Annotated in this window: 96 protein-coding genes, 2 tRNA genes and 1 riboswitch; of the genes, 55 read left to right on the top strand and 43 right to left on the bottom strand. The window is 62.1% G+C overall.

Annotated elements, in window-relative coordinates:
• Positions 1-200, bottom strand: a 200-nt coding sequence (locus AC07R1_RS21430; RefSeq protein WP_493169442.1) for a hypothetical protein, incomplete at its 3' end; no start/stop codon positions are given.
• Positions 201-426: 226 nt separating this feature from the next.
• Here AC07R1_RS21430 and mgtE point away from each other — a divergent pair.
• Positions 427-1,869: a magnesium transporter gene (gene mgtE, locus AC07R1_RS21435; RefSeq protein ID WP_011062760.1), complete on the top strand. Its 1,443-nt coding sequence runs from the start codon at positions 427-429 to the stop codon at positions 1,867-1,869.
• 109 nt (positions 1,870-1,978) lie between these two features.
• Here mgtE and AC07R1_RS21440 read toward each other — a convergent pair whose 3' ends face one another.
• Entirely contained in the window at positions 1,979-2,305 is a 327-nt protein-coding gene (locus AC07R1_RS21440) for an Arc family DNA-binding protein (RefSeq protein WP_003204761.1), read from the bottom strand.
• A gap of 379 nt (positions 2,306-2,684) precedes the next feature.
• On the opposite strand from AC07R1_RS21440, the gene phnN reads away from it, so the two are divergent.
• The gene (gene phnN, locus AC07R1_RS21445) at positions 2,685-3,266 is read left to right on the top strand and encodes a phosphonate metabolism protein/1,5-bisphosphokinase (PRPP-forming) PhnN (protein WP_220223126.1); all 582 of its coding nucleotides are present in this window, start codon (positions 2,685-2,687) and stop codon (positions 3,264-3,266) included.
• Here phnN and AC07R1_RS21450 read toward each other — a convergent pair.
• Both AC07R1_RS21450 and AC07R1_RS21455 read right to left on the bottom strand, forming a co-directional pair.
• Complete coding sequence (locus tag AC07R1_RS21450) at positions 3,241-3,420, bottom strand: PA3371 family protein (RefSeq protein ID WP_041119533.1); 180 nt, start codon at positions 3,418-3,420, stop codon at positions 3,241-3,243. The two genes, phnN and AC07R1_RS21450, sit on opposite strands and share 26 nt — an antisense overlap.
• Before the next feature lie 23 nt (positions 3,421-3,443).
• Entirely contained in the window at positions 3,444-3,842 is a 399-nt protein-coding gene (locus AC07R1_RS21455; RefSeq protein ID WP_404673794.1) for a hypothetical protein, read from the bottom strand.
• 134 nt (positions 3,843-3,976) lie between these two features.
• Between AC07R1_RS21455 and AC07R1_RS21460 the strand changes: the two genes are divergently transcribed.
• Positions 3,977-4,053, top strand: a tRNA-Arg gene (locus AC07R1_RS21460).
• 287 nt (positions 4,054-4,340) lie between these two features.
• On the opposite strand, the gene AC07R1_RS21465 is transcribed toward AC07R1_RS21460, so the two are convergent.
• From AC07R1_RS21465 to AC07R1_RS21475, 3 genes are read right to left on the bottom strand one after another with little or no spacing between them, the layout of a single operon-like run.
• Entirely contained in the window at positions 4,341-5,000 is a 660-nt protein-coding gene (locus tag AC07R1_RS21465; protein WP_072442765.1) for a DUF1266 domain-containing protein, read from the bottom strand.
• A gap of 7 nt (positions 5,001-5,007) precedes the next feature.
• Positions 5,008-6,249 (bottom strand): hypothetical protein, encoded by a 1,242-nt coding sequence (locus AC07R1_RS21470; protein WP_404673793.1) that lies wholly within the window; start codon positions 6,247-6,249, stop codon positions 5,008-5,010.
• Positions 6,240-8,567, bottom strand: coding sequence for a hypothetical protein (locus AC07R1_RS21475; RefSeq protein WP_495110918.1), 2,328 nt, complete (start codon positions 8,565-8,567; stop codon positions 6,240-6,242). The genes AC07R1_RS21470 and AC07R1_RS21475 overlap by 10 nt, the downstream gene beginning before the upstream one ends.
• A gap of 538 nt (positions 8,568-9,105) precedes the next feature.
• Between AC07R1_RS21475 and AC07R1_RS21480 the strand changes: the two genes are divergently transcribed.
• The gene (locus AC07R1_RS21480) at positions 9,106-10,710 is read left to right on the top strand and encodes a tetratricopeptide repeat-containing response regulator (RefSeq protein WP_015636670.1); all 1,605 of its coding nucleotides are present in this window, start codon (positions 9,106-9,108) and stop codon (positions 10,708-10,710) included.
• On the top strand, positions 10,707-11,396 hold the full coding sequence (locus AC07R1_RS21485; RefSeq protein WP_011062753.1) for a sensor histidine kinase: 690 nt from the start codon (positions 10,707-10,709) through the stop codon (positions 11,394-11,396). Before AC07R1_RS21480 ends, AC07R1_RS21485 begins: the two co-directional genes overlap by 4 nt.
• Here the strand turns inward: AC07R1_RS21485 and AC07R1_RS21490 are convergent.
• Positions 11,384-12,328, bottom strand: coding sequence for a LysR family transcriptional regulator (locus tag AC07R1_RS21490; protein ID WP_495110919.1), 945 nt, complete (start codon positions 12,326-12,328; stop codon positions 11,384-11,386). The two genes, AC07R1_RS21485 and AC07R1_RS21490, sit on opposite strands and share 13 nt — an antisense overlap.
• Before the next feature lie 319 nt (positions 12,329-12,647).
• Between AC07R1_RS21490 and AC07R1_RS21495 the strand changes: the two genes are divergently transcribed.
• Together AC07R1_RS21495 and AC07R1_RS21500 are read left to right on the top strand one after the other, a co-directional pair.
• Positions 12,648-13,889 (top strand): glutamine synthetase family protein, encoded by a 1,242-nt coding sequence (locus tag AC07R1_RS21495; protein WP_495110935.1) that lies wholly within the window; start codon positions 12,648-12,650, stop codon positions 13,887-13,889.
• A 72-nt stretch (positions 13,890-13,961) separates the two neighbouring features.
• Positions 13,962-15,335 (top strand): MFS transporter, encoded by a 1,374-nt coding sequence (locus tag AC07R1_RS21500; RefSeq protein ID WP_019092800.1) that lies wholly within the window; start codon positions 13,962-13,964, stop codon positions 15,333-15,335.
• Positions 15,336-15,394: 59 nt separating this feature from the next.
• On the opposite strand, the gene AC07R1_RS21505 is transcribed toward AC07R1_RS21500, so the two are convergent.
• The 4 genes from AC07R1_RS21505 to flgA all read right to left on the bottom strand — a co-directional run bounded on the left by AC07R1_RS21505 (position 15,395) and on the right by flgA (position 17,984).
• Positions 15,395-16,141 (bottom strand): flagellar brake protein, encoded by a 747-nt coding sequence (locus AC07R1_RS21505; protein WP_011062749.1) that lies wholly within the window; start codon positions 16,139-16,141, stop codon positions 15,395-15,397.
• Positions 16,142-16,237: 96 nt separating this feature from the next.
• Positions 16,238-16,705, bottom strand: a complete 468-nt coding sequence (locus AC07R1_RS21510) for a flagella synthesis protein FlgN (RefSeq protein ID WP_011062748.1) — start codon at positions 16,703-16,705, stop codon at positions 16,238-16,240.
• Between the two features lie 48 nt (positions 16,706-16,753).
• Positions 16,754-17,071 carry a flagellar biosynthesis anti-sigma factor FlgM gene (flgM, locus tag AC07R1_RS21515; RefSeq protein WP_011062747.1) on the bottom strand — a complete coding sequence of 106 codons (318 nt, stop codon included), beginning with the start codon at positions 17,069-17,071 and terminating at the stop codon, positions 16,754-16,756.
• 151 nt (positions 17,072-17,222) lie between these two features.
• Positions 17,223-17,984 carry a flagellar basal body P-ring formation chaperone FlgA gene (flgA, locus tag AC07R1_RS21520; protein ID WP_011062746.1) on the bottom strand — a complete coding sequence of 254 codons (762 nt, stop codon included), beginning with the start codon at positions 17,982-17,984 and terminating at the stop codon, positions 17,223-17,225.
• Between the two features lie 75 nt (positions 17,985-18,059).
• Here flgA and AC07R1_RS21525 point away from each other — a divergent pair, with 75 nt between their 5' ends.
• The 6 genes from AC07R1_RS21525 (at position 18,060) to flgE (ending at position 23,086) form a co-directional block, all read left to right on the top strand.
• Positions 18,060-18,992: a chemotaxis protein CheV gene (locus AC07R1_RS21525; protein ID WP_011062745.1), complete on the top strand. Its 933-nt coding sequence runs from the start codon at positions 18,060-18,062 to the stop codon at positions 18,990-18,992.
• 43 nt (positions 18,993-19,035) lie between these two features.
• Complete coding sequence (cheR, locus tag AC07R1_RS21530; RefSeq protein WP_011062744.1) at positions 19,036-19,863, top strand: protein-glutamate O-methyltransferase CheR; 828 nt, start codon at positions 19,036-19,038, stop codon at positions 19,861-19,863.
• A gap of 251 nt (positions 19,864-20,114) precedes the next feature.
• Positions 20,115-20,522, top strand: coding sequence for a flagellar basal body rod protein FlgB (gene flgB, locus AC07R1_RS21535; protein ID WP_011062743.1), 408 nt, complete (start codon positions 20,115-20,117; stop codon positions 20,520-20,522).
• A gap of 3 nt (positions 20,523-20,525) precedes the next feature.
• Positions 20,526-20,969: a flagellar basal body rod protein FlgC gene (gene flgC / locus AC07R1_RS21540; protein ID WP_011062742.1), complete on the top strand. Its 444-nt coding sequence runs from the start codon at positions 20,526-20,528 to the stop codon at positions 20,967-20,969.
• A gap of 15 nt (positions 20,970-20,984) precedes the next feature.
• Positions 20,985-21,713, top strand: a complete 729-nt coding sequence (flgD, locus tag AC07R1_RS21545; RefSeq protein ID WP_011062741.1) for a flagellar hook assembly protein FlgD — start codon at positions 20,985-20,987, stop codon at positions 21,711-21,713.
• 29 nt (positions 21,714-21,742) lie between these two features.
• On the top strand, positions 21,743-23,086 hold the full coding sequence (gene flgE / locus AC07R1_RS21550) for a flagellar hook protein FlgE (protein ID WP_011062740.1): 1,344 nt from the start codon (positions 21,743-21,745) through the stop codon (positions 23,084-23,086).
• Positions 23,087-23,350: 264 nt separating this feature from the next.
• Here flgE and AC07R1_RS21555 read toward each other — a convergent pair whose 3' ends face one another.
• Positions 23,351-26,242 carry a ribonucleoside-diphosphate reductase subunit alpha gene (locus AC07R1_RS21555; RefSeq protein WP_015636664.1) on the bottom strand — a complete coding sequence of 964 codons (2,892 nt, stop codon included), beginning with the start codon at positions 26,240-26,242 and terminating at the stop codon, positions 23,351-23,353.
• Between the two features lie 786 nt (positions 26,243-27,028).
• Here AC07R1_RS21555 and AC07R1_RS21560 point away from each other — a divergent pair.
• Entirely contained in the window at positions 27,029-27,751 is a 723-nt protein-coding gene (locus AC07R1_RS21560; RefSeq protein WP_011062738.1) for a response regulator, read from the top strand.
• Complete coding sequence (locus AC07R1_RS21565) at positions 27,748-29,358, top strand: ATP-binding protein (RefSeq protein WP_011062737.1); 1,611 nt, start codon at positions 27,748-27,750, stop codon at positions 29,356-29,358. The genes AC07R1_RS21560 and AC07R1_RS21565 overlap by 4 nt, the downstream gene beginning before the upstream one ends.
• Positions 29,359-29,371: 13 nt before the next feature.
• On the opposite strand, the gene AC07R1_RS21570 is transcribed toward AC07R1_RS21565, so the two are convergent.
• Positions 29,372-30,097, bottom strand: a complete 726-nt coding sequence (locus tag AC07R1_RS21570; protein ID WP_015636663.1) for a 4'-phosphopantetheinyl transferase family protein — start codon at positions 30,095-30,097, stop codon at positions 29,372-29,374.
• A 93-nt stretch (positions 30,098-30,190) separates the two neighbouring features.
• Positions 30,191-30,982 carry a dienelactone hydrolase family protein gene (locus AC07R1_RS21575; RefSeq protein WP_011062735.1) on the bottom strand — a complete coding sequence of 264 codons (792 nt, stop codon included), beginning with the start codon at positions 30,980-30,982 and terminating at the stop codon, positions 30,191-30,193.
• Positions 30,983-31,127: 145 nt separating this feature from the next.
• Here AC07R1_RS21575 and AC07R1_RS21580 point away from each other — a divergent pair, with 145 nt between their 5' ends.
• From AC07R1_RS21580 to AC07R1_RS21590, 3 genes are all read left to right on the top strand, one after another.
• Positions 31,128-31,730: an outer membrane beta-barrel protein gene (locus tag AC07R1_RS21580; RefSeq protein ID WP_015636661.1), complete on the top strand. Its 603-nt coding sequence runs from the start codon at positions 31,128-31,130 to the stop codon at positions 31,728-31,730.
• A 119-nt stretch (positions 31,731-31,849) separates the two neighbouring features.
• On the top strand, positions 31,850-32,527 hold the full coding sequence (locus AC07R1_RS21585) for a response regulator (protein WP_011062733.1): 678 nt from the start codon (positions 31,850-31,852) through the stop codon (positions 32,525-32,527).
• Positions 32,524-33,870: an ATP-binding protein gene (locus AC07R1_RS21590; protein WP_495110920.1), complete on the top strand. Its 1,347-nt coding sequence runs from the start codon at positions 32,524-32,526 to the stop codon at positions 33,868-33,870. The genes AC07R1_RS21585 and AC07R1_RS21590 overlap by 4 nt, the downstream gene beginning before the upstream one ends.
• A 4-nt stretch (positions 33,871-33,874) precedes the next feature.
• Here the strand turns inward: AC07R1_RS21590 and AC07R1_RS21595 are convergent, their stop codons facing one another.
• Positions 33,875-34,873: an AraC family transcriptional regulator gene (locus tag AC07R1_RS21595; protein ID WP_019094597.1), complete on the bottom strand. Its 999-nt coding sequence runs from the start codon at positions 34,871-34,873 to the stop codon at positions 33,875-33,877.
• A 333-nt stretch (positions 34,874-35,206) separates the two neighbouring features.
• Between AC07R1_RS21595 and AC07R1_RS21600 the strand changes: the two genes are divergently transcribed.
• Together AC07R1_RS21600 and AC07R1_RS21605 are read left to right on the top strand one after the other, a co-directional pair.
• Positions 35,207-36,538 (top strand): dicarboxylate/amino acid:cation symporter, encoded by a 1,332-nt coding sequence (locus tag AC07R1_RS21600; RefSeq protein ID WP_011062730.1) that lies wholly within the window; start codon positions 35,207-35,209, stop codon positions 36,536-36,538.
• A gap of 147 nt (positions 36,539-36,685) precedes the next feature.
• Positions 36,686-37,867, top strand: coding sequence for a CaiB/BaiF CoA transferase family protein (locus AC07R1_RS21605; RefSeq protein ID WP_495110921.1), 1,182 nt, complete (start codon positions 36,686-36,688; stop codon positions 37,865-37,867).
• 33 nt (positions 37,868-37,900) lie between these two features.
• On the opposite strand, the gene AC07R1_RS21610 is transcribed toward AC07R1_RS21605, so the two are convergent.
• Together AC07R1_RS21610 and AC07R1_RS21615 are read right to left on the bottom strand one after the other, a co-directional pair.
• Positions 37,901-38,395 (bottom strand): SprT family zinc-dependent metalloprotease, encoded by a 495-nt coding sequence (locus AC07R1_RS21610; RefSeq protein ID WP_011062728.1) that lies wholly within the window; start codon positions 38,393-38,395, stop codon positions 37,901-37,903.
• 151 nt (positions 38,396-38,546) lie between these two features.
• Positions 38,547-39,149, bottom strand: coding sequence for a Yip1 family protein (locus AC07R1_RS21615; RefSeq protein WP_011062727.1), 603 nt, complete (start codon positions 39,147-39,149; stop codon positions 38,547-38,549).
• 291 nt (positions 39,150-39,440) lie between these two features.
• Between AC07R1_RS21615 and ttcA the strand changes: the two genes are divergently transcribed.
• Complete coding sequence (ttcA, locus tag AC07R1_RS21620; protein WP_011062726.1) at positions 39,441-40,265, top strand: tRNA 2-thiocytidine(32) synthetase TtcA; 825 nt, start codon at positions 39,441-39,443, stop codon at positions 40,263-40,265.
• Between the two features lie 44 nt (positions 40,266-40,309).
• Here ttcA and AC07R1_RS21625 read toward each other — a convergent pair whose 3' ends face one another.
• The 7 genes from AC07R1_RS21625 to arsC all read right to left on the bottom strand — a co-directional run bounded on the left by AC07R1_RS21625 (position 40,310) and on the right by arsC (position 47,218).
• Complete coding sequence (locus AC07R1_RS21625; RefSeq protein ID WP_053153279.1) at positions 40,310-41,845, bottom strand: ArnT family glycosyltransferase; 1,536 nt, start codon at positions 41,843-41,845, stop codon at positions 40,310-40,312.
• Positions 41,846-41,958: 113 nt separating this feature from the next.
• On the bottom strand, positions 41,959-43,710 hold the full coding sequence (gene arnT / locus AC07R1_RS21630) for a lipid IV(A) 4-amino-4-deoxy-L-arabinosyltransferase (protein ID WP_495110922.1): 1,752 nt from the start codon (positions 43,708-43,710) through the stop codon (positions 41,959-41,961).
• A gap of 244 nt (positions 43,711-43,954) precedes the next feature.
• A complete protein-coding gene (pmrG, locus tag AC07R1_RS21635) occupies positions 43,955-44,620 on the bottom strand; it encodes a lipopolysaccharide core heptose(II)-phosphate phosphatase PmrG (protein WP_065365414.1) in 666 nt (221 codons plus the stop codon).
• Between the two features lie 453 nt (positions 44,621-45,073).
• A complete protein-coding gene (locus AC07R1_RS21640; RefSeq protein ID WP_011062722.1) occupies positions 45,074-45,745 on the bottom strand; it encodes a DNA-3-methyladenine glycosylase I in 672 nt (223 codons plus the stop codon).
• 102 nt (positions 45,746-45,847) lie between these two features.
• Complete coding sequence (locus AC07R1_RS21645; protein ID WP_077934632.1) at positions 45,848-46,270, bottom strand: DUF2069 domain-containing protein; 423 nt, start codon at positions 46,268-46,270, stop codon at positions 45,848-45,850.
• Positions 46,263-46,868, bottom strand: a complete 606-nt coding sequence (gene wrbA / locus AC07R1_RS21650; RefSeq protein ID WP_041752480.1) for an NAD(P)H:quinone oxidoreductase — start codon at positions 46,866-46,868, stop codon at positions 46,263-46,265. Before wrbA ends, AC07R1_RS21645 begins: the two co-directional genes overlap by 8 nt.
• Complete coding sequence (gene arsC / locus AC07R1_RS21655; RefSeq protein WP_495110923.1) at positions 46,865-47,218, bottom strand: arsenate reductase (glutaredoxin); 354 nt, start codon at positions 47,216-47,218, stop codon at positions 46,865-46,867. The genes wrbA and arsC overlap by 4 nt, the downstream gene beginning before the upstream one ends.
• 139 nt (positions 47,219-47,357) lie before the next feature.
• Between arsC and AC07R1_RS21660 the strand changes: the two genes are divergently transcribed.
• The gene (locus AC07R1_RS21660; protein WP_011062718.1) at positions 47,358-47,822 is read left to right on the top strand and encodes a TlpA disulfide reductase family protein; all 465 of its coding nucleotides are present in this window, start codon (positions 47,358-47,360) and stop codon (positions 47,820-47,822) included.
• A 143-nt stretch (positions 47,823-47,965) separates the two neighbouring features.
• Here AC07R1_RS21660 and AC07R1_RS21665 read toward each other — a convergent pair whose 3' ends face one another.
• From AC07R1_RS21665 to AC07R1_RS21680, 4 genes are all read right to left on the bottom strand, one after another.
• Positions 47,966-48,370, bottom strand: a complete 405-nt coding sequence (locus AC07R1_RS21665; RefSeq protein ID WP_401020405.1) for an META domain-containing protein — start codon at positions 48,368-48,370, stop codon at positions 47,966-47,968.
• Positions 48,367-48,804 (bottom strand): hypothetical protein, encoded by a 438-nt coding sequence (locus AC07R1_RS21670; RefSeq protein WP_011062716.1) that lies wholly within the window; start codon positions 48,802-48,804, stop codon positions 48,367-48,369. Before AC07R1_RS21670 ends, AC07R1_RS21665 begins: the two co-directional genes overlap by 4 nt.
• A gap of 90 nt (positions 48,805-48,894) precedes the next feature.
• Positions 48,895-49,884, bottom strand: coding sequence for a 2-hydroxyacid dehydrogenase (locus AC07R1_RS21675; RefSeq protein WP_011062715.1), 990 nt, complete (start codon positions 49,882-49,884; stop codon positions 48,895-48,897).
• Positions 49,885-49,947: 63 nt separating this feature from the next.
• Positions 49,948-52,701: a response regulator gene (locus tag AC07R1_RS21680; RefSeq protein ID WP_495110924.1), complete on the bottom strand. Its 2,754-nt coding sequence runs from the start codon at positions 52,699-52,701 to the stop codon at positions 49,948-49,950.
• 219 nt (positions 52,702-52,920) lie between these two features.
• On the opposite strand from AC07R1_RS21680, the gene AC07R1_RS21685 reads away from it, so the two are divergent.
• The 7 genes from AC07R1_RS21685 to AC07R1_RS21715 all read left to right on the top strand — a co-directional run bounded on the left by AC07R1_RS21685 (position 52,921) and on the right by AC07R1_RS21715 (position 61,147).
• The gene (locus AC07R1_RS21685; RefSeq protein ID WP_011062713.1) at positions 52,921-53,643 is read left to right on the top strand and encodes a response regulator transcription factor; all 723 of its coding nucleotides are present in this window, start codon (positions 52,921-52,923) and stop codon (positions 53,641-53,643) included.
• The gene (locus AC07R1_RS21690) at positions 53,630-54,985 is read left to right on the top strand and encodes a sensor histidine kinase (protein WP_011062712.1); all 1,356 of its coding nucleotides are present in this window, start codon (positions 53,630-53,632) and stop codon (positions 54,983-54,985) included. The genes AC07R1_RS21685 and AC07R1_RS21690 overlap by 14 nt, the downstream gene beginning before the upstream one ends.
• 117 nt (positions 54,986-55,102) lie before the next feature.
• Positions 55,103-56,005, top strand: a complete 903-nt coding sequence (cysM, locus tag AC07R1_RS21695) for a cysteine synthase CysM (RefSeq protein ID WP_011062711.1) — start codon at positions 55,103-55,105, stop codon at positions 56,003-56,005.
• On the top strand, positions 56,005-57,357 hold the full coding sequence (gene rlmD, locus AC07R1_RS21700; RefSeq protein WP_495110925.1) for a 23S rRNA (uracil(1939)-C(5))-methyltransferase RlmD: 1,353 nt from the start codon (positions 56,005-56,007) through the stop codon (positions 57,355-57,357). Before cysM ends, rlmD begins: the two co-directional genes overlap by 1 nt.
• A gap of 122 nt (positions 57,358-57,479) precedes the next feature.
• Positions 57,480-59,723, top strand: coding sequence for a GTP diphosphokinase (relA, locus tag AC07R1_RS21705; RefSeq protein ID WP_065365418.1), 2,244 nt, complete (start codon positions 57,480-57,482; stop codon positions 59,721-59,723).
• A gap of 24 nt (positions 59,724-59,747) precedes the next feature.
• Positions 59,748-60,581, top strand: coding sequence for a nucleoside triphosphate pyrophosphohydrolase (gene mazG / locus AC07R1_RS21710; protein WP_495110926.1), 834 nt, complete (start codon positions 59,748-59,750; stop codon positions 60,579-60,581).
• Positions 60,582-60,607: 26 nt separating this feature from the next.
• Positions 60,608-61,147 carry a DUF2058 domain-containing protein gene (locus tag AC07R1_RS21715; RefSeq protein WP_103289446.1) on the top strand — a complete coding sequence of 180 codons (540 nt, stop codon included), beginning with the start codon at positions 60,608-60,610 and terminating at the stop codon, positions 61,145-61,147.
• Positions 61,148-61,248: 101 nt separating this feature from the next.
• Here the strand turns inward: AC07R1_RS21715 and AC07R1_RS21720 are convergent, their stop codons facing one another.
• The 4 genes from AC07R1_RS21720 to purM all read right to left on the bottom strand — a co-directional run bounded on the left by AC07R1_RS21720 (position 61,249) and on the right by purM (position 64,164).
• Positions 61,249-61,437 (bottom strand): hypothetical protein, encoded by a 189-nt coding sequence (locus tag AC07R1_RS21720; RefSeq protein WP_011062706.1) that lies wholly within the window; start codon positions 61,435-61,437, stop codon positions 61,249-61,251.
• A 284-nt stretch (positions 61,438-61,721) separates the two neighbouring features.
• Positions 61,722-62,435 (bottom strand): DUF3108 domain-containing protein, encoded by a 714-nt coding sequence (locus tag AC07R1_RS21725; RefSeq protein ID WP_011062705.1) that lies wholly within the window; start codon positions 62,433-62,435, stop codon positions 61,722-61,724.
• A gap of 8 nt (positions 62,436-62,443) precedes the next feature.
• Complete coding sequence (purN, locus tag AC07R1_RS21730; RefSeq protein WP_123576908.1) at positions 62,444-63,094, bottom strand: phosphoribosylglycinamide formyltransferase; 651 nt, start codon at positions 63,092-63,094, stop codon at positions 62,444-62,446.
• Between the two features lie 11 nt (positions 63,095-63,105).
• Positions 63,106-64,164 (bottom strand): phosphoribosylformylglycinamidine cyclo-ligase, encoded by a 1,059-nt coding sequence (gene purM / locus AC07R1_RS21735; protein ID WP_011062703.1) that lies wholly within the window; start codon positions 64,162-64,164, stop codon positions 63,106-63,108.
• 370 nt (positions 64,165-64,534) lie between these two features.
• Here purM and AC07R1_RS21740 point away from each other — a divergent pair, with 370 nt between their 5' ends.
• The 6 genes from AC07R1_RS21740 to AC07R1_RS21765 all read left to right on the top strand — a co-directional run bounded on the left by AC07R1_RS21740 (position 64,535) and on the right by AC07R1_RS21765 (position 69,824).
• Positions 64,535-65,575: a DUF2066 domain-containing protein gene (locus AC07R1_RS21740; protein WP_315868654.1), complete on the top strand. Its 1,041-nt coding sequence runs from the start codon at positions 64,535-64,537 to the stop codon at positions 65,573-65,575.
• Positions 65,576-65,612: 37 nt separating this feature from the next.
• Complete coding sequence (locus AC07R1_RS21745) at positions 65,613-66,686, top strand: AI-2E family transporter (RefSeq protein WP_011062701.1); 1,074 nt, start codon at positions 65,613-65,615, stop codon at positions 66,684-66,686.
• A 207-nt stretch (positions 66,687-66,893) separates the two neighbouring features.
• Complete coding sequence (gene hda / locus AC07R1_RS21750; RefSeq protein WP_007898944.1) at positions 66,894-67,598, top strand: DnaA regulatory inactivator Hda; 705 nt, start codon at positions 66,894-66,896, stop codon at positions 67,596-67,598.
• 223 nt (positions 67,599-67,821) lie between these two features.
• The gene (locus tag AC07R1_RS21755) at positions 67,822-68,442 is read left to right on the top strand and encodes a C40 family peptidase (RefSeq protein WP_015636644.1); all 621 of its coding nucleotides are present in this window, start codon (positions 67,822-67,824) and stop codon (positions 68,440-68,442) included.
• Between the two features lie 164 nt (positions 68,443-68,606).
• A complete protein-coding gene (locus AC07R1_RS21760) occupies positions 68,607-69,140 on the top strand; it encodes a C40 family peptidase (RefSeq protein WP_011062699.1) in 534 nt (177 codons plus the stop codon).
• A gap of 21 nt (positions 69,141-69,161) precedes the next feature.
• A complete protein-coding gene (locus tag AC07R1_RS21765) occupies positions 69,162-69,824 on the top strand; it encodes a class I SAM-dependent methyltransferase (protein WP_011062698.1) in 663 nt (220 codons plus the stop codon).
• A gap of 2 nt (positions 69,825-69,826) precedes the next feature.
• Here the strand turns inward: AC07R1_RS21765 and AC07R1_RS21770 are convergent, their stop codons facing one another.
• Positions 69,827-71,146 carry a PQQ-dependent sugar dehydrogenase gene (locus AC07R1_RS21770; protein WP_065365422.1) on the bottom strand — a complete coding sequence of 440 codons (1,320 nt, stop codon included), beginning with the start codon at positions 71,144-71,146 and terminating at the stop codon, positions 69,827-69,829.
• A gap of 70 nt (positions 71,147-71,216) precedes the next feature.
• Positions 71,217-71,798 carry a hypothetical protein gene (locus tag AC07R1_RS21775; RefSeq protein ID WP_047288455.1) on the bottom strand — a complete coding sequence of 194 codons (582 nt, stop codon included), beginning with the start codon at positions 71,796-71,798 and terminating at the stop codon, positions 71,217-71,219.
• A 171-nt stretch (positions 71,799-71,969) separates the two neighbouring features.
• A riboswitch (cobalamin riboswitch) is annotated at positions 71,970-72,202 on the top strand.
• An 81-nt stretch (positions 72,203-72,283) separates the two neighbouring features.
• Between AC07R1_RS21775 and cobO the strand changes: the two genes are divergently transcribed.
• The 14 genes from cobO (at position 72,284) to AC07R1_RS21845 (ending at position 83,604) form a co-directional block, all read left to right on the top strand.
• Complete coding sequence (cobO, locus tag AC07R1_RS21780) at positions 72,284-72,895, top strand: cob(I)yrinic acid a,c-diamide adenosyltransferase (protein ID WP_015636640.1); 612 nt, start codon at positions 72,284-72,286, stop codon at positions 72,893-72,895.
• A gap of 10 nt (positions 72,896-72,905) precedes the next feature.
• Positions 72,906-74,246, top strand: coding sequence for a cobyrinic acid a,c-diamide synthase CobB (locus tag AC07R1_RS21785; RefSeq protein ID WP_495110927.1), 1,341 nt, complete (start codon positions 72,906-72,908; stop codon positions 74,244-74,246).
• Positions 74,239-74,889 carry a 5,6-dimethylbenzimidazole synthase gene (bluB, locus tag AC07R1_RS21790; RefSeq protein ID WP_015636638.1) on the top strand — a complete coding sequence of 217 codons (651 nt, stop codon included), beginning with the start codon at positions 74,239-74,241 and terminating at the stop codon, positions 74,887-74,889. The genes AC07R1_RS21785 and bluB overlap by 8 nt, the downstream gene beginning before the upstream one ends.
• Complete coding sequence (cbiB, locus tag AC07R1_RS21795; protein WP_015636637.1) at positions 74,886-75,794, top strand: adenosylcobinamide-phosphate synthase CbiB; 909 nt, start codon at positions 74,886-74,888, stop codon at positions 75,792-75,794. Before bluB ends, cbiB begins: the two co-directional genes overlap by 4 nt.
• Positions 75,787-76,779 carry a threonine-phosphate decarboxylase CobD gene (cobD, locus tag AC07R1_RS21800; RefSeq protein ID WP_011062691.1) on the top strand — a complete coding sequence of 331 codons (993 nt, stop codon included), beginning with the start codon at positions 75,787-75,789 and terminating at the stop codon, positions 76,777-76,779. The genes cbiB and cobD overlap by 8 nt, the downstream gene beginning before the upstream one ends.
• Complete coding sequence (locus AC07R1_RS21805; protein WP_342400498.1) at positions 76,776-78,227, top strand: cobyric acid synthase; 1,452 nt, start codon at positions 76,776-76,778, stop codon at positions 78,225-78,227. The genes cobD and AC07R1_RS21805 overlap by 4 nt, the downstream gene beginning before the upstream one ends.
• Before the next feature lie 42 nt (positions 78,228-78,269).
• Complete coding sequence (gene cobU / locus AC07R1_RS21810) at positions 78,270-78,791, top strand: bifunctional adenosylcobinamide kinase/adenosylcobinamide-phosphate guanylyltransferase (protein WP_011062689.1); 522 nt, start codon at positions 78,270-78,272, stop codon at positions 78,789-78,791.
• Positions 78,788-79,843, top strand: a complete 1,056-nt coding sequence (gene cobT / locus AC07R1_RS21815) for a nicotinate-nucleotide--dimethylbenzimidazole phosphoribosyltransferase (RefSeq protein WP_495110928.1) — start codon at positions 78,788-78,790, stop codon at positions 79,841-79,843. Before cobU ends, cobT begins: the two co-directional genes overlap by 4 nt.
• Positions 79,840-80,415 carry an alpha-ribazole phosphatase family protein gene (gene cobC, locus AC07R1_RS21820; RefSeq protein WP_495110929.1) on the top strand — a complete coding sequence of 192 codons (576 nt, stop codon included), beginning with the start codon at positions 79,840-79,842 and terminating at the stop codon, positions 80,413-80,415. The genes cobT and cobC overlap by 4 nt, the downstream gene beginning before the upstream one ends.
• Position 80,416: 1 nt before the next feature.
• Positions 80,417-81,148: an adenosylcobinamide-GDP ribazoletransferase gene (locus AC07R1_RS21825; RefSeq protein WP_495110930.1), complete on the top strand. Its 732-nt coding sequence runs from the start codon at positions 80,417-80,419 to the stop codon at positions 81,146-81,148.
• A 70-nt stretch (positions 81,149-81,218) separates the two neighbouring features.
• Positions 81,219-81,623 (top strand): MarR family winged helix-turn-helix transcriptional regulator, encoded by a 405-nt coding sequence (locus tag AC07R1_RS21830; protein WP_015636631.1) that lies wholly within the window; start codon positions 81,219-81,221, stop codon positions 81,621-81,623.
• 52 nt (positions 81,624-81,675) lie between these two features.
• Entirely contained in the window at positions 81,676-82,878 is a 1,203-nt protein-coding gene (locus AC07R1_RS21835) for an MFS transporter (RefSeq protein ID WP_047337533.1), read from the top strand.
• On the top strand, positions 82,875-82,997 hold the full coding sequence (locus AC07R1_RS21840) for a hypothetical protein (RefSeq protein WP_015636629.1): 123 nt from the start codon (positions 82,875-82,877) through the stop codon (positions 82,995-82,997). Before AC07R1_RS21835 ends, AC07R1_RS21840 begins: the two co-directional genes overlap by 4 nt.
• A 55-nt stretch (positions 82,998-83,052) precedes the next feature.
• Positions 83,053-83,604: a glutathione peroxidase gene (locus AC07R1_RS21845; protein WP_220223112.1), complete on the top strand. Its 552-nt coding sequence runs from the start codon at positions 83,053-83,055 to the stop codon at positions 83,602-83,604.
• 79 nt (positions 83,605-83,683) lie between these two features.
• Here the strand turns inward: AC07R1_RS21845 and AC07R1_RS21850 are convergent, their stop codons facing one another.
• From AC07R1_RS21850 to AC07R1_RS21860, 3 genes are all read right to left on the bottom strand, one after another.
• Positions 83,684-84,964, bottom strand: coding sequence for an OmpP1/FadL family transporter (locus AC07R1_RS21850; RefSeq protein ID WP_011062682.1), 1,281 nt, complete (start codon positions 84,962-84,964; stop codon positions 83,684-83,686).
• Positions 84,965-85,108: 144 nt separating this feature from the next.
• A complete protein-coding gene (locus tag AC07R1_RS21855; RefSeq protein WP_015636627.1) occupies positions 85,109-85,591 on the bottom strand; it encodes a hypothetical protein in 483 nt (160 codons plus the stop codon).
• Between the two features lie 272 nt (positions 85,592-85,863).
• On the bottom strand, positions 85,864-86,088 hold the full coding sequence (locus tag AC07R1_RS21860; RefSeq protein WP_011062680.1) for a hypothetical protein: 225 nt from the start codon (positions 86,086-86,088) through the stop codon (positions 85,864-85,866).
• Positions 86,089-86,964: 876 nt separating this feature from the next.
• On the opposite strand from AC07R1_RS21860, the gene AC07R1_RS21865 reads away from it, so the two are divergent.
• Together AC07R1_RS21865 and AC07R1_RS21870 are read left to right on the top strand one after the other, a co-directional pair.
• A complete protein-coding gene (locus AC07R1_RS21865) occupies positions 86,965-87,288 on the top strand; it encodes an SEL1-like repeat protein (RefSeq protein WP_011062679.1) in 324 nt (107 codons plus the stop codon).
• Positions 87,289-87,463: 175 nt separating this feature from the next.
• Positions 87,464-88,831, top strand: coding sequence for a DNA recombination protein RmuC (locus tag AC07R1_RS21870; protein WP_162865008.1), 1,368 nt, complete (start codon positions 87,464-87,466; stop codon positions 88,829-88,831).
• A 15-nt stretch (positions 88,832-88,846) separates the two neighbouring features.
• Here AC07R1_RS21870 and AC07R1_RS21875 read toward each other — a convergent pair whose 3' ends face one another.
• Complete coding sequence (locus tag AC07R1_RS21875; RefSeq protein ID WP_011062677.1) at positions 88,847-92,320, bottom strand: hybrid sensor histidine kinase/response regulator; 3,474 nt, start codon at positions 92,318-92,320, stop codon at positions 88,847-88,849.
• 133 nt (positions 92,321-92,453) lie between these two features.
• Positions 92,454-92,999, bottom strand: coding sequence for a TetR/AcrR family transcriptional regulator (locus tag AC07R1_RS21880; protein WP_019094578.1), 546 nt, complete (start codon positions 92,997-92,999; stop codon positions 92,454-92,456).
• A 92-nt stretch (positions 93,000-93,091) separates the two neighbouring features.
• On the opposite strand from AC07R1_RS21880, the gene AC07R1_RS21885 reads away from it, so the two are divergent.
• The 3 genes from AC07R1_RS21885 to AC07R1_RS21895 all read left to right on the top strand — a co-directional run bounded on the left by AC07R1_RS21885 (position 93,092) and on the right by AC07R1_RS21895 (position 97,644).
• Complete coding sequence (locus tag AC07R1_RS21885) at positions 93,092-94,297, top strand: MFS transporter (RefSeq protein ID WP_401402853.1); 1,206 nt, start codon at positions 93,092-93,094, stop codon at positions 94,295-94,297.
• A 237-nt stretch (positions 94,298-94,534) separates the two neighbouring features.
• Positions 94,535-95,686, top strand: coding sequence for a TDT family transporter (locus AC07R1_RS21890; protein WP_053153236.1), 1,152 nt, complete (start codon positions 94,535-94,537; stop codon positions 95,684-95,686).
• Positions 95,687-95,769: 83 nt separating this feature from the next.
• Positions 95,770-97,644 carry an MFS transporter gene (locus tag AC07R1_RS21895; protein WP_495110931.1) on the top strand — a complete coding sequence of 625 codons (1,875 nt, stop codon included), beginning with the start codon at positions 95,770-95,772 and terminating at the stop codon, positions 97,642-97,644.
• A gap of 58 nt (positions 97,645-97,702) precedes the next feature.
• Here the strand turns inward: AC07R1_RS21895 and sugE are convergent, their stop codons facing one another.
• From sugE to rdgC, 3 genes are all read right to left on the bottom strand, one after another.
• The gene (sugE, locus tag AC07R1_RS21900) at positions 97,703-98,020 is read right to left on the bottom strand and encodes a quaternary ammonium compound efflux SMR transporter SugE (protein ID WP_011062672.1); all 318 of its coding nucleotides are present in this window, start codon (positions 98,018-98,020) and stop codon (positions 97,703-97,705) included.
• Positions 98,021-98,136: 116 nt separating this feature from the next.
• A complete protein-coding gene (locus AC07R1_RS21905) occupies positions 98,137-99,102 on the bottom strand; it encodes a bile acid:sodium symporter family protein (protein WP_011062671.1) in 966 nt (321 codons plus the stop codon).
• Between the two features lie 75 nt (positions 99,103-99,177).
• The gene (gene rdgC / locus AC07R1_RS21910) at positions 99,178-100,098 is read right to left on the bottom strand and encodes a recombination-associated protein RdgC (protein WP_011062670.1); all 921 of its coding nucleotides are present in this window, start codon (positions 100,096-100,098) and stop codon (positions 99,178-99,180) included.
• Between the two features lie 160 nt (positions 100,099-100,258).
• Here rdgC and AC07R1_RS21915 point away from each other — a divergent pair.
• A tRNA-Val gene (locus tag AC07R1_RS21915) sits at positions 100,259-100,334 on the top strand.
• Positions 100,335-100,425 lie beyond the last annotated feature (91 nt).

A 100,425-nucleotide genomic window follows, 5' to 3' on the forward strand; every position in this document is an offset into this window, starting at 1 on the left:
GCACCATACATCAGGAAGCCCGCATCGAAAGATGCGGGCTTTTTGCTTTCTGCTTTTTTATCCTCCTTTATCTCTTTTGCCCTCCTGGGCTGGAACGGCTTTGCCCGGCGGAAGTCGAATGCAATGCCTGTGAGTCTGTCTCTCCGACTTTTTTCCTGTGCTGTGTGTTTTCTTTTTCTGTCGAGGCGTCGCAGTCTCATAGATTCGGACGTTGCTCAGCTTTATGCCGCAAGCGCTTGTTCTTGCCGCGATTTTTTAACGTTTAAAACCGTCAAGCGGTGTATGATTGCGCCCGTCAGCCCCGCCGGGGCTTGTGGAATACCTCCATGGACTTACCCAGTAGTTACTCAGTATCCCGTTTTAACAATCATGAACTGACTGATTGATCCTTCCGGCGTGCTCCTCTGCTGGGAGTGGAGTTCGCCTATGACCGAAGTAGAAGTAAAGAAAACGCAGGAAAGCCTGCAAGACCGCCTGGCTCAAGTCGTTGAACTGCTGCAGCGCCAGCGAGTAGTTGAAGACCTGACGCACCGTCAGGAAGGCCATCATCATGACCGGGTCGAGAACCTGGTCCATCGGCAGAACCTCGTCGAGTTGCAACGCAAGCTCGATGATCTGCACTCTGCTGACGTCGCCTACATCCTTGAAGCCTTGCCTCTGGAAGAGCGTCTGACCGTCTGGCAGTTGGTCAAGGCCGAGCGTGACGGCGACATCCTCCTCGAAGTATCCGATTCCGTACGTGAAACCCTGATCGCCGACATGGACGATCACGAGCTCCTGGCTGCCGCCAAGGAGATGGACGCTGACGAACTTGCTGACCTGGCCCCCGAGCTGCCGCGAGACGTCGTCCATGAGCTGATGGAGGCTCTCGACGGCCAGCAGCGTGAGCGCGTTCGCTCCGCGCTGTCCTATGACGAGGAGCAGGTCGGTGCGCTGATGGACTTCGAGATGGTGACCATCCGCGAGGATGTCAGCCTGGAAGTGGTCCTGCGTTATCTGCGTCGCCTGAAAGAATTGCCAAGCCACACCGACAAACTGTTCGTGGTGGACTACGACGGCGTGCTCAAAGGGGTGCTGCCGATCAAGCGTCTGCTGGTCAATGACCCGGACAAGCAGGTCGCCGAGGTCATGGCCAGTGATCCGGTGAGTTTTCACCCGGATGAAGACGCCTACGACGCGGCTCAGGCGTTTGAGCGTTATGACCTGATTTCGGCCCCTGTGGTCGACAAGAACGACAAGTTGATCGGCCGTTTGACCATCGACGAAATGGTCGACCTGATTCGTGAGGAAAGTGAGACCGAAGTCCTCAACATGGCCGGTCTGCGGGAAGAGGAAGACATCTTCGCCTCGGTCTGGAAATCCCTGCGCAACCGTTGGGCCTGGCTGGCGATCAATCTGATTACCGCGTTTGTCGCGTCCCGGGTGATTGGGTTGTTCGAGGGCTCGATTGAAAAGCTGGTGGCTTTGGCGGCCCTGATGCCCATCGTTGCGGGTATCGGTGGCAACTCGGGTAATCAGACTATCACCATGATTGTCCGGGCAATGGCCCTGGACCAGGTGAGCACTGGCAACACCTCGCGCTTGATGCGTAAAGAGCTGGCCGTAGCCCTGATAAATGGCCTGGTCTGGGGTGGGGTGATCGGTGTCGTGGCGTACATGCTCTACGGGAGCTGGTCGCTGGGGGTGGTCATGACCGCTGCCATGACCTTGAACCTGCTGCTGGCGGCGCTGATGGGGGTTCTGATCCCCATGACCCTGGCGCGCCTGGGGCGTGATCCGGCGATGGGCGCTAGCGTGATGATCACCGCCATGACTGACAGTGGCGGCTTTTTCATCTTTCTCGGCCTGGCGACCATTTTCCTGCTTTGAGCCGTTCTTCCCTGTTGGTTACCGACGAAGCGCCTAAATGGCGCTTCGCTGCTTTTGGCGGGGCAAAAAAAAGCCAGCGACTAGGCTGGCTTGAGCTTGCGAGATGCAATCAGGTGGCGTCTGCGGCCATTTCAGCGTCATGGGCGATCAGCGAAACCAAAGCGTTTTGCTGGCGATGTGAGAGTTGGCGGAAACGTTGAAGCAGTTCGCGCTCATGCAAGGACAGTTCGGGGCTGTCCAGGCGCATGCTCAGCTCTTCACCCAAGGCGCCTTCCTGAATAAGACTCTGTTCCAGGCGCGCGATGATTTCGGAGTTCATGCTGCGGTGATGATTGCGAGCCACCTCGGCAATGCGTTCACGCATCCCGTCGGGTAGACGTACGACGAACTTGTCAGCCGTACGGCTGGAATAAATTGCCTGTTTCAATGGGCGCATATATTTAACCGGTTAGTTCAGGGGGAGCGGTTCTCGGAATTGGCCGCGGGCTGTCTTTTAGGACAAGCCTGAATGCCAAATGTTCAACCTGAATTGTTAAGAGGCCCGCATCATGCCTCAAAATTGCCAGATCCTTGGCGTCAATTCTGTGACAAATATTGAACTGGATAAAGGCGTTATGCCAGCACCAATTATCAGAAATGCGGACTGGTTTGAAAAGTTCGTCGGGTCCGCGTTGCTGGCCGCATTCTCCCATCCTGCGGGAGTGTCAGTGCACCGACGAAGGTGCATGCTATGCGGGTGAAAGTGTAATCCCTACCTGTCAGAGGATAGTGGCAAATGGCCGATTTACTAGTTGTGCTCTGCGGAGCAGCCACCCATGCCGGGTAGGTTGATCTACTTGATGGGGCCTTCAGGGGCCGGCAAGGATAGCCTGATTGATGCGGCCCGGCAGCCTTTAAGTGCGTTGGGCTGTGAAGTGGCAAGAAGGGTGATCACGCGCTCTGCCGAGTCGGTGGGAGAGGAGGCGATTGAGGTCACCGCCGAGGAGTTCGCGGGGCGAGTAGGCCGGGGGGATTTCGCTTTGTTCTGGCAGGCCAATGGCCTGGATTATGGGATTCCCGTGGTGATCGATAGCTGGTTGGCGCAGGGGCGCAATGTCCTGGTCAACGGGTCCAGAGGCTATCTATCCAGGGCGCGAGCTCGGTATCCCGATCTGATTCCGATAGTTCTGACGGTTGATAACGAAGTATTACGCCGTCGCTTGCTGCGTCGGGCCAGGGAAAGCCTGCCGGAGATAGAAGAGCGCCTGCAGCGTAATGAACAGTTTGCCCATGCCGGCTGGCTGGATGAGGAGGGAGTGGTTCGCCTGGATAATTCTGCCGAATTGCAGGTTACCTTGAGGCGCCTCTTAGGCATATTGCAAGAGCACGGTATCAGCGCAATACAGGGTCGAACTTGATCTTGCGGCCAGCCAGCAGTGCCAGCAGGAACAGGCCGAACAGTGAGCCGCTGATGATCAGTGGCGCGCTGCCCAGAGGTTCTTCAGGCAGGAACACAGCGGCAATGGCGCTGAGTAGCGTCAGAACAAGCAGGCTTTTGGCGGCGGTGGACATAAATGGCTCCTGTAGTCTAGGTCTCAAAATACCCAGCGTTCAGTGGGTGCGGCGCCTGGCTGTTGCGAGGCTTTTCCCTGGGTAACCCGGGTCACTGAGCCAGGCTCAAGCTGGGTGTTCATGACTGCCAGCTGGGGTGCCAGGCGTTGCTGGTAATGGGCGAAGGATGACCCGCCAGGGGCAGCGTCATCTGCAGGTTGAAAGTGAAAGGCCGCCAATACGGCAATGGCAATCGCATTCAAGAGCAACAGAGCGCTATTCATGGGCGGCATCTCCTCAGTGTTTATCCACTGAATAAGCAGCCTGCGTGCCAAGAGTTTACCTGGCGATAAAGTCTTTAAAAACAATATGTTGAGCTGATTTTTAAAGTCTCTTGAATTGCATTTTGCAATGATGGCTTTTTGCAGTGATGCAATTTGCACGACGCGGCATCGAAGCCGCGGGGCGAGCCTGATGCTTCCTGCAAAAAGCCCTATGGATCACATGACAAATGCAGCCTTGGCCGTTAACATGCACGCCGTCCTTCGCGCCGTGCCGCAATGGCGCTCGCTGTTTTGTCTCAGTAGCTCAATTGGATAGAGCATCCCCCTCCTAAGGGGAAGGTTGGCAGTTCGAACCTGCCCTGGGACACCATATAATTCGTATCTTTCTGGGCTGATCCCTGCGCGGTTGATCTGTTCTTGGACCCCGGAGCGAAAGAATAAAGAAAAGCCCCACCGGGCGATCCTCGGGCGGGGCTTTTTTGTTTTCGTCTATCCGAGGGGCACGTTAAACAACGGGCTCTTTTTCTTGTATTGGTGACAGCCTGACCAGCGTGGGGCTACGTGCTTGTGAATAGGGCCACAGTGAGTGTTTTTGATGGCCTGCAAGGATTCACGTTGTTTTGCTGATCTGGCTGCTTGTCGCCAGGGCCAGAAATATCAATCCGCTACCGGACAGAGCGCCGGCAATCCCTTCCAGTCAACGCTTGCCCACACTCCGCTGCCGGGTGCAAGCAACTGGCTCAGCTTCGCTTCATTGAATGAAGTTCCCAGCGAATCGGCCCTGAATGCGGCTATCCATTGCTGGCGGCCCAGCATGAAGGCCTTGCCGAAGTCTTCCCAATCGTTGAAGCAGTCCTGGGCCCGCTGGGCGTTGAGCAGCATGATGCGCCACCCTGTTTCAGGTTCGAGCCAGCTCATCAACATGGCGCAACGGACAAAAAATGCGCTGCGCACGCAGGCGAAGGCCATGGCTGCTCGCGGGTCGTCACTGGGATTCAGGCCATGCAGGTCAATACGAAACCACTGGCGCTCCAGGGTGCCATTGAGGTGGACGCAGACTTCGTCGTCGGTGGCGTTGCTGCGAAAACCGATCTGGTGCAGCAACGAGGCCCGCAGGGTGCTTTTCGCCTGATCCATGAAGTGGGTGGTATCGGGGTCGTAGAAACCGGTCATTCCGGTGGCATCGACCATGGGTTGTGCCAGTGTCAGTGCCCAACGCTTGCGTGGTGTGAATACCACCAGGGATGTTCCCGACGGGCGGCGAAAGTGACGCCAGCCCAGCCAGGCGCCGAATAGCACGACAATTACCGTCATCATCTGCGTATTACCTGCTTCTGTTTTGCCATGTGCTGATTTCTTCGGCCAGGGATGGGGACATATCTGACCAGGGCACGCCTTCGGTCCGATACTGCGGGTCCTCGGCCTGACGTGGTGGCAAGGGGGTTTTCTTGAAGATGTGACGGGTGGCGTACTTGACGGTCGGCGCCTGGGGCGCGACCTCCAGCAGCAGGTCGGACTGGCGTGCCGCGACCAGCCATTCGACCATGGCCGAAGGGGCTTCCAGCCGTCGGAACAACTGTGGGTAACGGGCTACCAGACGGGTCTGGGTTTGAGGGTCGCTGACTTCTTCGATACGCAGCCAACCCGCCTCGGTACGTACTATGCCGATGGCAATGCAGTCGGCCGGGGTCTGTTGGTCGGTACCCAGGGTGTTGAGAAAGCGCAGCAGGTCGTGGAAATAACGTTCGACGGGCGGGCGGTTCTGCTTGCCTTTGACCTGCTCCACCGTCAGTGCACCGTCGTCCTGGATGATCAGGCTGACGGTGATGTGGGGTTGGCCTTGAGCATCGCGCAGGCTGAACACGCGCATGCCCTGTTGTTCCACCGCTTCGGCGTAACGCTCGCCGTAGCCGCCGGTCAGGGCCCGACGGTCGGCGAACTGCCCGAGGCAATGGCGCATCACGTAGCTTTCAAAAGCCATCTCGGCCCGCAACAGCGGGCTTTGCGGGCGCAGTTCGACCCAGGTGTGCTCGGCACAGGTAAGGGTCACGGTCAGGGCTTGGGCAGAGCTCTGGCGCCATCCCTGGTCGACCCGGGCCGCCATTTGTGCATGCTCCCTTTCCCACAATGCCAGCGCTTGCGGGCAAGTGATGCGATCCAGCTTGCCCTCAAGAGCCGTCCCTTTGCGTGAGGTCAGGAACTCCACCAGTTGGGCTTCCTGGTGCAGCAGCTGCGGGTCCTGCGGGTCGATCCAGACCAGGGGCGCCAGGGCTTTGGCGGGGTCTTCGGATTGCGCCTTGGCAGCGCGCTCGAAATAGCCGTTCACCCAGGCCGGCACCGAGTCGCTACCCAGGGCCGTACAGGCGTCATCCAGGGACTGGATGCGCCGTGCCGGTTCGAAGTTACCTACCAGATGGCGATAGAAGTGGTTCAACAGCCAACCCTGCACTGCTTGCTCGTCCCTGCGCTGCTGGCTGCGCTGGGTGATGCCGCGTTTCAGTTCATCGGCATTGAGCAGGTTGCGCGGGGCGTAGCTGGGGCTGCGCTTGTCGGCGCTTACTTCCATATCTGCCACCAGTTTTTCTTGCCGGCCGGTTGAGCCGGGGCTTGCAGCTCGCTCAGGATTTGCTCGATCCGGGCACGGCACCGGATGTCGTAGTCATCGTCCGGGGCACACAGGGCCAGGGTGCGTGCGCAGTAGTCAATGGCTTCGGCGGCCCGCCCCCGGGCCTTGAGGAAGTCCACCGAGGCGGACATGACCGAGACCTCGTTCAGGGACAGTACCGCCGGCTGGTAACGCTGCCAGAGGCTGTCGGCGTTGTCCGGATGGGCATGGGCCAGGTAGCGTGCGACCTGGATCCGGGCAAACAGCGCCGAGCTGTCCAGTTGCTGATCGCTGACGCCTTGCTCTTCCTGCCACTTGAGCAGGCGTTCGAGCCAGATGAGGATCTCATTGTCGCGATCGAGCTTGTACAGGGCGTACGCCACCGAGGCTACGTATTCATCCGGGTTGTGGCGGCTGTAGCCGAACTCGGCCGAATAATGCCAAAGCTGTTCCGCAGCATCGATAATGCCGGGCAGATCCTCCAGGCTGATACGCGCACTGAGCAGCCCGTTGTAGTGTTCGGCGAACGGGCTGGCGGCGATGCCCCGTGTATGCAGTTCGATGGCGTCTTCGTAGCGAATCGGGTTGTAGTAGCGGTAGTTGATCGCCAGGTTGTTGCAGAGCATGGAATACAGGTGCGCGCAGGCATCGTACGGGTGGCCGCTGCCGCTGGCGAAATAGCGCTCCATATGGGCCTGGCCCTGCTCGTAGGCATCTCTCTGGGCTTCGCGCAGCAACGAATAGGCCTGGTCCCGGGCGTCCGGGGGCAGTTTGTCGGCTTCTGCTTCGGCCAGGTCTTCAATGCCCAGTGCGTAGTTGTAGGCGTGCTTGCCGCAGGACAGGACGGGCTTGGGCGCTTTGAGTGCCTCGATAATCCCCTGGCTGTTGATCCGAGCGGCAAACAGCGAAAACGCACTGCGGTTGTCTTGCATGCGGCCCGCCTGGATGGCGGTTTGCAGCAGGCTGGCTTCAGTGGCCGCATCGATCAGGCCGTGCTCAGCGTCGTGCACGGCTGCCAGGCGGGTGATCCAGGGGTGATCGGGCGCGCGACGCACCGCTTCTGCACGAGCTTCGGTATACAGCGCGTCGCCAGCTTGCAGGTCCTCCATGGCCAGGGAGAGTGCGGCCAGCAGTGGCGTGGTGGCAGACTCGCTGGTTTCGATGCTTGGCAGTGCTTGCAGGAAGCTCTGCAGCACTTCCTCGGTGATACAGGCACGCATCACGCAAATCGGCCACCAGGCACTGCGCTCATCAGGGTCTTGCAGGCGATCGAGTACCAGTCGGGCGGTGGCTGGCCAGAGCTCGTTTTGCCTGTCATAGACATCGATGAATGCGCGAAATCCGGCTTCGTCGATGCGGCCAGCTTCCATCAGCCAGGGCAATTCGTATTCGATAAAGTTGTTGCCGCCGTCGGAATCCAGGCTCAGGGCTGCGGCATTGCAGATCTTCAGGGCGCCGGCCAGGTCGCCCTGGGCGTGCAGGGCGCGGGCCGCCAAGCGTGCAGTGCGCACTTCCCATTCGCGGCGCTGGGGCAGGGAGCGGCCAGCGGTCAGTTGCGCGATGGGTTGCTCGAACAGTGCCAGGCGCAGCGGAATGATCTCGATCAGCGAGTTGCCCAGCCACAGCCAGTCGCCTTCATCGATATCCTGGTCCGGGCCGGCGGTACGTACGGCATTGACCGCATCCAGGGCTGCACTGCGGGCTTCGTCATTGCGATCGTGGTAGGCCAGGACTCGGGCGCGGCGCTGATACTGATCGGCGGCATCCCAGGCACGCAGGGCTGCGCGGGCAGGGTTGCCCAGGGTCAGGGCGTAGCGCACTTCGATGGTTTTCAGTGCTATTTCACAACTAGCGCGTTCCAGATCGTCGAAGATCCGATAGCGGCGGTAATGCTCGACATTGAAATCCAGGGTTTGCGTGGCCATCTGTTCGAGCTGTCCGAGCACTTCGATCAGGGTTGGCTCGTCATCGAGGTAGTTGGCGACCCGCAGGCGCAGGATAGCCAGGTTCATCATCAGCTCGGCGCGGGCCGGCTCTGGGGCGGCTTGTACAAGAGCGTCGCCATCCTGATCGATGACGGCCCGGGCTGCCGCTGAATTACCGGCCTGCATCCACAGGGTGTGCAGGCGGTCGATGGACGCCAGGGAGTCGGCCTGCAGCGGTTGTGCCTGCAACTGAGCCAGCAGGGCATCGGTTTCCTGTTCTTGCTGTTGCGCCTCCAGGCGGTCCATGAACTGTTCCAGTTCAATGCCGGTTATCGCACTGCTGTTATGCGCCATCGTTAACTCCATTTGATAATGACCTGCGCATCACGTGATGCACTGCCTGGCAGACCGGCACTTCCTCGTCGTTGGTACCGCCGTGGGGTGTCATGCCGATCCTTCGACACCCGGTTCGCAAGCCTGCGACGCTTGCGACTGATGGACCCTTTATTGCGCGGCAGACCCTCTGCGATGCAGGGGCATTTCCGGCAAGAAACGATCGAGGCTGTGAGGCGCAGCACGCTATCAGGTGATGTTTCAGAATCCAAGGTTTGAGCGTGCAAACGGGCCTCTTTTACGGCCGAGTACACGGGCTGGTCGAGACTTGTGCAATCCGCGGTGAAATGCCGCCCGTCGGCTATAAGGGAATGCGTAATCCGGCCGATAACCTCAGTGGACAATTGTGTTCCCAAGTGGCGGCCTGGATCACAGGCCGACCGGAAAGTGCTTGATAGCCCGTGGCCAGCAGCTATTATCTGCGCGCCAAAAACAGGCTGCGAAGCCGGGTGGGTCCTGCTGTCTTTGGATTGATCTTCTTACTTGCCTGGAATCTTCGATGCTGGCGTACCACCAAAAGAGCTTTTTGATCGTCGATGATTTCTCGGACTTCCGCAGTTCGGTGCGTTCGATGCTGCGTGAGCTGGGCGTCAAGGATGTAGACACCGCCGACACTGGCGAGCAGGCCCTGCGCATGTGCGCGCAGAAGCGCTACGACTTCATCCTCCAGGACTATCACCTGGGCGACGGCAAGAAAAACGGCCAGCAGGTGCTCGAAGACCTGATGCTGGAAAAGCTCATCAGCCATGAGAGCGTGTTCCTCATGGTCACCGCCGAGAGCAGCCAGGCCATGGTGCTCAGTGCCCTGGAGCATGAGCCCGATGCCTACCTGACCAAGCCTTTCAACCGCTCCGGTCTGGCCCAGCGCCTGGAGCGCCTGCAGCAGCGCAAGACGCTGCTCAAACCCATTCTCCAGGCCCTTGACCGGGGCAAGCCGGTGGAGGTGCTCAACGCCTGCATCGCCCTGTGCAAGCAGGACCCGCGTTATGCGCCGTTGTGCCTGCGCTACCGCGCCGATGCCCTGCGCGACATGCATCAGAACGAGGCCCTGGAGCGCCTGTACAACAGCATCCTGGCGGACCGGCCACTGCCCTGGGCCTACGTCGGGCTGGGGCGCCTGCTGTTCAAGCGCGGGCAGGTTGGCGAGGCCAAGGCGGTTTATGAAAAGGCCTTGAAGGCCTTTCCGATGATGCCGGGCCTCTACGACGGGCTGGCAGAGGTGCTGGTAGCCGAAGGCGATACCCAGCGGGCCCAGAACGTGCTGGAAGAGGCGGTGCGCCTTTCTCCCCTGGCCGTGCGGCGCCAGGCATTGCTGGGCAAGCTGGCCATGGCCAACGAAGACTTTGACAGCGCCTCCCGGGCTTATCGTCAGGCGGTGTCCCAGGGCGCGCAGTCGCGTTTCAAGGACCCGGAAAGCAACCTCGGGCTGGCCCATGCCCTGATCAGCAAGGGCAGCGAGAGGGGCCTGGACACGCGCACCCGGCTGGAAATCAACCAGACCCTGAGTGCGGTGGCCAAGGAGAATCCCACTGACCCGGGCCTGCAGATTCGCGCGCGGCTGATGAAGGCCACGAGTCTGTTGCTCAATGATGCCGAGACCGCGGAAAAACTCACCGAGCAGGCGCTGCTGCGCCTGGACGGCATGGAGCAGTTCATGAGCCCCGAAGCGGCGCTGCTGGTGGCCAAGCAATTGCAGATGCTGGGGCAGGCCAGTGCCGGTGCTTCGATGCTCAAGAACTGTGCGGAGATCTATGGTGATGATCCGAAGGTCATGCAGAACATCGCCAAGCTGACCGACGACCCGACTATCCTCAGTTCTTCCAATGCCGCCGCCGATATCAACCGTCAGGGCGTGCGCAGCTACAAGGGCGGCAACCTCGCGGAAGCGCGGGAGTTGTTCCGCAAGGCCCTGGCCATGCAACCGAAGAACATCAGTATTGCCCTGAACATGGCCCAGTCGCTGCTGCACGGCGCCGACGCCAATCCGGACGCGGCACTCCTGGAAGAATGCCGGGCGTGCCTTAAATTGGTGGGCATGATGCCCGATACCGACGCGCGTTATCCGCGCTATCAGAAGCTGCGAAGCAAGGCGTTTGGCCAATGATCGAAAAGCAACAGGCGCTCGACTTTTCCACGGTGATCGCCTCCACCGTACATGACATGAAGAACTCCCTGGCCATGCTGATGCAGGCTCACGCCCAGTGGCTGGCGCGCTTGCCCGAGCAGCAGAATGCGCCAGAGCAGGGGGTGATCGACTATCAGTTCGCCCACCTCAACGGCATGCTGGTGCAACTGCTGGGGCTGTACAAGCTGGGGATCAACCAGCTGCCGTTGCAGCCGGCCTACCACGAACTGGATGACTTCATCGAAGCGCAACTGGTGAGCCACCAGGACGTGTTCAAGAGCCGTGGTATTTCCGCCGCCTATGAAGTCGATCCGCTGAGCCCCCTGGGGTTCTTCGATCGTGAGCTGATCGCCTCGGTATTGGCCAATTGCATCAACAATTCCATTCGCCATGCGCGTCATGCCCTGCTGATCAGCGTCAGTGATGAGGAAGGGCAGGTGGTGCTGTCCATCAACGACGATGGCGAAGGCTATCCCCAAGGGATGATCGAGCGTCAGGCCGACTATGTGCAGGGCATCAATCAAAGCAGCGGCAGCACCGGGCTGGGCCTGTACTTTGCCGGGCGCATTGCCGAATTGCATCAGCGCAATGGCGTGTGCGGCCACACTCGGATCAGCAACGGCGGCCCATTGGGCGGCGGGTTGTTCAAGCTCTACTTGCCCTGAGCCGCGAGTGGTTGAAGGTGTGCCTCGCCCAGTTGCCGCCCGGCCAGGGCCAGGCATTCCAGAAAGGTTGCCAGTGCGACCTTGGGTTCCTGGCCCTGGCGGGTGATGCAGTGAAAGTGCGAGCGGTAGGCCAGGCGCTCGGGTAGCAAGGCGCGCAGTTGGCCCTTGGCTACCCAGGCCGCCGCGTAGTGGCTGGGCAGGTAACCCAGGTAGGTGCCGGAGAAAATCAGCGTGGCGATGGCCTCCATGGCGTAGGCGCTGACGCTCTGGTTGAAGTGCAGGTCATGGGGGCGCTGGTGCTCCGCCATGTAGCCCCGGCTCACATAGTCGGCGGCGCAGATATCTTCCAGGGTCAGTGTTTCGTCGGTGCGCGGGAACAGCGGATGGCTGCTGGCACAGTAGAGGTTCTGTTCCTCCTCGAACAGGTGCTGATAGTGCAACCCCGACAGTTGATGGTGGAAAGCGCCGATGGCCAGGTGCAGGCGTTCATCGAGCACGGTCTGTTCCAGTTCGTCGGGGCGCATCAGGTGCAGGTTCGGCCGTACCTGGGGCAGGCGCCGGCGCAGATGGCCCAGGGCCAGGGACAGGGGGGCATAGGGCAGGCTGATCAGGCTGTCGACACTGCCGATCTGCAACTGCTCGCGGGTGATGGGGCCGAGGCGGTTGGCGTGCTGGCGAAAGCGCTCGATGTCGGCGAACAGCAACTGTGCTGCCTCGAACAGCTCCTGGCCCTGATCGGTCAGCTGAAATCCGCTGCTGCCGCGCCTGCACAGGGAGTAGCCCAGGCGCTCCTCAAGGTCCCGGACCACCACGCTCAGTCGCGACAGGCTGGTGTTGAGCCGTGCCTGGGCTGCGGTGAACCCGCCGGCATCAACGATGGCGCAGAACACCCGCAGCATCCGCAAATCAATATCGGCAAGGCTTCCCAGCATGGGCGCTCCCTCAAGTTGGCGTAGGCGACGTGCCGAGCCTACTCCCTTGTCCTGATTGATGGACACCATGGACCTGTAACAAGGCTGGCGGCCTGCTTGCCCCGCCAGTGGGGGCAGGGCCGGGGATTTTACTCGCGCCTGCTTGAAATCCTGAACGGGTGGTGCGTATTTTGTACGGGTCGCCGTTCGCGGCTCGTATAACAACAAGGATTGAGTCATGACAACCGATGGCCACAGTTCACTCGCCGAGCGATTGACGGGCATTGATGAGATCGAATGTGTCACCGCGGATCTCAATGGCGTGCCGCGGGGCAAGGTAATGACCGCCGAGGGGTTCCTCGAAGGGCGGCGCTTGCAGATGGCGCGGGGGGTGCTGCTGCAATGCATCATGGGCGGTTATCCGCCAGCACGTTTCTACGGCAGCGACGACGGCGACCTGGCGCTCAATGCCGACCCCCGGCAGATCCACCGCCTGCCCTGGAGCGAAACGCCCAGAGCGCTGGCCATCTGTGACGCCGATGAGCTCAGCGGCGAGAGTTCGCGGCTCTCCACTCGTGGGCAGCTCAAGCAGGTAATCGCCCGTTATGCCGCCCTGGGCCTGGCGCCGGTGGTGGCCACCGAACTCGAGTTCTTCGTGTTCGCGGCCAATGACGATCCAGCGCAGCCCTTCCGGCCGCCGGTCGGTCTGGATGGGCGGCGGGAGGAAGGCTATTCGGCGTTCAGCGTGAGTTCCAACAATGGTCTGCGACCATTCTTCAAGGAGGTCTACGAAGGCATGGCCGCCCTGGGCCTGCCCCGCGATACCTTCATGCACGAGATGGGCGTCAGCCAGTTCGAAATCAACCTGTTGCACGGTGACCCGCTGTTGTTGGCGGACCAGACCTTCCTGTTCAAGCACCTGCTCAAGGAGGTGGCGCTCAAGCACGGCCTGATCGTGGTCTGCATGGCCAAGCCCTTGGCTCACACGCCGGGCAGCTCGATGCATATACACCAGAGCCTGGTGGAGATGGGTAACGGCCGTAACGTTTTCAGTGACGACGCCGGGCAACCTACGGCGATGTTCCGGCATTTCATTGGCGGCCTGCAGGCCGGCCTCGCCGACTTCACCGCCCTGTTCGCCCCCAATGTGAACTCCTATCAGCGCTTGTGTCATCCTTACGCTTCGCCGAACAATGCGTGCTGGTCCCACGATAACCGGGCCGCTGGCCTGCGGATTCCGGCCAGTTCACCGGTGGCGCGACGGGTGGAAAATCGTCTGCCGGGGGCGGACGCCAATCCTTATCTGGCGATCGCCGCGAGCCTGGCAGCAGGTTTGCATGGCATCGAGAACGAGTTGGAGCCAACCGCTGCCATCCAGGGTGAGTTCGAAGTGCCGGACAATCTTTCGTTGCCCTGTACCTTGCATGCGGCCCTGGAGCGTCTGAAACGTAGCCAGTTGGCCAGGGAACTGTTCGGCAACGAGTTCATCGAAGGCTACATCGCTTCGAAGACCATAGAGTTGACCAGTTTCTTTGATGAAATTACTCCCTGGGAGCGGCGTGTGTTAGCGGCCCAAGCATAACCGAACCGTCGCTGGTCGGGCCCTGGTTTGCCGGGGCTCGGTACCTCATTCAAGGAGCCGCTCGGAACGCCGATGCGCCAAATCTGGAAATCCTTTCGAGCGCTTTATTTCGCGTCGCTGATGATGCTGATCGGCTCTGGCCTGCTCAGCACTTATCTGGCCCTGCGCCTGGCCGCCGATCATGTCGACGGGCTATGGGTGGGGGCCTTGATGGCGGCCAACTATTTCGGCCTGGTTTTGGGGGGCAAGCTGGGGCACCGACTGATTGCCCGGGTCGGGCATATCCGTGCCTACGCCACCTGTGCCGGGATTGTCGGCGCGGCGGTGCTGGGCCACGGCCTGGTGGACTGGTTGCCGGCCTGGCTGGTGCTGCGGATGATCGTGGGCCTGGGGATGATGTGCCAGTACATGGTCATCGAAAGCTGGCTCAATGAGCAGGCCGACGCCAAGCAGCGCGGGCTGGTGTTCAGCGGCTACATGATTGCCTCTTACCTGGGCCTGGTGCTGGGGCAGTTGATACTGGTCATGCACCCGGCCCTGGGCCTGGAGCTGCTGATGCTGGTGGCGCTGTGCTTTGCCCTGTGCCTGGTGCCGGTGGCCATGACCCGGCGCATTCACCCGGCACCCTTGCGCCCTGCACCCATGGAGCCGCGCTTCTTTATCAAGCGTGTACCGCAATCGCTGAGCACGGTACTGGGTTCGGGGCTGATCGTCGGTTCGTTCTACGGCCTGGCGCCACTCTATGCCTCGCAACAGGGCTTGAGCACCGAGCAGGTGGGTCTGTTCATGGGTAGCTGCATTTTCGCCGGGCTGGTGGTGCAGTGGCCGCTGGGCTGGCTGTCCGACCGCTATGACCGGGCGCTGCTGATCCGCTGTTTTGCCTTGTTCCTGGCGGTGGTGGCCTTGCCCCTGGCGATCCTGCCTTCGGTGCCGCTGGAGGTCCTGTTTGTTCTGGGCTTCCTGTGTTCCCTGGTGCAGTTCTGTCTCTATCCACTGGCGGTGGCGTTCTCCAATGACCATGTGGAAGGGGATCGACGGGTCTCGCTGACGGCGATGCTGCTGGTGACCTATGGCGTGGGTGCGAGTATTGGTCCGTTGGCGGCAGGGGTGCTGATGAAGTTGTTCGGTAGCCAAATGCTCTACGCCTTCTTCAGTTTCTTTGCCCTGGTGCTGGTCTGGCGGATTCGGCCGAAGGCCGTGACCAATCTGCATCAGGTCGACGATGCGCCACTGCATCACGTGGCGATGCCGGACAGCATGTCCAGTTCACCGTTGGTGGCGGCTCTGGACCCGCGGGTTGACGAACAGGTGGTTCAGGACCAGATGCAGAGCGCGCCCGCGCCGGAAGCTGCGCCTGATGAGCCTGCAGCGGATACCCCGCAGGCTGCGGACGAACCGCCTGCCGAGGAATGCGCCCGGGAACACCTCAGCGGGGCCAGGCCTTAGGCGCAAAAAAAACGGGCAGTTGCCGCAAGGCACTGCCCGTTTTCATTGATGCCTTTGAATCAGAGGTCGTCTTTATCGAAGCGCCGCGCTTCACGCTGCAGTTGATAGACGAAGCGTTCGACCTGGCGCTGTACCAGGCCGCTCATGTTGTGGAAGCGTACGCCGGCAAAGGTGGTGTCGATGCGTTCTTCGTGGTGCAGGTAACGCAGTTCCACCGGGGCCGTCATGCTGCCGAAGGGCAGGGCGGCGATAAAGCGCTCGTAAACCTGGCCCAGTTGCAGGCGTGAGGAAATATCGCCGTCGAAACGCAATTTGCAGCCGGTGGCGGAAATGTCCAGCAGCTTGCCGCTGAGGGGCGATTTGAGTTTCTCGCCGCTCAGTTCGATGTCTACCAGTTGTGCCAGCTTCAGGGCGGCACGAAAGGCGTTGCGGCGCTGGTGGTAGACCACTTCGTCCGGCAGGGTGGTGCGGTAGCAGCGGCCGCCGTTGGATTCGTCGAGGGTGGGCAAGCCGTTGCTTTCCCAGGCGATGCGTACGCCTTCATGAAAGCCTTCAACGCGAAACGGTTCGCCTGCGAGCAGGAAGCGTTCACCGTCGCGGGGGATCATTTCGTCGAGGGCGATCATGTTGCTATCGCGGTCCACTTCCACCAGATAGCTTTGGAAGCGCTGGCTACGCTCGTGGAAAGTGATGATCAGCGGGTCATGGCTCTCTTGCAGCAACCGCAGGTTGGAAGAGATCTCCAACGCAGTGGTGAGCACCTTGGGTGGCTGCGGAGTATCTTCCGCATTTGAGGCGTTGAACACGGTTCATCAATCTCCAGACAAAATACAACTACACGCAGGAGCCAGCATTTTGCCAGCATGTTTCACGGCTTGGTAGCGCGCGCTCATTTTTTGGGTTTAAGCCTGACTGAGTGGGCGTGGCTTCGCAAGCATTGAGGTAGAGCCGCGGGCGTCGTATAGGGCAGGAGGTTCGCCACCATTGAGGATTTTCAGCTGGTTGGCGGTGGTGGCCTGTTGGATCTGGATCGAGCGACCATTGAGCTCGTTGGCAGCTTGGCACTCGGCAAGCAATTGGGTCAGGACATTGCTCTGTTCGAGCAATTGCGCGCCCAGGCTGGAGTGGCTGGCCAGTTGCTCGAGCCCCTCGCGGTTGGTCGGCAGGTTCAGGCTGGCAAGAATTTGCGTGCGCTTACGGCCATGCTGTTCCAGCAAGATGACCAAGGCTTGCTTCTGCGCCAGGATATCTTCCAGTAGCGGCATGTCGCGGCCGTGGAGGGCAATAGACTCGGCGCGTAGCAGCTCCAGCAAGTGTTGCGCTGGAGCAAGGTCATCGTTGATCAATTGCAGTAGGTTGGTGTCGTGCATGGCTGGCCTTGGGGATTAAGCGTCCAAAAGCCTGGCGCAAGCCTGGGGCTAGCGCTGGGCTTCGAAGTTAAGCAGTTTGCTGGCTACGCGGTTGCTGTCGACCTTATAGCTGCCATCGGCAATCGCTTGCTTCAACTCGGCCACCCGGGCTTTGTCGACGGCAGGCTGATCGCGCAGCTTGTCAGTGACTTTCTGCAACTGTTGAGCCTCATTGCTCAGGTGTACCGATTCCCCGCTTTTGCTGGTCTCGGCGGCGGTTGTCAGCGGCGTGGATTTGCCGGCATCACCGGTTTCCTTGCTGGTGCTGGTACGCGTACTGCCTGTCAGTGAAGGGGAGCTGTTTAAACGGCTGAAGTCGATGACCATGATGAAGTAAACCTCTGGGTATTTGGACGCTTGCCATGTTTTCGGCCATACCCTGAAAAACTTTAGGCTCGATTGTCGACAAACCAAGTCAGGTATCTGCGACCCTTTATCGGCCACAGTTTAGGGAACGCACGGGTTGAGCGCCAGCTATCTACATGGCCACTTCCACTTGCCCTGGCGCCGTGATGCGGGCCTTGATCACCCGTTGCGAATTGAGGTTCTTGACCCGGATCTGTTCGCTCATGCCGCCGTTGGACAGCGCCTCGCCCGGCATTCGCACGTTCAACGTGCCGCTGCGTGCCGATATCACCACTTGATCGCCCTTGCGCACGACTTCCGCCTGCTCCAGATGGGCCAGGGTAACGAGCTGGTCGGCGACCATTGGTCGGACAAGTTTCTGACCAATGGCTTGGTCCACTGAGGTGAGGTAGCCCTGATTGTTCTGGCTGATGTCCCGTTCGCGCAGCACCACGTCTTCCGGTTCGATGATGCCGGCGCGCTTGAGCGGGCGTGCAGTGGTGACCACCTCGCGAAACAGCTTGACCTGCGCCGGCACGAATACCGTCCATGGCGAGGCGCCTTCGCAGCGCACTTTGACGGTGACCCGCCCCAGCGGTTGGGCCGGACTTTCCAGGTTGGCTGTCAATTCCTTGTCGCAATTGGGCATGCGCATGCGCGGGTCCAGCTGGTTGACCTGGATTTCATAGCGACCTTCCGTTTGACTGGTGGCCAGGTAGTCTTCTACCGTGAATTCAAGAAACCCTTGAGTGACGCCGATAAGAAGATCAGGCAGGGTGACCGAATCAGCAACGGCAGGGTTGCCGGGGTTTAAAATGCACAGAGCCGACAGCCCGCACAGCAAAGTGCGGTAGCGGGATGTCAGGCGTCGGAAAAATGTCGTTTTGGCGTTCATAACAGTTAAAAAGCAAGCGCCGTGCCGTTTAGCAATGAGCGTGCGTCGGATCTTAAAGCTTTGGGGAGTCTGGGCATGGCTGGTGTAATGGATTCGGTGAACCAGCGCACGCAATTGGTTGGGCAGAATCGACTAGAGTTGTTGCTGTTCCGTCTGGACGGTGGGCAGCTCTACGGGATCAACGTATTCAAGGTTCGCGAGGTGCTGCAATGCCCTAAGCTGACCCTGATGCCCAAATCCAGTCCTGTGGTGTGCGGTGTCGCGAATATACGAGGGGCAACCATTCCGATCCTGGATCTGGCAATGGCTACGGGTTCTGGTGGCCTGCAGGACCAGAGCAATCCGTTCGTCATCATCACTGAGTACAACACCAAGACCCAGGGTTTCCTGGTGCGCTCGGTGGAGCGCATCGTCAACATGAACTGGGAAGAGATCCATCCGCCGCCCAAGGGGACCGGACGCGATCACTACCTGACGGCGGTCACTCGGGTGGACAACCAGTTGGTGGAAATCATCGACGTGGAGAAGATCCTGGCGGAAGTCGCGCCGACCTCGGAGGCGATCTCGGCAGGAGTGGTGGATGTCGAAACCCAGCACAAGGCTGTTTCCCTGCGGGTGCTGACCGTCGATGACTCGTCGGTGGCACGCAAGCAGGTCACCCGTTGCCTGCAAACCGTAGGTGTCGAGGTAGTGGCATTGAATGATGGCCGGCAAGCGCTGGATTACTTGCGCAAACTGGTGGACGAGGGCAAGAAGCCGGAAGAGGAATTCCTCATGATGATTTCCGACATTGAGATGCCCGAAATGGACGGTTACACCCTCACGGCCGAGATACGTAATGATCCACGCATGCAAAAGCTGCATATCATCCTGCATACTTCGTTGTCAGGGGTGTTCAATCAGGCGATGGTGAAGAAGGTCGGTGCCGATGACTTCCTTGCCAAGTTCCGCCCTGATGACCTGGCATCCCGGGTAGTCGACCGGATCAAAGCAGCAGATCACAGCTAAGGGCACTCGCCCTGGCGGACATAAGATTTAAGAGGCGGCAGCATTGTCTACGGGTAATTTGGATTTTGAACAGTTCCGGGTCTTCCTGGAAAAAGCCTGTGGTATTTTGCTCGGGGAAAATAAGCAATATCTAGTCTCGAGCCGTCTCAACAAACTGATGGAGCAGCAAGGGATAAAAACCTTGGGTGAGCTGGTCCAGCGGATTCAGACCCAGCCCCGCAGTGGTTTGCGCGAGATGGTCGTGGATGCCATGACGACCAACGAAACCTTGTGGTTTCGCGACACCTACCCATTCGAGGTGTTGAAGAACAAGGTGCTTCCCGAAGCCATCAAGGCCAGCCCCAACCAACGCTTGCGCATCTGGTCGGCGGCCTGTTCGTCGGGGCAGGAGCCCTACTCGCTGTCGATGTCCATCGATGAGTTCGAGCGTAGCAACATGGGGCAGTTGAAGATGGGGGTGCAGATCGTTGCCACTGATCTGTCCGGGACCATGCTCAACAACTGCAAGACCGGTGAATATGACAGCCTGGCAATTGGACGTGGCCTGTCGGCCGAGCGCCTGCAGCGTTACTTCGACCCCAAGGGGCCGGGGCGCTGGGTGGTCAAGGCGCCGATCAAGAGCCGCGTGGAGTTCCGCTCGTTCAACCTGCTGGACAGCTACGCCAGTCTCGGCAAGTTCGACATCGTGTTCTGTCGCAATGTGTTGATCTACTTCTCGGCGGAGGTCAAGAAGGACATCCTGATGCGCATTCACAGCACCCTGAAGCCTGGCGGCTACCTGTTCCTGGGGGCTTCCGAAGCCCTCAATGGGCTGCCGGATCATTATCAGATGGTGCAATGCAGTCCGGGCATCATCTACCAGGCCAAGTAGCCAGCAGATCGTCGTACCGAAAAAGGAGGCCATTGGGCCTCCTTTTTTGTGCCTGCAATTATCTGACGCGCCGGCTGAAAGCGGCAGGGTGGTTGCCGCTTTGCCGGTGTTTCGCGGAAATCCGTTGCCGCTTTTCTGGCATTGCCGCCTTGCCGTCGCCGGCAAACCCTTGAAATACGGGGTTTGATGACTTGGCACGCAGCTTGCTATATCCGAGTTACGAAAAATCAGGTCACCCAAAGGTTTCCGCCATGAGCATCAGCTTCGATAAAGCGCTCGGTATCCACGAACAGGCCCTTGGCTTTCGCGCCAAGCGTGCCGAAGTTCTGGCCAACAACATCGCCAACGCCGATACCCCGAACTACAAGGCTCGGGACCTGGACTTCTCTGCCGTGCTTGCCGAGCAGAATCAGAAGGCCCAGAACGGTACCTTCGCGTTGAACATGACCAACAACCGGCATATCGAAGCCCAGGGCTTGAGCAGTGGTGATGAATCGCTGCTGTATCGCACCCCGATGCAACCTTCGATCGACCAGAACACCGTGGACGCCCAGCTGGAGCAATCGAGCTACGCGCAGAACTCGGTGGATTTCCAGGCCAGCTTCACGCTGCTCAACAGCAAATTCAAAGGGCTGGTAGCAGCCCTGCGCGGAGAGTAATCCATGTCCCTCGCCAGTGTTTTCAATATTGCCGGTAGTGGCATGAGCGCCCAGACCACCCGTCTGAACACCGTCGCCAGTAACATCGCCAACGCCGAGAGCGTCTCGTCGAGCATCGACCAGACCTACCGCGCTCGTCACCCGGTGTTTGCCACCATGTTCCAGGGGGCGCAAAGCGGCGGCAGCGACTCGCTGTTCCAGAACCAGGACGCTGCCGGCCAGGGCGTGCAGGTGCTGGGTGTGGTCGAAGACCAGAGCAACCTCGAAGCTCGTTACGAGCCGAACCATCCCGCCGCTGATGCCAAGGGTTATGTCTACTACCCCAACGTCAACGTGGTGGAAGAAATGGCCGACATGATTTCTGCCAGTCGTTCGTTCCAGACCAACGCTGAAATGATGAACACCGCCAAAACCATGATGCAGAAGGTCCTGACCCTGGGTCAGTGATAAGGGGCGAAGACCATGAGCGTTACTGATACCACCAACGCCCCATCCCTCAAGGATATCCTGGCGAATTCGTCGAAAACGACGAGCAATACCAGCGCCGACGGCCTGGCCGCGGCGACCAACAGCGCCACCGGCAAACAGAGCCTGGGCAAGGACGCATTCCTCAAGCTGCTGGTAACCCAGCTGAACAACCAGAACCCGCTGGATCCGCAGGACAACAGTGCTTTCGTTGCCCAGTTGGCGCAGTTCTCCACCCTGGAAGGCATCACCACCCTCAACTCCTCGGTGAATGCGATCACGGGTAACTACAAGTCTTCCCAGGCCTTGCAGGCTTCGTCCCTGGTGGGGCGCTCGGTCATCGTGCAGACCGGCACCACCCAGGTCGACACCAGCAAGAGCATGACCGGTTCGGTCACCGTGCCATCCAGCGTGAACTCGGTCACCGTGACCGTCACCGACAAGGACGGCAATACCGTCAAGACCATCGACATGGGCAGCCAGAAGGCCGGCAACGCCAGCTTTGTCTGGGATGGCACCAAGACTGACGGCACCAAGGCGGATCCGGGCAACTACACCTTCAAGGCCAGCACCACCATCGATGGCAAGGGCACTGATCTGATCACCTACCTGCCGGCCACGGTCAATAGCGTGACCATCAGCCAAACCGGCGGCGAGTTGATGTTGAACCTCGCCGGCATGAGCAGCCCGATTGCCCTGTCCAAAGTACAAACCATTGGTATCTAGAGCCGACTAACCGGCACAAGGAGTGGAATATGTCTTTCAATATCGGCCTTAGCGGTCTCTACGCTGCCAACAAACAGCTGGACGTTACCGGCAACAACATCGCCAACGTCGCTACCACCGGCTTCAAATCCTCCCGTGCGGAATTCGCCGACGTCTATTCGGCCACCAAGCTGGGCAGCGGTACCCAGGTGATTGGTAACGGTGTGCGCCTGGCCAACGTTTCCCAGCAGTTCACCAACGGTGATATCAACAACACCGGTAATGTGCTGGACATGGGCATCCAGGGCCAGGGCTTCTTCGTGCTGAGCACCAACGGCTCCCTGACCTACACCCGCGCCGGTACCTTCAAGACCGACAAGGAAGGCTACATCACCAACAGTGACGGCACTGCCCGCCTGCAAGGTTATGCGGTCGATGCCAACGGCAAGATCATCAACGGTGTGCTGACCGACCTGCGGATCGATACTTCGAACCTGGCGCCAAAGCCAACCGACTCGATCTCCTCGACGATCAACCTGAACTCCGATTCGACGCCGATCGATGTGGGTGCGACCACTCCGGCCTATGTGTTCAATCCGACCGACAACACCACCTACACCAAGCAGTTCAGCACGCCTGTGTATGACACCCAGGGCAACAAGCACGTCATGGATCAGTACATGATCAAGACGCCGAACGCCAATGAGTGGCAAACCTACACGCTGATTGATGGTCGCAACCCGGACGGTACTGCATTCACCATGGCCAACCAGTCGCCGATCACCATGAAGTTCGACTCGTCGGGCAAGCTCAGCAGCATGACCCCGCCAGCTGCGCCTGGGACCACGCCGTATACCATTACCGGTAACAGCATTGTCATGTCGGCTGCGGCCTGGACCCCGGGTACCGTCACTAACGGCGTGTTCACTCCCAATGGCGCCAAGCCTGCACCTAACGGTGTCAGCATCGACATGACCAAAACCGGTTCGGTGTTTGGCGAAAGCACCCGCTCGGTGATCGCGCAGAACGGCTACTCCACTGGCCAGATCAGCAGCCTGACCATCGATGGCACCGGTGTGATGCTGGCCAACTTCAGCAACGAGCAGACCAAGCCGATCGGTCAGATCTCCCTGGCCAGCTTCACCAACGAGCAGGGCCTGCAGCCAGTAGGCGGCACTCAGTGGAAAGAGACCTACTCGTCCGGTATTCCTGGTTATGACGCACCGAAGACCGGCACCCTGGGAGCGATTCAGTCCAACTCCCTGGAAGAGTCCAACGTCAACCTGACCAACGAACTGGTAAACCTGATCAAGGCCCAGAGCAACTATCAGGCGAACGCCAAGACCATCTCCACCCAGAGCACCATCATGCAGACCATCATCCAGATGACCTGATGCTGGTTGGCTGAAACGCTTTACGAAAAGCCCCTCCTCGAGGGGCTTTTTTGTGCCTGTTCGACAGTGCTGTTCGCTCTGCAAGAACCGCTGCCGCAGGGGCTGGCTTGCCAGCGAAGGCGCTCTCGGTGCAGTGCAAGGCTTCGGGCCTCTTCGCTGGCAGGCAGGCTCCTGCAGCTTTGTTGCGGGCAAAAGAAAACCCCCGATAAACCGGAGGTCTATCGGGGGTTGGGGCAGGTGCCCGCAGGCACCTGTCGGCTCAGCTTATTGGCAAGCTTCGCAATCCGGCTCGTCGATGGCGCAAGCCTTAGGTACAGGAGCTGGACCGGCTGGAGCCGCGAGGACCGAGTCGTCACCGTGGTTGCCGCCGCTGGAAACAGCGTTCAGCTTGCCGGTGTTGATGGTGGACTTCTCGGTGCTGGTGGCGGCCAGGGCGCGGAGGTAGTAGGTGGTTTTCAGGCCACGGTACCAAGCCATGCGGTAGGTCACGTCCAGCTTCTTGCCCGAAGCGCCGGCGATGTACAGGTTCAGCGACTGAGCCTGGTCGATCCACTTCTGGCGACGGCTGGCGGCGTCGACGATCCACTTGGTTTCCACTTCGAAGGCAGTCGCGTAGAGCTCCTTGAGCTCCTGCGGGATGCGCTCGATCTGCTGTACCGAACCGTCGTAGTACTTCAGGTCGTTGATCATGACCGAGTCCCACAGACCGCGAGCCTTCAGGTCGCGAACCAGGTACGGGTTGATCACGGTGAATTCGCCCGACAGGTTGGATTTCACATAGAGGTTCTGATAGGTCGGTTCGATCGACTGCGACACGCCGGTGATGTTGGCGATGGTGGCGGTCGGTGCGATGGCCATGATGTTGGAGTTACGAATGCCTTTCTGTACACGGGCGCGAACCGGTGCCCAGTCCAGGGATTCGTTGAGGTCCACATCGATGTACTTCTGGCCACGGGCTTCGATCAGGATCTGTTGCGAATCCAGCGGCAGGATGCCCTTGGACCACAGCGAACCCTGGAAGGTCTCGTAGGCGCCGCGCTCGTCGGCCAGGTCGCAGGAAGCCTGGATTGCGTAGTAGCTGACCGCTTCCATGGACTTGTCGGCGAACTCGACGGCTGCATCGGAGCCGTAGGCGATGTGCTGCAGGTACAGCGCATCCTGGAAGCCCATGATGCCCAGGCCGACCGGACGGTGCTTGAAGTTGGAGTTCTTCGCCTGTGGCACCGAGTAGTAGTTGATGTCGATCACGTTGTCGAGCATGCGCACGGCAGTGTTCACGGTGCGTTGCAGCTTGGCGGTATCCAGCTTGCCGTCGACGATGTGGTTCGGCAGGTTGATCGAGCCCAGGTTGCAGACTGCGATCTCGTCCTTGTTGGTGTTCAGGGTGATCTCGGTGCACAGGTTCGAGCTGTGGACCACGCCCACGTGCTGCTGCGGGCTGCGCAGGTTGCACGGGTCCTTGAAGGTCAGCCATGGGTGGCCGGTCTCGAAGAGCATGGACAGCATCTTGCGCCACAGGTCTTTGGCCTGGACGGTCTTGAACAGCTTGATCTTGTTGTACTCGGTCAGGGCTTCGTAGTACTCGTAGCGCTCTTCGAAGGCCTTGCCGGTCAGGTCGTGCAGATCAGGCACTTCCGATGGCGAGAACAGGGTCCACTTGCCGTCGTCGAAGACGCGCTTCATGAACAGGTCGGGGATCCAGTTGGCGGTGTTCATGTCGTGGGTACGACGGCGGTCATCACCGGTGTTCTTGCGCAGCTCGATGAACTCTTCGATGTCCATGTGCCAGGTTTCCAGGTAGGCACAGACAGCGCCCTTGCGCTTGCCACCCTGGTTCACGGCTACCGCGGTGTCGTTGACCACTTTCAGGAAAGGCACGACGCCCTGGGATTTGCCGTTGGTGCCCTTGATATAGGAGCCCAGTGCACGTACCGGAGTCCAGTCGTTGCCCAGGCCACCGGCGAATTTCGACAGCATGGCGTTGTCGTGGATGGCGCCGTAGATGCCCGACAGGTCGTCCGGAACGGTGGTCAGGTAGCAGCTCGACAGCTGTGGACGCAGGGTGCCGGCGTTGAACAGGGTCGGGGTCGAAGCCATGTAGTCGAAGGACGACAACAGGTTGTAGAACTCGATGGCGCGGTCTTCACGCTGTTTCTCTTCGATTGCCAGGCCCATGGCCACGCGCATGAAGAAGATCTGTGGCAGTTCGAAACGCACGCCATCCTTGTGGATGAAGTAGCGGTCGTACAGGGTCTGCAGGCCCAGGTAGGTGAACTGCTGGTCGCGCTCGTGGTTGATCGCCTTGCCGAGTTTTTCCAGATCGAACTCAGCCAGTACCGGGTTCAGCAATTCGAACTCGATACCCTTGGCGACGTAGGCAGGCAGCGCCTTGGCGTACAGGTCGGCCATTTCGTGGTGGGTGGCGCTTTCGGCTACTTCGAGGAAGCCCAGGCCTTCGGCACGCAGGGTGTCCATTAGCAGGCGGGCAGTCACGAACGAGTAGTTCGGCTCGCGCTCGACCAGGGTGCGGGCGGTCATCACCAGGGCGGTGTTGACGTCTTTGAGTGCCACGCCGTCGTAGAGGTTCTTCAGGGTTTCGCGCTGGATCAGGTCGCCGTCGACTTCTTCCAGGCCTTCGCAGGCTTCGCTGACGATGGTGTTCAGGCGGCCCATGTCCAGGGGCGCGAAGCTGCCATCGGTGCGGGTGATGCGGATCGAAGGGTGGGCTTGTACCGGCTCTTCGCTGGTGGAGCGGGTAGCCCGTTCCTTGGCGCGGGAGTCACGGTAGATCACGTAGTCGCGGGCGACTTTCTGCTCGCCGGCGCGCATCAGGGCCAGTTCGACCTGGTCCTGGATCTCTTCGATGTGGATGGTGCCGCCCGAAGGCATGCGACGCTTGAAGGTTGCGGTGACCTGTTCGGTCAGGCGCGCCACGGTGTCGTGGATTCGCGACGAGGCAGCGGCGGTGCCGCCTTCAACTGCGAGGAACGCTTTGGTGATCGCGACGGTGATCTTGTCATCGGTATAAGGAACGACAGTGCCGTTACGCTTGATCACGCGCAATTGGCCAGGTGCGGTAGCAGACAGATCCTGAGTGGAATCGGCGGCCTGCGGCGCATTGGCCTGCGAGTTCTCGCGAGTTGTGTCGGTTTGCATGGGTGTCTCCACGTTCTCTATGTTTGTTTGGGCACCGTTTGGGTGCCCACCGTTCCGTCCTGAAGCACTACAGCCGGCAGAGGCCGGGCATAACGACTTCGGGACAGTTCAGGAAGGGGGCTATAGGCGCCGCTTCCATGCCGAAGTCATGGGTGCCGAGCCGGGGCTCGGCACCTTATTCCTGGTGGGTGACAGTCTTGTTGCTGCAACACCCGTACCGCTTTCTCCTGGACAGGGTGGAAAACGATGCCATCCGCACGCGCGGTCTTGGTCTTCTGAAACAGCGATTGGTTCCACCAAACGGGGCAAGAAAAGGGCTTGAGTTTCTTGGCTGAATTGTGTTTGGTTTTTTGCGCAAAACCCTAGATATAGGGATTTTTAGCCGCCGGGCTACAAGATAATGCGTTTGGGGGGCTGATTGCAACGTACTGCCTGTGGATAAGGTTGTGCGTAAATTGTGTATGGACTGGGTAAAACTCACGCAGCCCGCAGTCCCAGTGGATGGAACCGTTTGTCACTGTTTTTTACCGTCGAAAATTGCCTTGGGCGGATTTTTGCGGGCGCGAACCCTATCACAAAAAAACGCCCTGACCGAGTCGTTTTAGCCGCTTGTGTCGGCGCCTGTGCCGGTTGCTACAATCGGCAGCGATCGACCGGGGTTTCCCGGCCTTTCCCATGGCAAACCAGCCACCTTTCCCAGAGCGTGTTATCCGCCTTTTTCATGACAGAAAGACGGGGGCTTTACTGCTCAAGGTGGACTGGCAATAGAACAAGAAGAGGTCGTGCGTGGAACAGGAAGCCTGGCAGGTACTGATTGTCGAGGATGACCAGCGTCTGGCTGAGTTGACCCGTGAATATCTCGAAAGCAATGGCCTGCAGGTGGCGATCGAGGGCAACGGTGCCCGGGCCGCGGCCAGGATCATTGCCGAGCAGCCGGATCTGGTGATCCTCGACCTGATGCTGCCCGGTGAAGACGGCCTGAGCATCTGCCGCAAGGTTCGGGATCGTTATGACGGAGTGATCCTCATGCTCACCGCCCGTACCGATGACATGGACCAGATCATGGGCCTGGACCTGGGTGCCGACGACTATGTCTGCAAGCCGGTGCGCCCGCGGTTGCTGCTGGCGCGCATCCAGGCCCTGCTGCGCCGTAGCGAAGCGCCGGAGCCGGCGGTGGAGAAAACCCGCCGCCTGCAGTTCGGCCCGCTGGTGGTGGACAATGCCCTGCGCGAGGCCTGGCTGAGCGATGCCGGGATCGAATTGACCAGTGCCGAGTTCGACCTGCTGTGGCTGCTGGTGGCCAATGCCGGGCGGATCCTGTCCCGGGAAGAAATTTTCACCGCCCTGCGCGGCATCGGCTATGACGGCCAGGACCGCTCCATCGATGTGCGGATCTCGCGCATCCGCCCGAAGATCGGTGACGACCCGGAGCACCCGCGGCTGATCAAGACCATTCGCAGCAAGGGTTACCTATTCGTCCCCGAAGCCGCCGCCGACATGCGCTCGTGAACTCGATCTTCCTGCGGATCTACGGCGGTATGTGCGCCGCGCTGATCCTCGTGGCGTTGCTTGGGGTCCTGGCCCTGCATCTGTTGAATCAGGTGCGCAGCGAGCAGTACCGCGAGCGGCTGGCCCACGGCACTTTTTCGCTGATGGCGGACAACCTGCAGCCGATGAGCGAGATCGAGCGTCGCCGGGCGCTGGCGGTGTGGGAGCGCTTGCTGGGCATTCCCCTGAGTCTCAAGACCTTCAGCCAGACCGACCTGGACAGTAGCCAGCGCGGTCGGGTGCTGCGCGGCCAGGCGCTGGTGGAGCAGACCGGCCCCTTCGCCGCCCGGGTCTATCGCCTGGTCAGCGAGAAGGAACAGCTGCTGCTCAGTGCCGAGGTCCAGCAGATCAGCGAGCAGTTGGCCCGGGCCACTATCTACCTGCTGGCGGATGAGCTGGTGCGTTATCCGGTGGCAGAGCAACCCCAGCGCCTGGCTGCACTCAAGGAAGCCAAGGGGTTCGGCTTCGATATGCAGTTGTCGACTCTGGACGCCGCCGACATGGACGAGGATCAGCGGCGCCGGGTGGCCGAGGGCGACACGGTGATGGCCCTGGGCAAGGGTGGCGATTCGATCCGGGTCTTCGCCGGCCTGGTGGGCACGCCCTGGGTGCTGGAGATCGGCCCGCTGTATCAGATGAATCCCTATCCGCCGCAATGGCTGGTGCTGATTGCCGTGCTGGGCCTGAGCCTGATCGGCCTGATCGTCTATCTATTGGTGCGCCAGCTGGAGCGGCGCCTCAGCGGCCTGGAGTCGGCGGCCACGCGGATCGCCAAGGGCAGCCTGGAAACCCGCGTGCCGGCCCGTGGCGCGGACTCGGTGGGGCGCCTGGCGGCGGCCTTCAATGGCATGGCCGAGCACTTGCAGCGCCTGCTGGCGATTCAGCGCGAGCTGGTACGTGCGGTGTCCCATGAGTTGCGCACACCCGTGGCGCGGCTGCGTTTCGGCCTGGAGATGATTGCTTCGGCGAGCACCGATCAGGCCCGGCAGAAGTACCTGGACGGCATGGACAACGACATTCAGGACCTCGACCGGCTGGTGGACGAAATGCTGACCTACGCCCGTCTGGAGCAGGGCTCGCCGGCCCTGAATTTCCAGCGTATCGACCTGGATGCGCTGATCAACCAGGTGATCAGCGAACTGGCGCCGTTGCGGGCCAATCTCAAGGTCCGGCGTGGCCTGTGCCTGTCTGCCGCCGAGTGTGACGGTGCGTGGGTCGAGGCCGAACCGCGCTACCTGCACCGGGCCTTGCAGAACCTGGTGGGCAACGCCATGCGTCATGCCGAGTCCCAGGTGACGGTCAGCTATCAGGTAGGGCAGTTGCGCTGCCGGGTGGATGTGGAAGATGACGGTCCCGGCGTACCGGAACATGCCTGGGAAAAGATCTTCACCCCATTCCTGCGCCTGGATGACAGCCGCACCCGGGCTTCCGGGGGGCATGGGCTGGGGCTGTCGATTGTGCGGCGGATCATCCATTGGCACGAGGGCCGCGCCCTGATCAGCAAGAGCAAGAACCTGGGCGGTGCCTGCTTCAGCCTGAGCTGGCCACGGCATCAGGAACCCCGCTGAGGGCGGCCCCGGTTCAGGCCTTGATGGCCACCAGGCTCAGCAGATGATCGTCTTGCACGGCGAACTGCCCTTGCAGTTCGCGGCCGTGCTGCCATTCCTCGGACAGATCGGTCAGCAGGCGCATCCGCACCGGCCCTTCGGCAGACCATTCCAGGACTTCGGCGTGTTCGAAATAGAAGCGTTTGTGCACCAGCGGGTACAGGGCCTTGAACAGGCTTTCCTTGATCGAGAAGGTCAGGGTTACCGCCAGTGCATGCAGCTCGGCCGGCAACTGGTCGCGGCGCTGCAGTTCGGCCGGGGTCAGGATCTGCTCAGCCAGTTTGGCCGCACGTTCTGCACTGAGCAGGTGTTCCAGGTCCATTCCCAGGCCACGCCAGTGTTGCTTGTCGGCGACGATGGCCGCGGCGCGTCCGCTGCTGTGGGTGATCGAACCGCAGATGTGTTCGGGCCAGATCGGCGCTCGGTCATCGCCAATGGGCGGTACCCAGTCCAGTCGTTGCAGTTGCTGCAAGGCGGCTCGGGCACACAGGCGTCCAGCGAGAAATTCGGCCTGACGCTTGGCCACCGAACGCTGGATGCTCGGCGGTGCCTCAATGCCGCTGCGCTGAAAATCATCCGCGGCAAGTTGCCCGGGATCGAACCGGGTACTTAGCCAGAGGGCTTGGGGCAGGACGTTCGGCAGCGGCCAGGCAGCGTCCAGAGGGGTGCAGCAAGCGGGGAGGGGGGGGAGAGCATTCATGGCCGCTAGTGTGCCGGGTTGCTGCGTTGGAGGGTAGTCGGGTGAAGCGCAAAGGGTTGCCGCAGCGCACTGACGGCAACCCAGGTACGGCGGCTAGCCAAACAGTTTTTTGAAGAATGCCTGCATGTCGGCCCAGGAACGCTCATCGGCGGCCTTGTTGTAGCCGATGTCCGGCCCGCCGTGTTCGCCATGGCTCAGGCGGTCGGCATCGGGGTTGCTGAAGCCATGCTTGGCTCCCTCCAGGCTGACGAAGCGGTAGTCGGCGCCGGCCTTGTCCATTTCCGCTTTGAAGGTGGTGACGTTGTCCGCCGTCACCATGCTGTCCTGGGCCCCATGTTCCACCAGGATCTTGGCCTTGACGCTGCCGGGGGTAGCCGGTGTGGCGGTGGCCAGGGCACCGTGGAAACTCACCACGCCGGCCAGGGGCAGGCCCTGGCGCGCGGCGTCCAGGACAATCTTGCCGCCAAAGCAGTAGCCGATGGCGGCGAGTTTCTGCGGATCGGTCTGCGGTTGCTGTCTCAACAGCTCAAGGCCGGCGTTGAAACGTGCACTGGCAGCGGCACTGTCCTTCAGCGCGGCCTGCATGAAGGCCATGGCGTCCGCCGGGTGTTCGGTGTGCTTGCCCTGGCCGTACATGTCGATGGCCAGGGCACTGTAGCCAAGGGCGGCAAGGTCCCGGGCCCGGCGCTTGGCGTAGTCGTTGAGGCCCCACCATTCATGCACCACCACGATGCCCGGGCGCGGGCCCTGTAGGGCGTCGTCGTAGGCGTAGTAGCCGATCAACTGAGTGCCGTCGGTACTGCGATAGGGAATTTCCTGAGTCTTGATGGCGGCCTGGCTGAGGCCGCCGAGGGTTAACAGGACCAATGCGACGAGCATGCGCATGAGGGGAACTCCGGTTGAAAAGGTGTCAGCACAGCCTAGTCGATCTGGTTCAGGCGAGGTTAAGGGTGTGTTCAGGGGGAGTTCAGGGCGGGCTGTTTACTCTAGCCCCGTACCCAAAAAGCCAATAGCGCAAAGGAAACTTCCTATGACTTCATTGAAAAAACTGTTCCTGGCCTTTACCGTCTTCGGCGCCAGCGCCGCTGCCCAAGCCGCTGACAGCAACTTCGTTGGGTTGTCCTTTGGCCAGACCAGCGACAAGATCAACAAGTCCAGCCAGCTCAACAGCAACCTGGGCCACCCGAACGCCGATGGCGTGATCGGCAAGGACAACACCTGGGGCATACGCGCCGGTCAACAGAATGACCAGGGTCGTTACTACGCTACCTACGATTATGTGTCTGGCTCCCACAACGGCATTAAACTGCGCCAGCAGAATCTGCTGGGCAGCTACGATATGTTCCTGCCGGTGACCAGCAGCACCAAACTCTTTGGCGGCGGCACGGCCGGCCTGACCAAGCTGACTCAGGAGTCTCCGGGCTTCAGCCGTGACAGCGACATTGGTTACGCGGTGGGCGTACAGGCCGGCGTCCTGCAACAGGTTTCACAGAACACCTCGGTGGAGCTCGGCTACCGTTACCTGCGCAGCAATGCCGGGACCGAGATGAGCGAGCGCGGTGGCAGCAAGCAGGGTTCGCTGAGCCTTACCAGCAGCGCCCAGACCTACCTGTCGGCCAACTACGCTTTCTGATAAGCGGCCTGGCCTGGACCGCGCCGGATCGTGCCTTGGGCACGGTCCGGCGTTGGCGCATTAATCATCAGGGCGCAGGGGCGCCCCTGGAGATGTCGAATTTTGCCTGGGAGAGCGTTATGAAGTTGCTGGTCGTCGAAGATGAGGCGCTGTTGCGTCATCATTTGCAAACCCGCCTCACCGACAGCGGTCATGTCGTCGAGTCCGTGGCCAACGCCGAGGAGGCGCTGTATCAGACCGAGCAGTTCAACCACGATCTGGCGGTGATCGACCTGGGCCTGCCCGGCATGGGCGGGCTGGACCTGATCCGCCAGTTGCGCAACCGTGGCAAGACGTTCCCGATCCTCATCCTCACGGCCCGTGGCAACTGGCAGGACAAGGTCGAGGGCCTGGCGGCCGGTGCGGACGACTATGTGGTCAAGCCATTCCAGTTCGAAGAGCTGGATGCGCGCCTGAATGCGCTGCTGCGGCGCTCCAGTGGCTTCACCCAGTCCACCATCATTGCCGGGCCGCTGCTGCTGGACCTGAATCGCAAGCAGGCCTCCCTGGATGAGCAGCCCCTGGCCCTGACGGCCTATGAGTACCGGATTCTCGAATACCTGATGCGTCATCATCAGCAAGTGGTGGCCAAGGACCGGCTCATGGAGCAGTTGTACCCGGACGACGACGAGCGCGATCCGAATGTCATCGAAGTGCTGGTGGGCCGCTTGCGGCGCAAGCTTGAGGGGCCGTCGGGCTTCAAGCCGATCGATACGGTGCGTGGCCTGGGCTACCTGTTCAACGAGCGTTGCCGATGATTCGATCGCTGCGCCTGCGCCTGATGCTGGCCGCAACGACCCTGGCGGTGCTGTTCATGCTGGCCCTGCTGCCAGCCATGCAGGGGGCGTTCAGCCTGGCGTTGCAGGACTCTATCGAGCAGCGCCTGGCTTCTGATGTCACCACCCTGATCAGTGCGGCGCGGATCGAGAACAACCGCCTGCAGATGCCGGCGCAATTGCCCGACGAGCGCTTCAACCTCGCCGACAGCCGCCTGCTGGGCTACATCTACGATCGCGAAGGGCACCTGGTCTGGCGCTCGCGGGCGACCCAGGAAGAGAACATCAACTACCGGCCGCGGTACGACGGGCGTGGCAATGAGTTCGCCAGGATCCGCGAAGCCAACGGCCAGGAGTTCTTTGTCTACGACGTCGAGATCAAGCTGCTGGGGGGCAAGAGCGCGGCCTTCAGTATCGTCGCGCTGCAGCCGGTGCGTGAGTACCAGCAAACCCTGGAAGGCGTTCGGGAAAACCTCTACCTGGGGTTCGGCGCGGCCTTGCTGGTGCTCCTGGCACTGCTCTGGCTCGGCCTGACCTGGGGTTTGCAAGCCTTGCGACGCTTGAGCCAGGAGCTGGACCAGATCGAAAGTGGCACCCGCCAGAGCCTCAGTGAGGAGCACCCGCGCGAGCTGTTGCGCCTGACGGGCTCGTTGAACCGCCTGCTGCAAAGCGAGCGTGAGCAGCGCAGCCGCTATCGTGACTCCCTGGATGACCTGGCCCACAGCCTGAAAACTCCGTTGACGGTGTTGCAGGGCGTGAGCGAGGACATGGCGCAACGGCCCCAGGATCGTGAGCAGGCCTGGGTGCTGCAGGCGCAGATCGAGCGCATGAGCCAGCAGATCAGTTACCAGTTGCAGCGCGCCAGCCTGCGCAAGAGCGGTCTTGTGCGCCACCAGGTGCGGCTGCGGCCGGTGCTGCAAAGCCTCTGCGACACCCTGGACAAGGTCTATCGCGACAAGCAGGTACGGGTGTCCTTCGACTTGCCGGAACGCTGCTACCTGCCGATTGAGCACGGCGCCTTGCTGGAGTTGCTCGGCAACCTGCTGGAGAACGCTTATCGCCTGTGCCTGAGCTCAGTGCGCATCAGCGTGCGCGAGATCCTGGAAGGCTCCGAGTTGTGTGTGGAAGACGACGGCCCCGGCGTGCCACCCGATCAGCGGGCGCGGATTCTGCAGCGCGGTGAGCGCCTGGATCGCCAGCACCCGGGGCAGGGCATCGGCCTGGCGGTGGTCAAGGACATCATCGAGAGCTACGGCGCGCAACTGACCCTGGGGGATTCGGCCCTGGGGGGGGCGGCCTTCCGGATTCACTTTCCGGCCCTGTAGGGGGCTACTGTTCCCGGGCGCGGTAGGCGCCCGGGGTCAGGCCGGTCCATTTCTTGAACGCCCGGTGAAAGGCCGAGGGCTCGGAAAAACCCAGTTGTTCGGCGATCTGTTGCAATGACAGGTCGGCCCGGCCGAGGTGGTAGATGGCAATGTCGCGGCGCAGCTCATCCTTCAGCTCCTGAAAGCTCGAACCTTCTTCGCGCAGATGCCGGCGCAGGGTCTGCGGGCTGACGTGCAGGTGCTGGGCGACGCTTTCCAGGTCGGGCCAGTGCTCGCGGTCGCGACTGAGCAGGCGGCGCAGCTGGCTGCTGAGGCTGTCGCCTTCATCCGGGCGCGACAACAGGTCGGCGGGAGAGCGTTCGAGAAAGTGCTTGAGGGTGCGTTCGTCCTGCAGCAGCGGCATGCCCAGGTAGCGACTGTGGAACAGCAGGCTGCTGCGTTCCCGGGTGAACTGCAGCGGGCAAGGGAAAAGCAGGTCGTATTCCGCGCCGTGATCGGGCTTGGGGTAGCTGAAGCAGGCCTGCTCCAGGCGGATGCGCTGGCCAATCAACCAACTGCCGAGGCGATGCCAGATCACCAGCAGGCTCTCGCTGAGAAAGTGCTCGGGATCCCATAGCTCGGAATCATCCAGGCTCAGCCGGGCCATTTCTCCTTCACGCGTCAGACTCAGACGCGGGGCTTCCGGAAACAGGCTATAAAATAATAAGCCGCGATTGAGTGCTTTTTCCAAGGTACGGCAGTGGATCAGCGCGTGGCACATCATGGCGAAGGTCCCGCGCTTGCTGGGGCCATGGCCGAACCCGAGGTACTCGTCATCCAGCTCCAGCCACAGTTGCTGCAATAGACGGGTGAATTGCTCGGGGGCGATACGGGCCTTGGGTTGGTTCAGCAGTTCGGGGCTGATGCCCAACTGATGCAGCAGGGGCGCGTAGTCATAGCCGTGCCGGCGTGCTCCGCCCAGGGCGGCACGGGCAAAGTGGCTGGCGATGGTGCGTTCGCGCATGCAGGCAGGTCCGTCCATTGAGTGGCGGATCTTAGCCAGCCCCCAGGAAGGGAACAAGGCGGATATCCGCCAAATTGTAGGACGAGAGAGGGTGAGTGGGCGGAAATCCGCCAGCTTCAGCCTGCGCAACGGATGCAAGGATCAGCTCGCACCCCTGATGTCTAAAGGCCTGCAAGGCTTTTTCACAAGGTGGCACGGGCTTTGCGATAGAGCCGGAAGATCTGCCAGCACGCAGCTCGACACAACAAATCCCTCCAGCGCAGGAGGGTTCGCACTTTAGGCACCGCATGCATCGACGGAAAGTGCATGCCGGGGCTCTTGAGGAAACTTGCAATGACGACTCGTCAGCCACTGTACAAATCCCTGTATTTCCAGGTGATCGTTGCCATCGCCATCGGCATCCTGCTCGGCCACTTCTACCCTCAGACCGGCGTGGCTCTCAAGCCCCTGGGTGACGGCTTCATCAAACTGATCAAGATGGTCATCGCTCCGATCATTTTCTGTACCGTGGTGAGTGGTATCGCCGGCATGCAGAACATGAAGTCGGTGGGCAAGACCGGCGGCTATGCGCTGCTGTACTTCGAAATCGTCTCCACCATCGCCCTGCTGATCGGCCTGATCGTGGTCAACGTGGTGCAGCCGGGGGCCGGCATGCACATCGACGCTTCGACCCTGGACGCCTCGAAAGTTGCAGCCTACGTGACTGCCGGTAATGACCAGAGCATCGTCGGCTTCATCCTCAACATCATCCCGGCCACCATCGTCGGCGCCTTCGCCAATGGCGATATCCTGCAGGTGCTGATGTTCTCCGTGGTGTTCGGTTTCGCCCTGCATCGCCTGGGCGCCTACGGCAAGCCGGTGCTGGATTTCATCGACCGTTTCGCCCATGTGATGTTCAACATCATCAACATGATCATGAAGCTCGCGCCCCTGGGTGCGCTGGGCGCCATGGCGTTCACCATCGGTGCCTACGGTGTGGGTTCCCTGGTGCAACTGGGCCAACTGATGATCTGCTTCTACATCACCTGCGTGGTGTTCGTGCTGGTGGTCCTGGGGGCAATCTGCCGCGCCCACGGCTTCAGCGTGATCAAGCTGATCCGCTACATCCGTGAAGAACTGCTGATCGTGCTGGGAACTTCCTCCTCGGAATCGGCCCTGCCGCGCATGCTGATCAAGATGGAACGCCTGGGCGCCAAGAAGTCGGTGGTCGGCCTGGTGATCCCTACCGGTTATTCGTTCAACCTCGACGGTACTTCGATCTACCTGACCATGGCTGCGGTGTTCATTGCCCAGGCCACTGATACCCACATGGACATCACTCACCAGATCACCCTGCTGCTGGTGCTGCTGCTGTCTTCCAAAGGCGCTGCCGGTGTGACGGGCAGTGGCTTCATCGTCCTGGCCGCGACCCTGTCGGCCGTGGGTCACCTGCCGGTGGCCGGCCTGGCGCTGATCCTGGGTATCGACCGCTTCATGTCCGAAGCTCGCGCCCTGACCAACCTGGTGGGCAACGCCGTGGCTACCGTAGTGGTTGCCAAGTGGGTCAAGGAGCTGGACGAAGACAAGCTGCAATCCGAGCTGGCTTCCGGTGGTCGGCCGATTACCGACACCCGTGAAACCGATGACCTGGGTGTGGCCGAAGGCCCGGCACCGAGCATCAAGTAAGCCTTGAGCTATATAAAGAACCCGCTTCGGCGGGTTTTTTATTGCCTGGCGATTGAGCGCAACGGTCAGCCCGGCTGACTGTTGCGGTGATTGTTGCGGGCGTCGCGGCTGCCTACTCTGTGGGCTGCCGATCAAGAGGAGAGGGCTATGCAAGGGCCGTTGGCGTCACTCAAGGTACTGGATTTCTCCACCCTGCTGCCGGGGCCCTTCGCCTCGTTGCTGCTGGCGGACATGGGCGCCGAGGTCCTGCGCATCGAGTCGCCGACCCGCATGGATCTGTTGCGGGTGTTGCTGCCCCACGATGCCGGGGTTTCCGCCAGCCACGCCTATCTCAACCGCAACAAGCGCAGCCTGGCCCTGGACCTCAAGCGTCCCGAAGCGCTGGAGGTGGTGCGGCAACTGGTGCAGGACTACGACATTGTTCTCGAACAGTTCCGCCCGGGCGTGATGGAGCGCCTGGGGCTGGGTTACCAGGCCTTGAAGGCGATCAACCCGCGGCTGATCTACGTCTCCATTACCGGCTATGGCCAGACCGGCCCCTACCGGGACCGCGCCGGGCATGACATCAACTACCTGGCCCTGGCCGGGCTGGCCAGCCAGACCGGCCGCCGCGATCAGGGACCATTACCCCTGGGCATCCAGGCCGCGGATATCGCGGGGGGCTCGCTGCATGGGGTGATCGGCCTGTTGGCGGCGGTGATCGCGCGCCAGCACAGCGGCCAGGGACAGTACCTGGACGTGAGCATGACCGACTGCGTGTTCAGTCTGAACGCCATGGCCGGTGCCGGCTACCTGGCCTGTGGGGTCGAGCCCGGAATGGAGCAGCAGGTGCTCAATGGTGGCAGCTTTTATGACTACTACCGCAGCCGGGACGGGCGCTGGCTGTCGGTGGGCAGTCTGGAGCCGGTGTTCATGCAGCAGTTGTGTCAGGCCCTGGGCCGCCCGGAACTGGCGGCCCAGGGCCTGTCTCCCTTGCCCGAACAGCAACAGGCACTGAAGCAGGCCTTGCAGGTCGAATTCGAGAAACACGATTTCGCCGAGTTGTGCCAGCTGTTCGCTGGCTTCGATGCCTGCGTCGAGCCGGTGCTGAGCCTGGGCGAGGCCCTGGAACATCCGCAGTTGCAGGCCAGGCAACTGGTCAGCCAGGTGCCCCGTGAAGACGGCAGCCGGCAGGCGCAGATGGCCTGCCCGTTGAAGTTTTCCGAGGGGCTGCCAGAGCCGCGGCATATTGGCGCCAGGTTGGGGGCGCATTCCGATCAGGTGCTGGAGGAACTGGGCTACAGCGCCGAGCGCATCGAGGCACTGCGGCGCGAGCGGGTCATCGCGTAGCTGCGGGTTTGCCGAGGCAGTGCTTTAAAACTGTCACTCGACCCTGGTTTCCCCGCTGTAGACCAGGGTTTGCCGACAACGCCGGCACAGATAGCGACGCCCCTGGGCCACCAGTTTGTGGCGTTGGGCGGAGAACGGGAAATCGCTCTCGGCGCAGGGGCAGCGGTAGATATAGCGGGTCACGCTGCGACGCTTGACGTCGTAGGTATGACAACGATTGGGCGGCAGTTCGTACACCCCGCGCATGATCAGTTGCCACTCTTCACCGTGGGGCTGGATACGTTCGCCAAACAGTTGGTGGGCGATCAGGTGTGCCACTTCGTGGGCCACGGTCTGCTTGAGGAAGTCCTCGGTGTTTTCCCGGTACAGCTGCGGGTTGAAGCGCAGCAGGTTCTCGTGCAAATGGGCGACACCGGCTTTCTGGCCACGCAACTTGAGGCTGACCACCGGGCGTTTGAAAGGACGTTTGAAAAAGGATTCAGCGAGTTGGAAACAATCTTCGACGCGGGTATTGAGTTGCTCGGGCATGCTTAACGGCTCTCCAGAGGGAGTGAGTATGCCGCAAACAGGGGGGATTCCGAATCGCCCAGGCGCCGAATGGTCATCCATCCCGCGCCCATAAGAAGGCCGCCTTGCGGCGGCCTGTGCTGGCAGACAGAGGATTATTATTGGTGCGGCGTCAGTTGGTGTACACGGGGCCGACGCCCAGGCCCCAGACAATCACGGTGAAGGCCATGATCGCGACCAGTACCACCAGGCCTACTGCCAGCACTGAGCTGGAAAACAGGAACCCCTCGTCAGACGGGATATTCATGAAGGTCGGCAGCCCGACATACAGCAGGTAGACCGTGTAGCAGATGGCGGCAGTGCCGACGATCATGCCCAGCCACATGTGCGGGTACAGCGCCGCCAGGCCACCGACGAACAGCGGTGTGGCGGTGTAGGTGGCAAAGGCCACGCAGCGTGCCAGGCTTGGGCTGGCATCATAGGTCCGGGCCATCCAGTGGATGAACGCGCCCATCACCGCCACGCCGCCGAGCATGGCCAGGTACGACATGATGGTCATCCACAGGGCGCTTTCCATGGTCAGCATCACCGGCGCGCGATTGCCGATGACCCAGCCGACCTGGGTGGTGCCGATAAAAGCCGAAATGGCGGGGATTGCCGCGAGGATCAGCGTATGGGTGAGGTACATGTGGCTGATGCTTTCCTCGGCATCGCCACGGATGTCTCGCCATTCCTGATCGGGGTGGGTGAAGAGTCCTACGACATGATGAATCATGGTCAGTCACTCCTTTATTGTTGCCATCGCCCCCCAACGGAGCGCTTACAGCCAAGTGGCACAGTCAGTATAGGTCTATATGTGCATGCGACCTTATGTCGCAGTATAGGGAGGAGTTTTCCGCAGATGTGCGCACCTTTAGAGCAAATTGCGCTGTAAACCCCCGGGCTAATCGCTGCTGCATCTGTCATTGCAGCCCCGGCACCGCTGCTCTGCGGCGCTTTCACGGGGCTGGGGTTTTTGCGTAAAATGTCCGGCTTTTCGTCACATACCTCGCGGATTTCAAGAGCCATGGGCACTCTTACGGTCAACCAGAACAAACTGCAGAAACGTCTTCGCCGCCAGGCGGGCGAGGCGGTCGCCGATTTCAACATGATCGAAGAGGGCGACAAGGTCATGGTCTGCCTGTCCGGCGGCAAGGACAGCTACACCATGCTCGACGTGCTGCTGCACCTGCAGAAGGTGGCGCCGATCAAGTTCGAGATCGTCGCGGTGAACATGGACCAGAAACAGCCAGGCTTTCCCGAGCACGTGCTGCCGGCCTACCTCAAGGAACTGGGGATCGAGTACCACATTGTCGAGAAGGACACCTATTCGGTGGTCAAGGAGCTGATCCCGGAAGGCAAGACCACCTGCTCGCTGTGCTCGCGCCTGCGTCGCGGCACCCTGTACACCTTCGCCGACGAAATAGGCGCCACCAAGATGGCCTTGGGTCACCACCGCGACGATATCGTCGAGACCTTCTTCCTCAACATGTTCTACAACGGCTCGCTCAAGGCCATGCCGCCCAAGCTGCTGGCCGATGACGGGCGCAACGTGGTAATCCGCCCGCTGGCCTACTGCAGCGAGAAGGATATCCAGGCCTATTCCGACCTCAAGCAGTTCCCGATCATCCCGTGCAACCTCTGCGGTTCCCAGGAGAACCTGCAACGCCAGGTGGTCAAGGAGATGCTTCAGGAATGGGAGCGCAAGACTCCAGGGCGTACCGAAAGCATCTTCCGCGGCCTGCAGAACGTGATCCCCTCGCAACTGGCGGACCGCAATCTGTTCGACTTCACCAGCCTGCGCATCGACGACAGCGCCACGCCGCGTTTCGTCAATGTGGTGAACCTCTGATCCGATCCTGGTGAATCCGTGCTGCGCTTGCGCAGCACGGTCATTCAGCTCCCCGGCATGCGGGGAATGAAGGCCACGCTGCCTTGCGCCGGTTTCTTGGCCAGGCGCTCACCGTTGGTCGGGGTGGTGCGGACCAGTTGATGATCCTCGCCCAGATACCCCAGCATCAGCGGCTCATCGTGCTTCTGCTGGACGAAGATCAGGGTGCGCTGCGGGTCCCAGTGCTGGCCACTGGTCTTGTCCAGCCAGGCCATGAAGTCCGCGCTGCTGCCGTTGCGCGGGAAGTCCGCGGTTTCTGCCACGTAGTAGAAGGGTGCGCCCTGGTTCTGCAGGTACATCGGCAGTTTGTTATCGATTTCCACCATGACCATCCGCCATTGATTCCAGGGAGCGATCCGGCTCGCGGCAGCCCGGGTATCGGCGCTGAACTGCATCACCCCCCCGCCGCTGTTGCTCCAGGGGTAGGCAACCCCCAGCACCAGCAGCATGACCAGGGCCGCACAGGAGAAGCCGAGGGGCCAGCCACGGGAAACGGGTTTGCCGGCGGCCTGGCGTAGCTGCAGCCGACGGTTGAGCCACCAGGCACCGAGCAACTGAGCGAAGGGCACCAGGGGCAGAACGTAATAGCTGCGCCGGCTGCCACTGGCGGTGAAGAACAGGAACAGCAGCCCCAGGGCCCACACCAGCCAGCGTTCATTGGGTTGCAACTGGCGCCAGTGCCGGGCCGCCAGCCATAGGCCGAGGATCCAGCAGGGCGCCCAGGGCAAGGTATAGGCCGGCAGGTAGATCAGGTAGGTGTAGATCGGCCCGACATGGTCGAAGGGGTTGAAGAAACGCACCACATTCTCGCGAAACACCAGGCTCAGGCCGCTTTCCCCGTAGCTGGGAGCGCCGTACAGGTGCGAGAGAACGAAGGGCACCATGTAGAACAGCGCGGCGATGCTCAAGGCCAGTAACAGGCGCAGGTTCAGGTGGCGTTTCCAGCGCCCCTGGCTCAGCAGGTGTGGCAACAGGATCAGCCCCGGCAGGACGAAGCCGATCAGCCCCTTGAGCAGCGAGGTCGCCGCCAGTATCAGGAAGAACACCGTATAGCGGCCCAGGCGGGTATCTTCCGGGCCGCGCCAGTACCACCACACTGCAGCCAATACGCCACAGACGGTCAGGACGTCGGCCGTGGCCACCCGCGCCCAGAAGGCGAAATAGAAGGTGGTGGCCAGCATCCAGCCGGCGATCAGCCCAGTGCCTTTGTGGAACAGCCGTTCGCCGATCAGGTAAACCAGCCAGATGCTCAGCCATGCGGCGATCACCGAGGACAGGCGCAGCGACCAGTGCCCCAGGCCCCCCATCAGCCAGGCGCTGGCGGTAATCAGCCAATAGGAGGGCAGGGGCTTGTCGTAGTAGGGAGCGCCCTTGAGGTAAGGGTCGAAATAGTCGCCACTCTGCAACATCTGCAAGGCGATGTTGGCCCAGCGGGTCTCCGGCCCCCAGAGTTCACGGGAGCCCAGGCCCAGCAGCAGGATCAATGCAGACACGCCGAGCAGCAGGGCCAGGGCCCCGCGTTCGCTGCGAAACAGATTCATAGATGGATTTCCAGAGCGGCGGTGGGAAAAGTCGCAGCCATCCAGGGCATCGAAGCGTGAAGAAAAGCCAGCGCCAACCGTGGTCGGCGCTGTCGTTACAAGGGTACCCAGGGTCAGGGTTGGCTTTGTGGCAGGATCAGGACCAGCATATTGCCTTCCTCATAGCGCTTGCCTCCGGGCGGCAGCAGCGCCACTTCCTCGCTTTCCACCACGTCCTTGACCCGCATCACCACACCCACCGAACCCTGTTTGCGGGCCTCGCTGACCCACTGCCCGACCTCGGCCATGCTTACCTTGCGCTGCGCCGCATCAGCATAAGCCAGGCCATATTTCAATTCGCCCTCGGTGTTGTACAGCGTCACCTCCGGGCGTTGCAGGCGCCAGGCCAGGGCCGAGGCGGCGCCCAGGTCATTGCTCAGCAGCGTCTTGGTCTGCCTGAGCTCCTCGAGATGTTCCTTGATGAACTGGTCCGGCATCTGGTTATGCACGATGAACCCCGGCATGCCCGCCGGCAGCAGGGCCACCAGCAACCAGATGCCCAGGGCCGGGGCCGCCCAGTACTGCAGCGGCCGGGCGGCCGGCAGCAGGTTGGCGATGATCCAGCCCATCAGCATGATGAACACCAGGGACAGGCCGAGCATCTCGTTGTGGCCGTAGACCGGCCGGGTGAGCTGGATGTACAGCAGGGCCACCATGGCCGCCACGCCGATCAGCAGGTTGAGCAGGCTGTTGATGCGGATGCTCCGGCCCTGGCTGGCGTTGATACGGTCGATCAGGGCGCTGCCCATGAGCACGGCCAGCGGCAGCAGGCACGGCATGATGTAGGTTGGCAGCTTGCCGCGGCTCAGGCTGAAGAACGCCAGGGGCAGCAGGAACCACAGCAGCAGGAAACCGGTCGGGGCCTGGCGCTTGTCTTTCCAGGCTTGCATGAATGTGCCCGGCAACAGGGCTGCCCAGGGCAGGCTGGAGGCCACCAGCAGCGGCAGGTAGAACCACCAGGGGCGGGTATGTTGGGCGTTGTCGGCGGCGAAGCGGCGAATGTGCTCGTGCCAGAAGAAGAAGCGCCAGAAGTCGGGCTCGTGGGCGTGAATGCTCAGTACCCAGGGCAGGCTGATGCCGATCGCTACCAGCACGGCCACCAGCCCGTAGCGCAGCAGTTCGCCCAGACGGCGTTGCCAGATCATGTAGGGCAGGGCGATGAGTACCGGCAACAGCCAGGCCAGGAAACCCTTGGTCATGAAGCCCATGCCACAGGCGACGCCCAGCCCGGCCCATGCCAGCAGGCGTTCGCGAGTGCTCCGGCCGTCCAGGGCGAACCACAGGGCTACCAGGCTCAGGTTGACCCACAAGGTGAACTGCGGATCAAGGTTGGAGTACCCAGCTTGCCCGGCAATCAGGCCGAAGCTCATATAAAGCAGGGCGGCGGCGAAGCTCTTGCGCGGGTCGTTCCACATGCGGCGGGTGATCAGGTAGGCCAGCAGTACGCTCAGGCCGGTGCTCAGGGCCGAGGCAATGCGCACGCCGAACAGGTTGTCGCCAAAGACCGCCTGGCCGATGGCGATCAACCAATAGCCGGCGATGGGCTTCTCGAAGTAGCGGATGCCCATGAAGTGTGGCGCCACCCAGTCGCCACTGAGCAGCATTTCCTGGCTGATCTGGGCGTAGCGGGTCTCGTCGGGAATCCACAGGCCGTGGCTGGTCAGAGGTAGCAGGTAGAACAGGCCGAAGGCCACGAGCAACAGAGGAAGTGCCCAGCGCTGGAGAGTGCTGGTTGTACTTGCGCCGAGGGTAAAGCCGGACGGCGGGGCGCTTGTTCCATAAGCGGGGGGCGGCGAAGTGCGGTGCATTTGTATCCTCGAAGTCATTGGCCGATAGCGATTTCGTTATTTGCTGGGGGGTGCTGACAAAGCGTCAATTTTGTGGAACTGCTGGCTTTTCCAAGTTCGCGAAGTTTCAGCGGGCAGCATTCATTTGTTTGAGAAGTTTTTTCATAAATGCGGCTGTCCGTTTCTTATTAGTACAGAAACTTGTTAAGTCAATTAATTAGCCGGCAAGTGTGTCGCTTCCCCTAATAAAGTCTGTTGGCATGTTGTTAAAAATAGTTACAAGTTACTCAAGAGGTTGATCAAGTACGTGCTTCCAGCTGCCCGCATCCAAGGTTCCCAGTACTTGCATGTGGCCTTGCGGATCCAGGGTGATAAACAGCGAGCTGGTGTATTCGCTGGCCAGGGCGTGCGGGTAGCCCAGCTGGCGTTCCAGGCTGCTGATGCAGTCGCTGTGGGTTATCAGGATCAGATTGCGCTTGAGTGATTTGTGCGCCTTGATCGTCTGCTGGAAATGCTCGTCACAGGTGGCCAGCCAGTCCTGGGTCTGCGCCGCACCGTTGAACATGAATTCCGTCGTTTGCCGGGTACGGGTTGCGGGGCTGCTGATGACATCAGTGGCGGCCATGCCCAGGGTGCGAAAGGCTCGTCCCAGGTCGCTGGCGCTGTGGCTTCCGAGCTGGGTAATGCCATCGGCGGGCCCCAGGCAGGGGTTGGCGGAGCGGTCACAACGCTCGGCATGGCGGACCAGGACTATCACTTCGCCCCCTTGCCAGTGACGGTAGATGTTGGCCTGCTGCATCTGGTTGCCGACCCCCAGGTCGCGAGGCGTGACGGGCCACAGGACAAAGCCGCTGACCAGGATTGCCAGGGCCGCCGCACAGACGCCGCCGACGATTCGCCAGGTTCGGGGGGGCTTGTTGCCAGTGCCGGATTCAGCGGTGTTGAGCACGTGGTGTACCTGAGTAGGTTTTTGCCGAGTGTTGGTTGTTCGGGTTGGAACTGGTGCGCTGAAGACGAACGACATGCAGCCACTGGAGCCCGCACTGCAACTGGGGGCCAATTTAGGTCGGGCCAGGTGGGCGAAGAGTGAAAGCAATGTGAAAAAAACGAATGGGCGACGGCAGTTCTTTTAAAGCCGGACAGCCTTTGTTCAGGTTGTTGGCCCGAACGCTGCTTTGTTATCCGGTTATGCACGTCAGATGGCTTCGGGAGGTTATTCCCGGAGTTTCGTTTTTATCGTTGAGGCAAGTGCGAGGCGAACTTTAGCCGATAAAAAACAGCGGATGAAAAATCCTCGCGTTTAGTTCAGCTTATTGTCAGCTTGGGCTGGAGGACGGGCATGAGAAGGGAGGTTTTCCTGCCCGTTGTTTCGGGCAGGAAGTGATGCCGGGGAGCGGGCGGCTCAGTGATTGACGGTGTAGGCCAGCATTGCCGACAGCTGGCACAGTGGCCGGCCGCTCTCCTGCTGCCATTGGTTGAATACTTCCTGCACCAGGGCCTGGTCGCGTTTGCTGCTGGGCACCTTGTCGATGATGTTCTGGGCATTGAGGGCCGCGACCACGTCCCAGGTGGGGATAAAGGTGTCCTTGCCCACCATGCGCAGGAAGCGCGGGGCAGACAGCCCGCCCATCTGGTTGCCATGTTTGGCCAGGTACTGCCAGAGCCCGGTGATGTCCTGCACCGGCCAGTCGGCGATGAAGGCGCCAAAGCTGCCGTGCTGCTTTTGCACATCGAGGATCATCTGCGCGTTGCGCGGCACGCTCTTGAGCTTGCCCAAGTGGCGGATGATCCGCGTGTCCTGCATCAGCCGCTCCAGGTGCTCGGCGCCCATCAGCACCACCTTGTCCGGATCGAAGCCGAAAAACACCTGCTCGAACGCCGGCCATTTGGCGTCCACCAGGCTGTGTTTGAGCCCGGCGCGGAAAACCCGCAGGGCCAGGGTCGAGAGGTAGCGGTCGGCGCTCAATGCGCGCAGGTAGTCGTCGCTGGCCGGGGTGGGCAACTGGGCTTCCAGGGCCGCAGCGGAACCGAAGCGGTTGAGACAGTATTCATTCAGCCATTTGTAATCGTGCATGCCTGCTCCGGGACGGTCGGGAGGGTCGGAAAGTCTGTTGACCAAGGTTGGGGCCATTGGCGGCATTACAAGTTCCCCGGGGCCGGGGAACCTGGGGCGGATTCAGGCCGGGCTGGCGCCTTCGCCCGCGAGCCGGCGATTAAGCTGGAAGCGCCAGCGCACGTAGAGCAGCGCCGAAGTGAACACGGCCAGGCTGGCGAACATCTCCAGCAGGCCGAACATTTGGCGGTTCGGGTCGTAGGCCGCCAGGGCGCCCTTGATGAAGTACAGGTTGACCACGAAGCACATCCACGAATGGCCACGGGCACTGCCGCTGAGCATGCCGGGGGCCATCAGCAGCAGCGGCACCAGCTCGATCAGCAGGATGACCCAGGGGCGGGCACCGTGCAGATCGGCCACCAGCAGGTAATACCCGCAAAGCAGCCCCACCAGGCCGAAGAAGCAGACCAGGCTGAGGATTCGCATCAGGCGGACCCGGGGCTCCAGCCATTCCACCGGGGGCAGGATCTTCGGCTTCTTAGCCACGGCCGTTCTCCAGTCGCAGGGCGGTTTTCGCCAGACGCAGGCCCAGGGCCCGGCACAGCGCAATCTCGTGTTCGTCCAGTGGGCTCTTGCCATCTGCTCCGGCATGGTGGCTGGCGCCATACGGCGTGCCGCCACCGCGGGTTTCCAGCAGGGCCGACTCGCTGTAGGGCAGGCCGGTGATCAGCATGCCGTGATGCAGCAATGGCAGCATCATCGATAGCAGGGTGGCTTCCTGGCCGCCATGCAGGCTGGCGGTCGAGGTGAACACGCCGGCAGGCTTGCCCACCAGGGCACCGGTCAGCCAGAGGTTGCTGGTACCGTCGAGAAAATACTTCAGCGGCGCTGCCATGTTGCCGAAGCGGGTCGGGCTGCCCAGGGCCAGGCCTGAGCAGTGCTTCAGATCGTCGAGGCTGGCGTACAGGGCGCCGCTGTCGGGGATGTCCGGGGTGACCGCCTCGCATTCCGCGGAGATCGCCGGGACAGTGCGCAGACGAGCCTCCAGGCCGGCCTGCTCGACGCCGCGGGCGATCTGCCGGGCCATCTCGTTGGTCGAGCCGTTGCGGCTGTAGTACAGGACCAGGATATAGGGCGCGCTCAAGGCAGGATCTCCAGCACGTTCTCCGGCGGCCGGCCAATGATGGCCTTGTCGCCGGCTTCGAGAATCGGCCGCTCCATGAGTTTCGGGTGCTGGGCAATGGCGGCGATCAGTTGCTCTTCGCTGAGGCTCGGGTCGGCCAGGTTGAGGGTCTTGTACTCGTCCTCGCCGGTGCGCAATAGCTGGCGCGCGCTGAGGCCGAGCTTGGCCAGAAGGCTGCGCAACTGGGCGGCATCCAGTGGGGTTTCCAGGTAGCGGACCACGGTCGGGGCCAGGCCGCGTTGTTCCAGAAGTTCCAGCGCACCGCGGGATTTCGAGCAGCGCGGGTTGTGATAAAGCGTCAGATCGGTCATGTGCGGGTCGCATCTTGCGTAAGGTGGCGGCTATTCTACCCGCGCGACGGGCACTCCTGAACCTTGGGAGTCGTTAGGTCGCAGCGACCCTGGGTCGACGGTTATTTTTCAAGACATCTTTCAAGACAGGAAACAGCGCATGGCAAGGCAATTGGCGGCGGTATTGGCGATCATCACAACCCTGCTGCTGGGCGGTTGTGGCAATGACTACGGGGTCGACCAGTATGGCCAGAAAGTCGCCGCCGAGCGTATCGACAAGCAGTGGCTGGTGCTCAACTACTGGGCCGAGTGGTGCGGGCCTTGCCGTACCGAGATCCCGGAACTCAACGCCCTGAACGAGCAGCTCAAGGGGCAGTCGGCATCGGTGATGGGGGTCAACTTCGACAATGTGCAGGGTGAAGAGCTAAAGAGCGCCAGCGAGAAGCTGGGGATCAAGTTCACCGTGCTGGCACGGAACCCCGCGGAGCTCTTCGATCTGCCACGCAGCGAGGCGCTGCCGGTGACCTACATCATCGACGACAAGGGCAAGGTACGTGAGCAGATGATGGGCGAGCAGACTGCAGCCGGTGTGCTGGCGAAACTGCAGGCCTTGCGCGGGCATTGAGGGCGCGAGGATCTGGAGCCGCTGCCGCGCAGTGCGAGCGCCCTCAAGTGACGCGGGGGGCCTGAAACTCGCCAGAGATTCATCCAGGAACATCCTGGAGTCCCGTTCGCAGCCTCGCGGGCTCGGCAGCGGCTAGCGCACTATCAGCCTTCTTCCAGCCACCAGCGCAACGGCTTGCCCTCGGCAGGCCAGAACCGCACCTGCTCGATCGGCGAGATGTCCCAGCGCTCAACGGTTTCCAGCGCCTGAAGGAAGCGCCGCTCCTGCTCCATCAACGCCGGTGCACAGAGTTTGCGGGTGCTGCCGACCTTGCCGAAGCTGAGTTTTTCGCCGTCCAGGGTGTAGGGCGCGAACCAGTGGTTGCAGCCGCCATTGCCATAGGCCCGACCGTCCTCGCCGAGGGTGATGGTCAGGTGGCTGTAATCGATCAGCGGACGCTCGCCAATCCATTCCAGGACGTAACTGCGGTCCTGCTGCAACTTCAGCGGCTCGGCGGCGCAGCCCAGCAGGCCGGTCCCCAGCGCCGCAGCCAGCATCAGGCGTTTCATTGGCCGGCCTGCTGGCATTTCGGGCAGCGGTGATGCTCACCCTCGCTACGCCAGCCGAGCTCGGCAATGCGCGCGCTGGCGGCAGGCTTCTGGGCCTTGCTGCCCAGCTTGGCATCCACTGCGAACTCGAAGTCCAGGGTGGCGTCGCAGCTGTCGCAATTGACCTGCCACTGGTGGATCGCCAGTTCGCCGAATACCGGGCCACGCGCCACGGCGACCCACTGGCCGACGGGGTTGATCAAGTGGCGCACGGTGTCCACGGTCAGGCGCATGGAAAGGTCCTTGCTGCCCTTGAGGGTGACCAGAAGCACGTCGTCGGTACGGATCGAGCCACCGTTGCCGGTGACTTGATAGCGGCCGGGCACCAGGGCACGGCATTCGATCAGGGTGTGTTGCGGGTTCATCAGGTTGTAGCGGAAATCGTGTTCGACCATGGGTCCTCCAAATCTGCCGCGTATGCTAGCACGGGCCCCTGCGGCGCAGGTTGCGGGCAGGTGACCTTCGATCAGCCCGTGGCGCGGATTTCAGCCGTGGACCCGGTTCTGCGGCTGGCCAGCTGCCCAGCTGGCGATGTTGTGCAAGGTGGTCTCGGCGATGGCCGCCAGGGCTTCGCGGGTCAGGAACGCCTGGTGCGCAGTGACTATCACGTTGGGAAAGGTCAGCAGCCGCGCCAGCACGTCATCCTGCAGGGGTAGATCGGAGCGGTCCTCGAAGAACAGTTGCGCCTCTTCTTCATAGACATCCAGCCCCAGGTAGCCCAGTTGGCCACTCTTGAGCGCCTCGATCAGCGCCGGGGTGTCCACCAGGCCGCCACGCCCGGTGTTGATCAGCATTGCTCCCGGTTGCATGTGGGCCAGGCTCTGCTGGTTGATCAGGTAACGACTGTCCTCGGTCAGCGGGCAGTGCAGGCTGATGATCTGCGACTGGGCCAGCAGCTCGGGCAGGTCCAGGTAACGGGCACCGAGGGCTTCTACGGCGGGATTGGGGAAGGGGTCGTACGCCAGCAGCTGGCAGCCGAAGCCGGCCATGATCCGGGCGAAGGTCGCGCCGATCTGGCCGGTGCCGACAATGCCCACGGTCTTGCCCACCAGGTCGAAGCCGGTCAGGCCGTGCAGGGTGAAGTCGCCTTCGCGAGTGCGGTTGTAGGCCCGGTGCAGGCGGCGGTTGAGCGCCAGGATCAGGGCCACGGCATGTTCGGCGACCGCATGGGGGGAATAGGCCGGGACCCGTACCACATCCAGCCCCAGGCGCTGGGCCGCGCTCAGGTCGACGTGGTTGTAGCCGGCCGAGCGCAGAGCGATCAGGCGGGTACCACCGGCAGCCAGCTGCTCCAGTACCGGGGCACTGAGGTCGTCGTTGATAAAGGCACAGACCACTTCATGGCGTTCAGCCAGGGCGGCGGTATCCAGGCTCAGGCGTGCGGCCTGGAATTGCAGTTCGATGCCTGCTGGCAGTTGAGCGCCGAGGAAACTCTCGCGGTCGTAGTTCTGGCTGCTGAAAAGAATCGTACGCATGGCTGCATCCTTGTTCGGGGCGCCCAGCATGGCGGCTGGGCGCCGGGCAGGTCTTGCCCTGGGTCAGGCGTTGGTCCGCGCTTCGGCAGCCAGGCGGCCGATGGCGTGGTCCAGTTCATCCAGGGCGGCAAAGGCTTTGGCATCTTCCTGCTTGAGCAGGGTCTCGCTGCGCTGGCAGGCGGCGCGCAATTGCGGCACACCGCAGTAGCGGGTGGCACCGTGCAGGCGGTGGACCCGTTCGATCAGGGCGTTCTGGTCATTGGCGGCCCGCGCTGCCTTGATGGCTTCGCGGTCGGCGTCCAGGGACGCCAGCAACATGGCCAGCATGTCCGCCGCCAGATCGGCCTTGCCGGCGGCCAGGCGCAGGCCTTCGTCCTGATCCAGTACCTGCAGTTCCAGCCCCAGTTCCGGGCGCTCGCTGGCCCGCTCCGGGCCCTGGTTGCGCAGGGCCAGGCCGGTCCATTTCAGCACCACCTGGGCCAGTTGGCGCTCACTGATGGGCTTGGTCAGGTAGTCGTCCATGCCGCTTTGCAGCAGGGCGCGCTTCTCGTTGGCCATGGCGTGGGCGGTAAGGGCGACGATGGGCAGCGGCGTACCGTGTCGCTCGCTTTCCCACTGGCGGATCGCCTCGGTACTCTGTCGGCCGTCCATGCCGGGCATCTGCACGTCCATCATTACCAGGTCGAAGGGTTCGGCCTGGATCGCGTTCAGCGCGGCGTAACCGTTGTCCACCGCCAGCACCTTGGCGCCCATGTCCTCCAGCAAGGTCTGGATCAGCAGCAGGTTGGCCGGGTTGTCATCGACACACAGCACTCGCGGCGCGCGGCTGGAAAGGGTTTCCTCCGGTTCGCTGCGAGCCCGGCGCGGGGTCACCAGGTCGGACAGGGCCCGGCGCAGCTTGCGGGTGCACGCGGGCTTGGCCTGCAACTGGCTGTGAGGGTTGGGCACCGACAGATGGAACAGTGTCTGTTCGGTGGTCGGGCACAGTACCAGGACCTTGCAGCCCAGGTGTTCGAGGTCCCAGATATGCTGGCTCAGGCGTTCCGGCGACATGTCGTTGGTGGTGATGCCCAATACCGCCAGGTCGATGGCCTGTTCGCTCTGGTGCACGCCGGTAATGCCGTTGGTCAGGGCCTCCAGGGTATTGAACGGGGTCACCTCCAGGCCGCAGTCCTCCAACTGGTGTTGCAAGGCCTGGCGCGCCAGCTCGTGGTTTTCCAGTACCGCCACGCGCCGCCCCAGCAGCGGCGGGCCGGGCAGGTCCTCGGCGTCGTCGCGGGTTTTCGGCAGGTTGAGGCTGATCCAGAACTCCGAACCTTCGCCCGGGGTGCTGTCGACACCGATCTCGCCGCCCATCTGTTCGATCAGGCGCTTGGAAATCACCAGCCCAAGTCCCGTGCCGCCGGGTTGCCGCGACAGCGAGTTGTCAGCCTGGCTGAAGGCCTGGAACAGGGCGCGCACATCCTGGTTCGACAGGCCGATACCGGTGTCCTGGATGCTGATGCGCAGTTGCACGCTGTCTTCGTGTTCTTCTTCCAGCATGGCCCGGGCGACGATAGTGCCTTCGCGGGTGAACTTGATGGCGTTGCTCACCAGGTTGGTAAGAATCTGCTTGAGCCGCAGCGGGTCGCCCACCAGCGACAGCGGCGTATCGCGATAGACCAGGCTCACCAGTTCCAGCTGCTTGGCGTGGGCGGCCGGGGCGAGGATGGTCAGGGTGTCTTGCAGCAAGTCCCGCAGGTTGAACGGGATGCTGTCGAGCACCAGTTTGCCGGCTTCGATTTTCGAGAAGTCGAGGATCTCGTTGATGATGCCCAGCAGGCTGTCGGCGGATTTCTCGATGGTGCCCAGATAGTCCAGCTGGCGTGGTGTCAGCTCGCTTTTCTGCAACAGGTGGGTGAAGCCGAGAATGCCGTTGAGCGGTGTACGGATTTCATGGCTCATGTTGGCCAGGAATTCCGACTTGATCCGACTGGCTTCCAGGGCCTCCTTGCGCGCCAGGTCCAGCTCGATGTTCTGGATCTCGATGGTTTCCAGGTTCTGGCGCACGTCTTCGGTGGCCTGGTCGATGCTGTGCTGCAATTCTTCCTGGGCATTCTGCAGGGTGCTGGCCATGCGGTTGATGCCCGAGGCCAGCTCATCCAGCTCCTGGCTGCCCAGGGGTGGCAGGCGGGTTTCCAGGTTGCCGTCCTTGAGTTGCGCCACGGCCTGCTTGATCTGGGTCAGCGGGTTGTTGATTGTGCGGCCCATGCGCACTGCCAGTAGGGCGGTGCCGGCCAGCCCGGCGGCAATCAACAGCAGGCTGGCGAACAGGCTGCGGTAGCCGCGCAGCAGCATGCCACTGTGGGACAGCTCCAGTTCCACCCAGCCCAGCAGGCGGTCGGACTCATCGGGAATCAGGTCGCCGGCCAGGTTGCGGTGCCGGCCGAAGACCGGCAGTTGATAGCGGGTCGCGTCGCTGCCGGAGCGTTGCATCATGTGGCTGCTGTTACCGGCGGGAGGCGGGTTGAGCATGCTGGGGCCGGCATGGGCCAGCAGGCTGCGATCCGGGGCAAGGAGCGATACGGCGCGCACGTCTTGCTGTTCCAGCGCCTGGGTGGCAATGCGCTCGAGCATCTGGGTGTTGTGGTTGCCCATGGCCGGGGCCACCAGGGAGGCCAGTTGTTCCGCGATCATCTCGCCACGCTGCAGGAGCTGGGTCTGCAGGTCCGAGAGCTGCATCCAGGTGAAGTAGCCGCCCAGCACCAAAGCCATCAGGCTGGTTGGCAACAAGGTCAGCAACAGTACGCGGCCTTTGATTCCCAGTTTCTTGAGCACGCAACTCTCCTGCTTCCACGCTGTTTTGAAAGGTCTACGGGCACGTCCGTGATGCGCCACCTGCGCAGTGTAACGATTTGCCGGGGGCTGATCTTGGCAAATTGCGCCAGGGCGGCCGTCGCCTGAAATGCCTGAAGCCGGGCTGCGACCAAGGCACTGGTTGCCGCGATCCGGGCAATCTTGAATAATCGCCCAACTGAGAATCACTTGCAGAAGTCAATGACTCCCGTATCTGTTGAGCCACCACGTATTCTGACCATTGAAGATGACCCGGTGCTGGGTGCCTATGTGCGCGAGCAACTGGAGCATTGTGGCTTTGCCGTGACCTGGTGCCAGAACGGCCCGGAAGGGCTGGGCATTGCCCGGCGCCGACCTTTCGATGTGGTGCTGCTGGATATCCTGTTGCCCGGAATGGATGGCCTGGAAGTGCTCACGCACTTTCGCCAGAGCCATTCCACGCCGGTGCTGCTGATGTCCGCCCTGGGAGCGGAAGCCGACCGAATCAGCGGTTTCCGCCTGGGGGCCGACGATTACCTGCCCAAGCCATTCAGCATGGCCGAGCTGCGTGTGCGCATCGAGGCCATCCTGCGCCGGGTCGCCCTGGACCGGCGACCGATGCCGCCGGTACCCGTCAGCCTGGCCCAGAGCCTGCGCTTCGACGATGAGCGCAGCGACGTGTTCTTTGCCGAGCAATGGGCCGGCCTGACCCGCAGTGAATACCGCCTGCTGGATACCTTGCACCGCAATGGCGACGAGGTGTTGAGCAAGGCCTTCCTTTATCAGCATGTACTGCAACGCGGTTATGCGGCCCACGACCGCAGCCTGGACATGCATGTCAGCCAGATCCGCCGCAAGCTCAAGGCGCTGGGCTACAGCGAGCGTGAGCTGCGAACCGTGTGGGGCAAGGGTTATGTGCTGAGCGCCTTAGATGAACTGGTCTGATCTGCCGGGGCGGCATTCGCTGTTCTGGAAGCTGGCGTGCCTGTTGGTAGCTTTCTGCCTGTTGATGATCTGGCTGAGCTGGTCCTGGGGGCGTTATGTGGAGCAGAAGAACCTCTACCTCTCCGATGAGGCCAGAGCCACCTTGGGCAGCTACGCCCGCGAGGCCGAGCAGGCCTGGAAGGGCGGCCAGAGTGCCGGTGTCGATGCCTGGATCCAGCAGATCGCCAGCCGCGAGAAAACCTGGATCGGCGTGATTGGCAGTGACCTGCAATCCCTGAGCAGCTACCCGTTGACGCCGGCGGAGGCCCAGCGTCTGACCTTCCTGCGTGGTGCCGACTGGCCGGTGAGCCGGCATGCCCGGGGCCTGCCGTGGCTGAAAGTACCCTTTCCCGAGGATCCGTCCCTGGGCAGCCTGGTGATCGAGTTGCCACAACGTTTCATGCCGGGGCGCTACCGGGTGTTCTGGCAGGTGATCACCAATGGGGTGATTCCCGGGCTGTTCACCTTGTTGCTGTGTGTCGGCCTGTATCGCTTGCTGGTGGTGCCGCTGAACCAGTTGCGCGAGCAGGCCAACGCCTGGCGGGCGGAGCAGTTGAACGTGCGGCTGTCCAGTGAAACCACCCAGCGTCGGGACGAGCTGGGCGAACTGGGACGGGCGTTCGATCAGATGTCCGAACGTCTGCAGAGTACCGTGGCGGTGCAGCAGCAGTTGTTGCGGGACCTGTCCCACGAGTTGCGCACCCCCCTGAGCCGCCTGCGCGTGGCCTGCGATGGCGAGCGTGATCTTGCCGCGCTGCGCGAACGCTTGGCGCGGGAGGTCGACGGCATGCAGCGCCTGGTGGAGGACAGCCTGCAACTGGCCTGGCTGGACACCGAGCGTGCGCCACTGCCGCAAGAGCAGATCCAGGTCCAGGCGTTGTGGGAGATGCTCAGCGAGAATGCCTGCTTCGAGAGTGGCTGGTCCGCGCAGCAGCTGCGTTGCGAGCTGGAGGCCGATTGCTGGGTTCGCGGGCACCTCAATACCCTGGCTCAGGCCCTGGAAAACATCCTGCGCAACGCTATTCGGCATTCGCCGGCCGGAGCACGGGTCAGCCTCGGAGGCCAGCGCGACGGCAAGTACTGGCACCTGTGGCTGGATGACGAAGGGCCGGGGGTGGCTGAAGAGGATCTGGAAAGGATCTTCGCTCCCTTCACTCGTCTGGATGGGTCGCGACCGGGGGATGGCGGTTTCGGCCTGGGCCTGAGCATCGCCCGCAATGCCGTAGGGCGTCAGGGTGGGCAGTTGTGGGCGCAGAACCTGGCCCAGGGCTTGCGCATCCACGTGCGCCTGCTGGCGGCCTGAGGCTTGCCCTGGGCTGCCTTATTCCAATAAGCCATAAGGCTCGCACTTTGCGTGATATGGCGCTCGGTCGTTTGCCGGTATGATAGGCGCCCCCGCAGTCTGGATTGCGAATACGCCATGACCTTGCAGTACCCAACCATCGCCGATTGCGTCGGCAACACCCCCCTGGTCCGCCTGCAGCGCCTGCCCGGCGCCACCAGCAATACCCTGCTGCTAAAGCTCGAGGGCAACAACCCGGCGGGTTCGGTCAAGGACCGTCCGGCACTGTCGATGATCACCCGCGCCGAGTTGCGCGGGCAGATCCAGGCCGGCGATACCCTGATCGAAGCGACCTCGGGCAATACCGGCATCGCCCTGGCCATGGCTGCGGCGATCAAGGGCTACAAGATGATCCTGATCATGCCCGACAACTCCAGCGCCGAGCGCAAGGCGGCCATGACCGCCTACGGCGCCGAGCTGATTCTGGTCAGCCAGGAAGAAGGCATGGAAGGCGCTCGCGATCTGGCCGAGCGGATGCAGGCCGAAGGCCGCGGCAAGGTGCTCGACCAGTTCGCCAACGGCGACAACCCTGAGGCCCACTACAGCGGCACCGGCCCGGAAATCTGGCGCCAGACCCAGGGCAGCATTACTCACTTCATCAGCTCGATGGGCACCACCGGCACCATCATGGGCACCTCGCGTTACCTGAAGGAGCAGAACCCGGCGGTGCAGATCGTCGGTCTGCAGCCGATGGAAGGCTCGGCCATTCCCGGCATTCGCCGCTGGCCCGAGCAATACCTGCCGAAGATCTACCAGGCCAGTCGGGTCGACCGGATCGTCGACATGGCCCAGAGCGAGGCCGAAGACGTGACTCGGCGCCTGGCCCGTGAAGAAGGGATCTTCTGTGGCGTCTCTTCCGGCGGTGCGGTGGCAGCGATGCTGCGCCTGTCCCGGGAAGTGGAAAACGCGGTCATGGTCGCGATCATCTGCGACCGTGGCGATCGTTACCTGTCGACCGGCATTTTCGATGCGCCCAACTGATGGCTAAGCACGATAGAGGCCTGCGCTTCCAGCCGGCGGGCGGTAGCCGGGCGCCGCAGATTCCAGTGGGCAAGAAACAGCGTTTGACGATTCAGCGTCTGGCCAACGACGGCCGTGGCATTGCCTTTGTCGAAGGGCGTACCTGGTTTGTCAGCGGTGCCCTGGCCGGTGAAGAAGTCGAAGCTCGGGTGTTGGGCAGCCACGGCAAAGTGGTGGAGGCCCGTGCCGAGCGCATCTTCAACGCCAGTGATCTGCGTCGCCCGGCGGCCTGTGCCCATGCCGGGCGTTGCGGCGGTTGCAGTGTCCAGCATTTGCCCCATGACGAACAGCTTGCCCTGAAACAGCGCATGCTCGCCGAGCAGTTGTCCAAGGTCGCGGGTGTCGAGCCCGAGGCCTGGGCCGCCCCCTTGAGCGGTCCCGAGTTCGGCTATCGGCGCCGCGCCCGGGTGGCGGTGCGCTGGGACGCCAAGGGCAAGCAACTTGAGGTGGGTTTTCGCGCTGCCGGTAGCCAGGACATTGTCGCCATCGACGATTGCCCGGTGCTGGTACAGGCCTTGCAACCTGTCATGAACCGTTTGCCCGCCATGCTGCGACGCTTGAGCAAGCCTCAGGCACTGGGGCATGTGGAGTTGTTCAGCGGTTCGGCCCTGGCGGTGCTGTTGCGCCACATGGCGCCGTTGTCCTACAGCGACCTGACGATCCTCAAGGACTTCTGCGATTTCCATCAGGCGCAATTGTGGCTGCACGGTGAAGGCGAGCCGCAACCCTTTGATCCATCGCAGGCTCTGGGCTACCGCCTGGAGACCTGGGACCTGCACCTGGCGTATCGGCCGGGTGACTTCGTCCAGGTCAATGCGGGCGTCAATGAAGCGATGGTCGCCCAGGCCCTTGAGTGGCTCGAGCCGCAATCTGATGAGCGGGTGCTGGACCTGTTTTGCGGCCTGGGCAACTTCGCCTTGCCGTTGGCCCGACAGGTGCGGGAAGTGGTGGCGGTAGAGGGCGTGGCGACCATGGTGGCGCGCGCGGCGGAGAATGCCGCCAGCAACAATTTGCATAACACGCGCTTTTTTCAAGCCGATTTATCCCAACCTCTGAGCGCTGCCGAGTGGGCTGATGAAGGCTTTTCTGCGGTACTCTTGGACCCACCCCGCGACGGTGCTTTCGAGGTGGTCCGCCAGTTGGCGACCCTGGGTGCCAAGCGGCTGGTGTACGTGTCATGCAATCCGGCAACTTTGGCTCGTGACACGGTCGAACTGATCAAGCAGGGCTATAGATTAAAACGTGCCGGGATCCTCGATATGTTTCCTCAGACGGCGCATGTCGAGGCCATGGCGTTATTTGAAGCGAGCTAGGATGGCTTGTCTAATCCGACTGGTCTTTCGGGAGTGGCGCGCTGGCCCTGCGAGCCGCACCCGAGCGTTGAAGGTCAGCGATTTGACGCATTGAATGTGCGTCGTAGGGAAGGTAAAGCAAGATGGTACAGGTGAGAGCGCACCAGCCGATCAACACCGACGGCAGTATCAATCTCGAGGCATGGCTCGATCATACGGTCAGCGTCGACATGGCACTGGACCGTGAAGCCTTGAAAGAAGCCTGCGAGTTCGCCCGCGAGGCGGAACTGCAGCACATAGCAACGAAGAATCTCAGCCCCGAGGACGTGTCGAGTTTCAGCACGGGCCTGGAGATCGCCGAGATCCTCGCCGATCTCAAGCTGGATCAGGACTCCCTGGTTGCCGCGGTGCTCTACCGGGGTGTCCGCGAGGGCCAGATCCAGTTGCCGGCGGTCAGCCAGCGGTTTGGTCCGGTGGTCACCAAGCTGATCGATGGCGTGCTGCGCATGGCGGCCATTACCGCCAGCCTCAGCCCCCGCCAGTCCCTGGTGCTGGGCACCCAGGCCCAGGTGGAAAACCTGCGCAAGATGCTGGTGGCCATGGTGGATGACGTGCGGGTTGCACTGATCAAGCTGGCCGAGCGTACCTGTGCGATTCGAGCGGTAAAAGGCGCCGACGAAGAGAAGCGCAACCGGGTTGCCCGGGAAGTCTTCGACATCTACGCACCCCTGGCTCACCGCCTGGGTATCGGGCATATCAAGTGGGAGCTGGAAGACCTGTCCTTCCGTTACCTGGAGCCCGAGCAGTACAAGCAGATCGCCAAGCTGCTGCATGAGCGGCGCCTGGATCGCGAGCGTTTCATCAGCGACGTGATGAACCAGCTGCAGAACGAACTGAAGGCCACCGGGGTCAACGCCGACATCAGTGGGCGGGCCAAGCACATCTATTCCATCTGGCGCAAAATGCAGCGCAAGGGCCTGGAGTTCAGCCAGATCTACGACGTGCGCGCGGTGCGGGTGCTGGTGCCGGAAATGCGCGATTGCTACACCGCGCTGGGCATCGTGCATACCCTGTGGCGGCACATCCCCAAAGAGTTCGACGACTACATCGCCAACCCCAAGGAGAACGGCTACCGCTCGTTGCACACGGCGGTGATCGGCCCTGAGGGCAAGGTGCTGGAAGTGCAGATCCGTACCCACGCCATGCACGAAGAGGCGGAGCTGGGGGTTTGCGCGCACTGGAAGTACAAGGGCACCGACGTCAAGTCCGGCTCCAACCATTACGAAGAGAAAATCTCCTGGTTGCGCCAGGTGCTCGAATGGCACGAGGAACTGGGGGATATCGGCGGTCTGGCCGAACAGCTGCGGGTGGATATCGAACCGGACCGGGTGTACATCTTCACCCCCGACGGTCACGCCATCGACCTGCCCAAGGGCGCCACGCCGCTGGATTTCGCCTACCGGGTGCACACCGAGATCGGCCACAACTGCCGGGGCGCGAAGATCAACGGGCGCATCGTGCCGCTCAACTACAGCCTGCAGACCGGCGAGCAGGTGGAGATCATCACCAGCAAGCACGGCACGCCGAGCCGCGACTGGCTGAACCCGAACCTGGGCTATGTCACCACGTCCCGGGCGCGGGCGAAGATCGTCCACTGGTTCAAGCTCCAGGCCCGCGATCAGAACGTCGCCGCCGGCAAGACCCTGCTGGAACGCGAACTGAGCCGACTCGGCCTGCCACAGGTGGATTTCGACAAGCTGGCCGAGAAGGCCAACATGAAGATCGCCGAGGACATGTTCGCCGCCCTGGGCGCGGGGGACCTGCGCCTGGCGCAACTGGTCAACCTGGCCCAGCAACTGGTGGAGCCGGAGCGGGGCAACGAGCAACTGGAGTTGATTCCGCGCAAGGCTGCCGGCTACAAGCCGGGCAAGCGTGGCGACATCCAGATCCAGGGCGTGGGCAACCTGATGACCCAGATGGCCGGCTGCTGCCAGCCATTGCCGGGGGATGCGATCGTCGGCTACATCACCCAGGGCCGCGGCGTGAGCATTCACCGCCAGGACTGCGCCTCGGTGCTGCAACTGGCCGGGCGCGAGCCGGAGCGGATCATCCAGGTCAGCTGGGGGCCGGTGCCGGTGCTGACCTATCCGGTGGATATCATCATCCGCGCCTACGACCGTTCCGGCCTGCTGCGTGATGTGTCCCAGGTGCTGCTCAACGAGCGGATCAACGTGCTGGCGGTCAACACCCGCTCGAACAAGGAGGACAACACCGCGTTGATGTCCCTGACTATCGAGATCCCGGGGCTGGACGCGTTGGGTCGCCTGTTGGGGCGGATTTCCCAGTTGCCAAACATCATCGAGACCCGGCGCAACCGGACCCCCTGATGCCTGTATGAAATGGATGAACTGATGTACAGCCTTGAAGACCTGCTCCACCTCATGGCGCGCCTGCGCGACCCGAAGTACGGCTGCCCGTGGGACATCAAGCAGAACTACGCCAGCATCGTCCCCCATACCCTGGAAGAGGCCTATGAAGTGGCCGACGCCATCGAGCGCGGCGACTTCGACCACTTGCAGGGCGAGCTGGGGGACCTGCTGTTCCAGGTGGTGTACTACAGCCAGCTGGCCCGGGAGGAGGGGCGTTTCGAGTTCGACGCGGTGGTGGACGGCATCACGCGCAAGCTGATCCGTCGGCATCCCCATGTATTTCCCACCGGGGACCTGTACGCGCCGCTGGACATCCCGCGGCTCGATGAAGACCAGGTCAAGGAGCGTTGGGAGCAGATCAAGGCCGAGGAGCGCGCGGAGAAGTCCGAGGCTCCCCAGCAGTTGTCCCTGCTCGATGATGTGCCGGTGGCCTTGCCGGCCTTGTCCCGCGCCGCCAAGTTGCAAAAGCGTGCGGCCCAGGTCGGTTTCGACTGGCCCGAAGCCCTGCCGGTGGTGGACAAGGTTCGTGAAGAACTGGATGAAGTGCTGGAAGCCATGGCCGACAACGATGCGGCGGCGATCACCGATGAAATCGGCGACTTGCTGTTTGTCGTGGTCAACCTGGCCCGGCACCTCAAGGTCGACCCGGAAACCGCCCTGCGCGGTGCCAACGCCAAGTTCGACCGACGCTTCCGATTTATCGAGCAGGCATTGCGCGACACTGCCCGTCCCATGGAAGATTGCACCCTCGAAGAGTTGGATGCCCTGTGGGGCGAAGCCAAACGTCAGGAAAAGAATTTGCCCAGCTGCGGCTGAGGCCGTTGCCTAAGTGAGTAAGCACCATGAGCCTTTCCCTTCGCGACCAGTTGCTCAAAGCAGGGCTGGTCAACCAAAAGCAGGCCAAGCAGGTCAGCAAAGACAAGCAGAAGCAGCAGCGCCTGGCCCACAAAGGCCAGATCGAACTCGATGACTCCCAGCAGCGTGCGGCCCAGGAGGCGATGGCCGAGAAGGTCAAGCGCGACCAGGAGCTCAACCGTCAGCAACAGGAAAAGGCCGAGCAGAAAGCCCGCGCGGCGCAGGTCAAGCAACTGATCGAAGTGTCGCGGCTGCCCAAGCTGAACACCGAGGACTACTACAACTTCGTCGACGACAAGAAGGTCAAGCGCCTGTCGGTGAATGCCCTCATGCGTAACAAGCTGAGCAGCGGCTCCCTGGCCATCGTCCACCATGGCGGCGGCTACGAGGTGATTCCGCGGGAAGCCGCGCTGAAGATCCAGGAGCGTGACCCGCGCCGTATCGTGCAGCTCAATACGCCTACCGAGGCGCCGGATGAAGATGATCCGTACGCGGCCTACCAGATCCCCGACGATCTGATGTGGTAAGCCTTGAATAACGACAAACCCCGCTCATGGCGGGGTTTTTCGTTTGTGGGGGAGGCCGTTGATCCGCGTGGAGATCCCGGCACTCCGGCACTGAGGTCGAGTCAGGAGCTCTGGGGCGCGCGGTTCTGCTCGAGTTTTTCCAATTCAGCCTTGTAGCTGTGGGCGTCGCTCTCGGAGTGGAACATACCCACCAGCATGTCTTGTTGATGTACATCCCAGATCCGTACACCCGCGGCTACGCCTTCATGGGACATATGTGAATCGTCGCGTTCAGTTACTTTTACAGTCATCTGCTAGCTCCAATCTCTGTTGATCTGCAGCAAGGCGTGTGCAGGACTCTGTTATATATTTTGTTAGCTTGCTAAGTAAATTGCCTGGCGCTGCAACAAACCTTTGCAGAATCGAAGAAAATCCTGCAGCCCGCGTAAACCGTGACATTTCGCCGCAGGGCGTACCGCTTCATGACAAAAGTTTCATCTTCGAGGGCTTGTGCCGGGGCTTGCTGTGCGGGCGAGGAACCAAATCCCGGGCAAAAAAAAGCCCCGCTTTCGCGAGGCTTCGTGACTGCTGCGGCTCAGCTGCCTTTGACCGTCTTGCCGTCAACGGTGCCGTTGAGGAGCATGATGTTGTACTCCTTGCCGTCGGTTTCCACCTGTTGCAGACGCACCAGCAGGTAATCCCAGTCCTTGGCGAACCACATCACGGTGATGCGTTTGCTCTGTGTCGGGTCGCGAACGCGCTCGACCTTGATCGCATCGATCTGGCCAGCCTTGGTGTCAACCTTCTCCGAGCCCAGGACACGGAAGTCATAGGTGTCGACTTCACCGCCGTCGACCACTTGATAGCTCATGGTCTTCTTGCCGGCTGCCACATCGTGCTGCAGGGCCAGCTGGTAGGTGGATTTATCCACCATGCCGGTGTTCAGCGGCAGCTTGACCGCATCACCACGGTCGGTGCCGGTGACCATCTTGGCTTTCCAGTCGAAATCCAGGTCGGCTTTCTTGGCTTTGCCCAGACCACCACGCTCGAAGCGATAGGACTGGGGCACCAGGGTGTCCTTGTCCAGGGTCAGGGTGCTTTCCTCGCTCAGGCTGGCGATCATCATCGATGCCTTGAAGCTGAGTTTCCACGCACCATTGGCGGTTTTTTCCAGGCTGCGTTCAGCAGTGCCGCTCATGGGCAGTTGCTTCCAGTCGGCGGTGTAGCTGGCGGAGAACGGGTGAAGGTCTGCCGCCTGCACAGCCGGCAGGGCGAACAGAGCGCAAGCGAAGAGCAGGGCGCGACGCATAAAATCTCCTAGGTTCGAATCAAATAGCCGCTGGCGGCCAGTATTTGACCATCCAGTAAAGCACCCTGATCGCCGAGCGTCAGCCGACCTTCGGCAAACCAGCGTACGGCCATGGGGTAAATCCGGTGTTCCTGGACGTGCACTCGCTGCGCCAGGCTCTGCGGCGAGTCGTGCAACTCTACCGGGATCACAGCCTGTACGACCAGAGGGCCGCCATCGAGTTCCTCGGTGACGAAGTGCACGCTGCAGCCATGCTCCGTATCTCCGGCCTCCAGCGCCCGCTGATGAGTGTGTAACCCTTTGTATTTCGGGAGCAGCGAGGGGTGGATATTCAGCAGCCGGCCCTCGTAGTGGCGGACGAATCCGGCGCTGAGAATGCGCATGAATCCGGCCAGGACCACCAGTTTGGGTTGGAAGGTATCGATCAGCTCGATCAGCCCCTGATCGAAGGCCTCCCGGCCTTCGAAGGCGGTGTGATCGAGGAAGCGGGTAGCGATACCCGCGTCCTTGGCGCGCTGCAGGCCATAGGCGTCAGCGCGGTTGGAGATCACGGCGGCGATGCGCACCGGGCTGTCGCCGGTGTGCACGCTGTCGATCAAGGCTTGCAGGTTACTGCCGGTGCCGGACAACAGCACCACAACATCACAGGTCGGCGACATCCGCTCTTGCATCAGTGAGCCTTGAGGTTCTTCAGCTCGACCTGGGCCGCGCCTTCGGCTGCGGTGGCGATCTGGCCGATGACCCATGGCTGCTCACCCGCCTCGCGCAGGACCTTCAGGGCGTTCTCGACCTGATCCTGGGCCACGCAGATGACCATGCCCACGCCGCAGTTCAGCACGCGGTGCATTTCGTGCTCGTCGACGTTGCCTTTTTCCTGCAGCCAGTCGAAGACCGCCGGGCGCTGCCAGCTCGCCACGTCGACCACGGCCTGGGCGCCTTTTGGCAGCACACGCGGGATGTTGTCCAGCAGGCCGCCACCGGTGATGTGGGCCATGGCCTTGACCGCGCCGGTGTCCTTGATCAGCTTCAGCAGTGGCTTGACGTAGATGCGGGTCGGCGCCATCAGCAGGTCGGTCAGTGGTTTGCCGTCCAGCTGGATGCTTTCGATGTCGGCGCCGGAGACTTCGATGATCTTGCGGATCAGCGAGTAGCCGTTGGAGTGCGGGCCGGAGGAGGGCAGGGCCAGCAGGGCATCGCCGGCGGCAACTTTCGAGCCGTCGATGATCTCGGCCTTTTCCACCACGCCTACGCAGAAGCCGGCCAGGTCGTAGTCTTCGCCTTCGTACATGCCGGGCATTTCAGCGGTTTCGCCGCCCACCAGGGAGCAGCCGGACAGCTCGCAGCCAGCGCCGATGCCGGTTACCACTTGGGCTGCGGTATCGACGTTGAGCTTGCCGGTGGCGTAGTAGTCGAGGAAGAACAGCGGTTCGGCGCCGCAGACCACCAGGTCGTTGACGCACATGGCCACCAGGTCGATGCCGATGCTGTCGTGCTTGTTCAGGTTCAGGGCCAGGCGCAGCTTGGTGCCGACGCCGTCAGTGCCGGAGACCAGCACCGGTTGCTTGTAGCCGGCCGGGATTTCGCAGAGGGCGCCGAAACCGCCCAGGCCGCCCATGACTTCCGGGCGCGCAGTGCGCTTGGCGACGCTCTTGATGCGTTCGACCAATGCTTCACCGGCGTCGATGTCTACACCGGCGTCTTTGTAGCTCAGGGAGGGTTGCTTGCTCATGATCCAGGCCTTTAGGGGGGATTCAGGGGTATCGACCGAACCAGTGAGACTGCCGGAAACACAGGAAAAGCGTTTCAGGGTGCCCAGCTGATGCCGGTCTGCGAAGGCGCGCGATTTTATCAGGCTTGAGGGGCAGCGGCCATCCTCGGGCCGACGGGGAGAGGCATATCCTGTTAAAAAAACCGCGATTGGTCGTGTTGGTGCTCCTGCCCATGCCTGTATAAGGTATAGCGCTCAAGTGGCTATCGTTATGACAGCGCGAAAACTATCGGGCGCCGGGTGAATGTTTTGCCCAGGCTTGTGGTCACAGCCTTGCTCGCCGCGGTTCAAGTGCGCTGTTTCAATCGTTTTCTGTCGTCGGGAATCTTCCATGCGTCTGGGTAAATTTCTGTTTGTGGGCTGTTTGTCATTGGTCAGCCTGGCGAGTCATGCCGAAACCCTCAATGGCCTGTATCAAGTGCGTGAGCCTGTGAGCAGCCAGTCGCCCGAAGAGCGCGACCAGGCCACGCAGCGGGCCCTGGAAACCCTGGTGCTGCGCCTCACTGGCGACGCCAAGGCCGCCCAGGGGCCAGGGCTGGCGGCGATCCGCAAGGACCCGCAGCAGATCATCAGTCAGTACGGCTACGACGCCGGCCCGCCGGAAAGCCTGCAGGTGGATTTCGATCCGGTCACCACCGATCGCGCCCTGCGTCAGGCCGGGCTATCGCTCTGGGGCAACAACCGGCCGTCGATCATCGGCTGGTGGCTGAGTGATTCCACCGAAGGCTCGAGCCTGGTGGGTGATGGCCAGGCCAGCGCGGCGCCCTTGCGGCGTGCGGCTCAACATCGTGGCTTGCCCCTGCGCCTGCCGCTGGGGGATCTGAACGAGCAGATCGTCGCCACGGCGCCGAATCTTGAAGGTTCCGATCCGGCGCCGCTGCGTGAAGCCTCCGAGCGTTACGGTGCTGATGCGTTGCTGGCGGTACATGCCCGGGAAGAAGGTGGCCAATGGCAAGCCAAGTGGCGGCTGTGGCTGGGCGATCAGAAGGAGCAGGGCACTGTCCAGGGCGCCGATACCGCGGCCCTGGCCGATGGGGTGTTGCTGGCGGTGAGCCAGCGTCTGGCGCCCCGTTTTGTCACTCGTCCTGGTGCTTCCAGCGAGCAGTTGCTGGAAGTGCAGGGCATGACTCTGGAGCATTACGCGGCCCTTGGGCACTTGCTGGAGCCTTTTGGTGCGCAGTTGCAGAGCGTTGACGGTGATCGGATCGTCTATCGCGTCAACGGCAGTGCGGAGCAGCTGCGGGCGCAACTGTCGCTGGCCAAGCTGCAAGAGATTCCGGCGGGTGAAGCGCCTGCGCCGCAAGCTCCTGTACAAGGCGCTGAAGGGACCGCCCCGGTGGCGCCGCAGGCCCAACTGCGTTTTCGTTGGTAGCAGATTGTTTCCTTCTATATAGAAGCTGGAGAGGTATATGGCTGATACGCGTCGTTGGGTCTGGTTGGGTGTCGTGCTCCTGGCCTGCGGGTTCGTCTACCTGCTGCACCCGATCCTCAGTCCGTTCCTGGTGGCGTTGTTGCTGGCCTACCTGTTCGATCCGCTGGTGGACCGGCTGGAGCAATGGGGGTTGTCGCGGACCTGGGGCGTGGTGGCGGTATTCGCCTTGTTCACCCTGATCGTCATGACCCTGCTGCTGGTGCTGGTGCCCATGCTGGCCAAGCAGTTGGTGCGGCTCTATGAACTGGCGCCGCAGATGCTCGATTGGGTCCAGCACAGCGCCATGCCCTGGGTGCAGTCCAAGCTCGGTCTGGCGGACGGCTTCTGGAAGTTCGACAAGGTCAAGGCGGCCATCAGCGAGCACATGGGCCAGACCACCGATATCGTCGGCGTGGTGCTGAGCCAGGCAACGGCTTCGGGCCTGGCGCTGATCGGCTGGCTGGCCAATCTGGTACTGATCCCGGTGGTCAGCTTCTATCTGCTGCGGGACTGGGACTTGATGATGGCCAAGATCCGCAGCCTGTTGCCACGCAGTCGCGAAGAGCAGGTGGTGTCTCTGGCCGGGGAGTGCCATGAAGTGCTGGGGGCTTTTGTTCGCGGGCAATTGCTCGTGATGCTGGCTCTCGGGGTGATCTACGCCGCGGGCCTGATGCTGGTGGGGCTGGAGCTGGGGCTGTTGATCGGTCTGATTGCCGGTCTGGCGGCAATCGTGCCGTATATGGGCTTTGTCATCGGCATTGGCGCGGCGCTGATTGCCGGGCTGTTCCAGTTCGGTGGCGACCTGTATCCGATGATCGGCATTGTCGCGGTATTCATGGTGGGGCAAGCCCTTGAGGGCATGGTGCTGACGCCGTTGCTGGTGGGCGATCGCATCGGCCTGCACCCGGTGGCGGTGATCTTTGCCATTCTTGCCGGCGGCGAACTGTTCGGTTTTACCGGGGTGCTGCTGGCGCTGCCGGTGGCAGCGGTGATCATGGTGCTGGTGCGCCATGTGCATGATCTGTACAAGGATTCGGATCTCTACAGCGGTGCTGAAGACCCCGAGTTGTAAAGGGGCGCGCGGGCCTGCGTGACGGTTGGCGGCGCTTGGCTGGCCGTCACGGTAGCTGTCAAGGAACGCCCTTCGATTGCGTTTGGCTGTCGCAAACCTTTGATTTTGCTTGTGGTCTGCTGCATTGTGCGCTCGGCGTCACGGGTATAAACTTTGCAAACTTTACACAGAGGCCACTAACGGTTCGTTTGGAACTGTTCAGTCAGCATGAAACCGATTCAGCTGCCCCTAGGTGTGCGTCTGCGTGATGACGCCACCTTCATCAACTACTACCCAGGCGCCAATGCCGCAGCACTCGGCTACGTCGAGCGCCTCTGCGAAGCCGACGCCGGTTGGACCGAAAGCCTGATCTACCTCTGGGGCAAGGATGGCGTGGGCCGCACGCACTTGCTGCAGGCCGCGTGCCTGCGTTTCGAGCAGTTGGGGGAGCCGGCGGTGTATCTGCCGCTGGCGGAGCTTCTGGATCGCGGTATCGAGATTCTCGACAATCTGGAACAGTATGAGCTGGTCTGCCTGGATGACCTGCAGGCAGTGGCTGGCAAGGCGGATTGGGAAGAAGCGCTGTTTCATCTGTTCAACCGCTTGCGCGACAGTGGTCGGCGCCTGTTGATCGCGGCCTCGACCTCGCCTCGCGAGTTGCCGGTGAAGCTGGCGGATTTGAAGTCCCGCCTGACCCTGGCACTGATCTTTCAGATGCGCCCGCTCTCCGACGAAGACAAATTGCGTGCCTTGCAGCTAAGGGCATCCCGCCGGGGGCTGCATCTGACCGACGAGGTCGGGCATTTCATCCTGACCCGCGGTACCCGCAGCATGAGTGCCCTGTTCGAGCTTCTCGAGCGCCTCGACCAGGCTTCGTTGCAGGCCCAGCGCAAGCTGACCATCCCTTTTCTGAAAGAGACCCTGGGCTGGTAAAGACAAGGCTTCCAGGGCTTTCGGGGGCGACCTTCGGCATATTCCAGGCGCCAGAAAATGCACCTTTGGAAGGGTTTCCAGAGGCGGGCGGACTTAAAATGGGCTTAAAGCCTTAGATGTACGGAAGAAACTCATAAGTCACATTCTGATCGATTGAATTTGCAAATGAGGGCGATAGAAGGCATAGTCGCGTCTTCTATTATTTCAAGCCACGGTCGTGCCCATGCTAAATCGCTTCGCACCCCTCGTGCCTCTCGCACTCGTCACCCTGTTGTTTGGTTGCGCCTCCCACACTCCGGTGTCCCAGCAGCAACCTGTCCAGCAGGCTCAAGTCTCCGTCAAAAACCAGTCTTCCGCTGTTTATCAGGAAGAGCTGGCAACTGAAAAGGAACTGGCAGAGTTCTCTGACAGCAAGCCTTACCAGTTGCCAGTTCTGGCTGACAGCATCCTCGAGCGCGGCATGTCCCTGATCGGTACCCGTTACCGTTTCGGCGGTACCTCGGAAGCCGGCTTCGATTGCAGCGGTTTCATCGGTTATCTGTTTCGTGAAGAGGCGGGCATGAACCTGCCGCGTTCCACTCGCGAAATGATCAACGTGAAAGCGCCTCTGGTAGCGCGCAACAATCTCAAGCCGGGTGATCTGCTGTTCTTCAGCACCAACGGCCGTGGGCGCGTCAGCCACGCAGGTATCTACCTGGGCGATGACCAGTTCATCCACTCCAGCAGCCGTCGCAGTGGCGGTGTGCGGGTCGACAGCCTGGGCGATAGCTACTGGAGCAAGACCTTCATCGAAGCCAAGCGCGCACTCGCCATGGCTCCAACCGTGGTCACTGCACGCAAATAAGCGGACTATTTGTAGGGCGAAGTTAAAGTCTTACTTGAAGTTTGGCGTGTAGGCGCTAGAATCCTGATCTATTGTTGAAACTAACCGCGTAAGCCTTGCTTACGCGGTTTTGTTTTCAGTGCCACGGCAGAGAAAGCCGCATCCCGATCAGGATTGTCCAGCTTATGTCGACCTCAGCCCGTTTTGCTCTTATTGCCCTCGCAGCGCTGCTCAGCGCCTGTGCCAGCCGTACCCCGCCGCCTGCGCCTGTGGTGCGTGCTCCGGTGTTCAACTCCTCCCAAACCTTCTCTCCGGTTGCCGAAGACGTGCTGTTCCGCGCCCTTGGGCTGGTGGGCACGCCTTATCGCTGGGGCGGCAACACCCCGGATTCCGGTTTCGACTGCAGTGGCCTGATCGGTTACGTCTACCGCGATGCGGCGGGTATTTCCCTGCCGCGTTCAACCCGGGAAATGATCGGCATGCAGGCGCCGGATGTGGGCAAGAACGCGCTGCAGACCGGCGATCTGATCTTCTTCGCCACCAATGGCGGCTCCCAGGTCAGCCATGCGGGCATCTACGTGGGGGAAGGGCGCTTCGTGCATGCGCCGGCCACTGGCGGCACGGTGAAGCTCGACAGCCTGTCCAAGGCCTATTGGCAGAAGGCCTACCTGAGCGCCAAGCGCGTCCTGCAGCCAGAACACCTGGCGCGCAATCCCTAATCTTCTCTGGTCGAGGTGCCTGTGACCGCTCGGACGCTGAACCTCGACGATGCCCTCTACCATTACCTGCTGGACGTTTCCCTGCGTGAAACGCCCCTGCTGCGTCGTCTGCGGGATGAAACCCAGGCATTGCCCACCGCCCGTTGGCAGGTGGCGCCCGAGCAGGGCCAGTTCCTCGCGTTGCTGGTGAAGTTGACCGGCGCCCGTCGCGTGCTGGAGGTCGGCACCTTCACCGGCTACAGCGCCCTGTGCATGGCCCAGGCGCTGCCTGAAGACGGCTCTCTGATCTGCTGCGACATTCCCGGCGACTACAACGCTACGGCCCTGCGCTACTGGCAGGAGGCGGGGGTGGGCCAGCGCATCGAACTGCGCCTGGCCCCGGCCCTGGATACCCTGGCCAGCCTGGAGCGAGCGGGGCAGCTTGGCTGTTTCGACCTGATCTTCATCGATGCCGACAAGGCCAACTACCCGGCCTACCTGGAGGCCGCGCTAGGCCTGCTGCGCGTTGGCGGGCTGCTGGTGTTCGACAACACCCTGTGGAGCGGGCGCGTGCTGGAGACCGATTCCCTGAGCGAGGATACCCGAGCCATCCAGGCGCTCAATCGCGCCTTGAAGGATGACTCGCGTATCGATCTGTCGCTGCTGCCGCTGGGAGATGGTCTGACGCTGTGCCGCAAGCGTTGAGCCTAGGGGGCTTTGGCGGCGGAGACTCGCCAGATCTTGTTGCCCACATCGTCGGCCACCAATAACCCGCCTTGCTGGTCGATCACCACTCCGACCGGGCGTCCCATGGCTTTCTCGTCGGCATTGAGAAAGCCGCTAAGCACATCGATCGGCGCTCCATTGGGCTTGCCGGCGCTGAATGGCACGAAAACCACCTTGTAGCCGCTATGAGGCTTGCGATTCCAGGAACCGTGCTGGCCGATGAAGGCGCCTTCGGTGAAGGGGGCGGGGAGCTTGCTGCCGTCGGCGAAGGTCAGCCCCAGCGACGCGGTGTGCGGGCCTACCGCGTAGTCCGGGGCGATGGCCTTGGCCACCAGGTCGAGGTTCTGCGGCTTGACCCGTACATCCACATGTTGCCCGTAGTAGCTGAAGGGCCAGCCATAGAACGCGCCATCCTTGACCGAGGTGATGTAGTCCGGCACCAGGTCGCTGCCGATTTCGTCCCGCTCGTTGACTGCGGTCCAGAGTGCGCCGCTGGCCGGCTCCCAGGCCAGGCCATTGGGGTTGCGCAGGCCGGTGGCGAACAGGCGGTGCTGGCCGCTTTCACGGTCCACCTCCCAGATCGCCGCTCGGCCTTGCTCCTTGTCCAGGCCGTTTTCGCCGACGTTGCTGTTGGAGCCCACGGTGACGTAGAGCTTGCTGCCGTCCTTGCTGGCGATAACGTTCTTGGTCCAGTGATGGTTGAGGGTGCCGCCGGGCAGGTCGACCACCTTGGTGGCGGCTGCGCTGATCTGGGTGTCGCCGCTCTGATAGGGAAAGCGCAGTAGCTTGTCGGTATCGGCCACATACAGGTCATTGCCCACCAGGGTCATGCCAAAGGGCGAATTGAGGTTCTCCAGAAACACTGTGCGGGTCTCCGCCACACCATCGTGATCCTGGTCCCTTAGCAGGGTGATGCGGTTGGCGCTGGGCACGGCCGCCCCGGCACGGCCCATGATCTTGCCGGCGATCCAGCCGCGAATGCCCTGGCTGTCATCCGGTTTGGGCGGGGCGTTGGTTTCCGCCACCAGCACATCGCCATTGGGCAGGACGTAGAGCCAGCGTGGATGGTCGAGGTTCTCGGCGAAAGCCTTGACCTGGGTGCCGGCCGCGGCCTGGGGTTTTGCACCTTGCGGCCAGCCGATGGCGGGGGCGATGTTGACCGTGGGGATCAACGTCGGGTTGGGTTCCGGCAGCTTGGGGTTGGGGCCGGTGCCGTCGGACACCTGCAGGCTGGAAGTTTCGCCGCAGGCGGCGAGGCCGGCGGCGATGGCGATCAGTAGGCTGTGCTGAAGCTTGAGCATGCGAATTTCCCTATGAGTGCACGGACGTCGTAGTCATAGAGAAGCATAGCCAGTCGATGGTTCCGCCCGATCAGCGGGCCTCCTTGAAGAGCACGGCGACGCCCGGGTGGTAGTGGCCGGCCTCGTTGTGCAGCTTGCGATAGGCGTAGGGGAAGTACCAGGCCACGGCGCAACAGTGCTCTTTCTGCAGTTCGTCGAGCATGTCCTGGAGCTCTTCCGGGGTAGCGCTGTGCTGGGATTTTTGTGGGGCAACGAACAGGCAACCCAGTCTCAGGTCGCTGGCGTAGCTGATCTTTCTTGCATCCTGGGCAACGTCCAGCAGTGCCTGGGTCAGGTTCAGGCTGTTGACCCTTGGCCAGCGCTGGGTGGCGTGGATGTAGGCGCGCTCTTCCTTGGTGGCCAGGTACAGGTCGGTGCGGGCGTTGCGCGCACCTTCTTCCTGCTGTTTCCTGCTGGGGCTGTGTTCCAGGCTGACCATCTCGGCCATCCAGGCCGCCGCGCTGAGCAGCCCGAGATTGGCCTGCTCGTCGAACCAGTAGGGCGTTTCGTTATCGCCGCGAACCGCGTTGTAGCGATCGATGCAATCGAACCAGCGTTCCAGCATCGGGCGCAGGAATTCCAGCTTCGGATTGCTGATGATCATGCCTTGCATCGAACTCACCCCTTATTGTTGTGTGGTTGGCGCCTGGGGCGCTGAAAAGTGGCTATTTGATATCATTGCTCTGAGTGTGGCACAAGATTGGCGTCAGTTTATTGATGCAGTGCAGTTTTGTGCCGGGGGCGACGGCCGGCTTTAATTGACGCTCCACCCCCAACCCTCTAACCTTCGCGACTTGTTTCAGGTGCTCTGTGGCCGGTGGCCGACAGAGTGAAACAGGGAAGCCGGTCAGGGTCTGTTCCAGTGATGGAGCCGACGACGATTCCGGCGCTGCCCCCGCAACGGTAGATGAGTCAAGACTGCGCCTGACGCCACTGTGTCAATGACACGGGAAGGCGCGCAGTCCGGCAGCCATGCCGCTCATGAGCCCGGAGACCGGCCTGATCCATCCAACGGCATCACGGTGGGCGATGCCAGGCTAGCGCCGTCTGTTCCTTTTCCCTGCCCCCCGTTCCCCAGCCCCAACGGAGAGCTGCCCCATGAGTGAATCCCCCGATCGTGACGAGCGCCATCTGGCGCGCATGTTGCGCAAAAAAGCCGTGATCGATGAACGCATTGCCAACTCGCCCAACGAATGCGGCCTGCTGCTGGTATTGACCGGCAACGGCAAGGGCAAGAGCAGCTCGGCCTTCGGCATGCTGGCGCGGTCCATGGGCCACGGCATGCAGTGTGGCGTGGTGCAGTTCATCAAGGGGCGTAATAGCACCGGCGAAGAACTGTTCTTCCGGCGTTTCCCCGAGCAGGTGCGCTTTCACGTGATGGGCGAAGGCTTTACCTGGGAAACCCAGGATCGCCAGCGCGATATCGCTGCGGCTGAAGCCGCCTGGGCGGTTTCCAGGGAGTTGCTGAGCAACCCGGATATTGGCCTGGTGGTGCTCGACGAGCTGAACATTGCCCTCAAGCACGGCTACCTGGACCTGGATCAGGTGCTCAGTGACCTGCAGGCACGTCCGCCCATGCAGCATGTGGTAGTGACCGGTCGCGGCGCCAAGCCGGAGATGATCGAGCTGGCCGATACCGTGACCGAGATGGGCATGGTCAAGCACGCCTTCCAGGCCGGGATCAAGGCGCAGAAAGGTGTCGAGCTGTGAGCGTGAATTCATGACTGATGTTCGTCATTGCCCGGCAGTGTTGATCGCCGCACCGGCTTCCGGCCAGGGCAAGACCACGGTGACCGCGGCCCTTGCCCGCTTGCACCGCAACCGGGGGCGCAAGGTTCGGGTCTTCAAGTGCGGCCCGGATTTCCTCGACCCGATGATTCTTGAGCGCGCCAGTGGTGCTGCGGTGTACCAGTTGGACATGTGGATGGTGGGCGAGCAGGAAAGCCGCCGTCTGCTCTGGGAGGCGGCGGGAGAGGCCGACCTGATTCTGATCGAAGGGGTCATGGGCCTGTTCGATGGCACCCCTTCCAGCGCCGATCTGGCGCGGCATTTCGGCGTGCCGGTGCTGGGGGTGATCGATGGCACCGCCATGGCCCAGACCTTCGGCGCCCTGGCTCTGGGCCTGGCGCGCTACCAGCCGGACCTGCCGTTTGCCGGGGTGCTGGCCAACCGGGTTGGTACCCTGCGCCATGCGCAGTTGCTGGAAGGCAGCCTGACGGAAGGCTTGCGCTGGTATGGCGCCTTGTCCCGGGAAACCGATATCGAGCTGCCCAGCCGCCATCTGGGGCTGGTGCAGGCCAGCGAGCTGAATGATCTGGACCTGCGCCTGGATGCCGCAGCCGAGGCCCTGGCCAGCAGTTGCCAGGTGGAACTGCCGCCAGCGGTGAGTTTTGCCGCGCCCACGCCGGTGGCTTGCGCGCCGCTGCTCAAGGGCGTGCGGATTGCCGTGGCGCGGGACGAGGCGTTTGCCTTCACCTATGGCGCCAGCCTCGATCTGTTGCGAGCCATGGGGGCGCACTTGAGCTTCTTCTCGCCGATCCACGATACCCAGCTGCCCGACGCGGACAGCCTGTACCTGCCCGGCGGCTATCCCGAGTTGCACCATCAGGCCCTGGCCCGCAACAGCAGCATGCTGCAGGCCATTCGTGCCCATCACGCGGCTGGCAAGCCGCTGCTCGCCGAGTGCGGCGGCATGCTCTACCTGCTGGACTCCCTGACCGATGTCGAAGGCCAGCGTGCCGAGCTCCTGGGCCTGCTGCCCGGAGATGCGGTAATGCAGAAGCGCCTGGCGGCACTGGCCTTGCAAGCGGTGGATTTGCCCGAAGGCAGTCTGCGCGGCCACACCTATCACCATTCCCTGACCAGCAGCGAGCTGCTGCCCATCGCCCGTGGGCTCAGCCCCAACGGCGGGCGCGGCGCGGAAGCGGTGTATCGCCAGGGGCGGATGACGGCCTCTTACGTGCACTTCTATTTCCCGTCCAATCCGGCGGCGGTGGCGGCGTTGTTTGCGCCGGGCGCGCCTGTTGAGCCGGTTTTAGCCGAGGGCGTGGCGGGTGAGTGAGCAGGGGTTCTCTGAGGCGCAGCGCGAGGGGGTCTACCGGGCCATCGCCGAGCGCCGCGACATGCGTCATTTCGCGGGTGGCAGTGTCGAGCCGGCAGTGCTGCGGCGCTTGCTGGAAGCAGCGCATCAGGCGCCCAGTGTCGGGCTGATGCAGCCCTGGCGTTTTATTCGCATCAGCGACCGGCTGTTGCGCAAGCACATCCAGCAGTTGGTGGAGGCGGAGCGGGTGCGCACCGCCCAAGCCCTGGGTGAGCGTTCCGACGAGTTCATGAAGCTCAAGGTCGAAGGCATCAACGATTGTGCCGAGGTGCTGGTGGCCGCCTTGATGGATGACCGCGAACGACACATCTTCGGCCGTCGGACCCTGCCGGAGATGGACCTGGCATCCCTGTCCTGCGCCATCCAGAACCTGTGGCTGGCGGCCCGCAGCGAAGGCCTGGGAATGGGGTGGGTGTCTTTGTTCGATCCTCAGGCCCTGGCCGATCTGCTGGGGCTGCCGGCAGGTGCCAAGCCCGTGGCCGTGCTGTGCCTGGGCCCGGTCACCGAATTCTACCCGGCGCCGATGCTGGCACTGGAAGGCTGGGCGCAACCGCGGCCGCTGAGTGAGTTGTTGTATGAGAATTACTGGGGAGTGAGTCAATGAGTGTGGCCTTGCTGAGTGTCGCCGGGGTCGCGCTGGATGCGCTGCTGGGCGAACCCAGGCGCTGGCATCCGCTGGTGGCGTTCGGCCGTGTGGCCGATCGTATCGAGCAACGTTTCAACTCCGCCGGCCGTGGCTGGCGCAGCCATGGCGTCACCGCCTGGGTGCTGGCGGTGGTGCCCCTGACCCTGGTGGCCACAGCGCTGTCCTGGTTGCCCTACGTCGGCTGGCTGGTGGAAATCCTGGCGTTGTACTGCGCCTTGGGCCTGCGCAGCCTCGGCGAGCATGTGGAGCCGGTGGCCCAGGCGTTGCGCAGTGACGATCTGGAAGAAGCGCGCCGCCGGGTGGGGTTTCTGGTGAGTCGCCAGACCAGCGAGCTGGACGCCACCGAAGTGGCCCGCGCGGCCACCGAATCGGTGCTGGAAAACGGCAGCGATGCGGTGTTCGCTGCGCTGTTCTGGTTTGCCGTGGCCGGCGCGCCCGGGGTGGTGCTCTACCGTCTGAGCAATACCCTGGATGCGATGTGGGGCTACCGCAACGAGCGCTTCGAACGCTTTGGCTGGGCTGCGGCGAAGATTGACGACCTGCTCAATTACATTCCCGCGCGCCTGGTGGCCCTGACTTATGCCTTGCTGGGCAAGACCCGGCTGGCACTCAAGTGCTGGCACCGCCAGGGCCCGACCTGGGACAGCCCGAATGCTGGCCCGGTGATGGCGGCCGGGGCGGGCGCCCTGGGAGTGGAACTGGGTGGCGCAGCGATTTATCACGGTGAGCTGCATCAGCGCCCGCAACTGGGTGAAGGCGAGCCGGCCAGTGCCGGTTCCATTGATCGTGGCTGGCAGCTGGTGCAGCGGGGTGTCTGGCTGTGGCTGCTGATTCTTTGCCTGGGGGCTGAATTCTATGCTTGAGCACGGCGGACGACTGCGCAAGGCGGCCGAGCAATACGGGATTGCCGAAGATGCCTGGCTGGACTTGTCCAGCGGGTTGGCGCCCTGGCCGTTTCCCCTGCCGCCCATTGCGCTGCGTGCCTGGGCGCGCCTGCCGGAAACCGATGACGGACTGGAACAGGCGGCCCGCGAATACTATGGCGCCAGTGAAGTGCTGCCGGTGGCCGGCTCCCAGGCAGCAATCCAGTTGCTGCCGCGCTTGCGTCGAGCGGGCAAGGTCGGTGTGCTGTCGCCCTGTTATGCCGAGCATGCCGAAGCCTGGCGCCGCAGCGGCTACCGGGTACGCGAAGTGCTGGAGCAGGAAGTGGATTTCTTCCTCGACAGCCTCGATGTGCTGGTGGTGGTCAACCCGAACAACCCTACCGGACTGAGCCTGACCCCGGAGCGCCTGCTGGACTGGCACGCGCGCCTGGCTCAGCGTGGCGGCTGGCTGGTGGTGGATGAAGCCTTCATGGACAACACCCCGCACCTGAGCCTGGCCCGCCACGCCCATCAGGTGGGGCTGATTGTGTTGCGTTCGTTCGGCAAGTTCTTTGGCCTGGCCGGAGTACGCCTGGGTTTTGTCCTGGCCGAGCGCCGGCTGCTCAAACTGCTGGCGGAGCAGGTCGGACCCTGGGCAGTCAGCGGGCCGACCCGGGTGGTGGGGCAGGCCTGCCTGCGCGATACCCAGGGGCACGCCCGGCAAAGGTTGCGCAGCGAAGCGGCGAGCGAGCGTTTGGTTGAAGTCCTCGAGCGCCATGGTCTCAAGCCCCAGGGCGGTTGCGCGCTGTTTCAGTGGCTGATCAGTGCCGAGGCCGAATCGCTTTATCACTTCATGGCGCGCCGCGGCATTCTCCTGCGGCTGTTCACTCATAACAGCAGCCTGCGCTTCGGCCTGCCCGCCGAGGAGGCCGATTGGGATCGCCTGGAACAGGCGCTGCAGGCCTATCGCAAGGAATATCCATGAGCACTCTGATGGTTCAAGGCACCACCTCGGATGCCGGCAAGAGCACCCTGGTGACGGCCCTGTGCCGTTGGCTGCGGCGCCAGGGTGTCAGCGTGGTGCCGTTCAAGCCCCAGAACATGGCCCTCAACAGTGCGGTGACTGCCGATGGCGGCGAGATCGGCAGGGCCCAGGCCGTCCAGGCCCAGGCGGCCAATCTGGCGCCCCACACCGACATGAACCCGGTGCTGCTCAAGCCCAACAGCGATACCGGCTCTCAGGTAATCATTCACGGCCGCGCCGTGACCAGCATGAACGCCGTGGCCTATCACGACTACAAGGCCATCGCCATGCAGGCCGTACTGGCTTCCCATGAGCGCCTGAAAAGCGCTTATCAGGTGGTGATGGTGGAAGGCGCCGGCTCGCCGGCGGAGATCAACCTGCGGGCCGGCGATATTGCCAACATGGGCTTTGCCGAGGCGGTGGACTGCCCGGTGCTGCTGATCGCCGACATCAACCGCGGTGGGGTCTTCGCCCATTTGGTGGGCACCCTGGAACTGCTGTCTCCCAGTGAGCAGGCCCGGGTAAAGGGCTTCATCATCAACCGCTTTCGTGGCGACCTGGCGTTGTTGCAACCGGGCCTGGACTGGCTGGAGGCCCGCACCGGCAAGCCGGTGATCGGCGTGCTGCCCTATGTCCTGGACCTGCACCTGGAAGCCGAGGACGGTATCGACCAACGCCAGGTGGGCAAGGTCGAACAGTTGCTCAAGGTGGTGGTGCCGGTGCTGCCGCGCATCAGCAATCACACGGATTTCGATCCGTTGCGCCTGCATCCTCAGGTCGACTTGCAATTCATCGGCCCCGGCCAGGCGATTCCTGCTGCCGATCTGATCATCCTCCCCGGCTCGAAAAGCGTACGGGGCGATCTGGTCTACCTGCGCAGCAACGGCTGGGATCGAGCGATTGCCCGCCACCTGCGCTACGGCGGCAAAGTGCTGGGCATCTGCGGTGGCCTGCAAATGCTTGGCGAGCAGGTGCATGACCCGCTCGGGCTCGAAGGCGCTGCGGGCTCCAGCCCCGGCCTGGGCCTGCTGGCATTTGAAACCGTGCTCGAAGAAGAGAAACAGCTGCGTAACGTCAGCGGTCGCCTGAGCCTGGAGAATGCCGCGGTCAGTGGTTATGAAATTCACGCCGGGGTCACTCGCGGGCCGGCCCTGGAGCTGGCCGCCGTGCAACTGGACGACGGTCGCAGCGATGGCGCCTGCAGCGCCGACGGGCAGATCCTCGGCACCTACCTGCACGGTCTGTTCGAAACCCCTGCGGCCTGCAGTGCGCTGTTGCGCTGGGCCGGGCTCGAAGCGGTGCAGGAGGTGGATTACCACGCCTTGCGTGAACGCGATATCGAGCGTCTGGCGGACCTGGTGGAGCATCACCTGGACACCGCTGCACTGCGTCGGCTCTGTGGCCTTTGAGCGCTCAACCCAGGCCGTCTTCCCTATCAGAGGTGCCCAAGCATGTTGCAACTGATCCTCGGCGGTGCCCGGTCCGGCAAGAGCCGCCTCGCTGAAAAGCTCGCCGGTGACAGCGCCCTGGCGGTGACCTACATCGCCACCAGCCAGCCCCTCGATGGCGAAATGAATCAACGCATTGCCCATCATCGCGAGCGGCGTCCGGCCCATTGGGGCTTGATCGAGGAGCCGCTGGAGCTGGCCCGGGTGCTGCAGGAATCTGCCGGCGAAGGGCGCTGCCTGCTGGTGGACTGCCTGACCCTGTGGCTGACCAACCTGCTGATGCTCGAGGACCCCGAGCGCCTGGCCGCCGAACGCGAGGCCTTGTTGCAGTGTGTGGCGAGCTTGCCGGGGGAGATCATTTTTGTCAGCAACGAAACCGGAATGGGTGTCGTGCCGCTGGGCGAATTGACTCGCCGCTATGTGGATGAAGCCGGTTGGCTGCATCAAGCCCTGGCCGAGCGTTGTCAGCGAGTGGTGCTGACGGTCGCCGGCCTGCCCCTGACTTTGAAAGGAACTGCGTTATGAATAACTCCTGGTGGCTGGAACCGTGCAAGGCAATCGACACCCAGATGGTCGAGCAGGCCCTGGCGCGTCAGCAGCAACTGACCAAGCCGGCCGGCTCTCTCGGGCGCCTGGAGCCACTGGCGGTACGCCTGGCGGGCCTGCAAGGACGGCTCAAGCCCGGCATCGAGCGGCTATGGATCGCCATCTTCGCCGGTGACCATGGGGTGGTGGCCGAGGGCGTTTCCGCCTACCCGCAGGAAGTCACCGGGCAGATGTTGTTGAACTTCGTCAGCGGCGGAGCGGCCATCAGCGTGCTGGCCCGGCAACTGCAGGCGCAACTGGAGGTGGTGGATCTGGGCACAGTGACGCCAGGCTTGAACCTGCCGGGGGTGCGCCACCTGAACCTGGGGGCCGGTACGCAGAATTTTGTCCAGGGGCCGGCCATGACCCGTGCACAAGGCGAGCAGGCCCTGCAAGCCGGCCGCGACAGCGCGCTGCGGGCTCATGCCGACGGCGCCCAGCTGTTTATCGGCGGTGAAATGGGCATCGGCAATACCACCGCAGCCAGTGCCATTGCCTGTGCCCTGCTGGGGATTCCAGTGGCACAACTGGCCGGGCCGGGCACCGGCCTGAATGCCGAGGGGGTCAATCACAAGGCGCAGGTTATCGAGCGTGCCCTGGCGCTGCACGATGCCTCTCGCGGCGATGCCTTGCAGACCCTGTTCAACCTGGGTGGCTTTGAAGTGGCGGCGCTGGTGGGGGCTTACCTGGCGTGTGCCCAGAAGGGCATTGCGGTGCTGGTGGACGGTTTCATCTGCAGCGTCGCCGCGTTGGTGGCGGTGCGTCTGAATCCGGCCTGCGCGCCCTGGTTGCTGTTCGCTCACCAGGGCGCCGAGCCCGGGCACCGGCATGTGCTGCAGACCCTGCAAGCCGAGCCCTTGCTGGACCTGGGCCTGCGCCTGGGTGAAGGCAGCGGCGCCGCCCTGGCAGTGCCGTTGCTGCGGCTGGCCTGTGACCTGCACGGGCAGATGGCGACTTTCGCCGAAGCAGCGGTGGCGGATCGTCCGGCATGACCTTGTACCTGGACCTGTTGCGCCACGGTGAAACCGAGCTGGGTGGTGGCCTGCGCGGCAGCCTGGACGATGCGTTAACTGCAGCGGGCTGGCAACAGATGCGCGAAGCTGTCCAGGGGCGGGGCCCCTGGGACCGGGTACTGAGTTCGCCATTGCAGCGCTGTGCGCGTTTTGCCCAAGAGCTGGCGGGGCAGTTGCAGTTGCCGCTGAGCCTTGAGCCCGACCTTCAGGAACTGCACTTTGGCGCCTGGGAAGGGCAGAGCGCGGCGGCGCTGATGGAAACCGACGCCGATGACCTGGGGCGTTTCTGGGCCGATCCCTATGCATTCACCCCGCCTGGGGGCGAGCCGGTAGAGCTGTTCTCCCTGCGGGTGCTGGGGGCGATAGAGCGCTTGTACCAGGCCTGCGCCGGGCAGCGTGTGCTGCTGGTCAGCCATGGCGGGGTCATGCGCCTGCTGCTGGCCCGGGCTCGAGGGCTGCCGCGCCAGCAGTTGTTGAACGTTGAAGTGGGTCATGGCGCGCTGTTTCGTCTGCAGGTCGCCAGCGAAGGCCGGATGAGCGAGGAGGGCTGAGATGTTGCCGTTCTGGATTGCCTTGCAGTTTCTCAGCAGCCTGCCGGTCCGCCTGCCGGGCATGCCTCGGCCTGAAGGGCTGGGCCGCTCGCTGTTGTTCTATCCGTTGGTGGGGCTGCTGTTCGGCGTGCTGTTGTGGGTGCTGAATGCCATGCTGGGCGGTATTCCCCTGTTGCTGCATGCGGCCTTGCTGCTGACCGCCTGGGTCCTGCTCAGCGGTGGTCTGCACCTGGATGGCCTGGCGGACAGTGCCGATGCCTGGCTGGGGGGCTTTGGCGATCGAGAGCGGACCCTGAGCATCATGAAGGACCCCCGTAGTGGTCCGATCGCCGTGGTGACCCTGGTGCTGGTGCTGCTGCTCAAGTTCACCGCCCTGGTGGCGCTGATCGAACAGCAGCAGGGCTTTGCCTTGTTGCTGGCGCCGCTGATCGGCCGCGGGGCATTGCTGGGCCTGTTTCTCTGCACGCCTTATGTGCGTGCCGGTGGGCTGGGGCAGGCGCTGGCTGACCACCTGCCACGTGTGGCCGGGCGGCAAGTGCTGGGCTTGAGCGTACTGGCCTGTTTGCTGCTGGGGGGCTACAGCGGGTTATGGGCAGTGCTGCTGGCCACTGTGCTGTTCTTCTGGCTGCGGCAAGTGATGATGCGGCGCCTGGGTGGTACCACTGGAGACACTGCCGGGGCTGTGCTTGAACTGTTGGAAACTGCCGTATTGCTCGGGGTGGCGCTGTTTTGAGTGGAGCACGGGATTGACGATTTTCATGAAAAATCTTGCCTTGGAATAATCACGGGTATATACACGCATCATGCTTCCCTCTCAGTGTTTGTGCACCAACCTGCGTCGCGCCGCCCGTGGCGTCAGCAGGTACTACGACGGCGCCCTTGATGGCTTCGGGATCAACGTTGCCCAGTATTCTCTGCTGAACAACCTGTTGCGCCTTGATCAGCCAAGCATTTCCAGCCTGGCGGAAGCCATGGGGCTGGATCGCAGCACGCTCGGGCGCAATGTGCGGGTCCTGGAAGCTGCAGGGCTGGTGCGCCTGCAGGAAGGCGACGATCAGCGAAACCGGCTGGTGCTGTTGACCGAGGCCGGGCATGAGCGGCTGGTGGCGGCCTTGCCTGCGTGGGAAGCGGCTCAGCAGCGGTTGATCGATCGCCTGGGTGTGGAAAAGCGTGAAACCTTGTTGGCCTTGCTGAACGAACTGTCTTGAGCGCCTTTCGTTCGACTATAAGCGGGTATATACCCGTAACTGGAGAATAAAAATGTCATCGATGTGGCGTACCAGCGGCTGGGTGCTTCTCGGCAGCGCATTGATCCTGGCCTTGTCGCTGGGGATCAGGCATGGCTTCGGCCTGTTCCTGCCGCCCATGAGCGCGCAGTTTGGCTGGGGGCGCGAAGTCTTCGCCTTCGCCATTGCCCTGCAGAACCTGATCTGGGGGCTGGCCCAGCCTTTTACCGGAGCCTTGGCCGATCGTTTTGGTGCGGCGAAAGTGGTGCTGGTGGGTGGCGTGCTGTACGCGGTCGGGCTGGTGTTCATGGGGCTGTCGGATTCGGCCCTGACCCTGTCCCTGAGTGCCGGGCTGCTGATCGGCATAGGTCTGTCGGGTACGTCCTTCTCGGTAATTCTCGGTGTTGTCGGCCGCGCCTTGCCGCCGGAAAAACGCAGCATGGGCATGGGGATTGCCAGTGCGGCAGGTTCCTTCGGCCAATTTGCCATGCTCCCCGGAACCCTGGGGCTGATCGGCTGGCTGGGCTGGTCTACGGCGCTGCTGGTGCTGGGCTTGCTGGTGGCCTTGATCGTGCCATTGGTGAGCATGCTCAAGGACAAACCGCTGCCGGCGCTGGGGCATGAGCAGAGCCTCATGGAGGCCTTGCGTGAAGCCTGTTCCCATTCAGGGTTCTGGCTGTTGGCATTCGGCTTTTTCGTCTGTGGCTTCCAGGTGGTGTTCATCGGCGTGCACCTGCCGGCGTATCTGGTGGACCAGCACTTGCCGGCGACCGTGGGCACCACGGTGCTGGCCCTGATTGGCCTGTTCAATATCTTTGGTACCTATACCGCCGGCTGGCTGGGTGGGCGGATGTCCAAGCCGCGCCTGCTGACGGGCCTGTATCTGCTACGGGCGGTGGTGATCGGGCTGTTCCTGTGGTTGCCGGTGACTCAGACCAGCGCCTATCTGTTCGGCATGGCCATGGGCTTTCTCTGGCTGTCCACCGTGCCTTTGACCAACGGCACCGTGGCCACCTTGTTTGGCGTGCGCAACCTGTCCATGCTCGGCGGCATTGTGTTCCTGTTCCACCAATTGGGGTCTTTCCTTGGTGGTTGGCTGGGGGGCGTGGTGTATGACCGTACCGGGAGCTACGACTTGATCTGGCAGGTGGCGATTCTCCTTAGTCTGTTGGCGGCGGCACTGAACTGGCCGGTGCGCGAGCGGCCGGTGGCGCGTTTGCAGGCCAGCGCGGCATGAACCGCTGGCTGCTGCGCGGTGCCGGCCTGGGCCTCGGCATTCTATTGTTGCTGCTGGCCTGGTGGGGCTGGCACCGGGGCGGGCTGGCGCTGATGCAGCTGGGCATGGGCGCTTGCTAGGGGAGCGAGGGGGCGAGTAACGTCGTAGCCCGACACTTTGACAAGGATTCTGGACATGGCTATGCGCTGGTTTGCGGTTCCAGCTTTACTCGCGACCTTGGCCGGCTCGGCATGGGCGGCGGACTGTCCGCCCCTGTTGCAGGGTTCCTTGCCCAAATTGCACGCCAAGGAATCCATCGACTTGTGCCAGCGCTTTGCCGGCAAGCCGCTGGTGGTGGTCAATACGGCGAGCTTCTGCGGGTTTGCTCCGCAATTCAAAGGCCTTGAGGCGCTGTACCAGCGTTACAAGGATCAAGGGCTGGAAGTGGTGGGCGTGCCCTCCAATGACTTCAAGCAAGAGGCCAAGGATGGCGCGGAGACTGCCAAGGTCTGCTACGTCAATTACGGCGTGACCTTCACCATGACCGAGCCACAGAAGGTTCGGGGGGCGGATGCGGTGCACCTGTTCAAGGTGCTGGCGCAGCAGAGTAGCGCGCCGAAGTGGAATTTCTATAAATACGTGGTGGATCGCCAGGGCAATGTGATTGCCAACTTTTCCAGCCTGACCAAGCCGGACAATCCGGAATTCATCGAAGCGGTGGAGAAGGCATTGGCGTCGAAATCCTGAGAAAGCCTATTCATTAGCCAATAAAAAACCCGCATCTGCGGGTTTTTTATTGGTTTGAAACTGCGCGGCCTAGAGCTCGTTAGAACTTGTAGGTGGCGCCCAGGCCGTAGCCCCATGCGCTGTTCTGGTAAGTAGCGCTGTAGGCATTGCCTTTGCCGGTCCTGTTGACGTTGACGTCTTCTTCCTTCAGGTAGGAAACCGCCAGGTCCAGAGTCAGGTCTTCAGTCGGGCTGTAGCCGGCACCGAAGCTGATGGCCTTACGGTCACCGGTAGGGATACGTACAGAGCGGTCGGTGTTGTTGGTTGGCGCCTGGTCAACCGAGAGGCCGCTGCGCAGAACCCACTCTTTGTTGACCTTGTAGGAAACACCAACAGCCGAGGCCCAGGTGTCGTGCCAGTTCTGTGGCTCGGTGATGGTGCCGATCGGGCCCCTGGAACCGCCAAGCAGGGCAGGAACACCTTCGTTGTTGACGGTGATGTCTTTCAGGCGGCTCCAGCGAGTCCAGGTGCTACCTGCGTAGACGGTCCACTGGTCATCCAGTTTCTGGGTGACAGAGAAGTCGACGACTTCCGGAGTGGTGATGTCCAGCGAGGCATCGTAACGGCCGCCATTGAACGGACCGAAGCCCGGGCCGGCGATGTTGGTGTGGCCTTCCAGCTTGTACTTGACCTTCGAGTGGTAGGTCAGGCCCAGGCGAGTAGTGTCGGTAGGCTGGACGATGATGCCGACGTTGTAGCCGATGGCGGTATCGTCACCCTTGATCTTCACGCTGCCATCATTGCGGCCGAAGAGCGCAGGGTTTGGAAACGGAGTCGCGGAAGTCAGTTCACCGCTCAGGCGGTTGATGGTCGGGCCGAAGCCGATCGACACCATGTCATTGAAGGCATAGCTGACGGTCGGTTGCAGGGTGACGACCTTGACTACGCTCTTGTCGCCGTAATAGCGGCTGGCAGAAGTGGACTCATAGTTGGTAACCAGGCCGAAGGGTGCATAGGCGCCCAGACCCAATGCCCAGCCGTTGCCCAGTTGTTTGACGAAGAACCCCATAGGAACGCTGGTGAACGGAACCATGTCACCGTCGCTGGTGCCGCCGGGTGGGCCGCCCTTGACGTTTTTCAGGTTGGTCTTGGCATCGATTGCCGCTACGCCGACAGTTACCTGGTCACGTTGCAGCAGGGACATGCCGGCAGGGTTACCGTAAACGGTGCTGGCATCTTCGGCAGAAGAGGAACGACCCGCGAAGCCGGTACCCATGCCGCTGATGCTTTGTTCGTTAAGAGCAAAACCGCTGGCGAAAAGTTGGGTAGAGGCAAGTGCAACCGCGAGACTTATGGTGGATTTGAGCATTACTTTTTTCATTATTAGAACTCCTGGTGATCACCGAGGCGAAAATTACCAACATTTCGATCTCGGCGCTATAGGCTGCAACAGTTGATTTAGAGCGTTTTTGTAGGACAATCCGACCAAAATCGGCTTCTTTCTCCGATTTTGCAAAAGTCGTTGTCAGCAGGCGACCTGGTTTAACGGTGCAATGCAGGTCTGCCAGGCGCAGGCGAAATCTCTTAAACGTCCTTGTGGTTGAAAGGTCTTCCTCCAGATGCGGGCCATGCCGAGCAGGTCGTCGGCAGCGGGGAGCGGCGTGTGTTGTTCTTCCACCAGCAACCAGGCAATGGCGGTGGCGTAACGCAGGTTGACGGTCAGTTCCAGGTGCGGCCCGCTGAGGAACGCATGCTGGCTGGCGAGCCCGCGAACCAGGCTGGCCCGTTCCGGATCCAGTGCCAGGTACTGGTCCCAGAGGGCTTGATGGCGCAATTCGGTGATGCGGTAGAGGCCGTGGCCACGACGATCGTGCAGGGCTGAGCCCAGCGCTGATTGGCTGGCGGCAATGCCCAGCAGCAGGACTTCAGCGGTTTTGCTATGGCTGCCCAGGTACATCAGCGTCGGGCGGATCACATAGCGGCACAACTCGCTGGCGGCGATACCCATAAAGCCCTCGAAGCGTGAAATGGCCGGCGAAACCTGAAGGGCGCTTGGCAGCAAAAAAGGATCAGGTTTGCCGGAAGCGGTTCAGGCCGCTTGAGTTGAAGTGTAGTGTCATATCTGTGCTGTAAAGGACTGTTTTTAAAATATTTCCGTCCTCTTGTTATAAGCCTTATATCGATTGGTACTTTTCTCTGTAGGGTAAATGGGCGAATTGCAGGCAATAAAAAGCCCCGCGATCAGGCGAGGCTTTTCAGGGTTTTCAGCAGTTCGGCGTATCAGGCAACCAGGGCCTGGCGCGCACGTTCGATCACTGCCTGCAGCGGTTCGGCGCTGGAATACTGGTCGGGATACAGGCGTTCGCTGTGACGGGCGATCCCATGTTCGTTGACCAGGGTGAAGCTGAAGCAACCTTTGCGAGCGGCCATGATCAGGCAGTTCAACGGTGCAAAGGCGTGGGTTAGGGTGCGAATGGCATCCTGAGTCTGGATTTGAGTAGACATAATTATTAGGTGTTCCTACAAATGACACGGTTAAGAACCGTGCAACGTTAAAACGTTCCAGTAAACGTCGACCAGCATTGGTCAAACGAAGAACCTGACTGGAACAAAGCAGCCAGTTGCAGCGCGTTGATTGGTTGCGCTAGGGCTGGCAGGTAGGTACTTAGGAGGGCAGGCAACACAGCAAGGGCAAAGGTTCGGGGCCCAGGGTGGAGATCCTGATCAATTTGCAGGTTGGTTCGGTCAGAGTAAATGGCTCGAGCACTGCCGTTGAATTCGTATCAAGGGCGATAGGGTGAGCTTTACCTGGAAACCATCGAGGTGGTCGGTCCTTGGTGTTCGACGTTGTGCTCGGTTGGAGACGCTGTCGATGGGACTTGTTCGACCAGAATTGACTTTCAGCTTGGTACTAACGGCGAGGATTCTATTGGGTTGAACGACATAATGCAAGTGTGCTAGGAAAAAACTTTCAGAAGAGGCCAGAGGCTCAAGCATCAGCTGTGTAACCGTTGCTGTTGTGGCGTGTACGAAAACAGTGCGTTACCGGCGTTAATCTGCGCAAGGTTGTGCACACTTGTTGCGCAGCGTGTCACCCCGTTGTCACCTTCCCCAACGCCCGCCCCTTAGCCTGCCTCGAGAATTTAAGTCAATGATAAACATCGCTTTTTTTTACTGGTGAAAAAATCGTCAGTTTGACTGCAAGGCCCGTCTCATGGGGCTTTGGGAGGGTTGTGGAGGGGTTGTCCACTGAGTTATCCACAGCTTCTGTGGATTGTCCCAAGCGCTTGCTCTAGGACGGGCGTGCTGGCTCTTTTAGGCTTTACCCGGGCGAAAAAAGGAGTAGAGTGGCGCGCCTTCCGATCTGCCCCACAGTGCTTTATGAAGTTTCGCTCCGTATCACCTTCTGTTACCGCTACCCCTGCCAGTGTTACCGAACCCAAGCGGTTTTCCCTGCGCGTTGCTCTCTGGCTGTTGGACAGCCCGCGCCTTGGTCACAACCCCAACGTCAAGCATTTTGCTGGACGCCTGCTCAAGCAGCCGGCCCGGGAAGGCGTGGTCGCGGCGCAGAGTCGCCTGGGCCAGCTGATGTGCCGCGAATGCGGCAACGCCCGTGATCGTCGCATCGGCCATGACCTGTTGCGCCAGGCTGCCCGTGCCGGCGACCGCCGTGCGCAACTGGAGCTGGGCCGGATCGAAGACTGAGCTGTCCAACACTCGGACGCTTGGTTAACCTTCATTTCTTCTTTCTACGGCAGGAATCGCTATGGCTATGGACTTGACCAGCTTGCTGCTTGGCCTGGCGGGAGCGGCGCTGCCGCTACTGGTTCTGGCCTGGCAACTGCAACGCCGGGCCAGTTCCAGCCAGACTGAGCTGAGCCTGCTGGAAGAGCGCCTGGCCACGGCCCAATTGGCCCAGGAGGGGTTGGCAGCACAGTTGGATGCCAGCCGCGATGAAGTCAGCGACCTGAGCCAGGCCAATGCTCTGAAGCAGGCGGACCTGGCAGCCCTGCGCCGCGAGGTCGAATTGCTGCAGATCGAGCGCGATAACGCCCGTGATGCAGCCCACGCCTGGAACCTGGAACGGGCCGCCAAAGAAAACGAATTGCGCCGGCTGGATGCCCTGGCGGCGTCCTTGAATGCCGAGCTTCGTGAGCAGCAGGACAGCCACCAGCAGCGCCTGACCGATCTGCAAGGCTCGCGGGATGAGTTGCGCGCCCAGTTCGCCGAGCTGGCGGGGAAGATCTTCGATGAGCGCGAACAGCGTTTCGCCGAGACCAGCCAGCAGCGCCTTGGGCAGTTGCTGGACCCGCTCAAGGAGCGCATCCAGTCCTTCGAGAAGCGGGTCGAGGAAAGCTATCAGGCCGAAGCCCGGGAGCGCTTCTCCCTGGCCAAGGAGCTGGAGCGCCTGCAACAGCTGAACCTGCGCCTGAGCGATGAGGCCACCAACCTGACCCGTGCCCTCAAGGGCCAGAAGACTCAGGGCAACTGGGGCGAGCTGATTCTGGAGCGAGTGCTGGAGCACGCCGGCCTGGAAAAGGGCCGCGAGTATCAGACTCAGGTCAGCCTCAAGGGCCCGGATGGCGAGCGCTTCCAGCCTGACGTGCTGATCATGTTGCCGGGTGACAAGCAGGTGGTAGTGGATTCCAAGGTCAGCCTCACGGCTTACCAGCAATACGTCGGTAGCGACGATCCGCAGGTCGCCCAGGCGGCTCTGAAACAGCACGTGCTGTCCTTGCGCAATCACGTCAAAGGTCTGGCCGGCAAGGATTACAAGCGCCTTGAAGGCTTGCACAGCCTCGATTTCGTGCTGCTGTTCGTGCCCATCGAGGCAGCGTTTTCCGCGGCTCTGCAGGCCGAGCCGAATCTGTTCCAGGAAGCCTTTGACCGGCATATCGTGATCGTCAGCCCAACCACGTTGCTGGCCACCTTGCGGGTGATCGACAGTCTGTGGAAGCAGGAACGCCAGAGCCAGAATGCCCGGGAGATCGCTGAGCGCGCGGGCTGGCTGTACGACAAGTTCGTGCTGTTTATCCAGGACCTGGATGAAGTGGGCAATCGCCTGCAACAACTGGACAAGGCCTACGCCGCTGCGCGTAACAAGCTGACTGAAGGGCGTGGCAACCTGGTCAGCCGTAGCGAGCAGCTCAAGCTGCTCGGTGCCCGGGCCAGCAAGAGCTTGCCGGCGGACTTGCTGGAGCGGGCCATGACCGACGCCGAAGGACGCGAGCTGGAATTGCCGGAGTAATCCGGCAAAGGCCCGTCAGCCCAGGGGCAGGTGCCGGCTCAGCAGGGCGCGCAAGGCCGCCGGCTTCACCGGCTTGGCCAGATAGTCCAGGCCCGCTGCATGGACCTGGGCGACCATTTCAGGGCGCCCATCGGCACTGATCACGACCCCCGGTACCGGCTCGCCCAGTTGCGTGCGCAGCCAGGCCATGACCTCGGTCCCGGTCTCGCCGTTATCCAGGTGGTAGTCCACCAGGGCCAGTTGCGGGCGGATGCCTTCTTTGAGCAGCGCCGCGCATTCCTCGCGGTTGCGGGCGGTCCAGACCTGGCAGCCCCAGCGGGTGAGCAGGCTGTTCATGCCGATCAGAATGCTGTCTTCATTATCGACGCAGAGCACTTGCCCGCCATTGAGGGACTGGCCGTTGAGCTCGGCTGCCTTGCCTGGAGCCACCACGCTGCTGCGGGCCAGGGGCACGCTGACGCTGAATACGCTGCCTTTGCCGGGCCAGGAACGTACCTGCAACGGATGGCCGAGCACCCGGCACAGGCCATCGGCAATCGCCAGGCCCAGGCCCAGGCCTTTCTCGGCGCGGGTCTGGTGGCTGTCCAGGCGCTTGAATTCCTCGAAGATCACCTGCTGTTTGTCCTGGGGAATACCCGGCCCCCGGTCCCAGACTTCCAGGCTCAACGTTTCACCACGGCGGCGCACTCCCAGCAAAACGGGGCCCTTGGCGTAACGGAAGGCATTGGTCAGAAAGTTCTGCAGCACCCGACGTAGCAGCTTGCTGTCGCTGTCGATGCGCAGATGGCTACCGCGCACCCGGAACTGCAAGCCCTGTTCCTGGGCCAGGGCCTTGAATTCGGCTCCCAGGGTGTCGAACAGTTCGTTGAGGGCAAAGGGCTTGCGATCAGGGGTGATCTTGCCGTTTTCCAGGCGCGAGATGTCCAGCAGGTCGCTGATCAGGTCCTCGGCGGAGCGCAACGAACTGTCCAGATGCTGCACCAGTTGCTGGGCTTCGGCGGACAGGCCGTCGTCTTGGTGGGACAGGGCCGCGGAGAACAGGCGCGCGGCGTTCAGCGGTTGCATCAGATCGTGGCTGACCGCGGCCAGAAAACGCGTCTTCGACTGGTTGGCCGCTTCCGCCGTGCCCTTGGCCTCAGTCAGTGCTGCGTTGAGTTGCGACAGTTCGTGGGTACGCTCAGCCACTCGTTGTTCCAGCCCTTCATTGGCCTCGGTGAGGGCCTGCTCGGCTTCGCGGAACGGGGTGATGTCGGTGAAGCTCATGACAAAGCCGCCGCCGGGCATGGGGTTGCCGATCAGTTCGATGACCCGGCCATTGGGGAACAGCCGCTCGGAAGTATGAGCCCGACCCTGGCGCATCCAGTGCAGGCGCCGGGCCACATGGACTTCCGCCTCGCCAGGTCCGCACAGGCCGCGCTCGGCATTGTGACGAATGATGTCGGCAATTGGCCGGCCCACGCTGATCAGCCCATCGGGGTAGTTGAACAGCTCAAGGTAGCGGCGGTTCCAGGCCACCAGCTTCAGCGACTGATCGACCACGCTGATGCCCTGGGTAATGTTTTCAATCGCCCCTTGCAGCAGGGCCCGGTTGAACTGCAGCACCTCGGAGGCTTCGTCGGCGATGCGCACCACGTCTTCGAGCTGCATCTCCCGGCCTTCAATGGCGGCCTTGACCACCGCGCGGGTGGAAGAGGCGCCGAGCACACCGGCCAGCAGGCGCTCGGTATGGGCGATCCACTCGCCGTCGGCATTCTGGTTCGGGTTGAAGCCTTTGCCCTGACGATAGGCGAAGCGGATGAAGCTCTGGCGCGCACGTTCCTCACCGACAAAACGCGCGGCCAGTTTCAGCAGATCGTCGATCTGTACCGCCAGCATCGAGCGGGAGCTGAGGCGGCCGCTGATTTCCTGGCCGATGAAGCGTCCGGCCTGCCAGTGCTCGGAGACTCGGGTGCGCGAGAGCACCGAAACCCAGGCGAACAGCGTGAAGTTGCCCGCCAGGGACAGCACTACGCCTTGGGTCAGCGGGGTGATCGGCAAGTTCAGCGGATTGCCGTGCAGCCAGGCCAGGCCGGGGAAACTGCTCAGGGACCAGCCCAGGCTGTGGGCGGCGATGGGCAGGATCAGGGTGTAGAACCAGATGAAGGTGCCGGCAGCCAGGCCCGCGAATACGCCGCGGCGGTTGGCCTGTTTCCAGTACAGCGCCCCGAGCATGGCCGGTGCCAGTTGGGTCACGGCGGCGAAGGCGATCTGGCCGATGGTGGCCAGGCTGGCGGTGGAGCCCAGCAGGCGATAGCTGACGTAGGCCAGCAACAGGATGACCACGATGCTCACCCGGCGCACCGAGAGCATCCAGTGGCGGAATACTTCGAACGGCCGCTCGGCATTCTTGTGGCGCAACAGCCAGGGCAGCAGCATGTCGTTGGAGACCATGGTGGACAGCGCCACGCTGGCGACGATCACCATGCCGGTGGCCGCCGAGGCACCGCCGATGAATGCCAGCAGAGCCAGGGCGGGGTGGGCCTGGGCCAGGGGCAGGCTGATGACGAAGGAGTCCGGCAATACGCTACTGGGCAGGAGCATCTGCCCGGCGAGGGCGATGGGCACCACGAACAGCGCGGCGAGGGCCAGGTACGCCGGGAACACCCATTTGGCCAGGCGCAGGTCCTGGGGTTCGATGTTTTCCACCACGGTGACGTGGAACTGCCGCGGCAGGCAGATGATCGCCATCATCGCCACCCCGGTCTGCACCACCATCGACGGCCAGTTGATGGTTTCCTTCCAGTACTGCTCCAGGCGCGGAGCCAGCATGGCCTGGTTGAACAGGTCGTCGAAGCCGTCATAGAGGCCGAAGGTGACGAAGGCGCCGACGGCGAGAAAGGCAAACAGCTTGACCAGGGATTCGAAGGCAATCGCCAGCACCATGCCGCGGTGGTGCTCGGTGGCATCGAGGTTGCGGGTCCCGAAGACGATGGTGAACAGGGCCAGGATCAGCGACACGATCAGCGCCGTGTCCTGGGCGCGGGTGCCCATGGCGTCTGCACCGGCACCGATCAGCAGGTTGACCCCAAGCACGATGCCCTTGAGCTGCAGGGCGATGTAGGGCAGTACCCCCACCAGGCAGATCAGTGCCACCACCACCGCCAGCGACTGGGATTTGCCATAGCGGGCAGCAATGAAGTCGGCGATCGAGGTGATGTTCTCCTGCTTGCTGATCATCACCATCTTCTGCAGCACCCAGGGGGCGAACACCAGCAGCAGGATGGGGCCGAGGTAGATCGGCAGGAAGGCCCAGAGCTGCTCGGCCGCCTGGCCCACCGCGCCAAAGAAGGTCCAGCTGGTGCAGTAGACCGCCAGCGACAGGCTGTATACCCAGGCCCGCACCCGCGGCGGAAGTGGCGCGCTGCGGCGGTCACCGTAGAAGGCGATGGCGAACATGATGGCCATATAGGCCAGGGCAACGGCGGCGATCAGCCCGCTGGACAACGACATGGAAACTCCGGAACAAAGACACCGGGCACCTCAGCCCGGCCAGACAGTCTGGCACGATGTTGGATTGGCGTCAGTGTCGACCAAGGTATCAGCGCGGCCTGATGTCGCAGGGCTGAGCCGAGGCGGGGAAGGGCTACGGCTGCAGAGCGATCTCGATCAGTTCATGGAGTTCCTGAACCGGCAGTGGCGTGGCGGAGAACAGGATGCGAAACACTGTCGGTGCTACCAGCAGGTTCAGCAGGCGGTCGATGTCCGGCAGGTGTTCCGTGTGGCCCTGATAGCGCTCGAGGATGCACTGCAACTGCCCGCTGAGGATGGTCACGCAATAGCCCGGGGTCGCGCTGCATTGCACATCGCGCATCATGTTGCGCCCGGGCTCCGAGCTCATTTCGTCCAGATACTGTTCGGCCCAGGCCCGCAGGTCGCCGCGCAGGTTGCCGGTATTGGCCGGTTCGCTGTCCGGGCGCATTCGTTCCAGGGCGACATCGGCCAGCAGGGCCGACAGGTCGCCCCAGCGCCGGTAGATGGTCGACGGAGTGACGCCTGCTCGGGCGGCGATCTGCGGCACGGTGAGGGACGAGCGATCCTGCTCTTCAAGGAGCTCGCGGACCGCGGTGTGAATGGATTCCTGGACCCGGGCGCTACGGCCGCCGGGGCGCAGACCTTCTTTGATAGCCATGGGGCGGCACCTTAACACAAAGAATTTGCTTTAAGCATTGGCGGGTAGCACACTGCGCAAAAGCAAAATATTAGCTTTAGTGGAGCGTGCTTATGTCCGGTGCTATCGACACTTGCGTGTCCAACCGTCGCAGTCTGGTGTTTCTGGCCATTACCCTGTTGAGTTTTCTGGCTGCCTCCAGCGTACCGACCCCGCTGTACCACCTGTATCAGGAAAACCTGCACTTTTCCCCGGCGGTGCTGACCCTGATATTCGGGGTCTACGCGATGAGCCTGCTGGCGGCTCTGCTGACCGTAGGGGCGCTGTCGGATCACCTGGGGCGGCGACCGGTGATTTTTGTCGCCTTGCTGCTCAATATCCTGGCGATGTTGCTGTTCATCAATGAAAGCGGAGTGCAGTGGCTGATTGCCGCGCGGGTGATGCAAGGCTTTGCCACCGGCATGGCCACCAGTGTACTGGGGGCGGCCCTGCTGGATACCGATCGTCAGCAGGGGCCGTTGGTCAATAGCGTTGCGCCGCTATTGGGCATGGCCTGTGGTGCCATGGGGGCCAGCCTGTTGGTGGAGTTTGCGCCCTGGCCACTGCAATTGAGCTACTGGCTGCTGCTCGGGGTGTTCGTGCTCCAGGCCGGGTATGTCTGGCGCTTGCCGGAAAGTGTCAGCCCGCAACCCGGGGCCTGGGCTTCGCTGAAACCCACGCTGCATGTGCCGGTGCAAGCGCGGCGCGCGTTATGGCTGGCCTTGCCGGTGGACGTGGCGGTGTGGGCGGTGGGCGGCTTCTATCTGTCGCTGGCACCTTCGCTGGTCCGTGCGGCGACCGGCTCCACCTCGAACCTGATCGGCGGTGGCCTGGTGGCGGTGCTGACACTCAGCGGCGCGCTGATGATCTTTTCCCTGCGTCAGCGTCCTGCAGACAGGGTGCTGCGCCTGGGCGCCGGGATGCTGGCGACGGGAGTGATGCTGATCCTCGCTGCGGTGCATAGCGCCAGCCTGCCGTTGTTCTTCTTTGGCACCTTGGTGCTGGGCAGCGGCTTTGGTGCCGGTTTTCTCGGTGCGCTGCGCAGTGTGGTGCCACTGGCCCTGCCTCATGAGCGTGCGGGCCTGATGTCGGCGTTTTATGTGCTGAGCTATCTGGCCTTCTGCCTGCCGGCGTTGTTGGCTGGCAACCTGACCCGCAGCTTCGGCCTGATCGCTACTACCGACGGCTATGGTGCGGTACTGGTTCTCTTGTCCCTCGGGGCGCTGCTGGCCCTGATGCGCCAGCGCCCGGTGGCGGCGTGTGGGGCGTCGGGGCTTTGAGCCCAAGGCTTCAAGGGCTGCGGGATTGTGCCTGGGAAGCCGCAGGGGAGAGGTGCTGTACGCCAATCAGATACGGGCGTGTCGCCGGGCGCGGTTCGATTGCGGTGATCGCTCCTGGGGCCGTGCATAGATGTTTATCTGCAAAATAGATAACAGATAGAGAAATTACCCGTTATATAGATATTCGATTAGGTTCTACCATGTTTCCTACCTCATCGGAGGACAGGAGACACGACCATGACATGCCCCAATAGCGTTAAAACCGGCCACCGGCCATTGAGCCATCTGCCGCATCCCCTCGAAGCCATTCGCCAATTCACCCCCAACTGGTTCGCCGCCACCATGGGCACCGGGGTTCTGGCCTTGGCGCTGGCCCAGTGGCCGGCCGAGGTTCCCGGCTTGCACCAGGTGGCAGAGGGTTTCTGGTGGCTGACCATCGCCCTGTTCCTGTTGTTTACCGCGATGTATACCGCGCGTTGGGTGCTGTTCTTCGACGAGGCGCGGCGGATTTTCGGGCACTCCACGGTCTCGATGTTCTTCGGCACCATCCCCATGGGCCTGGCGACCATCATCAATGGCTTGCTGGTGTTCGGCATGCCTCGCTGGGGCGATGGTGTGGTGGAGGTGGCGCAACTGCTGTGGTGGCTGGATGTGGCCATGTCCCTGGCCTGCGGGATCCTGATTCCCTACATGATGTTCACCCGCCAGGAACACAGCATCGACCAGATGACCGCGGTCTGGCTGCTGCCGGTGGTGGCGGCCGAAGTGGCGGCGGCCAGTGGCGGCCTGCTTGCGCCTCATCTGCTGGATGCCCACGGGCAGTTGGTAATGCTCAGCACCAGCTACGTGCTGTGGGCCTTTTCGCTGCCGGTGGCGTTCAGCATCCTGACCATCCTGCTGTTGCGCATGGCGCTGCACAAACTGCCCCATGAAAGCATGGCGGCGTCGAGCTGGCTGGCCCTGGGGCCAATCGGCACCGGTGCCTTGGGGATGCTGGTGCTGGGCGCCGATGCACCGGCGATCTTCGCCGCCAATGGCTTGCCCGGCGTCGGTGAGATTGCCGCCGGCCTGGGCCTGGTGGCGGGGCTCACACTGTGGGGGTTCGGTCTGTGGTGGATGTTGATGGCCGTGCTCATCACCCGCCGTTACCTGCGCGAAGGCATACCCTTCAATCTTGGCTGGTGGGGCTTTACCTTTCCTCTGGGCGTGTATTCGCTGGCCACCCTTAAACTGGGCAGCACCTTGCACCTGGGGTTTTTCAGTGTGTTTGGCGCGGTACTGGTGGCGGCGCTGGCGGTGATGTGGTTGATCGTGGCCAAGCGCACGGTGCAGGGGGCTTATAAAGGAGAGCTGTTTGTCTCGCCGTGCATTGCGGGGTTACGGAAATAATCGGCAAAGATAGGTAAGGTTGTGGCCTGGATCGATATTCGACATTCCAATAACAGTATCCACGCCACTCAGGGACATGGAAGATGAGTCACCCTTCGCAGTTCACCTTGCTTCGCAAGCGGCGGTTCCTGCCGTTTTTCATCACGCAATCCCTCGGTGCCTTCAACGACAACATCTTCAAGCAGTCGCTGATCCTGGCCATTCTCTACAAGCTGAGCATCGAGGGTGACCGGTCGATCTGGGTCAACCTCTGTGCCTTGCTGTTCATCCTGCCGTTCTTCCTGTTTTCCGCCCTGGCCGGGCAGTTTGGCGAGAAGTTCGCCAAGGACTCGCTGATCCGCCTGATCAAACTGGGGGAGATCGCGATCATGGTGGTGGGGGCGGTGGGCTTCGCCTTCGATCACCTGTCGCTGATGCTGGTGGCACTGTTCGCCATGGGCACCCACTCGGCGCTGTTCGGCCCGGTGAAGTATTCGATCCTGCCCCAGGCCTTGCGTGAAGAGGAATTGGTGGGAGGCAACGGCCTGGTGGAAATGGGCACGTTCCTGGCGATCCTGGCCGGCACTATCGGCGCTGGGGTCATGATGTCCTCGGAGCATTACGCGGCGATAGTCTCCAGCGCCATGATCGGTGTGGCGGTACTGGGCTACCTGGCCAGCCGCGCCATTCCCCGGGCTGCCGCGGCGACCCCGGAGATGCGCCTGAACTGGAATATCTTCAGCCAGTCCTGGGCCACCTTGCGCCTGGGGCTGGGGCAGACCCCGGCGGTGTCGCGCTCGATTGTCGGCAACTCCTGGTTCTGGTTCGTCGGCGCCATCTACCTGACCCAGATTCCGGCCTATGCCAAGGAATGGATGCACGGCGACGAGACCGTGGTAACCCTGATCCTGACGGTGTTCTCGGTGGGGATTGCCGTAGGCTCGATGCTGTGCGAGAAGCTGTCGGGGCGCAAAGTTGAGATCGGCCTGGTACCGTTCGGCTCCTTTGGCCTGACGGTGTTCGGCCTGCTGCTGTGGTGGCATTCCGGTGGTATCCCGGAAAGCGCCACGGGTCATGGCTGGATTGAAGTGCTGGGTTTTGCCCATGCCTGGTGGGTGCTGTTCGATGTCCTTGGCCTGGGGATCTTCGGCGGCTTCTATATAGTGCCGCTGTATGCCCTGATCCAGTCCCGTACCCCGGAAAACGAGCGGGCCCGGGTGATAGCCGCCAACAACATTCTCAATGCGCTGTTCATGGTGGTCTCGGCGATTGTCTCTATCGTGATGCTGAGCATGGTCCAGCTGACCATTCCCCACCTGTTCCTGGTGGTGTCGCTGCTCAACATTGCTGTCAACGTCTACATCTTCAAGGTGGTGCCCGAGTTCAGCATGCGTTTCATGATCTGGCTGCTCAGCCATTCCATGTACCGCGTCGAGCATCGCAATCTGGAGTTGATCCCTGATGAAGGCGCTGCCCTGCTGGTGTGCAACCACGTGTCTTTCGTCGATGCCTTGCTGATTGGCGGTGCGGTGCGTCGGCCGATTCGCTTCGTCATGTACTACAAGATCTACAACCTGCCGGTGTTGAACTTCATCTTCCGTACCGCCGGAACCATTCCCATCGCCGGTCGGCATGAAGACCTGCAGATCTATGAAAAAGCCTTCCAGCGCATTGCCCAGTATCTGCGCGATGGCGAACTGGTGTGCATTTTTCCCGAGGGCAAGCTGACTGCCGATGGCCAGATCAACGAGTTCAAGGGCGGGCTGACACGGATTCTCGAGGAAACCCCGGTGCCGGTGATTCCCATGGCTCTGCAAGGCTTGTGGGGCAGCTTCTTCAGTCGCGATCCGAGCAAGGGTTTCTTCCACCGCTTCTGGTCGCGAGTGACCCTGGTGGCCGGGCCATCGGTGGCGGTGGACGCAGCCGAACCGGCGCAGTTGCAGGCCATGGTGGCGCAGTTGCGGGGCCCTCGGCGCTAGCTGCCGGATACGAAAACGCCCGCACATTTGCGGGCGTTTTCATTTCTGCCTGGGCTTTTCAGCTGGCGCTGACTTTCAGGCCCACCAGGCCGGCGATGATCAGCGCCACGCTGACCAGGCGCACCAGAGCCATGGATTCGCCAAACAGGATGATGCCGGCGATCACCGTGCCGACGGCGCCGACTCCGGTCCAGATGGCATAGGCCGTGCCCAGGGGCAGTTCTTTCATCGCCAGGCCCAGCAGGCCGAGGCTGATGGCCATGGCAATGATGGTCAGGGCGGTGGGCAGCGGGCGGCTGAAGCCATCGGTGTATTTCAGGCCGACGGCCCAGCCCACTTCAAACAAACCGGCAAAAAACAGAATGATCCAGGACATGCCTACCTCATCGGTTGATGGGGTCGTCCCCGGAATTGATCGCTCGAATGAGTCGCGAGGTCGTCCTCGCGATGCGCAGTATACTGCCCACTCTCACGTGGGCGAATATTTTTTCCTCAGTCATGGCCTCGCTGTATTTCCAGCTTTTGTTCGGCTGGATCTTCCATTCGCCGGAAATAGGTCGAGAGCAGGGCCCCGGAAATGTTGTGCCAGACGCTGAACAAGGCGCTGGGTACCGCCGCCAGTGGCGAGAAATGAGCGCTGGCCAGGGCCGCGCCCAGGCCGGAGTTCTGCATGCCGACTTCCAGGGCCAGGGATTTTCGCTGCGCCAGTGGCAGCTTGAACAGACGCCCCGTGAAGTAGCCCAGCAGGTAGCCGAAGCTGTTGTGCAGCATCACCACGGCCATGATCAGCAGGCCCGACTCGGCGATTTTCGCCTGGCTGGCGGCCACCACCGCGGTGACGATGATGACGATGCTCACCACGGAAACCAGCGGCAGTACTTCCACCGCGTGCTGCACCCGCTGGCCCAGCAGGCGCTGGGCCAGCACTCCCAGCACGATCGGTAGCAGCACCACTTGCAGGATCGACCAGAACAGTTCCATGAACGAGACCGGTAGCCAGGCCGAGGCCAGCAACCAGATCAGCGCCGGGGTCAGCAGTGGGGCCAGTAGAGTGGTAACCGCTGCAATGGCCACCGACAGCGCCAGGTCGCCGCGGGCCAGCCAGGTCATCACGTTGGAAGAGGTGCCGCTTGGGCAGCAGCCGACCAGGATCACCCCGACGGCGATTTCCGGCGGCAGGTGAAATGCCTGGCAGAGCACCCAGGCCACCCCGGGCATGATTACGAAATGGGCCACCACTCCCAGGGCCACGCGCCATGGGTGGCGGGCCACTTCGGCAAAATCTTCGAGTTTCAGGGTCAGGCCCATGCCGAACATCACCAGGCCCAGCAGCGGCACGATGGCGCCCTTGAGACCGACGAACCAGCCAGGCTGGAAGAATGCCAGGATGGCGAAGATCAGTACCCAGTAAGCGAAGGTGTTGCCGACAAAGCGGCTCAGTGCAGCCAGTGCGCGCATGACCTGTTCCTTATTATGTGAAAACGCCACCGAAGGCGGTGGCGTCTAGTGCGTAGCGGTTATCCGGGCAAGGCGTCAGATGCCCTGCGGAATCTCCTCGCCGCCCAGGGCTTCGAACAGCGCCGGCAGGAAGTCGCCGAAGGTCAGCATCATCAGGGTGAAGCTGGCATCCTGCTGGCCGAGGGCTTCATCACCGCCGTCCTGTTCCGCCTGATCCTGCAGCAGGTCTTCGAACTTCAGGCGCTTGACCACCATTTTGTCGTCGAGCATGAAGGACAGTTTGTCCTGCCAGGCCAGGGACAGTTGGGTGACCACCTTGCCGGTGCTCAGGTGCAGCTGGATTTCCTCGCCGGTCAGGTCCTGGCGCTTGCAACGCACGATGCCGCCGTCCTCGTGGGTGTCGCGTAGTTCGCACTCGTCGAGTACGAAGAAGTCGTCGGCGGCTTTCTGGGTCTTGACCCAGTCGGTCATGATCGCGGTGGGGGCGATCTTCACGGTCAGCGGGCGAACCGGCAGGGTGCCGAGGACTTCGCGCAGGGTGGAGAGCAGGTCTTCGGCGCGCTTCGGGCTGGCCGAGTTGACCAGGATCAGGCCCTGTTTCGGGGCAATGGCGGCGAAGGTCGAGGAGCGACGGATAAACGCACGGGGCAGGAAGGCCTGGATGATTTCATCCTTGATCTGGTCGCGTTCCTTCTTGTAGACCTTGCGCATCTGTTCGGCTTCGATCTCTTCGACCTTTTCCTTCACCGCATCGCGCACCACGCTGCCAGGCAGGATGCGTTCCTCCTTGCGCGCGGCTACCAGCATGAAGTCCTGGCTGACGTGAACCAGCGGGGCGTCTTCACCTTTGCCGAAAGGGGCGACGAAACCGTAAGTGGTCAACTCCTGGCTTGCACAGGGGCGCGCCAGTTTGGTCGCCAGTGCAGTTTCCAGCGCCTCAGCATCAAAAGGCAGATCTTGGGTCAGGCGATAGATCAGCAGGTTTTTGAACCACATGGGGTGAATCTCTCCTTTATACAAAGGAGGGCATTATTCTCTTCGCTGCTGCTCAGGCCAACCCTTCGCTAAGCCTTTGGAAGGCCTGAAAAAATTATTATAAAAAGTGCTTGCCAGAGTGGGGGCTGCTCCGTAGAATGCGCGCCACACCGAACGTGAAGGGTGATTAGCTCAGCTGGGAGAGCGTCTGCCTTACAAGCAGAATGTCGGCGGTTCGATCCCGTCATCACCCACCATTCGCATTCAGTGTTACGCGCAGCGGTAGTTCAGTCGGTTAGAATACCGGCCTGTCACGCCGGGGGTCGCGGGTTCGAGTCCCGTCCGCTG

The sequence above is a fragment of the Pseudomonas sp. GW821-FHT07F01 genome (assembly GCF_059418825.1).

Excerpts from the sequence above, each read along its gene's own strand:
- AC07R1_RS21475 (WP_495110918.1), bottom strand. The coding sequence starts at position 8,567 with ATGGCGCATAACAGCAGTGCGATAACCGGCATTGAACTGGAACAGTTC.
- AC07R1_RS21850 (WP_011062682.1), bottom strand. The coding sequence starts at position 84,964 with ATGAAAAAAGTAATGCTCAAATCCACCATAAGTCTCGCGGTTGCACTT.
- AC07R1_RS21675 (WP_011062715.1), bottom strand. The coding sequence starts at position 49,884 with ATGCGTACGATTCTTTTCAGCAGCCAGAACTACGACCGCGAGAGTTTC.
- relA (WP_065365418.1), top strand. The coding sequence starts at position 57,480 with ATGGTACAGGTGAGAGCGCACCAGCCGATCAACACCGACGGCAGTATC.
- AC07R1_RS21570 (WP_015636663.1), bottom strand. The coding sequence starts at position 30,097 with ATGAATGCTCTCCCCCCCCTCCCCGCTTGCTGCACCCCTCTGGACGCT.
- AC07R1_RS21470 (WP_404673793.1), bottom strand. The coding sequence starts at position 6,249 with ATGGAAGTAAGCGCCGACAAGCGCAGCCCCAGCTACGCCCCGCGCAAC.
- cbiB (WP_015636637.1), top strand. The coding sequence starts at position 74,886 with ATGAGTGTGGCCTTGCTGAGTGTCGCCGGGGTCGCGCTGGATGCGCTG.
- phnN (WP_220223126.1), top strand. The coding sequence starts at position 2,685 with ATGCCGGGTAGGTTGATCTACTTGATGGGGCCTTCAGGGGCCGGCAAG.
- AC07R1_RS21600 (WP_011062730.1), top strand. The coding sequence starts at position 35,207 with ATGACGACTCGTCAGCCACTGTACAAATCCCTGTATTTCCAGGTGATC.
- cobC (WP_495110929.1), top strand. The coding sequence starts at position 79,840 with ATGACCTTGTACCTGGACCTGTTGCGCCACGGTGAAACCGAGCTGGGT.
- AC07R1_RS21830 (WP_015636631.1), top strand. The coding sequence starts at position 81,219 with ATGCTTCCCTCTCAGTGTTTGTGCACCAACCTGCGTCGCGCCGCCCGT.
- AC07R1_RS21840 (WP_015636629.1), top strand. The coding sequence starts at position 82,875 with ATGAACCGCTGGCTGCTGCGCGGTGCCGGCCTGGGCCTCGGCATTCTA.
- AC07R1_RS21485 (WP_011062753.1), top strand. The coding sequence starts at position 10,707 with ATGATCGAAAAGCAACAGGCGCTCGACTTTTCCACGGTGATCGCCTCC.
- AC07R1_RS21605 (WP_495110921.1), top strand. The coding sequence starts at position 36,686 with ATGCAAGGGCCGTTGGCGTCACTCAAGGTACTGGATTTCTCCACCCTG.
- cobO (WP_015636640.1), top strand. The coding sequence starts at position 72,284 with ATGAGTGAATCCCCCGATCGTGACGAGCGCCATCTGGCGCGCATGTTG.
- ttcA (WP_011062726.1), top strand. The coding sequence starts at position 39,441 with ATGGGCACTCTTACGGTCAACCAGAACAAACTGCAGAAACGTCTTCGC.
- AC07R1_RS21480 (WP_015636670.1), top strand. The coding sequence starts at position 9,106 with ATGCTGGCGTACCACCAAAAGAGCTTTTTGATCGTCGATGATTTCTCG.
- purM (WP_011062703.1), bottom strand. The coding sequence starts at position 64,164 with ATGAGCAAGCAACCCTCCCTGAGCTACAAAGACGCCGGTGTAGACATC.
- AC07R1_RS21500 (WP_019092800.1), top strand. The coding sequence starts at position 13,962 with ATGCGCCAAATCTGGAAATCCTTTCGAGCGCTTTATTTCGCGTCGCTG.
- AC07R1_RS21740 (WP_315868654.1), top strand. The coding sequence starts at position 64,535 with ATGCGTCTGGGTAAATTTCTGTTTGTGGGCTGTTTGTCATTGGTCAGC.
- cobD (WP_011062691.1), top strand. The coding sequence starts at position 75,787 with ATGCTTGAGCACGGCGGACGACTGCGCAAGGCGGCCGAGCAATACGGG.
- AC07R1_RS21715 (WP_103289446.1), top strand. The coding sequence starts at position 60,608 with ATGAGCCTTTCCCTTCGCGACCAGTTGCTCAAAGCAGGGCTGGTCAAC.
- flgB (WP_011062743.1), top strand. The coding sequence starts at position 20,115 with ATGAGCATCAGCTTCGATAAAGCGCTCGGTATCCACGAACAGGCCCTT.
- AC07R1_RS21615 (WP_011062727.1), bottom strand. The coding sequence starts at position 39,149 with ATGATTCATCATGTCGTAGGACTCTTCACCCACCCCGATCAGGAATGG.
- AC07R1_RS21625 (WP_053153279.1), bottom strand. The coding sequence starts at position 41,845 with ATGAATCTGTTTCGCAGCGAACGCGGGGCCCTGGCCCTGCTGCTCGGC.
- AC07R1_RS21555 (WP_015636664.1), bottom strand. The coding sequence starts at position 26,242 with ATGCAAACCGACACAACTCGCGAGAACTCGCAGGCCAATGCGCCGCAG.
- arnT (WP_495110922.1), bottom strand. The coding sequence starts at position 43,710 with ATGACTTCGAGGATACAAATGCACCGCACTTCGCCGCCCCCCGCTTAT.
- AC07R1_RS21595 (WP_019094597.1), bottom strand. The coding sequence starts at position 34,873 with ATGCGCGAACGCACCATCGCCAGCCACTTTGCCCGTGCCGCCCTGGGC.
- mazG (WP_495110926.1), top strand. The coding sequence starts at position 59,748 with ATGTACAGCCTTGAAGACCTGCTCCACCTCATGGCGCGCCTGCGCGAC.
- cobU (WP_011062689.1), top strand. The coding sequence starts at position 78,270 with ATGTTGCAACTGATCCTCGGCGGTGCCCGGTCCGGCAAGAGCCGCCTC.
- purN (WP_123576908.1), bottom strand. The coding sequence starts at position 63,094 with ATGTCGCCGACCTGTGATGTTGTGGTGCTGTTGTCCGGCACCGGCAGT.
- AC07R1_RS21905 (WP_011062671.1), bottom strand. The coding sequence starts at position 99,102 with ATGCGCGCACTGGCTGCACTGAGCCGCTTTGTCGGCAACACCTTCGCT.
- AC07R1_RS21685 (WP_011062713.1), top strand. The coding sequence starts at position 52,921 with ATGACTCCCGTATCTGTTGAGCCACCACGTATTCTGACCATTGAAGAT.
- AC07R1_RS21590 (WP_495110920.1), top strand. The coding sequence starts at position 32,524 with ATGATTCGATCGCTGCGCCTGCGCCTGATGCTGGCCGCAACGACCCTG.
- flgM (WP_011062747.1), bottom strand. The coding sequence starts at position 17,071 with ATGGTCATCGACTTCAGCCGTTTAAACAGCTCCCCTTCACTGACAGGC.
- sugE (WP_011062672.1), bottom strand. The coding sequence starts at position 98,020 with ATGTCCTGGATCATTCTGTTTTTTGCCGGTTTGTTTGAAGTGGGCTGG.
- flgC (WP_011062742.1), top strand. The coding sequence starts at position 20,526 with ATGTCCCTCGCCAGTGTTTTCAATATTGCCGGTAGTGGCATGAGCGCC.
- AC07R1_RS21805 (WP_342400498.1), top strand. The coding sequence starts at position 76,776 with ATGAGCACTCTGATGGTTCAAGGCACCACCTCGGATGCCGGCAAGAGC.
- AC07R1_RS21665 (WP_401020405.1), bottom strand. The coding sequence starts at position 48,370 with ATGAAACGCCTGATGCTGGCTGCGGCGCTGGGGACCGGCCTGCTGGGC.
- flgD (WP_011062741.1), top strand. The coding sequence starts at position 20,985 with ATGAGCGTTACTGATACCACCAACGCCCCATCCCTCAAGGATATCCTG.
- AC07R1_RS21670 (WP_011062716.1), bottom strand. The coding sequence starts at position 48,804 with ATGGTCGAACACGATTTCCGCTACAACCTGATGAACCCGCAACACACC.
- AC07R1_RS21720 (WP_011062706.1), bottom strand. The coding sequence starts at position 61,437 with ATGACTGTAAAAGTAACTGAACGCGACGATTCACATATGTCCCATGAA.
- AC07R1_RS21770 (WP_065365422.1), bottom strand. The coding sequence starts at position 71,146 with ATGCTCAAGCTTCAGCACAGCCTACTGATCGCCATCGCCGCCGGCCTC.
- AC07R1_RS21640 (WP_011062722.1), bottom strand. The coding sequence starts at position 45,745 with ATGCACGATTACAAATGGCTGAATGAATACTGTCTCAACCGCTTCGGT.
- rdgC (WP_011062670.1), bottom strand. The coding sequence starts at position 100,098 with ATGTGGTTCAAAAACCTGCTGATCTATCGCCTGACCCAAGATCTGCCT.
- AC07R1_RS21860 (WP_011062680.1), bottom strand. The coding sequence starts at position 86,088 with ATGTCTACTCAAATCCAGACTCAGGATGCCATTCGCACCCTAACCCAC.
- AC07R1_RS21510 (WP_011062748.1), bottom strand. The coding sequence starts at position 16,705 with ATGCACGACACCAACCTACTGCAATTGATCAACGATGACCTTGCTCCA.
- AC07R1_RS21690 (WP_011062712.1), top strand. The coding sequence starts at position 53,630 with ATGAACTGGTCTGATCTGCCGGGGCGGCATTCGCTGTTCTGGAAGCTG.
- AC07R1_RS21585 (WP_011062733.1), top strand. The coding sequence starts at position 31,850 with ATGAAGTTGCTGGTCGTCGAAGATGAGGCGCTGTTGCGTCATCATTTG.
- AC07R1_RS21575 (WP_011062735.1), bottom strand. The coding sequence starts at position 30,982 with ATGCGCATGCTCGTCGCATTGGTCCTGTTAACCCTCGGCGGCCTCAGC.
- AC07R1_RS21865 (WP_011062679.1), top strand. The coding sequence starts at position 86,965 with ATGAAGTTTCGCTCCGTATCACCTTCTGTTACCGCTACCCCTGCCAGT.
- hda (WP_007898944.1), top strand. The coding sequence starts at position 66,894 with ATGAAACCGATTCAGCTGCCCCTAGGTGTGCGTCTGCGTGATGACGCC.
- AC07R1_RS21525 (WP_011062745.1), top strand. The coding sequence starts at position 18,060 with ATGGCTGGTGTAATGGATTCGGTGAACCAGCGCACGCAATTGGTTGGG.
- AC07R1_RS21825 (WP_495110930.1), top strand. The coding sequence starts at position 80,417 with ATGTTGCCGTTCTGGATTGCCTTGCAGTTTCTCAGCAGCCTGCCGGTC.
- AC07R1_RS21885 (WP_401402853.1), top strand. The coding sequence starts at position 93,092 with ATGTCCGGTGCTATCGACACTTGCGTGTCCAACCGTCGCAGTCTGGTG.
- AC07R1_RS21495 (WP_495110935.1), top strand. The coding sequence starts at position 12,648 with ATGACCGCCGAGGGGTTCCTCGAAGGGCGGCGCTTGCAGATGGCGCGG.
- AC07R1_RS21755 (WP_015636644.1), top strand. The coding sequence starts at position 67,822 with ATGCTAAATCGCTTCGCACCCCTCGTGCCTCTCGCACTCGTCACCCTG.
- AC07R1_RS21725 (WP_011062705.1), bottom strand. The coding sequence starts at position 62,435 with ATGCGTCGCGCCCTGCTCTTCGCTTGCGCTCTGTTCGCCCTGCCGGCT.
- AC07R1_RS21440 (WP_003204761.1), bottom strand. The coding sequence starts at position 2,305 with ATGCGCCCATTGAAACAGGCAATTTATTCCAGCCGTACGGCTGACAAG.
- arsC (WP_495110923.1), bottom strand. The coding sequence starts at position 47,218 with ATGACCGATCTGACGCTTTATCACAACCCGCGCTGCTCGAAATCCCGC.
- AC07R1_RS21465 (WP_072442765.1), bottom strand. The coding sequence starts at position 5,000 with ATGATGACGGTAATTGTCGTGCTATTCGGCGCCTGGCTGGGCTGGCGT.
- AC07R1_RS21745 (WP_011062701.1), top strand. The coding sequence starts at position 65,613 with ATGGCTGATACGCGTCGTTGGGTCTGGTTGGGTGTCGTGCTCCTGGCC.
- AC07R1_RS21895 (WP_495110931.1), top strand. The coding sequence starts at position 95,770 with ATGAGTCACCCTTCGCAGTTCACCTTGCTTCGCAAGCGGCGGTTCCTG.
- cysM (WP_011062711.1), top strand. The coding sequence starts at position 55,103 with ATGACCTTGCAGTACCCAACCATCGCCGATTGCGTCGGCAACACCCCC.
- AC07R1_RS21580 (WP_015636661.1), top strand. The coding sequence starts at position 31,128 with ATGACTTCATTGAAAAAACTGTTCCTGGCCTTTACCGTCTTCGGCGCC.
- AC07R1_RS21845 (WP_220223112.1), top strand. The coding sequence starts at position 83,053 with ATGGCTATGCGCTGGTTTGCGGTTCCAGCTTTACTCGCGACCTTGGCC.
- AC07R1_RS21760 (WP_011062699.1), top strand. The coding sequence starts at position 68,607 with ATGTCGACCTCAGCCCGTTTTGCTCTTATTGCCCTCGCAGCGCTGCTC.
- AC07R1_RS21775 (WP_047288455.1), bottom strand. The coding sequence starts at position 71,798 with ATGCAAGGCATGATCATCAGCAATCCGAAGCTGGAATTCCTGCGCCCG.
- AC07R1_RS21890 (WP_053153236.1), top strand. The coding sequence starts at position 94,535 with ATGACATGCCCCAATAGCGTTAAAACCGGCCACCGGCCATTGAGCCAT.
- mgtE (WP_011062760.1), top strand. The coding sequence starts at position 427 with ATGACCGAAGTAGAAGTAAAGAAAACGCAGGAAAGCCTGCAAGACCGC.
- AC07R1_RS21835 (WP_047337533.1), top strand. The coding sequence starts at position 81,676 with ATGTCATCGATGTGGCGTACCAGCGGCTGGGTGCTTCTCGGCAGCGCA.
- AC07R1_RS21880 (WP_019094578.1), bottom strand. The coding sequence starts at position 92,999 with ATGGCTATCAAAGAAGGTCTGCGCCCCGGCGGCCGTAGCGCCCGGGTC.
- AC07R1_RS21855 (WP_015636627.1), bottom strand. The coding sequence starts at position 85,591 with ATGGGTATCGCCGCCAGCGAGTTGTGCCGCTATGTGATCCGCCCGACG.
- flgA (WP_011062746.1), bottom strand. The coding sequence starts at position 17,984 with ATGAACGCCAAAACGACATTTTTCCGACGCCTGACATCCCGCTACCGC.
- flgE (WP_011062740.1), top strand. The coding sequence starts at position 21,743 with ATGTCTTTCAATATCGGCCTTAGCGGTCTCTACGCTGCCAACAAACAG.
- AC07R1_RS21875 (WP_011062677.1), bottom strand. The coding sequence starts at position 92,320 with ATGTCGTTGTCCAGCGGGCTGATCGCCGCCGTTGCCCTGGCCTATATG.
- rlmD (WP_495110925.1), top strand. The coding sequence starts at position 56,005 with ATGGCTAAGCACGATAGAGGCCTGCGCTTCCAGCCGGCGGGCGGTAGC.
- AC07R1_RS21610 (WP_011062728.1), bottom strand. The coding sequence starts at position 38,395 with ATGCCCGAGCAACTCAATACCCGCGTCGAAGATTGTTTCCAACTCGCT.
- AC07R1_RS21660 (WP_011062718.1), top strand. The coding sequence starts at position 47,358 with ATGGCAAGGCAATTGGCGGCGGTATTGGCGATCATCACAACCCTGCTG.
- AC07R1_RS21785 (WP_495110927.1), top strand. The coding sequence starts at position 72,906 with ATGACTGATGTTCGTCATTGCCCGGCAGTGTTGATCGCCGCACCGGCT.
- AC07R1_RS21490 (WP_495110919.1), bottom strand. The coding sequence starts at position 12,328 with ATGCTGGGAAGCCTTGCCGATATTGATTTGCGGATGCTGCGGGTGTTC.
- AC07R1_RS21450 (WP_041119533.1), bottom strand. The coding sequence starts at position 3,420 with ATGTCCACCGCCGCCAAAAGCCTGCTTGTTCTGACGCTACTCAGCGCC.
- cobT (WP_495110928.1), top strand. The coding sequence starts at position 78,788 with ATGAATAACTCCTGGTGGCTGGAACCGTGCAAGGCAATCGACACCCAG.